Genomic DNA, 88,992 nt, shown 5'->3' with positions numbered 1-88,992 from the left:
ACCGGGAAAGCCGCTCTTCAACATCAAAAAAACCAGGCTGCTTCATATCGCCATTCCCTCAATCAACGCAGAAGAAATAGAATCATACAGAAGACCTCAAAACCAGGGGGTTTTTAGAACCCTCCAGCTGCTGGGGGTCGGGAATTTCGGCTGGGGGGGATCGCTCATGTATTACGGCATGGCGACGGGCGTGGGCGAAGGCTATGCCGTGGCCAGCACCGATACCGGGCATGACAGTTCCACGCCCGATGGGCAGGGCGGACGCTTCACCCTTGGCCATCCGGAAAAACTCATCGACTATGCCTATCGGGCCGATCACCTGATGACCGTCACCGCCAAGGCGCTGGTCAAGGCCTTCTATGGCCGCGCTGCCTCCCACGCCTACTGGATCGGATGTTCGCTCGGCGGGCTGGAAGGGCTGATCGAGGCCAGGCGCTACCCCGACGATTATGATGGGATCGTGGCGGGGGCGCCACCGAACCCGATCGTGGATTTCAATGCGGAACAGCTCTGGGCGGGCTGGATGAGTTCCCATGATCCTGCCCTTCGCGTCCCACGTGACAGGTTCCGGCTGCTGAATGCCGCGGTGATGGAGGCGTGCGCCTCCCCCGTCGGGAAAAAGCAGGGCTTTCTTGACGAACCGGACAGATGCACATTCACGCCGCAGCAGCTTCTGTGCAAAAAGGGACAGACGACGGGATGCCTGAACGCGAACGAGGTGCAGGCCGCGCAGAAGATCTATCAGGGGCCTGTTGACCCGCAGACGCACCAGGTCATCTTTCCCGGTCCCGCCAAGGGCAGCGAGGATGGCTTTTCTGCCGATGGCAGGCCCTTTCCCGTGGCGCTTGACCTGTTCAGGTACGCAGCCTTCCAGAACCCGGACTGGGACTGGACAACCCTGAAATGGGATACCGACGTGCAGGCGGCGACCCGCAGCCTTGGTCCGCTGCTGCATGTGGATGACAACCTGACGCCATTCTTCCGCCATGGTGGCAGGCTGCTGATGTATATCGGCTGGAATGACGGACATAACCCCGAACAGCTGGCTGGTTATTACCAGTCACTCCTGCACAATGCGGGACCTGTGGGCGCGGACGCCGTGCGGCTGATCACGATTCCGGGCATGGGGCACTGCCACGGGGGCGCGGGATGCGATACGTTCAGCAAGCTCGGGGCGATCGACAACTGGGTCAGCCACGGGCAGCCGCCAGAGCAGATCATCGCCGCGCGTGTTGAAAACGGGCAGGTCGTGCGCACCCGGCCCCTTTGCGCATGGCCAAAGGTTGCCCGCCATGACGGGCATGGGGACATGGACGCGGCCAGCAGCTTTGCCTGCGTTTCACCCGATACGCATTAACGGCGGCAGTACACAAAAAAGGCCCGGCACGAAGCCGGGCCTTTCGATCCCAGGGATGGAATCAGTTGGAACCGGAGTTACCGTTCTGGTTCCAGCCGCCACCCTGACGATCACCGCCGCGACCACCACCGTGTTCGCCCCAGCCACCGTTCTGGCCACCGCCGTTCTGGTTGTCGCCACCGCGACCGCCGCGGTTGCCCCAGCCACCGTTCTGGCCGCCGCCATTCTGGTTGTCGCCACCGCGACCGCCGCGATCGCCCCAGCCACCGTTCTGGCCGCCGCCATTCTGGTTGTCGCCGCCACGACCGCCATGTTCGCCCCAGCCACCGTTCTGGCCACCGCCGTTCTGGTTGTCACCGCCACGGCCGCCGCGGTCACCGCCGCCCTGCTCTTCACCGCCATGATGACCATGATGCCGGCCACCTTCGGCATGTGCAGCCATCGGCAGGGAAGCACCAAGAGCCAGTGCGAATAAAATTGCGCGCTTCATAATGTCTCCTAACAATCTGACCCTCAAGACATCGGTCCGCATGGTTCCAAATGTAAGCCCTCAAAGTGTTACAAATAGAATCAGGGAATTCAGACCGGTCAGTTCCACAGATCAACCTGCGAATGCATGAGATGACGCGCAACACATGCATTTCCCATGATTCTGCCATGCAGATATACTAATTCGTTTTTTGAATTACGATGATGTTTTAAACTGATATATCTTTCCGCTGTCCTGTATCTGCCGATATCCCGATATTGGATGGACCAGGCAGAAAGGAATGAAGCGATGCAAACATTACTGTCACATATATTTCAAATTCCTGTTCCAGACTGAATTTATACACAGTATTGAATCCATGCCCCGGACACCATTACGGGAATGAAAAGTCATCGCATTAAAAACCCCTTCCTGTTTCATCATAAATGCCGCTTATGATTGTGAACAACTTGTGATATTCCCATCCGCCCCATCGCATTCCCCATCTTGTCATCATCGGGCACCTGCCTATGCTGGGGTTCTGTTCATGGTTATGCGAACACGACCGGCATGGGAGTTTCAGACAGTTGGCGACACCTCAACCCATCGACACCAGACTGACACAGGCGGCTGTCTTCCTCGTTCTCGGCCTGAATGGCGACACATCTGCCAGCGCCCAGGTACGGGATCTGCTCGGTGATGTTTCCTCCCTCGTGCGCGGCGTAGGATTCAGGGTTCCCGATGGCAGGCTGAGTTGCATCACGGGCATCGGTTCAGACGCCTGGGACCGTCTCTTTGGCCACCCCCGCCCGAAGGAGTTGCACCCGTTCCAGGAAATCCACGGCGTGCATCACGCGCCTTCCACGACCGGGGACCTGCTGTTCCATATCCGCGCGACACGGATGGACCTGTGTTTTGAACTCGCCACCGCCATCGTCACGCGACTGGAGGGCGCAGCCAGCGTGGTGGACGAGGTACACGGGTTCAAGTATTTTGACGAACGCGACCTGCTCGGCTTTGTCGACGGGACGGAAAACCCCACGGGGCAGGCAGCCCTTGCCTCTACCCTCATCGGGGAGGAAGATCCCGAATTCGCCGGGGGCAGCTATGTCATCGTGCAGAAATACCTGCATGACCTGAAGAAATGGGACGCCATCCCCACCGAAGTCCAGGAACATATCATTGGCCGCAGGAAAGTCTCGGACATTGAACTGCCGGATGCCGCCAAGCCCAGCTATGCCCACAATGTCCTGACCAATATCGAGGAAAACGGACAGCAGCTTCAGATCGTGCGCGACAACATGCCTTTCGGTGAAGTGGGCAAAGGGGAATTTGGCACATATTTCATCGGGTATGCCTGCTCCCCCGCACGGACAGAGCAGATGCTGCGGAACATGTTCATCGGAAAACCACCGGGCAATTACGACCGCCTCCTTGACGTCAGCACGGCGGTGACCGGGACACTGTTCTTCATCCCGACGGCCGACTTCCTCGATAACGCGCCGGACATGCAGGCAGGCGGTCCTGCCGTCATATCGCCGGCCGATGCGCCGGCACCGGGCGGCGCACATTCCGGCTCCCTTGGTATCGGGTCACTGAAAAAGGAATCCTGACATGAATAATCTGCACAGACATCTTGCCCCCATTTCCAGCGCCGCATGGGCACAGATCGAGGAAGAGGCCGCCCGCACCATCCGGCGTCACCTGGCGGGGCGGCGCGTGGTCGACACGTCGGAACCGAAGGGTGAAGCCTTTGCCGGTGTCGGCACGGGACGCGCCCGGCAGATCACACCGGCCGGCGACGGCATCATCGCCACGCAGCGCGAGGTGCTGCCCCTGGTGGAACTGCGCGTTCCCTTTACCCTGTCGCGCGCAGAGATCGACGCGGTGGAGCGCGGTGCCCTCGATTCCGACTGGCAACCGGTCAAGGAGGCCGCGCGCAAGATCGCGTTTGCCGAAGACCGCGCCATCTTTGACGGCTATGCGGCGGCGGCGATGCAGGGCATGCGCAATGGCACGTCCAATGCCCGCCTGAAACTGCCTGCATCGGCCCGGGACTATCCCCGTGTGATTACAGAAGCCCTCGGCACGTTGCGCCTTGCCGGGGTCAATGGCCCCTATTCGATCGTGCTCGGGACGAAGGCCTATCAGGCCATCAGCAGCGGTGACGAAGACGGCTATCCCGTGCGCAAGCACATCGAAAGCCTGATTGACGGGGAACTGGTCTGGGCCCCCGCCATAGACGGCGCCTTTGTCGTCTCCACGCGCGGCGGTGACCTTGCGCTTGATATCGGGCAGGATTTTTCCATCGGTTATCTGGCGCATACGGCCCAGACGGTCGAACTCTACCTGCAGGAAAGCTTTGTGTTCCGCGTCCTTACCAGCGAGGCAACCGTTGCCCTTGATCCCGCTTCCAATGAAACAGGCATGGCAAAAGATCCTGCCTGATTTCCGGTCCGGCATGGTATCAAGCCGTTCAGGTATGGTTCTGTACAACTGGCAGGCATGCCGGAACCAAGGATAAGGACGTCAGACATGGACAATCCGCTTCAGGATACCCCGCAGAAGGAAGCACGCATCCTCGCCAAGGCGAAGGAACTGTGGACGGCGGACGGAAAACCCGGTTGTGGGCCGGAAGCCTACAAGGAGGCGGCATCGGAACTGATCGGGATGGAAAGCAATCCCGATGCGGGGCAGATCCCCGTGGACTCTCCCGTCCCGCTCGATGCCAACGGCCAGCCCATCGAGCAGGCATGGCTGGAGGAAAACCTCGGGAACCCGGGTGGCAGCATGAACGAGCTTGATGACAAGCAGGAAGTGCCTTTTGCCACGCGCAAGGAAGAGAAAGAAGCGCTGGACGACTGATGGCGCGCCGGGATGGAATTCCCGGCCTGTCCACGCCTTTCCCTGACATGGATGCCGCAATCCTGCAACGGCAGCGTGCGGCATCCATTTTCCAAAAAAACATCCGGGTATGTCGCCAGTAATTGGCGCCGTGATTTGTGGGCGCCATGCCCATGGGTCATGCCGGGCAGGCAGGGCGATGTTTCACGCCCCCCCAAGACCTGCTGCTGTTTCCAGCCCTTTTTTCAAAGGGCCGGTTTTTCGATGAAACCGTAGGGACAATGCACCGTTGATCTCCCCACAGCGCGCAGTCCTGAGATCGCTTCCTGCGGAAATTCCTTTATCCGGCAGGAAAAACAAGGATCTCCTGTAGCCGCTGCGATATGAAAAGGTGGAGATCATGAGATATCATATCTTCCAGCATGCCCCCGTCGACGAATGCCCCCCTGTCCCGGCAGGCCATCGCAGGCACAGGGGCGCCGGCATACTCCCGACAACTGTGTAAATCGCCGCAAGGTTCGGCCCACAACGGGTATGGAAACCACCAGCAGGCGGAATGGACAGGTGCCATGGCGCTGCCTGCGCCCATGCACGGCATCCTTCCCCTATGGGCCAGAATACGGCCATCAGCGACAGCCTGCCTGTCCGGCCGGGGCGGGTCTTTCACTTCGGCAATGGACAGGGACACAGTTGTCCATGGTGAAAACGAAACATCCATCATAATGATGAACAGGAGACGTTTCATGTCCACGACAATGACAAATGGCAACACCACCAGGCATGACCTTATCGCGTCCGACAAGGTTGAAGGGACAAATGTCTACTCCCCAACCGGGGAGAAGCTCGGTACTGTCAAGTATTTCATGGTGGACAAGGTCTCTGGCGACGTTGCCTACGTCGTCATGAGCTTTGGCGGGTTCCTTGGAATGGGGAACAGCTACCATCCCCTGCCGTGGAAATCCCTGAAATATGATACGGACCGTGGTGGCTATATCGTTTCCCTGACACGCGAACAGATGGAAGCGGCGCCGGCCTATGACGAGACAATGCCCCCGGACTGGAGCAACGACATGTATGGCACACAGGTCGATACCTATTACGGCGGGTTGCCGAACCGGTAATCGCTGAAAACGGGACCACAGGTGATGGACGGTTGGTCATCACCTGCGGTTTTCCTGAGACCGTGATTTCGTAAAACCTATTCCTGCGGCAGGGAAAATTCCCGTTTCAGTGCGGAAAAATACGACTCCCTGAAGATCCTGCTCAACGGAGCCTCGGGGATGAATACATCAAATACATGATAGGCCCCCGGGATAACGCAGACTTCCGTTGGAATCCCTGCGGCCATCAGGCGTTTTGCGTAATCAAGATCCTCGTCAAGGAACAGGTCGAGCGAGCCGACGCCAATATAGGCCGGTGGCAGGCCAGACAGGTCCGTTGCACGAAATGCCGCGGCATATTCCGATACGCCTTCACTCCCCGGCGCCTGCCCCAGATAGGCGTTCCAGGCATAATGGTTGGCAGAGCGCGTCCAGATATATTCCCCCAGTTCCGGCGACGGCATGACGGTGGTTCCCGTACGATCGTCAAGCATGGGATAGATCAGCAACTGGAAACAGACCGGCACCTCGGCCCGATCCCGCGCCATCAGGGCAAGGCATGCCGTCAGTCCCCCGCCCGCGCTATCCCCACCAATGGCGATGCGTGCCGGGTCAATCGAAAGTCCTGCGGCATTCGCATGCACCCATTTCAGGGCGGCATGGCAGTCCTCTATCGCGGCAGGATAAGGTGCTTCCGGCGCAAGGCGGTAATCGACGGAGACAATGACGATACCAAGTTCGTTGACAAGATCGCGGCATCGCGCATCGTCCACTTCGGGCGTACCACTGACAATGCCGCCACTGTGGATGTACACCAGTGCGGGCGCATTCCCGTGGCCCGTTCGCGGGGAATAGATCACCACAGGCACATCAGGGGCCCCGGATGGTCCGGGGACGGTCCGGTTCCTGACCTCCACATTCACATATGGCGCCACCTTCACCCCGCGGATCGCGGTAATGAATGCCTCGCGCGTCTGCGCAAGGGTCTGGTCGGACAATCCGTCAAAGGACGGCAGGACCTTCAGGGCGGCACGGAATTCGGGGGCGACAGTATTATGGGGCATCAGGATTTTCCTCCGTTATCTGCCACCACGATAGGACCCACCAGCCCCTGCCACCTCATCACAAGCCATGCATTAAACAAAAGTTGTTTGTCCATGCCTGGTTATTCCGAAAATGGAACAGAAAATCCGGACATGAAAAAAGCGGCTCCCGCACTCCGGAAGCCGCTGGAAAAATTACTGGGAAGTGCTGCCTTTTTTCGAAAAAGGCAGCAGATACCCGACCGGGTTCAGGACTTCTGCGTGGATGCCTTGTAGATCTGGTCAATGGCCGTGGCCAGCGCCGCATCAAACTGTTCATCCGTCATGGTGCAGCGCAACTCCTCCAGCAACGCGCGGGAGAAACTTGCGATCATGCCATGGTTCTGCGCAAGGCGTTCACACGCCTCATCACGCGAATACCCACCCGAAAGCGCCACCACACGCTGGACGCGGGGATGCTTGACCAGATCAAGGTACAGGTCCGGCTTTTCAGGAATGGAGACCTTGATCATGACCTGATAGTCACCGGGCAGGGCATCAAGACCACGATGCAGTTCATCATGCAGCAGCGTTTCCGCCCCAGCCTTGTCCGGGCTCTTGATCAGCACTTCAGGCTCAAGGATGGGCACAAGTCCGCGCTCCGCAATCTGTTGTGCCAGCGCGAACTGCTGCTTGACGATCGCCGCAACCCCGTTGCGTTCGGCCAGATGAATGACGGAGCGCGCTTTTGTCCCGTAGATCCCCTTCTTGATGGCCTGGTCAAGCAGCGCCTCAAGGTCGGGAATGGGCTTCATCAACTGCACGCCGCCCGCTTCGGCCTCCAGCCCCTTGTCCACCTTCAGGAACGGCACCACGCCGCGATCCTGCCACAGGAAGGTCGGGACGGGCGTGTCCTTGACCAGGCCGTTCATCGTCTGCTCGAACAGGATGGCGGCGAGGATCTTCTTCCCCGTAAAGGATGGTGCGGTGACGACCCTCACCCGCATTTCATGCATCAGCGCAAACATCTGCGCATCGGTGCTGTAGGCGCTGTCGGGGATGCCATAATGGCGCAGCGCGCCGGGCGTGGAGCCCCCACTCTGGTCCAGGGCCGCGATAAAACCCGCATTTTCAGACATGTTCTTACGCATCTGGGCGATCGACATAGCTATCTGTACCTCCTGTTCCCAATATTCTATATCATCAGGGCGATATTTTGAACGTCATATATAAGTGTCCGTGCCTGTGCGTATCCACTTTTCCCTGTGGCTGTACTGGTCACGGCCGCAAAAGAACCGGGCACATACGCCCGGCGGTAACCGGTTCGACCATCCGCCCTCAGATCAGTCCATAACGCTCCAGCAGGTCACCGATTTCCGTTCCCGTGGACAGGTGCCGCACCACGCCCGAAGCCGGGACCTTCCGGCCATCACGCAGTTCCGCCGCCGCCTGCAGCAGCATGCGGACGTCATAGACACTGCCAAAGACCTCGGGGACCGCACGGTCGATATCAAGCAGCGTATAGACTGCCTCCATCGCCGTGCGGACGGAATATTCCGTCGTGAACACGGTATCGCGTGGTGTTTCCGCGAACTGCCCCAAAAAGGCGAGGTTGACGCTGCCGTCCGGCACCACCTTCGGCCGGTCGCCCCCGGCGCGGGGCATGAACTGCGCCGTGATGAACGGCATCATGCAGGGATGCGTCACGGCCCCGGTCGCCGCCATGTCGTCGATCTGCTCCACGGGCACGCCCATGTGGAACAGCCATTCCCGCGTGATTTCCTCGCCCGTGCAGTCCTGCATCGGCTTTTTCACGTAATTCCCCGGCACATCGCTGAACAGGCCATACAGCCATGCCACCATCTGCCCCTTGGGCTGCCCCTTGAAATGCGGCTGGCGACTGACGACCCAACTCATCAGCCAGGCGGAATCCGCAATGGTGATCGGCCCACCCGTCACGGTGCGGCCCGAAAACGGGTCACGCCCCGTTACCTTATGCACAAGGTCGGGAATGCGCGCGTCCAGCGTCGTGACCGTCGCGGACTCCCACCGTGATTTCGTGGTATCGCCACAAAACACGTCCGGCCGTCCAAAGGCGGGGTCCTGGTCCGCGATGTTGCGCCACAACTGCCAGACGCTCCCCTCTGTAATGGTCGCATCCACGGGCGCAGGCGTATGGTGGTCCCCCCAGCGGGAATTTTCCACCATCGAGCCATTGGTGACAAAGACAAGGTCACCGCGACCGATATCGATCCCTCCCGCCCCAGCGCCCTCCAGCCAGTCGATGCGGGTCGCGACCTTCGTGCCGCCGGAGGTATCGACCCGCACGTTGGTCACACGCACGCCATGGCGGAACACCACCCCCTGCCCGGCAAGCCATGTCGCCAGTGGGCGACTGAGGGATTCCTGCTGGTTGAACCGGGTGAATTTCAGCGTATGCAGGTCCTTGAGGCCAAGGATCTGGTGGACAAACCGTGCAAGGTAGCGCTTCATCTCGATCGCGCTGTGCCATGTCTCGAACGCGAACATCGAACGCCAGAACAGCCAGAAATTCGACTGCATGAACTCTTCGGACAGGACGTCGCTGATGGTCCTGCCGCCGAGCTTTTCCTCATCCGTCAGGATCAGGGAAATGATTTCGCGCCGCGCCTTGCCCGTCAGCTTCAGGCTGTCGCGGTCCGGCAGGGGCTGCCCGCGCCCGCACATGGCCCGCACCGGGCTGCTGCTGGGATCGGCGCGGTTCAGCCGATAGAACTCATCCAGCACCGACGCATCAGGCACTTCGAGCGACGGGATGGAGCGATACAGGTCCCACAGGCACTGGAACTGCTCCTCCATTTCCCGCCCGCCCCGGATCAGCCAGCCCGTCCGGGCGTTGCCCGTGCCATCCAGCGCACCACCATCCGCATCCGATGCCTCCAGAATGGTGATGCGCGACGGCGGCATCCGCGCATCACGGATCAGGAAGGCCGCAGCCGCCATGCCCCCAAGGCCACCCCCCACGATCCATGCCGAACGGGTGTCGATCCCTGCCGGTTTTTCAGGCCGCGCGAAGGATTCAAAATTGCTGTGAGCGTATCTCATGGGACGTTATGCCTCTGTTGGGGCCAGCATGGACCCTGCTGTCTTTCCAGATGGAAAACCCTTCTGGTCATAGCGTGCCTTTTTGCCTTTGCTGTCGTTGATGTAAATCAACTTCGCGGGAGTCCAATGATCCTCAAACCACCCCGGCACCGGCGGAACATGCGATACGGACGGGTCAGGATATTACGCTTTGCATGAAAAGGAATTTCCAAAACCCGGCACAGGCGTCAAAGGATGCACATCATGCGCTTTCCCTGTCGCCCTGCGTCGGAACCGCGTCCAGGCAGGCCGGGCAGAGACATCCCTGCTGTCCCTGCGCGGGGACAGGCAGGACCGGCGGCCGTTGCATGCACCAGCACGCCCCGTCCGGCTGGCAGGGGAATTCGGCCCCACATTTTTCACACTTCGCCATTCGACCCCATTTCCGGATGAAATCCTTTCAGCAATGGCATCCCCCACGCCCTGAATCCGGTGCCTCCGGGGACATCCTGCACACCATTGCGTACAGATCCGGGGATGTCATTTCTTCGCGTCATCATGTCGCTGCCTGACCTCGAACCCGCCCCCGATGGCCCTGTACATGTCAACGGAGGCATCAAGGCGGGACAGCAATGCTGTCGTATGCGCCAGTTCCGCCTGCTGGGCGAGCACCTGTGCGGAGAGCACATCCAGTCGGCTGGAATAGCCATGCTCCAGCCGCAACTGCGTCAGTTCCACTGTTTTTTCAGCCGCCGTTTCCTTGCCCCCGTCACCCTGCTCCCGCTCATGGGCGTTGTTCTGTTCCAGCAGGGCGTCATGCACTTCCTTGAATGCCGTGCGGATGCTCTGCTTGTACAGGATGACCTGCTCGTTCTTCTCGGCCCGTGCCAGTTTGACGCCACTTGCCGTACGGCCGAAATCCAGCACGGGCGCCGCCATCGACGCCGCCAGCGTCCATGACCGCGTTGTGGCGCGATACAGGTTGTCGATGTCGATATTGTTCACCCCCGCAAGGCTGGCGAGCGAGATGGTGGGGAAATAGGCCGCACGCGCAAAGCCGATGTTGAAGTTGCTGGCGATCAGCGTCTGCTCACGCATGGCGATGTCCGGCCTGCGTTCGAGCAGGGTGGAGGGGATTTCCGGCGGCGTCGGGATGGGGACGGTCAATTCGTCAATGTTCTTGCCCCGCTCCATCGCCTGCCCGATGATCTGCCGGGGCGAGCGGCCAAGCATGACGGCCAGCGCGCTTTCCGCCTTGCCGCGCTGGTCCTCCACATCCGGCAGGGCCGCCTGTGCGGCATCACGCTGCTCGGTCACGTTCTGCACGACCAGCGCATCCACCGCGCCGACTTCATGCTGGCGCTGCACCAGGGCCAGAAGGGCCGTCTGCGTCTCGATCGTCTGCTGCAGGATCTCGCGTTCCCGGTCCAGCGCGCGCAGGCTGAAATACAGCTTCGCGGTGGCCGCGGCGATGGACAGTCGCGCGGCCTCGTGGCCATAACCCGCCGCCTTTACGCCCGCCTTTGCCGCCTTGCTCAGGCTGGCATTCTTGCCCCACAGGTCCACTTCGTAATTCAGCATGCCGCCAACGAAGCCAAGATTGCTCATCTTGTGCGTAACGGGCAGTTCATCCTTCAGGTGCAGGCGGCCCATGGCATCCGCCCCCGCCACGGAAATGGAGGGCAACTGGTTGGCAAAGGCATATTTATACTGCGCGCGCGCCTGCTGCAGCTTCGTACCTGCCAGCGCAAGGTCGTCATTGCCCTTCAGCGCCTCGGCCACCAGCGCGTCCAGCACCGGATCACCATAGCTGCGCCACCATTCGCCGCCATCGGGCACGGTGGCGGCCTGCTGCGTGCCCCATCTATCGGGCATGGGCATCTGTGGGCGGTGATAGGTGGGCGCGAGCCACGCACAGCCCGCCAGAAGCATGGGCAGCAGCAGGATCGGGGATCGTTTCATCGGGCGGTTCCCCCAGCCTGCGGCGATGGCGTTTCCTTCACCCTGAACCACAGCACATAAAGCGAAGGCAGGAAAATCAGCGTCAGCACCGTCGCCACGGCCAGCCCGCCCATGATGACATCGGCCATCGGCCCCCAGAAGACGCTCGACGCAATGGGCAGCATGCCAAGGATGGCGGCGACCGCAGTCAGCATGATGGGGCGGAAGCGGATTTTCGCGGCATTCATGACCGCATCCCATTCGGATTGGCCCAGATCCTTCTCGATCTGGATCTGATGAACAAGGATGACCGAGTTGCGGATGATCATGCCAATCAGCGCCACCAGCCCCAGCATGGCGATGAACCCCATCGGGTGCTGGGTCAGGAACAGCGCGCCGACCACGCCGATCAGGCCGAAGGGCGCCACGCTGATGACCAGCGCCAGCCGCTTGAAGTCCTGCAACTGGATCATCAGCACGCCCAGCATGACAAGGATCATGACCGGCACGACGGCGATGACGGATTTCTGGGATTTCGCGCTTTCCTCCACCGTGCCGCCCACCGCGACATGGTAGCCCGATGGCAGGCCCGCGTTGAACGCCGCGATTTTCCGGGCCAGCGTGGCAACTGCCGTATCCGCCTGCACCCCGTCACGCAACTGCGCCTGTATGGTCAGCGTCGGCAGGCGATCGCGCCGCCAGACCAGGGGATAATCCTCGACGTAGGAGACGCTGGCCACCGTGGACAGCGGCACTGTCTGGTCATTGGGCAGGCGGATGTCGAGGTTGCGCAGGTCCTCGATCGACAGGCGCTGGGCGTGGTTGGCGCGCAGCACCACGTCCACCAGATAGATGCTGTCACGCACCTGTGTTGCCGTAAGGCCCGTCACCGCCGAATTGATGGCCAGCGCAATCGCCCCCGACGACAGGCCCAGACGGTGCGCCTCGTCCTGCCGCACCTCGATCTTCAGCTTGCGCGCGGGATCGCCCCAGTCGAAATTGACCATGTGCAGCTGGTTGCTGTCGGCCATGATCTTCGCCACGTCATGCGCGTAATGCCAGACCCGGTCCGGGTCGCGGCCGGAAACGCGGTACTGCACCGGCCAGCCCACCGGCGGGCCAAGTTCCAGCGGGAACAGCCCATGCACCACATCGGGCATGTCGCGGCTGAGCGCCACATCCAGCCGCTTGCGCAGCCGTTCACGCGCCACGGCACTTTTTGCGACAATGACGGTCTGGGTAAAGAAATCGTTGGGCAACTGCTCATTGAGCGACAGGTAGAAGCGCACGGCCCCGCGCCCGACATAGGAACTCCAGTGGTCGATATCCGGATCATTGCGCAAGATGGCGTCCAGCCTGCGCGAGACATCCGCCGTCGCCTTGATCGACGCGCCCTGCCGCAGCGACAGGTCAACCAGCAGTTCCGGCCGGTCGGATGCCGGGAAGAACTGCCGCGGCACCAGTGGCGAGAGCGCAATGGCCACGACCAGAGCCGCAAGGCTGGCCAGCACGGTGGCACGCGGGCGGCGCATGGTGAACAGCAGTGCGCGGCTGAAGACACGCAGCAGCCGCCCTTCCGGCGGGGCATGGGGGGATGCCGCCGGGCGCTGCTTCAGGATGGTCACCCCCACCAGCGGGGCGACCAGCACGGCCACGAACCATGACGCGATCAGCGCCATGCCCACCACGGCGAACAGGGAGAACGTGTATTCCCCCGCCACACTTTTCGCGAACCCGACCGGGATGAACCCCGCCACGGTCACCAGCGTGCCGGTCAGCATCGGGAACGCGGTGGAGACATAGGCATAGGTCGCGGCCCGCGTCAGGGTCCAGCCCTCCTCCAGCTTGCTGACCATGCTTTCGACCGTAATCATCGCGTCATCGACCAGCAGGCCGAGAGCTATGATAAGTGCGCCGAGCGAGACGCGCTGCAGGTCGATGCCAAACATCTTCATGCACACGAACACCACCGCCAGCACGAAGGGAATGCAGAACGCAACCACCGTGCCCGCACGCGCGCCGAGGCTGAGGAAGCTGATGCCCAGCACGATGACGATGGCCTCGAACAGCGCCTCGGTAAAATCACCGACCGCGTCATGCACCACCTTGGGCTGGTTGGCGACAAGGTGCGCCTCGATCCCGATGGGCATGCGCGCATGCAGTTCGGCCATTTTCGCCGCGATGTTCTTTTCCAGTTCCAGCACATTGCCGCCGCTGCGCATGGACAGCGCCAGCCCGATCGCATCCTGCCCGCCCACGCGGAACATGGTCTGCGGCGGGTCGGAATAGGTGCGGGTGATGGTGGCGATATCCCCCAGCCGGACCTTGCGGCTGCCCGCATAGACCGTGACGTTGGCGATATCCTGCACCGACCCGAACTGTCCCGTGGGCTGGACCTGTATCTGCTCGCGCCCGGTATCGATCACGCCGGACGGCACCGTGGCGTTCTGCGCCAGCAGGGCGGCGGCGATCGTCGCCCCGTTTATGCCCAGTCGGGCAAGGTGATGGGTGGAGAAATCGACATAGATCTTCTCATCCTGCGCGCCCAGCGTGTCGATCTTCGCCACGTCGGGCACATGCAGCAGTTCGTCGCGCACCGTCTCGACATAGTCGCGCAGTTCGCGGTGGGAAAATCCGTCGGCGGTAAAGCCGTAGATGATCCCATAGGTATCACCGAACTCGTCATCAAAGAACGGGCCGACAGTGCCCTGCGGCAACTGTGCCTTGATGTCGCCCACCTTCTTGCGCACCTGGTACCAGATATCGGGCACTTCCGCCTTGGGCGCGCCGGACAGCAGGTTGACGAAAATCGTCGTCTTGCCCGCCAGCGTATAGCTCTTGACGTAATCGAGGTCGGGCGTTTCCTGCAGCTTCTTTTCAATGCGCTCGGTCAACTGGTGGGTGGTTTCCTCCACCGAGGCACCGGGCAGGAACGCCTGCACCACCATGGTCTTGACGGTAAAGGGCGGGTCCTCGTTCCGGCCCAGCCTGAAGTAGGACTGGATGCCCGCGACACCGATCAGGATCATGAAGAACAGGACCAGCGCACGATGGCGGATGGACCAGTCGGACAGGTTTATCCCCCCCGGCGGGCGCGGCTCAGGGACGGACATCGGCTTCATCCAGCAGGCTGACCTTTTCTTGCGGATACAGCGCCTGCACGCCCGCCGTCACCACCCGCTCCCCCGCCTTCAGGCCGGAGGCGATCACCACGTCATCGGTCGCATACCGCGCGATGGCAACGCGCTGCTGGGAGACGCGCATGGTATCCGGGGCGACAATCCAGACGGCGGGGCTGCCGTCCTGCGTGGTCAGGGCGGAAGGCGGCAGGTGGATGCCCGTGCCCGATGACAGGCCCAGATGCCCCGTCACCACGGCCCCCAGCGGCATCATGTCGCGGGAGGCATGCAGCAGCGCCTTCGTATGGTAGGTGCGGGTCTGCGGGTCGGTATCGGGCGCGATTTCATAGATCGCGGCGGGCGCGCAGACCGCGGGCGCCGCATCCAGACAGACCTTCAGCGTCGTGCCCGCGGCAATATGCGATTGCGCAAGGGCCTCGGGCATGTCGAACTGCGCGTCCAGCCCGTCATTGGCCGCCATGCGCAGCACAGGCTGGCCCGCAGCCACGACCTCCCCCGCCTCCACCAGCCTGTCGGTCACGATGCCGTCCTCGGGCGCCACAAGGCGGGTATAGCCAAGCTGCTCCTGCGCCACGCGCACCTGTGCCTGCGTGGCCTGCACCTGGTCCTGCGCGGTTTTGTACCGGCGCACCGCATCGTCATAATCATTGCGTGAAATGGCCTCCACCGGCAGCAGCGCCGTCGCGCGCTGCTTCAGGGGGGCAGCCTGTTCCAGCGCCGCTTTCGCCGTGGCGGCCTCCGCCTGTGCGGTGCGCAGGGTCTGCTGTGGCACCGTGTCATCCAGCCGCGCCAGCACATCGCCCGCATGCACGATGCTGCCGGCGGAAACGGCGCGCGCCACCACCTTGCCGGGCAGGCGGAAGGCAAGGTTGATGGAACGATGGGCCGCAACCTGTCCTGTCACGACCTCTGCATCCGTGTCGAACACGGTCGATACCACGACCGAACGCACGGGGCGCACTTCTTCCACCGGCGCCTTCTTGTGGCATGCGCACAGCATTACCGACAGGCACGACAGGGCCAGGATGGGCTGGAGCGGCCTGAAGGCCCTCCCCTTGCGTGCGGGTACGGTCCTGCCGGTGTCCGGTGGGGAGAACGGTTCGGTAGGCACGGATGCGCCTGTGCCAGCATGTCTGGAGTGCATGAATATGGACCGTCCTTACCCAATCTGCAGAACCCGGAGGGGCCAGCCATCATGGTTTACATATACGATGCCGTATCGTATCGCAATATAGCAAAGGACTACGGGCGCATCCGCGCTGCGTCACGGGCCGGGCGGCAGGATGCCGGCACCGGGGCATGCGGGGGAATCAGGCATCTTCCCTGCGGCATATGCCCGACAGGAAAATATCCCATGCCCGGTCAAAAAACCGTTTGCGCGCATCCATGTCCTGCATCCGGTTCTGGCCCAGCATGGTGTTCTGCAACGGCCAACCGATCACGAAGCTCATCAGGACACGTGTCGTTTCCTCGTGATCCCTGGATTCAATGCGCCCGGCATCCGCCGCCGCCTTGAGGAGGCGACTGAGGGTGGCGACGAAAGGCTCCACGATGGTTTCCATCATTTCATCGGCGATGAACGGGATGCGATGCCCGTCGCCAATGACAATACGGTAGGCTTCGCGCGTTTCCGGACGCAGCATGAAATCCAGGAAGAACAGGGCGATTTCCTTCGTCGCCACCAGCGGATCCTTCGAGGACGCCTCGACCGCGCCCGCTTCGTCCAGCAGCATCCGCCCGCGTTCCGCCACCACGGCCTTGAACAGGTCCTCCTTGGAGGAATAGCGGCGGTAGAGCGTGGCTTTGCTGCACCCGATGACGCGCGCTATCTTTTCAAGCGACGTGGCGGCATATCCCTGCTCGACGAAAAGTTCTGTCGCAACCTCAAGAACCTGCCGATCAAGCAGTGCCGACATTTCAGGTGTCGGGCGTCCGCCTGTATGCTGGGTCCGTGAAGATGTGTCGGGCATTTCATGTCCTTCGGTTGCGCCTGTCGATCATGACAATGGCGACCATCATAACATGAAATCATCGCGCGACGCCATGACGGCTACGGGTCATGGCCCTGCCCGCCTTGCGCAGACCGGCATTCCCGGCAACCGTGCGGCCCCGGGCGACAAAAGGCGGCAGGCGGAAAAAAGGACCGGATCTCTGGCCCTACGTCCGATCCTTTTTTCCTGCTCATCATTTTTCGCAAATGGGTACGATCATTCAGATCCGAACGTTCATCGGCACCTCCGCTGTTGTGGTGATGGTGCGGCCCTGCGCCAGCAGGCCGACCAGAAGGGGCGTCTGTCCCGCGTCCCACGCCATGTTGACGAGCGTCGGGGGAACATCGACATCGGTATAGGGATGCGCCATTTCCATGGCATGGGACACCATGTGCCTGTATTCCCCGACCGTATGTGTCACGCCATGGGCACCGCCACGCCGTGCGGGGGGATAGGACAGGAACTGCGGGTCATCCCCGTACATGGCCTCTGGCGGGTAATCGGGTTCATACCAGTCGACCACGGCATCATAATGATGGTCACGGCCCGGCTTCATCGCGACTTCCGCGCTGCTGAGCGTAACCAGCAGCACCAGTTTCACACGACTGCGGGTGCCTGCCATTTCCAGCGCCCTGTCGAGCATGGCCTTCAGCGGCCGTTGCCCCGCCCCGTCACAGGTCGCATCACCTGTCAGGACAGCCACCGCGCCACAATCGGCCAGTTGCCCGGCCATGCGCGGCGCATCGGCATGTATGCCCAGCAGCACGTGCACCGCACCGATGCGCGCGCAGGCAAGAACCGCGACGATACTTTCCACCATCAGCGGCAGGTGGATCGCGACCCGGTCGCCACGCTGCACGCCCTGGTCCGTGAGCGCATTCGCAAGACGGCAGACCCGTTCATGAAGTTCGCGAAAGCAGACCGCCTCCTCACCCGACACACCATGCGCCAGCACGGCCACATGGTCGGGACATTCGCCAAGGTGGCGGTCAACGCACAGGGCGGAAACATTCAGCGCCCGGCGGCCATGTTCCGGCGGCGGACGGAAACGGTGTTCGCGCATGCCATCCGCCCATCGCGGGACAGGCAGCCCCACCGGGGGGATCGGACGGGTGGAGACATTTTCATGGGTCGCACTGATCACGGTCCTGTTCCTTGTCATTGGGTAATATCTGTCCCCGCCATTTTGGAAATGACGCGAAGACGACCGGGGGAAAGGTTACGTATGCCTGGCGCCATAATGGATGGAATGAAGACCGTGATGCCTGGTGGCAGGGGACCTGCCGGACAGTGACCTTGCGATATGCCCGGCAGGCCGTGCCAGAAAGCACGATCCGCATTCCATGTGTTCCGGAACATGTTTATTTTATTGTTATTGATGTTCCGTCATGGCGTTTCATGTTTTCTGTTCTTGTTGTTTTTGTTGACCCGGACTTTGCCAAATCCTGATTGTGGACGGAAGATGGTTTGCCGTTTAAAGGGGCGAATGCCGCGCCGCAGATTGCAAAGATTGCGAAGATGAAAAAAGCAGCCACCAAGACCTTCACCGGATCGCGTATCCGCCACCAGCGCAACCGCGTCGGCATGACGCAGAGCGCACTGGCGCTGCAACTCGGCATTTCCGCGAGTTACCTGAACCAGATCGAACACGACACCCGGCCACTTCCGATCACGCTGCTTGGTGCGCTGTGCAACATTTTCTCCGTGGGGGCGGAATATTTCAGCGATACCGAAGAAACACGCGGCATTCAGGCCCTGCGCGAAATACTGGCCGATCCGGTTTTCGACATGGATGCCATCAGGCTGGACAGCATCCAGGCCGCGATGCGCGTGGCGCCCGACCTGTGCGCGCAGTTCGTGCGGCTGTATCGCGCCTACCTGCTGCGGCAGGAACATGCCGAGGCGGCGCTGACCGGCGGCACCCTGCCCGCCGTGCGCACGACACCACACGACGCCCCGGACCGGGTGGAGCCGTACGAGGCGGTCAATGACTGGGTGCAGGCGCAACGCAACTATTTCGATGAGGTGGACCGCGCCGCCGAACACCAGTTCGAAAAGATGCGGCTGGATGAAGGAAGTCCGGGCGAACAGCTGGCCCGCTACCTTCTGGACCATCATGGCATCCGCACCGAAATCGACCTTGGGCTGAGCCACAAAGGCCTGATGTGGCGGCTGGAGCGACGTCAGCGCATCCTGTTCCTCTCCCGCCTTGTCCCGTCGGAAAGCAGTACGTTCTGGATGGCGCAGGCGCTGGGGCAGATCGAACATCAGGGCCTGTTCACCCGCGTGATCCGCCGCTCCCGCCTGAAGGAAAGCGAGGCCCGCGGCCTTGCGCGCGTGTACCTGACCAATTATTTCGCCGGCGCGCTGCTCCTGCCCTACGGGCGGTTCCGCATGGCGGCACATGATGTCCGCCATGACCTCGAACTGCTGCAGCGTCAGTTCGGCGTCAGCTTCGAACAGGCCTGCCACCGGCTGAGCACCATGCAGCGACCCGGGCATGAGGGCATCCCGTTTTACTTTCTCAAAACGGATATTGCGGGGAATATCCTAAAAAGTTTCAGCGCAAACCGCTTTACCCAGTCCCGCTTTGGTGGCCCGTGCCCACTGTGGAACATTTTCCGCGCCTTCAGCACGCCGCAGCAGGTGCAGGTCCAGCTTTCACAGACAACGGACGGAGCGGTCTACCTCAATATCGCACGAACGGTCGGGCGCAACAGCATCTCCTACCTTGACCGGCCACGCCTGACGGCGGTCGTCCTTGGCTGTTCCATCACCGATGCACCGCATCTTGTCTATTCCGCAGGACTGGACCTGAAGGATCCGCGCATGATCATTCCCATCGGGCCGGGATGCCGTGCATGCACGCGCGAAAACTGCCATCACCGCGCCCTGCCGATGGTTGGCCACCGTGTCGATGTGGACAACGAAGGCCGTGGCATCGCCCCATACCGCACGGCACGATGACACCCATTACGAGCGGCCGCATTCATGCAGGGCATCCCAACCGGACGACCAGCACGGCGGCGGTGGTCAGGAAACACAGCGACAGCGTGACGACGGCCACGACCCTCGGTCCGGCCGCCATGACATTGCGCAGATCGACCCCCAACCCAAGGGCCGCCATTGCAACAAGCGTCAGCGCATTAGCCGCCCCCTGCGCCATGGTGACGGCAAGATGGGGGACCAGCCCCACGGATCGGGCAATCATCAGTCCCACGAACACGAGAATGAAAGGCGGCAGGAATTCGGTAACGCGAAAGCGGCGCGGCACACCGCGCTCCTGCTCCATCCGGCGCGCCCGCACGAACGCACAGCATGCGACAACCGGCCCCAGCATCAGGACCCGCAGCAGTTTCGCCAGCGTGCCCGCCGCGACCGCCACCGGCCCCAGCGGGGCTGCCGCCGCCATGACCTGCGGCACGGCATAGACGGTCAGGCCAGCCAATGTGCCCCCTGCCGTTTCCGTCAGGTGCAGGCCGTGCGCGAGACAGGGCAGCAGCATGACGACAGGTATTCCCAGAACTGCGGTAAACGCCACCGAAGTCGCGACATCATCGCTATCCGCATCAATGACGGGCGCAATGGCCGCGATGGCGGAATTGCCGCATATCGCATTCCCGCATGCGATCAGGACCGCCATGCGCACCGGAAGGCCGAAGGCCAGCCCGATCAGGATGCCCGCCAGCACCGTCACCCCGACCAGCATGATGATCGCCAGCACAAGGAAGGGATGCGCCCGCGACAGAAGGTCCATGCCGATTGTCACGCCCATCAGTGCAACGGCCATTTCCAGAAGGCGATGGGCGCAGAAATGGACGCCCGCACCAAAACGCGCCGCAAGGCCGCACGATGTCCGCAGAACCGTGCCGACAGCAATGGCAAGAACGAGGGATTCGATCCATACCCGGCCGGTTACGGCACGTTCGGCCTGCTGCAACAGTCCTGCGATGCCTGCCACCCCAAGGCTGAGCAGGAAACCCGGAAGATATCGGTAAACGCGTGAGGCATATGTCATGGCGCAAGGATCGTCGCTGCGCCGTGACAAATCCAATGGATTGAATTTCTTGTTTTGATAAGGAATATTTATTGGATGACCCTGGAACAGCTTCGCATCTTCGCAGTGGTTGCCCGGACGCTGAACATGCGTGTCGCGGCGCAGGCGCTCAACCTGACGCAACCCGCCATCAGTGCGGCAATCAGCGCGCTTGAACATCGCTACAGCACACGCCTGTTCCATCGTATCGGGCGACGCCTTGAACTGAACGAGGCAGGTCATGCCTTCCTGCCCGCCGCACAGGCCGTGCTGGCGGCGGCAGGCGATGCGGTGCGGACCCTTGACGACCTGTCCGGCCTGCTGCGCGGCAGGCTGCGCATCGCGGCCAGCCAGACGGTGGCGACATACTGGCTGCCGGCCTTCCTTGCGCGGTTTGCCCTGCGCCATCCGGCAATCGAACTCGACCTTCACGCCGGCAACACCGCGCAGGCCGCCGCCGCCGTTATCGCGGGCCATGCGGATATGGGATTTGTGGAAGGCAGGGCTGATGGTGACATCGTGCTGCACCAACCCGTCGGCGGCGACAGGCTGTGCCTGTACACCGCGCCGACGCATCCGCTGACGGCACGAAAAATCACGCGACAGGATATCCTTGGCGCGCAATGGGCCGTGCGGGAGGAAGGATCGGGCACCCGCGACCACCTTGCATCGTGCCTGCACTCCCTTTTCCGGGTGGAGTTGCGCGACCTCAATATCCGGCTGGTCCTGCCCTCCAATGACGCGGTGATGGAAAGCGTTCTGGAAGGCGAACTGGTCACGGCGGTTTCCAGCCTCGCGGCAGGCCCGAGGGTGCGGGCGGGCCTGCTTGTGGCGCTGGAATGCGATCTGGAAAAACGCAGCTTTCACATGCTGCGGCACCGTGAACGCCCGATGGGACGCGCCGCGGCGGCCTTCATGGAGATGATACAGGCCGCACCCCCATGAAGGCGCGCGGATGCGCCGTATCCTGCCACAGGTTCAGGTGGCGATCCCACCGAAACGCCCGTTCCTGAAATCCTCCATCGCCTGGTGGATTTCCTCGCGGGTGTTCATGACAAACGGGCCGTAACCGGCAATCGGCTCGTTCAGGGGCTGCCCGGTCAGGACAAGGAAACTGCTCTGCGCCGCCGCCTGCACCGTCACCTGCGTGCCTTCACGGCCCATAAGGGCGAACTGCGCGCCCGTCAGTTCCTCGGTCCCGTTGACAAGCAGCCGTCCCTCCAGCAGGACGATCGCCGTATTATGTCCCGCAGGCAGGTCCAGCGTGACCTGCGCCCCTTCATGCAGGGTGCCATCCCAGACATTGAGCGGCGAGAATATCCGCGCAGGCCCGCGCTGCCCCGCATATTCCCCGGCAATCACGCGCAGGCGGCCCGTGGCATCGGCAAACGGCACGACAGGAATGCTGGCCGACTGGATCGTCTGGTATCCCGCGGGCGCATTCTTGTCCTTGGCGGGCAGGTTGACCCACAACTGGACCATGCGGAACCGTCCCCCCGTCCTGGCATAGGCGGGGGAATGGAATTCCTCGTGCTGGATGCCATTGCCCGCTGTCATCCACTGCACGTCGCCCGGGCCGATGATGCCCCCGCCGCCCGAGGAGTCCCTGTGTTCGACCTCCCCGTCATACACGATGGTCACGGTCTCGAACCCCTTGTGCGGGTGTTCGCCCACGCCGCGACGGATTTCGGTAGGGTGGAATTCATGCGGCCCGGCATAGTCGAGCAGCAGGAAGGGGCTGAGATGCTCGCCAAAATCGGTGTAGGAAAACAGCGAACGCACCGGGAACCCGTTCCCGACCCAGTGACCGCGATCATTCCCGTAACGGCCAAGAATTTTCTTCAGCATGATGAGTATCCCATCTGCGGAAGGACGGCCCGATGCCCCTTCCGTTGCCCCTGAACATGCGCCTTTCCCATCGTATCATGAAGTTTGCCAGATCGAACAATGCGTCCTATGGAAAGGACGATGAGGGACCTCAACGACTTTGAATATTTCGTGCAGGTGGTGAAGCATGGTGGATTTTCCGCCGCCGCGCGGGCCACGGGACTGCAGAAATCTCTGCTCAGCCGCCGTATCCGCGCACTGGAGGACCGGCTGCATACCCGCCTGCTGCAACGTTCCTCACGGCATTTCAGCGTAACGGAAACCGGCCACAGGTTTTATGAACATTGCCTCGCCATGCTGGCCGAGGCCGAAAGCGCCGAGCGTTCCGTCGCCCGGCTTCAGGCCGAACCCTGCGGGCAGATCCGGCTGAGTTGCCCTGTCGCCCTGCTCAATTTCCAGTTCGGCGCCCTGCTGGCCCGGTTCATCCTGCGCTACCCCTCCGTGACGCTGCAACTCGACAGCACCAACAGGCGTGTCGATGTGCTCAAGGAAGGCTTCGACCTTGCCATCCGCGTCCGTTTCCCGCCGCTGGCGTCGTCGGACCTTGTCATGCGCACGCTCGACACCAGTACGCAGTGCCTGGTCGCGGCCCCGGCGCTGGTCCGCACGCCCCCTGCCTCCCCCGCCGACCTGAATGGCTTTCCCTCCCTCGATTTCCATACCGGTCCGGGCACACATTCATGGCTGCTGGAAAACAGGCAGGGACAGACGGCCACCATTTTCCACGAACCCCGACTGGCGACGGATGATATGGCCGTACTGCGCGAAGCCGCCTTGATCGGGGTCGGGATCGGGCAGTTTCCCACCATGATGGTCTGGCCGGATATCGAGGCGGGGCGACTGGTCCCCGTCCTGCCCCAATGGCGTCCTCAGGCGGGCATCGTCCATGCGGTCTTCCCCTCCAGGCGCGGCCTGGTACCTGCCGTGCGCGCCCTGCTGGACTTCCTGGCGCAGGAATGCGCGGCCCAGCGTCGCCTTGCGGCGGGGGCCTTACACACCCCGGACGCCTGAAAACGCTCCGGCCGTGACACGAGGCGGGCGGCATTCGCGGCAATTCCCGGAAACGCAGCATTTCCGATTTTGGCCTGTTCGCCATTTCCGACGGACATATGATCATGAGCATCCGGACGGGGCATTTCCCAACATCCCCATGATCCCCGTTCATATTTTACATTCAGGAGATTGCGGTCATGCCAAAGGTTCTCGTGCTTTATTACTCGTCCTATGGCCATATCGAGACGATGGCCCATGCGGTGGCGGATGGTGTGCGCTCCGCCGGGCTGGAGGCCGATGTGAAGCGGGTGCCCGAACTCGTCCCGCAGGACGTGGCCCGGTCACACCATTTCAAGCTGGAACAGGATGCCCCCATCGCAACCGTGGACGAACTGCCGGAATATGATGCGATCATCCTTGGCGCGCCCACACGCTTTGGCCGCCTGCCCGCGCAGATGGCCAATTTCTGGGACCAGACCGGCGGACTGTGGCTGCGTGGGGCACTGATTGGCAAGGTGGGCGCGGTATTCACCTCCACCGCGTCGCAGCATGGCGGGCAGGAAACCACGCTTTATTCGCTCATGTCGAACCTGATCCACCATGGCATGGTCGTCAGTGGCCTTCCCTACAGCTTTCAGGGGCAACTGAAACTTGACGAGGTGACGGGCGGGTCGCCTTACGGGGCCACGACGATCGCCGCAGGCGACGGTTCGCGCCAGCCCAGCGAAAACGAACGCGACGGGGCGAAATTCCTTGGCCAGCATGTCGCCAGCCTCGCCAGAAAGCTTGCATGAACCGCAGGGCGGCCACCGCATGAAACATGAGGGGGCCGCCCTTTCCCACGTCACCAGCTTCCGCTCCTGTCGGGATCAGGTGCCGCGTGCCGTTTTCCTTCCGGGAACGGATGCACCACCCGACCGCGCCCAGGGCGGGTCTTCAAATGCCGTGACAAGGTAGTCGAGGAATGCGCTCACCCTGACGGGACGCAGCGGGCTGGAAGGCGTCACCAGGTACAGCGCGACAGGCGGCACCGACCATCGGGGCAGCAGGCGTTCCAGCCTGCCGGAACACAGGCCGTCCCAGACCATGAATTCCGGGAAAAACCCATATCCCATCCCGGCCTCCAGCGCTGGCAGGAAGGCTTCCGCATTGTCCGCGCGCAGCCGCGCCGTCTGGCGCAGGACATATTCGCGGCCATTATGGTCGTGCCGCAGCCGGATCATCCCCGGTGCCGATGTATTGGTATAGACAAACCCCTTTTCCCCTTCCAGATTCCGCGGATGTTCGGGCCGCCCGACCCGGTCGATGTAGCCGGGCGCTGCGACGGGCAGGATCCTGACGGGGCACAGCTGCCGTGCGCGCAGGGAGGAATCCGCCAGCGCGGCAATACGCAGGGCGACATCATATCCTTCTGCGACGAGGTCAACGAGGACGTCGCTGAAATCAATGGTGACGTCGATTTCAGGATATTGCCGCAGGAAACCGGGCAACAGGGGGGAAAGGTGCCTGACCCCGAACGTCATGGGCGCCGCGACACGGATCAGGCCGGCAGGGCTGAGCATCCCTCCACGGGCCTCCGTTTCCGCGGCCTGCGCCTCGGCGAGAATCCTGTTCGCATGACCAAGCAGCAGGCGCCCGGTATCAGTCAGGGACAGGTTGCGTGAATTGCGATTGAACAGTGAAATTCCAAGGGTCTGTTCAAGCCTGCTGACGGCTTTCGAGACGGTCGGCTTGGAGCGCTGGATTTCTTCTGCCGCCCGCGCGAAGGAACCCTGCTCCGCCACCTTTGCAAAGATGGCCCATGCTTCAAGATCCGGCAATCGCATAGATAACGTCCGTGGGGATGATTTTCAGGAAACAGTTTCCGGCTGGTGTTTCCATACCTTACCTTCCGCCCCCTGTCGCCTGCAGTGGGAATCTTCCCCACGGGTCCCATACCCGGTCGCACCAGCGCCCGAAATAGACGGACAGGTCTACCATTCCCCGACATGCAGACCATTCGGTCTCTTTAATCGGCCCAAGGCACTGAAAAGAAAAGGTTCACACCCCTACCCGTTATGGATACGGAACAGTTCCTTTCATGAACAAAAAAAATAACGGCGTGTCGCACAGATTGCATCAATCGCAGGGCTGTCTATTGAAAATGGAATGACATGTGCGTTTTTTGGCAGAATACTGTTGGTTCCGTAACAATATTCATAAAGTCGTTACCGCTTTCACGACTTCGTTTTTTCACGTTCCACAAATGTAGGACTAGCCTTCGCTCCACAATACTTTGGAGGAAAATCCATTATGTCTGTTTTCACGGCGCCCCAAACCGCTGGTGGATGGGCGACACTGGTGCTTGCGGTTGTCATCATCGCGCTTGGCCTGCCACTGGTCTACATGGGGGCGGAACTCGCGTTCCTTGGCGGGTCCTGGTATTACGTCCTTGTTGGCCTTGCCGTTACCGTGGCGGGCATCCTTATGGCCATGGGCCGGGTCGCGGGGGGCATGCTCTACCTTGCGGCGGTGGCGTTCACGTGGCTGTGGGCCCTGTGGGAAGTCGGCTTTGACGGCTGGGGACTGCTGCCCCGCGTGTTCGGCCCCACCCTGCTTGCCATTGGCGTGGCACTTAGCCTGCCGGTCCTGCGTCGCGCACAGGCCGCACGCACCACTTCCGTGCGGGAGGTCGCATGATGTCCAGGAATTCCATGCTGCGCCCCATGCTGCTCGGCGCCACGATCATCGCCGGCCTGTCCTGTACGGCGGCCTTTGCGCAGGTGCCCCCCGCTGATCAGCCCCCCGGCAATGGCAACGCCACGGTCCCGCCTGCCGAACCTGCCCCGCCCGCGGATGCGTATGCACCGCCCTCCCCCAATGCCGCGCAGGCACCGGGCGTGAACGCGGCCAACATCCCCGACGGGCCGCCCGCCGAACCCAGCGAGGCCACGCCGATGGTCGAGCAGGTCACGGCCAACCCGGCGCATGACGACTGGCCCGGCTATGGCCGTGATGACAGGGCGACGCGTTTTTCACCGCTGGACCAGATCACGCCTTCCAACATCAGTCACCTGAAGCGTGCCTTCATCTACCACACCGGCAGCAAGCCGGGACCGGGACAGGTGAACAAGTGGGCGGCCGAAACCACGCCGATCAAGGTGGGTGACGGGCTGTACATGTGTTCGGCGCTGAACGACATGATGCGCATCGACCCTGCCACGGGCAAGGAAATCTGGCATTTCCATGCCAATGAGAAATATGAAAGCATCCCCTATACGGCAGCGTGCAAGGCGGTTGTGTACTACACCTCCTCCACCGTGCCGGAGGGCGAGCACTGCCATCACCGCATCCTTGAAGCCACGCTGGATGAACGCCTGATCGAGGTGGACAGCGAGGACGGTAAGGTGTGCGAGGGCTTTGGCTGGCACGGCATGGTCAACCTGATGAAGGGAATGGGTGAATCGGTGCCCGGCTTCGTGGCCGAGACCGCGCCGCCCCCCATCGTCAATGGCGCGATCATCACCAACCAGGAAATCCTCGACGGGCAGCGCCGCTGGGCGCCGTCGGGCGTGATCCGTGGCTATGACGCCGAAACCGGGCGTTTCCTGTGGGCATGGGACGTCAACCGCCCGCATGAGCATGGCGAACCGAAGGAAGGCGAGCATTACAGCCGTGGCACCCCCAATTCGTGGGCGGCCATGATTGGCGACAATGCGCTGGGCCTGGTTTACGTGCCGACCGGCAACTCCGCCGCCGATTATTACAGCGCCATGCGCAGCCCGGAAGAAAACAAGGTTTCCTCCGCCGTTGTCGCGATCGACGTGAAAACGGGCGAACCGCGCTGGGTGTTCCAGACCGTGCACAAGGATGTCTGGGATTACGACATCGGGTCGCAGCCGACACTGATGGACTTTACCAAGCCTGACGGCTCCACGGTGCCTGCGCTGATCATGCCGACCAAACGCGGCCAGACCTTCGTGCTGGACCGTCGTACGGGCGATCCCGTGCTGCCGGTGGAAGAACGGCCCGCCCCGTCGCCGGGCATGGTGCCGGGCGATACGCGTTCACCCACGCAGCCGTGGTCGGTTGGCATGCCGCGCCTGGGCTTCGCGCCGCTCAAGGAATCCGACATGTGGGGCATGTCCCCCATCGACCAGCTTTACTGCCGCCTGAAATACCGTCGCGCGCATTATGTGGGCGAGTTCACGCCGCCGAGCATCGACAAGCCCTGGCTGGAATATCCCGGCTATAACGGCGGTTCGGACTGGGGCAGCGTGGCCTATGATGAAAAGACGGGCATCCTGATCGCCAACTGGAACAATACGCCGATGTATGACCAGCTGGTCAGCCGCAAGAAGGCGGACAAGCTGGGCCTGATGCCGGTGGATGATCCCAACTACAAGCCCGGCGGTGGCGGGGCAGAGGGCGCTGGCGCCATGGCGGAAACGCCTTATGGCATCGTCGTGTCGCCCTTCTGGGACGAATATACGGGCATGATGTGCAACCGTCCGCCCTATGGCATGATCACCGCCATCGACATGCACACGCAAAAGGTGCTGTGGCAGCATCCGCTGGGCAGCGCACGCGCCAACGGCCCGTTCGGCCTGCCGACGCACCTGCCGCTGAACATCGGCACGCCCAACAATGGCGGCCCGGTCATTACGGCCGGTGGCCTGATCTTCGTTGCCGCGACGACCGACAACATGATCCATGCCTTCGACATCCATACCGGCAAGGAAGTGTGGAACGATGTCCTGCCCGGTGGCGGACAGGCCACGCCCATGACGTATGAATACAAGGGCAAGCAGTACGTCGCCATCATGGCTGGCGGGCACCACTTCATGATGACGCCGGTGACGGACGACCTCGTGGTCTACGCACTGGATAACGTCAACTGATCGCCTGCATCATTACGGGCAGACGGAAACGGGGTCGCACCATGCGGCCCCGTTTTCTGTTTGCCCGCTGATGGGGAAGACGAAGACCCCCTTACCTGCGTGCCATCATATTACAGGTCGAGGGTCAGCGATGGCGTGCGACTGCGTGAGCAGCACAGCGCGATATGACTGCCCTGCTCCTCCTCCGTCAGCACCACATCGCGGTGGTCCCCCTCCCCGGCCAGCAGGGGCACGATACATGCGCCGCACATGCCCTGCTCACACGACAGGTCCACATCCATGCCCGCCGCCAGCAGGGCGGAGGCGATGCTCTGCCCCGCCGGGACCGCGACCGTCCGGCCCGACCGCGCCAGCACGACCTCGAACGGACGGTCCGACAGCGCGTGGGAGGATTCGGTGGGACGGAAATATTCCGTATGGATCTGCTCCGCCTGCCACCCTGCCGCAACCGCATGGGAGAAAACGGCATCCATGAACCCGTCCGGCCCGCACAGCATGATGGCCGTATCGGGCGAAGGCGTCGCCAGAAAATCGGGATACCCGTCCTTCAGGCTCCTGCTGAAGCGGACATGATTCCGATAAGGCGGGGCGCACAGCATGTCGCGAAACGGGGCCTTATCAGGCTCACGCGCGTAGTAATACAGTCCCCAATCCGCGCCGTTGGCCTGCAGGTGCCGCATCATCGACAACAAAGGCGTAATGCCGATGCCGCCGCCCACCAGCATGTAACGTCGCGCATCAGGCAGTGAAAATGCGTTGCGGGGGGCGGAAATCTGCAACTCCATCCCCGGCGTGACCTGCGTGCACAGTGAATCCGATCCCCCACGCGACACGGCATCTCGCTTGACGCAAAGCACATAGGCGGACGGATCATCCGCATCACCGCACAGCGAATACTGCCGGATCAGGCCCGAAGGCGTCATGACATCGACATGCGCGCCCGGTTCAAAGGCCGGCAGGGCTTCCCCACCCGGCCGCGCGACCAGGCGCAGGCGCACGCAGTCCGCCCCTTCGGGGGCCACATCCTCGACACGGACTGCAAACAGTGCAGACATGCTCCCGCCTTTCCTTACGCCGTGAAAAACTGGCTCAGCCCCATCGTGCGCAGGGCGCGGCGATAGGCGATCGAACTGCGGTCCGCCATCACATGCGCCTCCAGCGTCACGTCAAGCGGCAGGTTCTCCGGCTTCTGCGCCTCGACCAGGGCGCGATCCTCCTCGAAAACCCGCAGGTTGAAATCGTACACATCCTGCAGGGGCAGGTCCTTGTCGAAATTGCGGCACATGGGCGCGAACATCCGCGTCTTACGCGCCGAGACGGGTGATGCCGCGTTCATGATCACCAGGCGGCCATTCTCGGGGAAATGGATTTCCAGTGTCGCGGTAAAGGGCACATGGACGCGGAAATGCCGCAGCCATTCAAACCCCGGACGCCCCCGGTCGCTTTTGCCAATGGGGTAATTACCCACGCTGCTGCGATATTCCGCCTCGAACCCGTCGGGTGTCACGCGGGTCCTGTACGGGGGCACGACGGGATTTTCCGGATCGGCGAACGTATCGGTATGGACGAAGGCGAAATGGGCGACGTCAATGAACCCTTCCACCTGCCGCCCGGCAAAACCGGCGATATCGATCCATGGGCAGTTGATCTGCTGGAATGCCGGGTCGTCCCAGTGCGGCATCGGCGGGATGGCGGGGGCCTCATCCCCCGGCCGCAGGCAGGTCCAGATCAGGCCATAGCGTTCGACCGCGGGATAGGTACGCAGGTTCAGCTTCGACGGGATGGCGCTGTCGGGATGGGCGGGCACCCTGACGCACTTCCCCTGCCCGCCAAAACGGAACCCGTGATACGCACAGGCAATCGTCGTGCCGTCCCCTTTCCCCATGCTGAGCGGGACGCCACGATGCGGGCACAGGTCATCAGCGATCACAATACTGTCACCGGCGCGATAGATCACCAGAGGCGCGTCGAGCAGCGTCACGCCCATCGGCCCGTCACCAAGGTCACGCACGAGGGCGACCGGATACCAGCACCGGGCAAGGATGTTCCAGTCATCGACATCGAACGTCATGTTGCGCGGCAGGACATGGGCGTTGGTCGGGCGCGGATGGGTAGTCGTGGTCACGGCGGGTTCTCCTGAACAGGGCCGGAATCCATCCGGCGGCGTCTGGGAAAGATCATTTCACACACCGTGCGATCTCGGATATATCATAATCGATCATTTCCCATTCTCAAAACAAGCACGCATGCAGCCGTTTTCCCGCTTCCTCCTCTATTTTCTGGCCGTTGCGCGCCATAAATCCATCCGCAAGGCGGCAGAGGACCTCCACATTGCGGGGTCCGCCATCAACCGGCATATCCTGCTGGGGGAAAACCAGCTCCAGACCCCGCTGTTCGAACGCCTGCCCAGCGGCATGCGCCTGACGGCGGCGGGCGAACTGCTGTATGGATGCGCGCGCCGCTGGGTCAAGGACCTTGATGACCTCAACCGCCAGATCGACGACCTGAAAGGGGTCCGTCGCGGACAGGTGGACCTGCTGGCGCCCGAAGCCCTGGCGCGCACCTTCCTGCCCGAACTTGTCGCGCGCATGAAACGCAGCCATCCCGGTGTGGTGCTGAACATCAACATCCGCGACAACAGGCGCATCTGCCCCACCCTGCTGTCTGGCGAAGGGGATCTTGCCCTTGTGCTGGATCCGGCGGAAATACGCGACCTTGTCGTGGTCCGGCGGCTGTCCTTCCCCCTCGGCTTCGCCTGCTGCCCCGGCCATCCGCTGGCGCGGCATGCGGCGGCGCGGCTGGCGCAATGCGCGGCCTATCCCATGATCGTGCCGGAACAGCCCCTCGCCCTGGCCACCACGTTCACAAGGCTGGTGGAAGCCGGGCGGATCGACCCCGTGGTGGCGGCGCGGGCGAACAACGTGCAGATGATCATCTCCCTTGTCACGGCGGGCGTGGGGGTCTGTTTCCTGAGCTACCTTGACGTGATGTCCGAGGTGATGCGCGGCGATGTGGCTTTCGTGCCGCTCCTTGGCACCGAAATGCCACACCTGACGCTGGCGCTGGTGCATGACCGCACCCGCCAGCTGTCGCGCGTTACCCATCTGGTCGGGACGATCATGGGCGACATCATGGCCCAGCCGGTGGCCTGAGCGGAACAGGTGGAAAAAGACGGTTGCCCGACCATGGAAGCACGGCAAAATACCCTATTGACCAAGCCCTTGCGCTGGCGATGGTATATCCCGGCCCAACGGAAGGTGCGCGCGGCGGAAAATCGTGTCAGACTGCCGCATATGCACGGCGTGCATGGAACCTGACCAATGGGACGGAAGATGAGCGGAACGATGTCGTTATCAACAGGACGGAGGCATTCCCTGAAAGAACTGGCGTGCCGACGCGCCTGTCCGTCCCCGATATCGGTGTGGATGACATCCACGGCCCGGTGCAACAGCCCAAAGATCGCGCGATGGCGCGGTCCGGGTGCGAACGGCGATATCACGCTTGACGTCAGGCGCCCGATACCCGAAGCAGCCGCCTGACCTGACGGCAGGAACCAGCGGGATGTGCGCCCCGGCATGACATGCCGGCGCAATGAACTGAAAAGATACAAGGATCAAAATGGCCTACGCAACCACCAATCCCTATACCGGCGAAGTCGTCGCCACCTTCCCCGACGCCACGGACGCAGACGTGCAGGCCGCGCTGTCGGAAGCCCATGCCGCATTTGAAAGCTGGCGCAACACGTCCTTTGCCGAACGCGCGAAGGTGATGAACGCCGCCGCCGCCATCCTGCGCCGCGACATCGACAAATATGCCCGCCTCGGCACGCTGGAAATGGGCAAGCTGTTTGAAGAGTCGAAGAAGGAAGTCATCCTTTCGGCCGAAATCCTCGAATATTATGCGAAATACGCCGAAGAGCTGCTGAAGCCGGAAGTCCTGCCCGTGGCCGACGCGGCCGAAGGCCGGCCCCTGCTGGTGCATGAGCCGCTGGGCATCGTGCTGGCGATCGAGCCGTGGAACTTCCCGTTCTACCAGGTGGTGCGCATCATCGCGCCGCAGCTTTCGGCCGGCAATGCCGTGCTGCTCAAGCATGCGTCCAACCTGCCGCAGTGCGCCGCCTCGTGCGAGGAACTGATGCTTGAGGCCGGGCTGCCGAAGGGGCTGTTCCGCAACCTGTACGCAGCGCGTCCCCACACCGCCATGATCCTGAACGACCCGCGCGTCTGCGGTGTCGCCCTGACGGGTTCGGAAGGCGCGGGCACCGTGATTGCCGGCATCGCGGGCAAGGCGCTGAAGAAGGCGACCATGGAACTGGGCGGCGCGGACGCGTTTGTCGTGCTGGACGACGCCGACGTGGAAAAGGCGGCCCGCTGGGCGGTGATCGGCCGTCACTGGAATGCCGGTCAGGTCTGTGTTTCGGCCAAGCGCCTGATCGTTGCCGACGCCATCTATGACCGCTTCCTCGCCATCTACAAGGAAGGTGTCGCGGCACTGAAGGCGGGGGACCCGATGGACCCGGCCACGACGCTGGCGCCGCTGTCCTCGCAGGGGGCGGCGGATGACCTGCGCGAACAGGTCAAGCGGGCGGTGGAACACGGCGCGAAGGTCGAGGTCATCGGCGCACCGGTCCCCGAAAAGGGCGCGTTCTTCCAGCCGCTGCTGATGTCGAACCTTGACGAAAAGAACGAGGCCCGCCACTGGGAGTTCTTCGGCCCGGTCACCCAGATCTATCGGGCGAAGGACGATGCCGATGCCATCCGCATCGCCAATGATTCCCCCTACGGGCTGGGCGGTTCGGTCTTCACGCGCGATGAGGCGCGTGGCATGCGGGTGGCGCAGGCCATCCACACCGGCATGGTGTTCATCAACCATCCCCTCGTGCCCAAGGCCGACCTGCCGTTTGGTGGCGTTGCACGCTCCGGCTACGGACGCGAACTCGTTGGCCTCGGCATCAAGGAATTCGTCAACCACAAGCTGATCAACATCGTCGATATCGACGCACCGTTCTGAGGACGTCATGCAGGCAGGTGGCATGACGCCACCGCCTGCCGCTTCTGGCGGAAACGAAAGAACCTCCCACGACATGCGTCGTGGGAGGTTTCTTTTTATCAGGACCGCCAGCGCAGCCCCGACCGGGACTGGTTACGCAGGGGTATGGACCAGCTTCTTGTTGATGAACTCCTCGATCCCCAGCGAGGACAGTTCACGGCCATAGCCGGAATTCTTGACGCCGCCAAAGGGCAGGCCCGGCGCCGTCCAGGTGGAGCGGTTGATGAAGACCATCCCCGTTTCGATCTGGCTGGCCACGCGCTTGCCGCGTTCGATGTCGGTCGTGATGACCGAACCGCCCAGCCCGTAGGGAGAATCATTGGCCAGGTCGATGGCGGCCTGTTCGTCCGGCACACGGAAAATCATGGCTACCGGCGCGAAGAATTCCTGATGGAACGCCGGATTGTCTTTGGTGATGTTCTCCAGGATGGTGGCCTGCAGGAAATAGCCGGGACGCGCGATACGCTTGCCGCCCGTGACAATCCGCGCGCCATGTTCGACCGCGCTTTCGATCTGCCCCAGCACAAGCTTCAGCGCGCTTTCGCTGCACAACGGCCCAAGCGTCGTCTTTTCATCCATCGGGTCGCCATCGACCAGTTTTTCAAGTTCCGCCTTGAAGCGGGCGGTAAAGGCATCGGCGATCTTTTCATGGACAATGAAGCGCTTGGCCGCGACACAGCACTGCCCCGTATTGTTCATGCGGCCCCACACGGCCCATTTGACCGCGACATCAAGGTCCGCATCATCCAGCACGATGAAGGCGTCACTGCCGCCAAGTTCCATCGTGTTCTTCTTGAGCGCACTTCCCGCCTCTGCCGCGACGGCCTTGCCCGCACGCTCGCTCCCGGTCAGGGCGACGCCACGCACGCGCGGGTCCGCCACGACCGTGGCCGACTGTTCATTGGTGATGAAGACGTTTGAATAGGTGCCTTCGGGGGCACCGGCATCGGCAAACAGTTCCTCGAACATGACAGCGCATTGCGGCACGCCGGGCGCGTGCTTCACGATCAGCACGTTCCCCGCCATCAGGTTCGGCCCGGCAACGCGTGCCAACTGGTAATAGGGGAAGTTCCACGGTTCGATGCAAAAGACGATGCCGATCGGCTGGCTGAGGATCGTGGCCTTGCCGTCATCGACCTTCAGGTCGACAGGTGCGAGGAATTTCTCGGCGTTGTCGGCATAGTAATCAAGGATATCGGCGCTGAGGTCCACTTCGGCCTGCGCCTCGCGGAACAGCTTGCCCATTTCAACGGTAATGGGCGTCGCGAAGGCATCGCGGTTATGCCGCATGATTTCCGCGGCCTTGTGCAGGATGGCGCTGCGCTGTGCGTAGGTCTTCTTGCGCCAGTTGTTCCTGTATGTGGTGTCGGCCGTGGTGATGATCTTCGCAAGCTGCGCATCCGAATGCAGGTCGAAGGTCTTCAGCGTTTCCTCGGTGTACGGATTTATTGTCTGGTACAGCATGGTTTTACGGTAGCCTCCCAATTTTTTTTGCCAGCAACACACCTGCCGGCCCCGACACGGGCCTGACCCCCGCACCATGTACAGGCATCGCGCATGGCGGATGACAGGGGGTTTGCTGTGAATCGTCTATATACGAACATATATAGTCGTCCTCGTATAACAAAGCTTTTCATGCTCAAGATCTCGTGAAACTTCCTTTTATGACAAGGTGTTATGCGTTTTACTCAGGTCTTGTCCAAACTCCTGCCCCGTGACCGGGCGGTTGATTCCACGCCATATGCCTATGGAACTGTCCTTTGGTGTCCTGTCATCGCCGGGATGACACGCCCCCCATGCCATGCGAAACTTGCCGGTCCGAAACATTCCATACCCAGACCGGGATTCCTTCATGAAGCGTCGCCCACTCCTGCATGGCCTTTCCATCATGCTGGCGGTTTCCACCATGTCCCCGCCCACAGGCGGACATGCTGGCACGAAAGCCACGACACAGCCTGCCGACATGGTTGACCCGCGTATCGGCACGGGCGGACCGGGACATACGTTTCCGGGGGCAAGTGTCCCGTTCGGCATGGTCCAGCCCTCCCCCGATACCGCAATGCCGGAATTCCACCATGCCTATGACTGGGCGGGTGGGTACCAGTATAATGACCCCACCATCATGGGCTTTTCGCAGACCCATTTCTCCGGCGCGGGACATTCCGACCTTGGCGACTGGCTGCTGATGCCGGTTTCGGGCGATGTCAGGATGGAACCGGGAGATCCCGCAAAGCCCGAAAGCGGCTACCGTTCACGCTTCAGCCACGCGGGCGAGGAGGAACATCCCGGCTATTACGCCGTGACGCTGGATGATTACGGCATACGCGCCGAACTGACGGCGGGACCGCGCGTGGCATGGCACCGCTATACTTTCCCGGCCGACCAACCCGCGCATGTACTGCTGGACCTGCGGCCAAGCATCTATGACTATCCCGGCAAGGTCCTGTGGACACGCCTGCGCGTGCGCGCGGATGGCACCATCACGGGGTGCCGCACGACGCGCGGCTGGGCGCCGGGCCGGACGACATGCTTTGCGATGCGCTTTTCGCGTCCGATGAGCGCGCACATGCTCTACAACCATGAAACCGGCCTGACCTATCACGGGTTTCGCGGGCCGGGGAACGCGCCGATGGACCCGAATGTCCAGACAGGCCGCGCGGTGGAGGCCGTATTCGATTTCGGCAGGCTGTCCGCGCCACTGGTGGTGAAGGTGGCGATGTCCCCCATCAGCGAGACGAACGCGATCGCCAACCTCGATTCCGGGGGACAGGGCTGGGATTTCGATGCCCGCCGCACAGACGCCACGAACGCGTGGAACCGTGCCCTGTCGGTGATTGATGTTTCCGGCACGGCGGAACAGCGCACGCAATTCTATACCGCGCTGTACCATGCGATGCTCGCCCCGACGCTGAGCATGGATGCAAACGGGGATTATCGCGGCCCGGATCAGGAAGTGCACAGGGCGCGGGGTTTCAGCTTCTATTCCACATGGTCCACATGGGACGTCTATCGCGCGCAGCAGCCACTCATGGCGTTGCTGCGCCCGGACATGAGCGCGCAATTCGTGCGCTCCCTCGTCGCGGCACAGCAGGCCAGTCCCGTGGGCGTGCTGCCGATCTGGTCATATCTGGGGCTGGAGACATGGTGCATGACCGGCTATCACGCGGTACCGATCATCGCGGATGCCTATCTGGCGGGAGTGCGTGGTTTTGACGCGAATGCCGCGCTTGATGCAATGGTGGCGTCCGCCACATCGCCCGTCTATGGCGACCTGACGGATTACATGAAACTCGGCTACGTCCCGATCGACCACGAGGCCGAGGCCGGGTCAAAGACGCTGGAATATGCCTATGACGACTGGTCCCTGGCACGCATGGCGCGTGCGATGGGCCGGACCGGCATTGCCGAGACCTTTGAAAAGCGCGCCCGCAACTGGCGCAACGAATGGGACCCGCAGACCGGGTTCATGCGCGCACGGCTGAGCACCGGGGAATTCCATACTCCCTTCGACCCCGGCGCTGCTGCCTATGGCAGTGATTATACCGAGGGCAATGCGTGGCAGTACCTGTGGTACGTGCCACAGGACGTGCCCGGCCTGATCGCAACGGTCGGGGGGGGCGCGAAATTCACGGCGAAGCTGGACGAACTGTTCGATACGAAGGTCGATCCGGCGCGGTTCAGGAATGTCGAGGATATCAGCGGACTTATCGGCTGGTATGCACATGGTAACGAACCCAGCCACCATATCGCCTACCTCTATGACTATGCCGGGGCGCCATGGAAGACACAGCAGCGGCTACAGCAGATCATGGACAGCCAGTACAGTGCCCGTCCCGATGGACTGGCCGGCAATGATGACCTGGGGCAGACATCGGCATGGTACCTGTTTACCGCGCTGGGCTTCTACCCTGTTGCGCCGGGCAGCAACGAATACACCATCGGCCGCCCCTTCGTGCCGAAGGCGGTGCTCCACCTGCCCAATGGACGGACCTTCACCATGGTGGCAAGCGGCCTGGATGCGGCGCACCCCTATGTCGCGTCCGTCACCCTCAATGGCAGGCCGCAGGACCTTGTGCACCTGCGGCATGAAGACATCCTCAAGGGTGGTGAACTGCGCTTTGTCATGCAGGCCGACCCGAAACACTGATCCCATGCGGGGTCACGCGGCAGGCCGGGTATCACTGCCCGCCTGCCGTTCTTCCCACAACCGCGCCAGACGGGCATGCAGATCGGGTTCACTGGCGTAGATATACAGTCCCCTCACCCCCCGGGTCATGAGGACATTGATCGAATTGAGGATGATCCGCGCCATGACTTCATGCGGGTCTGCCACGCCATCGCGACCGGTAAAGGCGGCGCGGTCCTCGTAACGTGACGGGTCGATCACGATCCGGTCGGCGGCGCGGTCATAGGTGACGGATGGCCCCAGGATCACGCCGGCGTAATTGAGGTCGAACCCCTGAATGGTATAGACCGACCCCACCTCATCAATCGTATCGGGACGTTCCGCCCATGGCAGCCGCGCCTGTGGCATGGCCCGGTCCCAGCGCAGGTGAAAACGTCCCTCGGTAATGAAGTGGTCCTGCCCGTTCAGGGTATAGGGATAATCATAGGTCGCCAGCATGCGACACAGGCCGTATTGCGCGTTACGCTGCCTGATGGCCTCATACATGTCCTGCGCATCATCGAATATACGGAAATCGAACGCCTGCGGCGCGGGCAGTGGACGCAGGACGCCATCCCGCAACGCGCGGATCCAGTCCATGACATCGGCATGGGCGTGCATGCGGAACTGATGGTCCAGCCTACGGGTCACGACGGGAAAGCCAGATACCAGTTGCGCAAGGGAGGCATCATCCCACAGGCTCTTGAACTTCAGGACCTGGCGGGCATCGAACACGATCACCACCACATGCGCATGGCGGATGATCTCCTCCAGCTGGTTGTCCTGATGGAACCGGTTATAGGGATCACGGCGGGTCAGCAGCAGATGCGCCTCGTCCACCAGCACGATGTCGGCACGCCTGCCACTGGCATTGGCCTGATTGATGAAGGTTGTCGGGCGTTCGAAATCCTTCTTGCGCAGGGCGGCCTGTGTTTCGGAAATATTGCGATACAGCTTTATCATTTCCGGATGGTTGACCAGCAGGAAATTACGGCTGCCATGCAGGGGGTCATGGATGTCACACCCGCGCGCCGCACCCTGGATGGCGGTGAACAGGGTATTGAGCAGCAGGCTCTTGCCGGTCCCCGCATCGCCTTCGATGATGAACAGCGCATGATCCTGCGCCCGGTGGGCACGGCAGAAAGACAGCACCTCGGCCTTCAGGGCTTCCTGCCCATCAGTCAGCGCCATCGTGGGCGCAAGCCGCGACACGGCACTGTCGGGACCGGGTTGGGGGGACTGTTTCATGCCGTTTTCACCTATGTTCTTCAGGGGAGCGCAGGGTTCGCGCGGGGATGCATTTCCAAACCATCATACGATATCATGCAAAAACCGTAATGGCGGCGAATGCCCCGGTTGCGGCACCCGCGCGCCCATACCGAAAATGGTTGGGCGCGCGGGCAGGCCCTCATGCCGCCTCAAGGCTGATGACGGCACCGGATGTCGCCATGACGATCAGTCCCTGCCGCGCACCCGTCATGTCCATGTAGGCCCGAACCTGTGCCTGATAATGGGCAAGCGTCGCCGCCGATGGATTGACATCGCTTTTCCAGTCGATGATGACCTCCGGCGTGCCATCGGCGGCCGGCACGACGGCATCGGCAATTCCGCAAATGACATCCGTTGCTTCTGCGTCGCCCTGCACCATGTAAAGTGGATATTCCGCGACCATCACGGTGCGCAACCGGGATATTTCGGGGGCATGGAGGGCGCGGAGCACGGATTGCGCCAGTTCGCCCGCTTCAGGCCCTGCGGCCGGATCCGACACCACGGGACAGCCTGCCTCGGCCAGCAGCGTGCCGGCACGGGCTTTCAGGGCATCTGGCGTGTCGGGGGTTTCATGGTTGAGCACTTCTTCCAGAAGCTTGTGCAATATGCTGCCACGTTCGCTACTGCCCCGCACGACAGGTGCGGACACGGGATGGTATGTCTCCCCCGCCCCATCATCCGCCGTTGGCAGGATGATCTGCGGGACAGGCGTCTCCATCGCGGGAGACGTCGCGCCCTCGTCCCTGCTGGGTGTTTTCCATATCAACCTTGTCGTGGCGCGTACAATGGTTTCTGCTTCCGCCACGAACCGTTCACGCGTCTGGAGGTTTTCCACGGTATCGGACTGAGGCACACAATGGCTGTTGCCTTCGGGCAGGGTGATGGAAGGCAGGTCCGTGATTTTCAGATCCAGCAGTGACGTCCATGCCCTGTCGGACAGGGGCAGGTCGAAACGCGGCAGGACCAGCATTTCACGCGCACGGGTCAGGGCGACATACCACAACCGGATCTGTTCGCGCCGTGCTTCGGCCGCTTCCTCCTCGCACACCGCGTCGTATCCTGTCGTGGGTATGCCCATCAGCGGGGCATGTATGTGCCCCACCCCACGCTCGATCACCATGCCTTTGACCGACCGCGTTCCCGACATGGTATTGAGCGGCATCACGATGGGCCATTCCAGCCCCTTGGCCGCATGCACGGTATACAGGGCAACGGTTTCCTCCTGCGCGTCGGGCCGTCCCTCCGCATCACGCGCGCCATCGGTCCAGGCCGTATTCATGGCATCGGCAAAGGCACGCAGGCCGCGTACGTCATAGGCCTGGGCGAAGGTCAGGAACAGGTCCACATTCGCCAGCGCGCGTTCGGCCTGCCGGCCCATGCGCTCGATTAGCACCGGGCGCACACGCAACATGTCTATGGCCTGCGCCAGCAGGTCATACGGCGTGGTGGCGTGCATGCGGCGTCGCAGAACCTGCAGCTTTTCGATGACCGTACGGGCCAGTTCATGCCCCACATGGGCGATATCCAGCGTCACCCGAAGGGCCGGCAGGCGGTCGGGCCTGTCCGTGCCGCGGGGTTGGGCGGCCACGATATCCAGCAACTCCCCGTCCGTCAGGCCGACCAGCGGCCCGCGCAGCAGTGCGCCGAAAGCAAGGGAATCGCCCGCATCGGCAAGGACACGGGTCAGTGCGATCAGGTCCTGTATTTCCTGGCGCTGGAACAGGCCCTTTCCCGCCTGCGTGGCAACGGGGATGCCAAGCTGTTCCAGTGCTTCCTCATAATAATGCAGCCCGGTTCCTGTCGGGGCCAGCAGGGCGATATCGCCGGGACGGCAGGGACGCGGCAGGCCGCTTTCACGATCGCGCACGGTTTCATGCCCGATCAGGCCCGCGCACATGCGGGCGACGGCACGCGCCTCTGCCTGGCGCATGGCATCCACGGAGCCCCTGTCACCGCCCCCTGCCACGGGAATATCGAGCGCGATGACACAGGCGCCGGCCGACCGCCCCGCGATGAAAGCATCCAGTGATGTAAAGCCCGGCTGTCCATTCCGTGCCGAAAGGGGATGTGCGAAGCAGTCGTTCACGTAATCAAGGATTGGCGCGCAGGAGCGGAAATTGGTCGTGATCGACAGCAGTCCCTGCGTCCCATGCTGGGTATGGAACAGGTCACGCGCCTGTACATATGCCCCGACATCCGCCCCCCGGAAACGGTAGATCGCCTGCTTCGGATCGCCCACGAGAAACAGCGCCCCGGGGCGGATATGCCATGCAGCCCATGGGGCATCCGGCGCATCGGACGGGGGATCACCGCACAACCGCCAGAATATCTCGGTCTGCGTGGGGTCGGTATCCTGGAATTCGTCAACCAAGACATGGGAAAAACGCTGTCCCAGTGCATGGCGCACCTGCGCATGGTCACGCAGCAGGTCACGGGCCGTCCGGATCAGGTCATCAAAATCCAGCAACCCGACCGCGCGCTTATGCTCACGGAACCGGTCGATGACCGGCCGCAGTTGCATGACAAGGTCATGGAACACATGGGACGCCACGGCGGACTGCACCGCCTGCCACGTTTCATGGCAGGCGTCATACAACATGGTGGCCCGGTCATTGAGTTGCTCGCCATAGGCCTGCGATTCCCCCGCCATGGCCGCAGCGGCCTTCCACTTTCCCTTCTTGCGATATGTTTTCCATCCCCCGTCGCCTTTACGTACGCCTTCGGGCGCAGGGGTGCGCAGCAGCCGGATGCGGCAGGCGGCCGTATCCGCGTCGCGCAACTGCCGGACACTCCGCGCAAGGTCCGCAAACCCCGCACCAAGGGCGAGCGTTTCCGCCTCGATCTGGCCTTCCCCGCGACAGAAGGCCATAAAGGCGTCCAGTGCGCCCATGCAGTCCGCCACGACGGCATGCAGGTCTGGCAGGGGCGGTGTTGCAAGGTCGGGCTGTGCGCGCAGGGTATGCAGGATTTCCCTGATTTCGCCAAGCGTGCCACCGGGGTCCTCGATCGCCATGGTGGCGATCAGGCTGTCCTCATGACCCGACAGCACATCACGCAGCCAGGTCTCGGTAATTTCGTCAAAGATCAGGCCACCCTGCCCCGGGTCCACCAGCACGGCGCCGGGGTCCATATCGGCCTCGACCGGATAGGGGCCGATCAGGCGCTGGCAGAAACCGTGGATGGTGCTGCATGTCATGTCATCAATGCTGGTGGCCGCTGCCGCAAGACTGGTGCGTTGCGCCGCGTCCAGTCCGTGCGGCAGGGCAACACGCAGTTCGGCAGGCACATCGCCCTGGCAGAGCCGCTCGACAAAGGCGCGGATGCGCATGACCAGTTCACTGGCCGCCAGTTCCGTAAAGGTGACGGCCGCGACGTGGCGTGGATGCACCCCGCCCGCCAGCAGCATGACGATCCGGCCCGCCAGCACGGCTGTCTTGCCCGACCCTGCCCCGGCCTCCACAAGGAAGGAGCGGGAAATATCCGCAATCGCCGCCCTGCGGGCGCCATCGTCCTTCAGTGGCACACGTATCTGTTCCATCAGGGGGCCTCCCACACTGCAATGGCGTCATCACCCAGAATCATGTTGGCCTGCGCCTCCTTGCGCTTGCGGTAGGCGTCCAGCCCGGCAGGCAGGCACAGGCGCATGTCGTCATAATCCCCCCCGCTATCGGGGCCGATCAGGGCATGGCCCGCAAGCATGGTCCGGCGCGCGGCCCGCAGGTAGGTGGTCAGGTCCGCCATGGCCTGGTGGGGATCATCCAGCCGCAGGACGGTTTCATCGCGCAGGTAAAGCAGGGTTGCATCCACCTGCACACGGGGACCAAGCAATGCCCGCACGGCAAAGGCATACAGGCACCGCTGCAGTTCGGCGCCGCCTTTCAGCACGGTCCCGCCCCCTGCCGCCCGGCCTGTCTTGTAATCGTACACCCAGGCCTGCCGCCCATCGGCGGAGATGTCCAGACGGTCGATATACCCGTTGATGAAGAACCCGGTATCGGCAACCGGGACCGGCTGTGCCGCATCCCACGCCGCCTGCCTGTCCCGGTCGGTGGCAATGCCGCCAAACGGCACTTCGGCGTAGGAGCAGCCACCCGTGGCGTTTTTGCATGTCACACGCAGGCCCCATCGTGCCATGGTACGCACGGTATCGAGCAGGTGGTGCCATAGCAGCCGGGGTGGCGTGGCATTTTCGCGCTGCCATTCCTCCGCCGCGGCGGCAAGGGCCTGCTCCACAACGGTGTCATGGTCTGGATTTGCCGCTGCCTCCCGCGTCGTGAGCCGAAGGGCATGTTCCATCGTGGCGTGGACAAGGTTGCCCACGGCCATGGCGTCGGGCATCAGGCTGTCCTGCCCTTCCTGCGCCGCATTCAGGCCCAGCCCGTAACGCCACATGAAACCCAGCGGGTTACGCAGCAGCAGGCGCAGCGAACTGGCGGACTGCGTGCGCTGCATGATGGCCTGCATGACCGGATGTTCCGCGCGGAGCAGTCCGTCATGCGGCGTGATATCGGCGCGCTGCCAGTCATGCCAGCAGGCCGTGGCGGAACGGGCCTGTGGCGTGCGGGCGAATTCCCCCCGACGTGCGGTCAGCCGGTCCGTCTCGCTATAGGCATGGGCGGGCACGCGGTTGCGCCGCAGGTAGGTCTCCGCCGGGTAGTCCCGCAACAGGGCGCTGCGGCCCAGCAGTCGCCCGTCATTGCCACGCCGCGCGCGCGAAAGGACCACATGCCCGGCGGTTGTCGCCATGATGGTGGCAAAGGCGCGCCGGTCCGCCATGCCGGTGGGCGTGGGGTTGAGTTCGGCGGAAGGAATGATGTGATCGGGCAACAGCCTGTCTTCGCCCGCATTGCGGGGCCAGCGGGCGGAATTGAGGCCCAGCAGCCTGACAAACCGGCGTGGCGATGCGGCCAGGGCCTCCGCCGGCATCCATGCGACCGATGCGCAGGGGTCCGTGCTGTCATCCAGCCGCATCCCTTCCACCGTCAGGTCCACCGACTGCGCCGGACCTGCCGCCAGCGCCGCCCGCCAGATCAACCGCGCACAGCCTGTCAGCACCTGTTCGCCCATTTCGCCCGCCGCCGTGGCGCCACGGTGCAGCAGGTCAACCAGTGCCTGCAGGGTGGCGCCATGGTCGGTACCATCGGGCCAGTCCCCCGCCGAAAGGCCGGACAGGTACCGTGCCCACGCATCGGGCGTTGCCAGCGGTGCCGTGCCCAGGATACGCATCCACCCTTCGGGCAGGGCCGCCAGCATCGGGGCGCTGGCCTGCGTCAGGCTGACAAGGCGGCGCAGTCGCTGGCGTGACAGGCCACGCACCACGATATCCGCCAGCGCGGCCGCCGCCTGCCCGTCCCGTGTCGCGGTAATGGGCTGGCCGTGGACAAAGTGCAGGGCGAAATTCGCATCGGCCCGCAGGCTCAGGAAGCTTGCGTCATAGGCGTTCACACCCGTGGTGGCGATGGCGATGTCCTCCGGCCGCGCCTGGCCGGACGCCATAAGCGCCCGCGCCCAGCGCATCGCCTCGATGGCTTCATGGTGGGGTGTCGCCGTGCTGCAGCACGTTACATCCGGCATGGAGGGCGCGGCGGTCACCACTGCCATGCCCGTCCCGGCCAGCCATGCGGGGGCCTGGCGCGGTCCGGCATGCCATTGCACGGGCACATGCGCCGCAAGCGCCTGCGCAACGGGCCGCCAGCATGGCGAAAGATCCGGCACGCCCATGATTTCAACCGGGCCAAGCAGCGCGGGGGCATGCACCATGCGGGCACAGGCCCGTCGCGCCATTTCAGCCCTGCTCAGGCAACCGGGGGGCAGGGCGTCAAGGATTGCGGCCTCGATCCGTGCCATTTCGGCAATGCGCGGATGGGTGTCCGCGCGTGCCGCAAGGTCGATGCCGGCATCCCACACCCGCCGCAGGGTCGCAGTTACCGCGCTGGCCATGCCGGGCAGGCTGCTGATGGGGGCCAGTTCCACAAGCCGCACATCGTGCAGGGTGTCCCGCACCGCCTGTTGCAATGTTTCTTCATCGACCTCATGCGCAAACCCACCGGCCAGCCTGGCAATGGCCTGCGCGAATGTCATGACCTGAAGGCCGTTCCACCGCGCACGGGCGGCCTTGAGGCGCCATTGCCGCATGGCATGGCGATCATGGACGATAACGGTCCGTCTTTGCGGCAGCCTGGCCGTCGCGTCGTGTTCCTGCACGACTGTGTCACCCCATCACGTTCTGTACCGATCCACGCCCTTTCTGGCATGGATACATACGCCCCAAAAAGATACATCCCGCATGGCAGCCCCGCCTGACGCCGCCATGCGGGCAGGCCGCGCCTAGCGTGCCGGGATGGTCGACACCTGGCGGCCCCGTTCGTCATGGACATGAATGAAGGCGCCACGCCGCACGCTGACGGTTGCGCCCGTATAGCCCTCTAACCCGTCCCCCGACTGGCTGCCTGCGGGGATGACAGTCATCTGCCGTCCCTTTTCGTCATAAACGTAAACAAAGTGTCCGCGCTGGACTGCGGTGCCGATGGTCATGTGCCGTGTCTCCCTTATCCTGACGACAGCACAAGCATGGGGCACCGTTACGACAGAAACGGTCATATCTGGGAATTACACGGAAATGCGTCATCGAATCGATGAAATGCGGCTGCCATGCCGACCATGGGCCGCCAATACCATCCAGTCTTTATATAAATTTTCCCTGCCGGTTATTAATGTAGAAAATGTACAGAAAACAGTTTGATTGACGGCAGAAATGAAAATGCACATGATGCCGGTATTATTTACCACCCAAAATGATTGATGCGCCTTTCCCATGAAATTTCTGAAGTTTTCTTCCCTGGCAATGAGTTTTCTCTTCTGCTGCGGGACCGCCATGGCGGATGACCTTCACCGGGCACAGACCCGCTTTGGCCTCGCAGATGGCTCGGAGAATGTTCTCAAGATCAATGGGCATCACACCACGCCTGAAGTTGATGGCGATGGCGGGATGTTCGTCGAAAAAATCAGCGAAACTGCCGATGCGGATTATCTGCTGCTGACGGATGTCGGGGGCTCGGTCTGTCCGGCGCTGTATTCCATTGTCAAGGTTGCCGAACACTCCGTGACACCGATGGCCTATTTCGGAAACTGTAACGTGGATCCGAAACGCACCATCGTTCCCGGCAAGAGCATAACCCTGGCATTTGAAGCCTACCACCCACTCCGCTACAAGGGAGCGCCAATGGCGACCTATGTCTATGACATCCCTACAGGCGTCCTGAAGAAAAACGGCAGGGTCGTTTCGACAGACTGCAAGGGAAAATGCTGGTAAGCTGGACGGTTATGGCACGGGCCCGTGTGATCCCATTTTACGGATCCGGTCATTGAAAGTCGCGTCGGTCATCAGGCGCGACATTCCATGAACCGGAGGAAAAAACGCCTCAATCCGTGGCACCCGGTTTCCAGACAGTAAAGACAGGCCATTCACAGGTTTGCCGCCATGCAAACCTGTGAATCATGCACCGTTACCCGGTTCAGTGCCCCGGCGCGTAATGCAGCATGAGCATGCCGTGGACTTCATCCCAGCTTCCCGAACGGGAATATCCCCCCTCCACGCCAAGGCGCAATGACGGGGTCATCTGGTAAATGGCGCGCGCCATGACATTGCCCGCAAGGCCACCGGTCGACTGCCCGGCATATTTCTGCCTTGCCGCGATCCCGCCCTCCCCCAGCGGGAACATCGCGGTCGCGTTTTCGGTATAATGCTGGTAGCCGCCTTCGCCCTTGAACAGCCATGTCCACCGCCCGGCATGCCCGTCATAGGTCAGCGGCATCAGCGCCGCCATGAACGCATGCGGGGAGAAGTAGCCCCCCTGCCCCCATGTAAAGAAGTAGGAATTGCGGCGATACCCGAAATAGACAAGGTCCAGCCCAAGGCGCAGATGCTGCGCATCATGGCGGTGCCACACCAGGGCGGAGCCACCTGCCCCGGCCTCGGCCTCGTGATTGGCCACCGTATTGGTGCCCTGCATCACCGCATAGCCACCACCGGCATACAGGTTGTATCCCGGCTGCGACCATTCCAGTTGCCCATGCCCGCGGTTGCGCGTCACCCCGCCCCAGATCCGTCCCGTGCCGGGATCCCGCGCCCCGGAATAGGCCAGAAGGCTGTCGGTCACCGCGCGGCGTTCCCCCGTCACGCGCAGGATCAGGTCATGGGTCAGGTGCGGCGTCAGTTCGATCCCGCCAAGGACATTGGACGTGGCAAACCCCAGCGGGGTTGACCCGACATCGGCCGCCACCCACCGCCACTGGTAATGCGCCGACAGCGCGACACCCGCGACGGCGGCAGGCACATGGAAACCGGAGCGCACGCCATTACCCGCGACACTGCCATATTGCAGCGCCGTGCCCGTGGACGCCAGCGGGTCCCCGGACATCAGCACACTGGGCATCACCGAAAAGGAAAACTGGTGCTGGGTGGAGGAAAACGGCAGCGTGGCGGTCATGGGGATATTGACCACTGTCATGTGGCCCAGCCCCGACTGCCCCGAACGGTCACGGATTTCCAGATTGCCGTCAGCCTGTGGCCCAAGCGCACGCGACAGGTAGTCCCCCTGCCGGTCCAGCGCCTGCACCGGGGTCAGGGACGGGTCGTAATGGTAAACCTCCGGCATGCCTGCCCCCATGCCGGGCACGAAACCGGTGCTGATGTCGGGCCATTCATCGGCGGCACGCACGCGATACGGGGCGCAGCCTGCATCGATACGCGTCCCGTGGCCGGTGGAATCATCCTCGTCCCGCGTGGGCGTGCAGTCCAGTGTGCGGGCACGTTGCACATCGCGCAGGCGGCGACGGTCGCGACCGTCCAGACCGTCGATCTCGGCCTGGATTTCCCATGTGTCGCCCCATTGCGGGTGGGCCTGCTGCAACGTGCGCGCCATCTCCCGCGCTGCCTGTTCATGGCCACCTGCAAGGCTGTCCCGGGCAAGGGCGGCCTCGCCCATCCTGTCATCGGGACGGATGGCAAGCGCCCGGCGGTCATAAACCAGCGCATCCACGGGCCTGCGCATCGCGGCCTCGACACGCCCGCGGGCCAGAAGCAGGTCGGCATCCTCCGGATTTTGCGCCAGCAGCGGGTCAAGCAGGCGTCGCGCCGCGTCGGGATGGCCATCAATGTCATCATGGTCGGCCTGCGCGATCGCAAGGCTCTTGCGCATGTCATGCAGGTCGCGCGCCTGCGTAGGCGTCAGCTGCCTGCCCTGCATGATGGAGGGCAGCGCATCAAGCACCCGCTGCGCCGCCATGGGGTCGCCAATCTGCATGAACATGCCGGCGTAGGACAGGCTCTGGTTCACCGTGACATGCCCCGCATCCTGTGCCAGGGCACGTTGCAGCACCCCGGCCGTGGCCTGGGCCGACGCATGCCGCCTGAGCATTGCATCCACCACCAGGCGCGCGTGCGTCCCTTCGGGGTCAGGCACCACGGACATGCTCTCCAGCATCGCAACCGCCTGCGCATCCTGCGGTGGCAGGGTGCTGATCCGGTGCCACAGCATCACCTGCGCCACGCCATCGGCCATCTGCGCGGTGATGTCCGCGCGCGGCAGGTGCGCCAGCAGCGCATCGGCACGGGGCATATCCTGATCCTGCAGGGCGAAGGCGAAACAGATGCGCATGTCCTCGTCCGTCTTCGGCAGGGAACCGCATAGCGGCGCCATCAGCGTGCGTGCACGCGTCGCCTGCCCCTGTGTCAGCAGGGCCTGCGCCAGATGCAGCCGCAGCCAGCCATTGCGCGGGGCATCACGCACCGCCTGTTCCAGCAGCAGGACACGTTTGCGCGGGTCCGTCTCGATCTCCGCCATGGCACCGAGCACACTGGCCTCCAGCCCCGTAACGCCGGGATAGCGCGCCGCCCTGAGCCGCGCGACCCATCCCTCGGCCTCACGGATCTTCCCCTCTTCGATCAGCACGTCGGACAGGGCCGCCGCAGCAGGCATGTCGCCGGGCACCATACGCAGCACCTCGCGCCATGCCGCCTCCGCGCTGCCCAACTGGTGACGTGACTGTTCGATGATGGCGCGCACCCGGACCGTGTCGACAATCCTGCCATGGTCCTTTTCCACGGCAGGCAGCATGGCCCATGCTTCCTCATACTGGTGATGCGCCACCAGCGCCCACATGCGCGCCAGTTGCGGGTCGCCGCCCGGCGCATCCAGCCCGGCAAGGGCCGCGCGGATGCCTTCGTTCCCCGGCGCAAGGCCCAGCGCCTGCGTCAGGAAGGTACGCGCGGCCTTTGTATCCCCACGGCGCTGCGCCACAAGGCCCAGCCCCTCCAGCGCTTCCGGCCGGGGGGTATCGGACTGCATGGAATTGTGGAAATCCGCCTCCGCCTGGTCCAGATCGCCATGCGACAGCGCATGATACCCCCGCCCCACCAGCGCCATGCGTTCAGCCTCTACCCGTGCGGCCTGCACCGTATCCAGACGGGCGCGCATTTCCGCATCGTCGGGATGCAGCGACAGCCATTCGCGGTAATACGGCTCCGCCTGCGGGTCCGTTCCCATCCATTCCAGCGTCTTGCGCCATGACTGCATCACCTCGTCACGGATAAAGTCCGGCGTCGCGGATGACGTGGCCAGTGTGCGCATGTCCTCGATGGCGGCGGGGCGGGAGGCCGGGCGATAGCTCAGCGCCTGCGCAAGGGCCATGCGCACCTCAAGGTCGTGCGGCAGCAGCGCGCCAAGCGCACGCAGTCGCTGCGTGGCCTCGGCATATCCCAGAAGCGACCCCGACAGGACCCGGTCATATTCCAGTTCCTGTTCCGGCAGCGGGTGCGCGTCGCGGAAAACGGCGCGATAGGCCAGCGTCGCCTGCAGTGGCTTGCCATGGTCGGCCACGGCACGGGCATTCGCAAGCGCGGCAGGGTCGATGGGGGGCTGCCCGATCCAGCCACGCAGCATCGCGGCCTGCGCCGTCGCCCCCTGCGCCTGCAATGCCTGCAATGTGGCACGGGCCGCGGGAAGGTCGTTCTGGTGCACCTGAACCGCGCCCAGCATGAGGCGCGCCTCCAGATTGTCCGGCTCGATCCGCAACGCGCGCTCAAGCGCATGCAGGGCGTGCGTATCGTTCCCATGGTGGATCCAGAAGGCCCCTTCCTCTATCTGCTGGTCGAGGATGCCTTCGGCATAGCGCACCGGCGTCTGCGCGGATGCGGGTGGCGTGCACAGGCACACGGCCCCGGCAAGCGCAATGCCCCCCCACATCCATGCCACGGGGCGGCGGGCGGACGGTACGGAAACGCGACACGGGACAAAAGGCCCATCAAGCATGGTCAGACTCATTGTATTACAGGTCGCCCGTCAGGTCATCGTTCAGGATGCGCCGCCTGCTGCGTGCGCCCAGCAGTTTCATGGCGCATGACGTTCCGCACAGTGCGGCCATGACCCCAAGCACGCACAGCAGCAGCGGATGGCCGCCAAGGTACCAGTCCGGCAGCATCCATGCCGGCATGTTCCCCACGGTATAGACCCCCCCGGTGCGGTAATCATCCAGGCGGTCCCCGTGGCGGATCACCATATCCCCCTGGAAACGCGCCATGTGCGCCGGGTCACGCAGGTCATGGACCATGGCCGACAGCGCGGCGGGTGTCGCCCCCAGCACCGCAACCACGGAACGGTGCGCAACGAACGGCGACTGCGCGGCCACCACCGCCCCTTCCGCCAGGTCATAGGACGGCGGGGCAGCGCCCCGGTCCGGGTGCATCACCCGCGCCCCGACACGCTCGAGGAGGGAGCGGTGACGCACATACCCCGCATTGGCAAGGGCCGCCCGCGCGTTGCCCAGTCCGTCCAGCGTGGAGACCACCAGCACATCGCCCGTGATCGACCCGTCAACCGGCATATCGGTGGTGCGGACATCCACGCCCGTCACGGGATAGCTGCTGATGGCCCCGGCAAAGCCCATCAGGTCAAGGAATGTCGCAACGGTCTCCGCCGCCGGGTGCGGCGGCAGCAGCACGGTCGTTTCCGACAGGTCCGCCATGCGGGAGAAGGGAAAGGCCGCGGTCGCGAACATCGTGATATCCGGCAGCACCGCGAAATGGCGCGACTTCGAAAAATCCATCGTCGAGGACGGGTCGAGTTCGACCACATCGGGCGAGGCGATGGCCGCCTGTTCCGTCATGTGCCGGGGCTGGACATCGAAATACAGGCGCAGTTCGTTATGCTGCGACATCTTCCAGACCGGCAGTTCCAGGTCATGTTCCACCGGCGCGCCACGTGCGCGGAACGGGTTGAGCGACCACGGCACCAGCGGGTAGGAATGCAGGTATGTCCCGTTGAGCGTCACGCTGACATGCGATTTCGCACGGTCCAGCACCCCGTCTTCGGGCGCGCGGAGTTGCAGGCGCGCCATGAACGGCCTTGAACGCCATGACCGCAGGTCCGGCGGCAGGGAGATCGGCACCTGGAGCGTCCCGGACATCAGGCCGTGGGTGCGCAGGGATGCGGTCGAGACCAGTTCGCCAAAGGTGACGGGCCGGTCGGTGCGCACCAGTCCGGGGGCATCATAGGGCTGCCGGGCGGGGGGATTGAGGACCGGGGCTAGCGCGTGCGCGCCCACCGCGTCATGTTCGGCCCCAAGGGCAAGCGCCCGGGCCGCGATCCTGACCTCCGCCATGCTGCGCCCGGTCACCACCAGTGTCGTGCCGAACCTGTCATGCGGGTTTGGCACGGCCGCCAGTTCCGGCCCCGCCGGCACGGCCCCCCACGGTCCCGGCAGACCCGGTCCGATGGCCACCGCGTTGCCTTGCGATGGAAGGGTATCCGTCACGTTGAAATGGATGCGGCGGTCACGCGCCTGCAACCCGAACCATGACGCCAGCATCCCCGCGGATGCCAGCATGTCCGGATCGGACAGGCCGGGCATGACGAAGGTCACCACCGGCGCCTGCGCCGCATCAGGGTCGAGCACCGGATAAGGCAGGGCCGACAGCAGGCGGTGCGGCACAAGGCTGACGGTTGTCAGCGTCAGGGTGGATTGTGGTGAAATCGTAATCCGGGTGGCGGGATCCGTGACCTGCGCCACAGTGCCGGTCGGCCCGCGCGCATCCGGCCCGCAGGCCGGTGCGGGATACCCGGACGGCTGGGGGCCACGCATGAACAGGCGGAAATTGATCCTGTTGCGCGTATCAAGGAACATGGTGCTGACCGGCAGGTCCACCGGGCCGAAGCTTCCATCGGCCGCAGGACAGATCACGCCCACATCCTGATTGTTGATGCTGACCGCGACTGCCGCGTGACCTGCCGCGCTTCCCATGCGCGCGGTCCCTGAAACGTCAAGGTGCGCGGCCGTGATGATGACGTCGCGCCCCACCTTCGCGATCAGGCCCTGCAACGGTGCGCCTGCCCGCAGGACCATCTCCTCCCCCGGCCGTATTTCCGCCAGGGTGCGCGTACGTGTGACGGGCTGGCGCGAGACCTCGTCCACATCCGCGACGGTCATGTGCGCATCGTCGATGGCGACGACCGGATTGTCGCGACCCGCCGCGATGTCCGCGCCCTGCGTGGCCTGTGCCGCGCACGCACCCCACGCCCCGCCAGAAAGGACGAACAGCACCGCCAGCATGACCATCGTGCCGACATTGCGCATCGTCACCTTCTGGTCCGGCGGGATGACAAGCTGCCGGGCGGGCAGCTTCTCTTCGGGCGGTGCCTTCTTTTCCGCGGCCTGCGGGACGGGCGTCGCCGCCTCCGCGCGGGGATAGGGGCGGAACAGCGCACAGATGCTGACCACAAGCAGGTAGAGGCTGCGCAGGGGACGGTCCGGCGGGAAATCGGACCACTGCGCCCAGGCATCATCACGGCCGAACACCAGTCCCACGACCTGCCTTTCCGCCGCAATCCCGGGGATGATCCACTGCAGGTGCAACCGCCCCTCGCGCCGGGCGATGACAGTTGCGCGCATCGTGACCGGACCGGTTACAAGCGACCAGCCCAGCGACACCACCTGCCCCACCTCAACCGGCAGTCCGGCGGGCACGTCAAGCTGGCAGCCCCCCATCGAGACATCGACGCTGCGGCATGCGAACACCCCTCCCGCCCCGTCCGCAAGACTGAACGGGAGTGTGGCGGCAACGCGGTGGTTGCGGCGGCGCTGGCGCGTCTCACGTGCGGCGGCCACACCGCCAAGGACGATGATCAGGCTGAACAGCACCCAGATCGAATTGACCGCCATCGCCCGGAAAACCAGCGTTTCATGGTAATGGGCGATCGCCGCCCAGATACCGCTGAACAGGCCGACCACCAGTATGACGGCCATGATCACGCCGGGATAGGAGGCGCGCCAGTCGAAACGCTCCCGGTCCAGCAGGCCGCCCTTGTCCGTGACGTTGAAACTGCCCTTGTGCGGCGCGATCATGGTGACGAACGTCATGCGCACCAGAAATGGCGCAAGCATGGATTCGTAAATTTCGCTCCAGAAGGAGTAACGCCACCGCCCCTGCAGGCGCGACATGGTCATGGTCGTATGGAACAGGTGCGGCAGCGCATAGACCGCAAGTTCGTACGGCGATGCCGCGATCATGGTGACGCCCAGGAACAGGTAGGCCAGCGGGGCCATCAGGAACATGATCCTTGGCATGGCGAAAAAGTAGTTCGTCGCCGCCGCCATGTAACAGATCCGCTGCGTCAGGCGCAGGCCACGCCCAAACAGCGGGTTGTCGAGGCGCAGCATCTGGAACATCCCGCGCGCCCAGCGCACGCGCTGCCCGACCTGCAGGAGAAGGGTTTCCGTCTCCAGCCCGGCGGCAAGCGGTTCACGCAGGTATCCCGTCCCCCACCCCTTGCGCTGCATGCGCAGGGCCGTATGGGCGTCCTCCGTCACGGTTTCGGTGGCGAACCCGTTGATCGAGGTGATGGCCTTGCGCCGCAGCAGGGCGCACGAACCGCAGAAGAACGTCGCATTCCAGAAGTCGTTGCCGTCCTGCAGCAGCCCGTAGAACAGGTTGCTTTCGGGCGGGACCTCCATCCCCCTGCTCATGTTGCGCCGGAAGGGATCGGGGGAATAGAAATGATGCGGCGTCTGCAGCAGTGCCAGGTTGGGGTCCGCGATCATCCACCCGACGGTCTTCTTCAGGAACCCGCGCACGGGCACATGGTCGCAGTCAAAAATGGCGATGATGTCGCCTGTCGTCACGCTGATGGCGTGATTGAGGTTGCCTGCCTTCGCATGCATGTTCTGCGCGCGGTTGATATAGCCCGCCCCCACCTGCATGGCAAAGTCGCGGAATGCAGGCCGCCGCCCGTCATCTAGGATATAGACGTTGAGCTTGTCCGCGGGCCAGTCCAGGGACAGGCAGCCCAGCACCGTGGTGCGGACAATGGAAATATCCTCGTTATAGGTCGGGACGTACACGTCGATGACCGGCCAGGTTGCGGGATCGTCCGGCAGGGGATGGATCTGCCGCCGCAGGGGCCACGCAAGCTGGAAATACGTGAACCCGACACGAATGGTGGTGTAAATTTCGCCAATGGCCAGCGCCAGCACCAGAATGGTCTGCAAGGCACCATCAAGGTCGAGGGTCGAGGTGAACCGCCACACCAGGTAGCGCCCCGACACAACGAGGGAAAGCACCATCAGGAAGCAGCGCGACCAGCGTTCATTATGCCGGCGGACAAGGAAAAACAGGACAGCACCGCCGATCGCCACGAACGCCTGGCGATCAGGGGGCAGGTACGTCAGGCACACCACCGCCATCAGCAGCGCAAACAGCACCCCGGAAACAAAAGGAGACTTCAAGAGACGCCAGATCATGGAATTGGGACTATATCCTGTATTCAATATGCTGTTTCAGGAACAAACCAGAGGTATTCCGGAGGAAAATTCTTACAGGTTTACATTCACGCGGGAACGCATTACCAAATAACAATCAATCATCTCATAATGATTATTCACCAAGAAAGCCTGATATTCATTCAGAACCCTAGAACAGAATATAAATTTTTCAGTAGTATACCACCTTATTTTTCCCATTAGATTGAAAATATATTTCTGTCAATGCTTGCTTTACGGAAACAAGATTGGATTTTCTGTTTGATTTTTTTGCTCATGTGGGACTGCCACCGCATGAAGACTTCATATCCAGCAAGACCGGCCATCCGCCAGCCATGAAAAAAGACTCCCGGGTCGAGATCGAACGCTCGTGACCTCCTGCCGGGACATATATGCCGCGTGCCGATTGAGGCTGAAGCCACAGGCGATGTATGATGACCGCCAACCCCAAAGATCAGGTGGACCTGCACACCCTCCCCTCACCACAAAGGAAAGAACATTCCGATGACTTCGTTTCAAGGTGACACGACAGGCCTGATACGCTTTCCCAGGAAGGCCATTCTTTCCCCTGTGGAGGCTTCGCAATATCTTGGGATAAATAAATATCTTTTATTCGTCATGCGTATATTACGATGTGGTCCGAAGACAATCTCCATCAACAGGGAAACCTTGTACAAGGAGGACGAGCTTGGCGCGTTCCGCCTTTTCCTGATGGAATCCGTGGGGATCTGCGAAAATAACGGACTGTACCGGGAAAAGGATAAAAGAGCGTTCAGGGAGTTTCATGACCCCCTCATTTCCCTGCTGTCCAGAAATGTCATAAAGAGAAAGATGGTCCTGGTCACCCTGTGGAGCATGGTTTTATTTGGGCTGTCGATCAACCTGATCCTGTTTTAAGAAATTACAGCACACGCCAGATTAGATTGGATGGAAATTCATGACGGAACAGACCGTATATAAAATCCTGACGGCACCTGAATATGAATCCCTGATGCGGGAAAACGTGTTCGCCGGCTCCGCGCTCGATCTCGCCGATGGTTTCATACATATGTCCACCGCCGCCCAGGTGACCACCACGGTCGACCTGTATTTCAAGGGACAATCCGGCCTGATGCTTGCCGCAATCGACCGGAAGAGCCTTGGGGATGCCCTGCGGTGGGAGCCTTCGCGCGCGGGTCAGTTGTTTCCGCATCTTTATGGAAGCCTGTCCCCCAAAGCCATCATGAGGATTGACCCCGTGACGCGGAACCCGGACGGGACCGTCAGGATCATGGGTGACTGAACAGTCCGATGCTTTCCTGCGCATAATATTCAGGAAAACAAAACCATTTTCCATGTATATCAATACATTCAACCATGCTAAAATCTGAGGAACAATAGATAACACGCAGGGCACGTTATGTTAAAGACAGCACTCAGATTTACATCAAATATTTTATTTTTCGCGATATTATTTTCTGTTTTTGGTATTTTTATTTACAAATATGCCAGCACATACAGTGCATCTGAAATCGGGACAGGGAAAATACATTGCGACCTGAATGAAAGCCTACGGACATGCTATTTTAACCCGATAGACATGTCCCGATCATCGGAAGGTATGAGAACCAGCATTTCCTATAAGATAAATTACAATGACATAGACGATGACAGCAAGAAATACATAGGAAGCAACTGCTCCAATGCAAACCGCGCTTCTGACGGGCTCTGCACGTTTACCGTATTCGGCAATCTGGATGCGCAAAAACACGAAATAAAGTCAGCAAAAATCAAAATGCCTGACTGACCGCCTCCCCCATTATCGCTGAATGATTTTCCATCCCGGCCTCCAATATGTCAGGATGGAAAAAACGCCTGCAATTCCGGGATCAGGACATGCCCCATGGTCCATTAGGCTCAGGACTCATAGCCAGAAGATGACGGTTGCGGCGAGGCAGATGGCGGAGAAGAAGACGGTGGGGCATCTGTCATAGCGGGTTGCGACCCGCCGCCAGTCCTTGAGCCTTCCGAACATAATCTCGATGCGGTTGCGTCTTTTGTATTTTCGCTTGTCGTATTTGACTGGCTTTCCGCGGGATCTCCGTCCCGGAATGCAGGGCCTGATCCCTTTTTCCTCCAAGGCATCCCGGAACCAGTCAGCATCATAACCCCGGTCCGCCAGCATCCACTGTGCCATAGGAAGGCTGTCCAGCAGAGCAGCGGCACCGGTGTAATCACTGACCTGTTCCGCCGTCATGAAGAAGCTCAGCGGTCGTCCGTTCTGATCCGTGACCGCATGCAGCTTCGTATTCATGCCACCTTTTGTCCGTCCGATCAGACGCCCTGGATCCCCTTTTTTAGCCGCAGGCTTGAAGCCGTGCGATGTGCTTTGAGATAGGTCGCATCAATCATAATGGTCTGAGGCTCTGCTTTTTCGGCAGACAGGCCATCCATCATCCGCATGAAAATGCCCATGTCGCCCCAACGTTTCCAACGGTTGTAGAGCATCTTGTGTGGGCCGTATTCCCGGGGCGCATCCCGCCAGCGCAGACCATTGCGGTTCACGAAAATGATGCCACTCAGCACGCGGCGGTCATCAACACGAGGTTTGCCGTGGCTCTTGGGAAAAAACGGTCGCAGGCGCTCCATCTGATCGTCCGTCAGCCAAAACAGGTCGCTCATCTTCAGTCTCCTTGCAGAGCCTGAATCAAAATTCCCTACAAAAATCAATGGGTCCTGAGCCTAGGGGCCATGTCCAACCTGTTGCCATTCGTTACACAATGTTATCTTTTTTTCTTCATAATTGCCCGGCATCCTCCGGATCCAGTTTGATGGGAATAGAGATTGCATGCAAACCCTTCTGCAGCCTGTCGTTGGTGTCAAAATGTCCAGTGACCTGCATGAACGTCTTGCGGAACTGCATATCCCTTATCCCCCCGGTCCCAAGCGCAGGAAACGTCTGAAAAGGATCCGCCAATGCGGGTTGCTGTTCATCCATATCCCCAAGAATGCAGGAACATCCATTTCCCGTATGCTTTACGATATGGAAATCGGGCATGAAACCATTCGTTACTTTCACAATCGCATGTCGAATGTCCATAAATACCCGTCCTTTGCCATCCTGCGTGATCCGTTACAGCGTTTCCTGTCTGCTTATCGATATGCACGGATGGGCGGAAGCAGCGACAGGCGCGTGACTGCGGGCTTCCGGCGGCAATACATGAATTTCCGCTGCATTGACGATGCCCTTGACCATATTGATGCGGCGCGCCGTCCCTATGACATCGACCATATTTTCCGGCAACAGAAATGGTATCTTACCGACAGGAACGGCAGGATCGCGGTCGATCACCTATTCATGATGGAAGACATGGACAGCATAAGGAGATTCATGAAGGCATATACCCCGAACCGCATCCCCCACGCCAACAGGACACAAGACGACCTGCCGCCCCTGAATGCAGACCAGCTCTATCGTATCCGTAAGATTTACGAGGAGGATTACAGGCTGATATCCCAGATCAGAACCCTTCAGGGCAAATGACCTTTTCAGGCTGTCTCCTCAGGTCGGGCATTTGCCGTCCTCATCACATGCGAATACGTCCTCGATATCTTCTGGACATATCACGCCTGCTCATCCAGTCTGACCCGGAAGGCATGTGCTTCCCTTATGGGTTCAGAAAAATTACGAACTATTCTTGAATTTCCAAAACTGTGGTCCCTGCCGTCATGAAGGCCGGCCACGCACGAACGGAATTTTTCCAACGCACCCCGTTCCGGGAGTATTGCTCCTTTTTAAACAGCTTCCGGAAAATAGAGCACATTTTATCAAACGTCATAATCTTCAAATGTGGCATATCTTGTAAATCTTGACCTCAGTCCGGGGTTTGACCGAAGGAAACTGCCCATCGGCGCGGCATGACAGGCACAGCCGTGCAGGTGCGCACCGTGTGGAACTTTTCATCTCAGGATGAAATTCGTTATGAGATCAGTAATCTTTCCAAATGGTGGCCGAAGGATATCCGCCGCATTGAAGCGTCCCTGCCGGTAAACGCCACGCGCATGGGTCAGTTGAATGAAGCCTTCTTTCCCGTGGTATGCCCCAATCCCGCTCTCCCCCACGCCGCCGAATGGCAGGTCGTCCTGCGCGTAATGCAGCAATGTCCCGTTGAGCATGACATTCCCCGAAAGCGTACGCTGCAGCAGCCTGTCCCGCCCGGCGCGCCTGTCCCCGAAGTAATACAGAGCCAGCGGGCGGGGACGCGCGTTGATGAAGGCGATGGCATCATCAAGCGTCCGGTATCGCAGCACCGGCAGGACAGGACCGAAGATTTCCTCCTGCATGACGGCCATCGCAGGCGTAACGTCCAGGATAAGGACAGGCGCAAGGACATGGCTGTCTGCGGAATCACGTCCCAGATGCACGACATGCGCGCCCTGTGCCCCGGCATCGCAGATCAGGTGGTCCAGTCGCGCGTAGTGATGCGCGTTGAGGATGGCCGTATAATCGGGGGAGCCCACATATTCACCCGGATGCTGCTTCCTGACGGCCTCCTGATACGCCGTGACAAAAGCCTGCTGGTCCGCCTCGTGAACCAGCACGTAGTCGGGCGCGATACAGGTCTGTCCCGCATTGGTCAGCTTGCCGAACGCCACACGCTGCGCCACCCGGTCCATGGGAAAACCGGGTTCGATGACCACGGGGGATTTGCCACCGAGTTCGAGTGTCACCGGGGTCAGGTTGGCGGCAGCAGCGGCCGCCACCTTCTTTCCGACCGCCGTACTGCCGGTAAACAGGATATGGTCAAATGGCAGGGCTGAAAACGCCGCCCCCATTTCCGCATCACCCGTAACCACACAGACCTGCTCTGGCGGGAAGGCCGCCTGTATGATCTGCCCGATCACCACCGATGTCGCCGGTGTCAGTTCCGACGGCTTGATCATGGCGCGATTGCCTGCGGCGATGGCCGTGGCCAGGGGCACCAGCGCGAGGGAGAGCGGGTAATTCCAGGGCGCGATAATCCCCACCACACCAACCGGCTGACGGATCACCCATGCGCCACCACTCTGGAAATAGGCCGAAACGTGGCGACGTTCCGGTTTCATCCAGCCCCCCAGATGCCGAATGAGGTAATTGATCGACTGCACCAGCGGGATCAGTTCCACAATGGCGCTTTCACGTTCCGACCGCTGGCCGAAATCCGCCTTCAGGGCCGCCATGATTCCAGCGCGCCGCTTCAGGACTTCTGCCTTCAGGCGGCGCAGGTCGGCCCGGCGCCGCCCCGCGCCGGGTGGTCCGGCATGCACGAACGCGGCACGCTGGCGCTCAAGGATACGCGACAGGTCGACTGGCGTGACAGGCGCATGAACCGTGTCTGACATTGCCCCCTCCATGTTTACAGGAGAAACTTGTGCAGGCAGGATATGGAGGATGAAGATCCCGTGTCAACGAAAGTTTCTTCTGTAAACATAGGCATCACGAATGAGTGAAACAAAGGACCGCCCCTATCATCATGGTGACCTGCGCCGCGCCCTGATCGACACGGCCCTTGCCATGCTCGCCACGGACCAGAACTGGGCCTTTACGCTGCGTGAAGTCGCACGGCGCACCGGGGTCAGCCATGCCGCCCCTTACAAGCATTTCCATGACCGTGAGGCATTGCTGCGGGAACTGGCCCGGATCGGCTATGTCCGGCTTGGGCAGGCCATGACGGCGGCGATGTCATCCGATGATCTGTGCATGCGCGCGAAATTCGTGGCCGGGGCCAATGCCTGCATTGCGTTTGCGTGCGACCATTCCGGCCTTTATCGCCTGATGTTCAGTGGCGATGCCGACAAGACGGCAGACCCGGCCCTGCATGACGCGGCGATGGAGACGTTCGGGATCCTCCTGCGCTTTCTGGAAGAAGGCCGGCGCGATGGCAGTTTCCGGCCGGTTGCCGTAAACGCACTGGCGGCGGCATGCTGGGCGCAGGTGCACGGCCTCGCCATGCTGGCCATCAATGGCCAGCTCCTTGAAGAAAAAGTCGGCGCCGAACCGGTGCGCGCGGCGCTCGACGTGCTGCTCGACGGAATGTGCCGCAAGGCATGAGCGGAAAGGGCCGTGCGGCTTCAGCGGATGGTCCTGTAAAAATTCCCGCGCTTCAATGCGGTTTCAATTTCTTCAAGGGTGGTGCCGGCAGTTTCGGGCACGTATTTCCATACGAATGCAAACGCCGCAAGATTGATGACACCGAACAGCCAGAACGTCCCCGTCGTGCCAAGCGCCTCAACAAGGGAGAGCGTGACGAGCGAGACAAGCGTATCGGACACCCAGACCGTGGCACTTGCCAGTCCCATCGCCTTGCTACGGATGAAAAGGGGAAAGACCTCGGCGGCGATCAACCAGACCGCCACCGACAGCGATCCGAAATTGAAGAAGATGTAGCCCAGCAGCGACAGGACCATAAGATACAGGCGCACGCCCACCAATGGCGCGGAACTGAGGAAGACCGCCCCCAGCACGAACAGCGACAGGGCCGCGACCGGCAGCATCCATAACATCATGCGCCGGCGCCCGACCCGGTCGATCAGGGCAATGCCCATCGCGGTTGTAATCGTGGAGGTCACGCCAACCGACACGGATGTCAGCAACGCCGCCGAATGGCCAAGCCCGGCCTGCGACAGGATGATGGGCGCGTAATAGACAATGACATTGGGGCCGGACAGTTGCGAAAACGCAGCAACCCCCAGCGCTGCGATCAGGGCGGGACGGACCCAGCGTGTGCGAAGACCCGCACCCCCTGCCCCTGCGGCTTCGCCCGCGTCAGCCTGCAGCACGTCATCCAGTTCCTGACGGACGATGTCCCTGTGTCCGCGCAGTTTATACAGGATCGAGACGGCACGCTGTTCATGATCATGATGCAGCAGCCAACGCGGGCTTTCAGGCAGGAAAATCATGCCAAGGCCGAGCAGGATGGCCGGGACGGCACCCAGCATGAACATCGCCCGCCATGACTCCGCGCTGCCGGACAGTTCGTACCCCACGAAGAAAGCCAGCAGCAGTCCCAGTGAAAAGACAAGCTGGAACAGCGAAACCAGCCCCCCGCGTCGGGATGCCGGGGCCAGTTCGGCCACATAGACCGGGACGATCTGCGTGGTCGCACCGATTGCCGCCCCCAGCCACAACCGCGCGACAATCAGGGTCCCGACATCTGGCGCCAGCCCGCACCCCAGCGAGGCGATGATGAAAATGCCCGCAGCCACCATGATGGCGGGCCGTCGCCCCCACCGGTCCGACACTGGGCCACTCAGCAGGGCACCAAAAATCGCCCCGATATTCAGGGCCGCCGCCACCCATTCCTGCCCGGCGGTTGACAGCGAGAATGTCTGCGTCACGAAAATCAGGGCGGATGCGATGATGCCGGTGTCATATCCAAACAGCAGTCCGCCCACTGCGGCAACCGTGGCGGCAATCGACACGTAGCGGCGCGCGGACACGGTCTGGTCACCACGATGCACCATGCCCGCCAGGGCTGCCAGCGCGTGTTGATGCACCTGGTTGCAGGATATGTCCTGAATGTCCGGGATGGAGGTCATGCCGGCGGGCTCCTTTTCCCTGTGGCGGGGGCGCGGGTCAACCCGCGTCGGACGCGCCGAAAATATCGCGCAGGGCCTGCTTCATCACACCGGCATCAAGTGTCTTGCCAAGCCACAACTCCACACCGATCACGCCCTGGTTGACCAGCATGCCCAGACCATCAAGCGGCGTGCAGCCACGCGCATGCGCTTCGCGCAGGAAGCGGGTCATCGGGGGATTGGGAATGACATCCGCGACAACCTGTCCACTTGCCAGCGTGTCCAGATCGACATCCGGCATGGCCTGTGCATCGCCCAGGCCAACCGATGTGGCATTGATGACGATATCGGTCCCCGCGGGAATGCGGGCCTTCCCCGCCCATGCCCCGGCGGTGGCGTCACAACCGGTATTGTCGCGCACCAGCGCCGCGATGGTCGCGGCCTTTTCAGGATCGCGGTTGACCACGGTGATGTGGCCAGCCCCCGCCAGCCCGAGCTCAACGGCAATGGCTCGCGCCGCGCCACCGGCCCCCAGCAGGAAAACATGTCTACCCGCAGGATCGCTTACGTCACGCAACGAGGCCAGAAAGCCCTTGCCGTCGGTATTATCCCCCACCAGCCTGCCATCGCGAATGGAAACACAGTTCACGGCGCCAATGATCCGCGCGGCCTGCGCCAGTTCATCAAGATGCGCGATCACGGCCACCTTGTGCGGGAGCGAGCAGTTGAACCCCACCCACTCCATCGCCACGGCACCTTTCACGGCATCCGCCAGATGGGCGGCCGTGACATCGCAGTTGATGTAGCGCGCATCGATCCCGGCATGCCGGTAGGCTGCCTCGATCATCACGACGGTCGGGTTGTCGGCACAGGGGGTGGAAAAGGATCCGGTGAGAATACTACGGAAATTCTGTGTGCTCATGAGGCGATCCTGACGGGCGGAAAATTGCATAGCTATGCAAAACAACACGCTTTGCCCGCCCGAAGGCAAGCCCTAATCTCCTATCGGGCGGCGCGCGTGCTGCCGCGTTCGATCAACTGCGCGTCAACAATACATGTCCGTGACACGGGGCCGTCCTGTGTCCCAAGGGCCTCGTCCAGCAACTGCATGGCGCGGGCTACCATCTGGTCGGTCTGCTGGTCAAAGGATGTCAGGTCGTAACTGCGCCATGCCGCCTGCGGAATGTTGTCATATCCCATGATGGCCACGTCATGCGGACAGTGCAGGCCCATGCACTCACGCAGCGCATCGATCGCACCACAGGCCATCATGTCATTGCTGGAAAAAATGGCGTCGGGCCGGATGCCCTGCTTTTGCAGGCGGGCAATCGCGTCATATCCGCTGTCATAGGTATCATTCCCCTGCACCCGGACCAGTCGGGCGGAAGGGATGCCGGTATCGCGCACCCCCTGGCAAAATCCCCTTCCCCGTGCGCGCGACGCCGAATTCCGGGAAGGACCGGCCAGCCAGAGCGGCCGCTGCATCCCATGCCGTCCCAGAAGACGCGCCGCGACAAGGCCCGCCCCGTGATTGTTCGAATTCACGGTCGAGATCCATGGCCCCACATGTGAGGAATTGAAGCAGACAACCGGGAGGCGAAGCTGGGAAAGCGCCTGCACTACGGCTTTCGACCCGATGGCCAGCGACGTGACGATGGCATCGATCCGGTAACTGACCAACCGGTCGAGCGCACTGTCAAGGGTCAGAGCATCATCGACATGCATGAGCAGCACCTGCAGGCCACTTTCCCGCAGGGCGGTCGCCAGGCGTTCCAGCGCCGTGGCATAGAACGGGTTTTCCAGCCCACCGATCACCACCCCCACCATGAAGGAGCGTCCCGACAGCATGATGGCCGGGATACGGTTGGGCCGGTAGCCAAGGCTGGCCGCCGCAGCCAGGACCTTCTGCTTTGTCCGTGCAGAGATGCTCGACCCCGGCGAAAATGCCCGCGACACCGCCGACTGGGACACTCCCGCCGCCCGGGCGACATCAATGGATGTAACGGCACGAATGATTGCGTTCTCCCACGTGGCATGCTTCGCACGAAGTCTAACCGCTACAGTGCAATCATGCCATGCGGCAATATCGCACATTCATGAAGGATGTCGCTTTTGCGGTGAGGAGCAGATATCAATACTTACTGTATGACATTAATATATCCCGTAACATGGCCTTTTGATTCCTCGCAATCTTCCTGATGCTTCATGTCAGTGGGAAAAGACTTCCACTCCACTTCCGCCATGGAAGGGAAGCCCGCTGCATCCATAGGGACAAAAAACATTTCCATATGCCCCGTGGAATTAAACGATTTCAGGAATGCGAGGGCCGCATCGGCGGGAAGGCTGAACCTGAAAATATTCCGCCTGCTCTCCGACCTTGTCATGGAGCCTTTGTAGTATTTCCCATCGTACATGAACTTCACTTCAAAATTACGATTCCTGTCCGCGCCTGTGACATCTGACGATGTCAGGACAAACTCCGCGTTCTTCCCATCTGTTGCGATGCTGACGGTATTGTTTGCCCCCTCCTTCATGCTGCTGCGGGTGATGCAGAGAAAATTCTCCCCATCGCTACCAGCGATCTCCGTAGAACCATCAGCAAACTGATAAGCCTTCATCACCGGATCGGCATAGGTTTTCTGTATGGGCAGCGCCATGCCGACACACATGCAGATTCCGGCGATATGAACATGTCTGGGGAAATACCTGAAAATCCGTGCGCCATCCATATTGCCAAACCCTTGAGTCATTTAAATACGCCCATCCTTTACTATGGATATATTGAGCAGGCAGCACATCACCATAATCCGCACGATCTGCCAGAAACGGCATTGGCAGCTCCCCATTCATATCCATGCGTTCGCATGGGGGCATGAGACCCTTTCTCCTGCAACACAGGATGGAAAAAAGCCTTGAACGCGCCCCTGCCCGTCCACCGGTTTACCAATCACAACAAAATACGACATGACCTGTCCAGTTACGACCGTTCCTGACGTAGCCGGTATCCATAACCTTCATGCACATACCGGACACCCATGATTTCGCAAAAGGCATCCTTTCCCATGCATGATCTTGCAGCACATCTCGAAAAAAGAGTCGCGTTCAGGTCCATGAGCCACAATTACGCTCCTTCCACGCTGCGGAACCTTTACGGGCTTATCGAATATTACCGCAACCTGTCGCTGGACTGGTGGTTCATCAACCTTGAACAGGGCCTGCAACTGCGCTGCGGCCGCCGGGAGCTTGACGAAGAAAAGGGCCATCCGTTCCTGTTCGCCACGTTCCTCAAGCGCGACATCGTGCTCAGGCGCACGATCTGCAACGACTATCTTGGCGCGCCCTTCTGCCCGGATGACCAGCTGCTCGGGCCAGATACCCTTGATGGCATCCGCAGGCGCAACCAGTCCCATACGGGCCTGCCCGATATCCTGCTGCCGCGCACGTCGCGTCCCGGCTACCTGCCTGACGCCTACCGGAAATAAGCCGCGCGGCACGCCATCATGAAAAATGGCGATGGGGCATTATACGCCGTGACGGGTTGGCGTGCCGCAGGCTTCTGTTATGACAGAATTGGTCATAACAGGAGCGAAGCGACCGGCGATGCGCTATGGGAAATTTGATGACCTTCTGAAGCTGGCCCGCAAACTCGCGGGCAGCGCCGAAGGCATGACCCTGGATGAAATGGCGGCCGAAATGGGGACGACGCGCCGCACGGTGGATCGCATGCGCGCCGTGCTCGAGCAGATGTTCCCCCAGTGGGAGACGGTCTCGGACGGCCACAGGAAACGCTTCCGCATTCCCGGCGGGCTTGACGGTTTTCTCCAGATGCCAAGTGTCGACGAACTGGCGGAACTGCGTGTCGCCATCGCCACGCTGAAGACAAAGGGGGATACCACGCGCGCGGGCCTTCTCGGCACGCTGTATGACAAGGTCCATGCGGCACTGCGCCCTGCCGCGCGGCTGCGCATGGCGCCTGACCTAGACGCGCTGCTGACAAGCGAAAGCCAGGCCATGCAGGCTGGCCTGCGCCCGCTGGACGATCCGACGATCCTTGAAACCATCCGCACGGCGCTCAAGGCGGGATGCGCGGTGACGTTCCTGTACAAGACCGGGTCGAACCGCCTGCGTCAGGTCACCCCGTGGGGGCTGCTCTATGGGCCGGCGGCCTATTATCTTGTCGCCCCCGGGGAGGGCAAGACGGAACCCGCGTTATGGCGGCTGGACCGCATGCATGACATAAAGCTGTCGGATGCCCCCGCCACGCCGCCGCCTGCCCAGTGGGACCTCGAGGCCTTCGCCGCGCGGTCATTCGGGATCTACCAGGACACGCCACATGATGTGATCCTGCGCTTCACGCCCGAGGCGGCGGAGGACGCAGCACTGCGCCATTTCCACCCGACGCAGGAACTCGAACGCCTGCCCGACGGCTCGCTGATCGTGCGCTACCATGCCGGGGGCCTGCAGGAACAGGCCTTCTACCTGTTCACCTGGGGCACGGCGGTGGAAATCCTCGCCCCCGTCGAACTGCGTACGGAATTATGCAGGCTGCTGCGCAAGGCGCTGGAGCATCATGAACATACCCCCGGACCCTGAGAAAGTTTTTTGCCCGCCCTGTCCCACCAACGACCATTTCTGACATAGCGCGCGGTTATCCCTGCTGCAGATGCACAGAGGAGACCGCAATGGCCTGTACCGTCAGCAAGAAGCATAGCCGCGATACTCTGAAGACCTACGCCTACGCCATGGGGGCAATGACGAAACATGCCACCAGGCGCAGCCAGCAGCGCGCCATCCGGCCCGTGGTCCTCGCCCTGCTTCTGGAGCATGGGGTGCGCAAGCCTGCCGGCGGCGGGAGCGAGATGATCTATCTTCCGCGCCGCCGCCATGCGGAACTGCTGGCGGAAGGCATATGCACCGACGATGACCGGTTGAAGGGCATCTATGCCATCATCAGCGCCGATGACCAGATCGTCACGGTCGGCCACCGCACCCGCCGCCTGTGGCGCTAGTGCGGGCATCGCGCATATTTCCAGATATTCATTCTTCCGGGGCCTTACATCATGGCAAATTACATCAAGAACGCCCGCACGCGCAGGAAGCTTTTGAGAATGTCTCCCAATGAAGCGTCAAATACCATTGCAGGCAACAATGCGGGTTTCCTGCTGAGCATACTGGTCCACCTTCATTCCGGCCTTGAGCGCCATGAACATGATGCCGCAATCATGGTTGAATATGTGGTCCAGAACCGCAGGCCGCTTGGCCTGCCCGAACAGGTCCTGCCCGCCCCCAGCCGCCAGGATGGCGAAAAGCCCCTGACGGCGCATGAATGGAAACGGATGGGCGCGGAACTCGACAGGCGCCGGGCGCAGACGGCCACCGACACCTGCCACATCCGGGGATGGCTTGCGCCCCTGCAGGAAATCCTGGGACTGAACGATACGGAAACCTTCATCCTGGGCATCATCTTCCTGTACATGACGAACCCTGTGTTCGAACAGTTCTGGGATGCCCTGACACGCAATCACGGGCGCAACATGGCGCTGTGCGATGACATACCGCTGTTCCAGTTGCTCAGCGGCGCCCCTGAATCCGCCATTGCCCAGGCGCTCGGCCCGGAGGGGCGACTGCGTACGTCAGGGATCATCGCCCTGGATGACGACGGCGATATCAGTCTCCTCCCCCGGCTTGCCAGCCTGATCGCACGCCGCACATCACCGACACATGATGTCCGCAGCCTGCTGGTCGCCTCCCCGCGCGAAGCCACGCTGCAATGGGACGCGTTCACGCATATCGGCGAACTGGGCGACATCGCGCGCCAGATCCTGCGCGCCGCCGTGGCGGAACGTGAAAAGGGCGTGCATATCCTGCTGTACGGGCCGCCGGGCACGGGCAAGACCGAATTCGCGGCAACCCTTGCCGCCACGATCGGCGCAAAGCTCTACCCGGTGGGCGAAGTCAACGCCAGCGGCGATGAGCCGTCGCGCATGGAACGCCTGGCGGACCTGCGCTGCAACCTGCGCCTGCTTGAGGACACCACGTCCGTCCTGATGTTCGACGAGGCGGAGGACCTGTTCACCTCCCCCCTCTCGATGGAGCGCAAGAGCCGCAGCCGGGTCTATTTCCATCGCCTGCTGGAACATGCCGAAACGCCGGTCATCTGGATCGCCAATGACCTACCCACGCTTGGCCCCGCCGTCGCGCGGCGCATGGCGCTGTGCATAGAGATGCGTGCCCCCGACATAACGGCCCGCACCCGGCTGTGGCAGGAAATGGCCGAGGCGGAACATGTAACCCTGAGCGGGGAAGACGCAGTCACCCTGGCGCACGCCATTCCCGCCGCGCCCGGTATTTTTCGCAATGCCCTGCGGTCCACCCGCCTTGCGCGCGGCAATTCGGATACAGCCAGCACGATCGCCATGAGCATCGCGCGCGCAACAAATGGTGGTCTGATGCCGCAGGCAAGCCAGCCCCTGCCTGCGGATTACGACCCGGCACTGGTCAATGCCGACTGCGACCTGGTCCAGCTTGCGCGGCAGTTCGCGGCACCTGACTGCCCGCGTGCCATTTCACTGCTGCTGTCCGGGCCGCCGGGATCGGGCAAGAGCGCGTGGGCGCGCCATGTGGCCGACCTCATGAACCTGCCCGTGCTGCAGAAACGAGCCTCCGACCTGCTGGGGCAGTATGTGGGGCAGACCGAACGCCAGATCGCCGCCGCCTTTGCCGAGGCGCGCGATACCGGGGCCTTCCTGATTTTCGACGAGGTCGACAGCCTGCTGGGCAATCGCGGCAACGCCGAACGCGCATGGGAGGTCAGCCAGGTCAACGAGATGCTGACATGGATGGAACAGCATCCCCTGCCCTTTGCCTGCACCACGAACCTTGCCACCCGGCTTGACCCCGCAAGCATGCGCCGTTTCCTGTTCAAGGCCCGTTTCGATTACCTGACGCCCCGGCAGAGGGAGGCGGCTTTCACGCGCTTTTTCCGCCACGCCGCCCCGACCGGGCTGCGCCATGTCGGGCCATTGACCCCATCGGATTTCGCCCTTGTGCGCCGGCGCGCGCGTTTCATGCCGCAACCCGTCTCCCACCACCGCCTGCTGGCCCTGCTGGACGAAGAGACCCGTGGCCGTGAAAAAGGCCGGGTGATCGGGTTCTGTGCATGAACGCCGGCTGAACACCGCACGATGTCCCATCCGGCCTGCACGGCCGGGTGGGCGCGACAGGCCCGGCACGATCCGTATCCATGCCGGGCCTGCCGTGCCTCATGCAATCATATTCAGGGTTTCGCGGCCCCCGACGCCGCCGCCTGATGCCCGTCGAGCAGTTCATGCACCAGTGTCGGTTCGTCATACACGTCGCGCAATGCCGCGATGATGGCGCTGGTATCCGTGGAAACCGCCCGGTTGCTGGAAATGTCATAATAAAGGTCGCCCGCCAGACTGGGCAGGTTGCCATCAAAAATCAGCCCGACCACATGGCCGTTACGGTCGATGACCGGCGATCCCGAATTGCCGCCGACAATGTCGTTCGTGGAAACGAAATCAAGATGGGTCGCCGGGTCCACCTTCGATTTAGCCCCCAGCCAGCGTTTCGGCAGTGCGAACGGATCGCTGCCGGTGGCGTGGCGATACATGCCCGCGAAATCGGTAAAGGCCGGGATGTCCGTGCCATTTTCCGTCCATCCCTTTACCGTCCCCCATGACAGGCGCGGCGAAAAGGTTGCATCGGGATAGATATCGTCCGCATGCCCTTCGGCTTTGGCCCGTGCGAAGATGGCGCGCGCGATGTCCCCTTCGGCCTTGTGCAGCGGCGATGTCACTTCGTTGAGCATCCGCTCACGCAACCGGGCATAGGCCGGGTAGAGCCTGCGGGCAAAAACGATCATCGGGTCGGATGACGCATCCACCGCCGTGCGTCCCCTTTTCCACAGCGCGACACGCACGCCGGGGTCAGCCAGTTTCGTCCCTTTCACCAGGCGCTCGGCCAGCGCCTCCGGGCTTTCGGTGCCCAGCACGCCCGTCACCAGCGGGTCATCCGCCCCCAGCGTCTGGCGCATCAGGCTCAGCCCGAGGGCAAGGGTATCCGTCTCCAGCCGGGGATAGACGGGTGTCTTCGCACCAAGGGACGTCTCGATTTCGCCAAGCTGCGCTTCGTGGAAGCCCGCATGCCGCTTTGCATCCGGTTTTTCGCGCTCCGCCGCGCCATCCACCAGCGTCACGGCATCTTCCGCCAGTCCCGGCATGGCCATGCGCAGCGCCAGGTACGTGGGAAAGAGGGTCTTCTGGACTGCCACGGCCTGCTCGATATCATGGAAAGGGTCGCCATACTCCTTGCGACGGCTGGCGTCCGCCTCGATCCATGACCGCAGCGCGGCATCCTCCCTGCCACGCCGCGCGACAATGTCCCCGGTACGCAGCGCGGCCTGCGTCCCGGAATAGGATTTCAGGGCATTCTGGACACCGAACAGTGCGTCCTGCGCCTCCTTGGCGGGGGTGGTGCCCTGACGGGAATATTCCCACAGCATCCCTTCGCGGGTCGAAAGGTAGCCGATGATCGCGGGATTGGCGACATCGCGCTGGAACGCAAGGGCCGATGCCGGGAGGCTGCGCTGGGTCCGGCCGGGATTGCCGGATGTAAACACCAGATCCCCCGCCTTCGGCCCCATGGGATCGAATTTCAGGAACGGGGTATGGACGGGCCTGCCCCCGTCATAGACCCGCAGCATCGAAAAATCGATGTCATAGCGCGGGTAGCTGAAATTATCCGGATCCCCGCCGAAAAAGGCGATCCCCTGTTCCGGCGCCATGACGACACGCACATCCTGGTAACGGCGATAGCGATAAAGCGCGCTCTGGCCACCGTGAAAGAGTGATACCATGTCACAGCGCCAGTGCGTCGGATCGCCCTTGACACAGTCCCTGGTCAGTTCACTTTCGACCTTCTGCATGGCAGCGGTATAGGCGGCCCCACTCGTGCCCCGTGTCGCGTCGGCCACCTGCCCGGATACGTCGCTGATGGTATCAAGGCGGTCCAGCTCCATGCCCGGACACTGGCGCTCCTCGGCCGGGGTGTGGGAATAAAAGCCGTCGCGGAAATAGTCGTGCGTCCTGTCAGACAGTGCGGCAAGGCACGAATTGGCGCAATGATGGTTGGTCATGACAAGCCCGCCCCCCGACACGAAGGAGGCGGAGCACCCTTCGGCAAGCCGTGCGGAAGACTGCACGACATGCTCGATCCATGCGCTGTCGGGCGTAAAGCCGTAGGTTTTCTGCAGGGTCGCAACGGGAAGGTGGTTGAACGTCCACATGCCTTCTTCCGCGCGGGCAGGACCTGTTGCCGCGAACGCCACGAAAACGGCTGCGGAACCAAGGAGAAATGATTTTGACAGCATAAGGCACCCGATGAAATATAATATTATAACATAGCAGATCATGCCATGGCGTCATTGGCAATCCCTGCGACTGCCCGCGGAAGGTGGAACGGGACTCCTGCCTGTCACCATGCGATCCCATGATGTGGCCACAGGCAGGCAACCTGCCAGGGGAATTATCTGTTAAGCATGACAGAACGTCGCGGACGCGACACAAAACGCGGCAATATCGACCACGACAGTCCCGGATGGCCGCCAGGCCAGCAACGCCAGAAAATGAGGAACACGGAATGAAGGCAGGATACAGGGTTTACCTGGCTGGCGCGGTGGCAGGCATCGTGGTGGTCGGGCTGGTGGGGTGGAAGGTCATGCTTCATCCCGAACAGGCCACGCTGCCGGTGGCGGCCGGCATCGGCCCGCATCCCCTTTTGCCTGCGCCCAACCCGACGATGATGCCCACCGTCAATATCGCGACACCCGTGGGATGGCATGACGGGGCGCATCCCATCGCGGCGCCGGGCCTGAACGTTACGCCCTACGCCACTGGCCTGGACCATCCGCGCTGGCTCTACAGGCTGCCGAACGGCGATATCCTCGTGGCCGAGAGCAATTCACCGGGAACGGACATCAGGACATTCAAAAACCGCGTTGCCCGGTTCATTCAGGGACAGGTCGGCGCGGGAGAGAAAAGCCCCGACCGCATCATCCTCCTGCGCGATACGAAGGGAGACGGCCACGCCGACATCCGCACGGTCTTCCTTGATAGCCTGTATTCCCCCTTTGGCATGACGCTGGTGGGAAATGACCTGTATGTCGCCAATGCCAACGCCCTGATGCGGTTTCCCTATCATGGGGACGAGACACATATTGCCGGACCGGGGGTAAAGGTGCTTGACCTGCCGGCCGGGTACAATCACCACTGGACCAAGAATGTCGTCGCCAGCCCTGATGGAAAGCAGCTTTACATAACCGTCGGTTCAAACAGCAATGTTGCCGATAACGGCATGGATGCGGAAAAGGGGCGCGCGGCCATTTACCAGTATGACCTGGCCTCCGGCACGCTGCGTGAATATGCAACCGGCCTGCGCAACCCCAACGGACTGGACTTTGAACCCACCACGGGCGCGCTGTGGGCGGTCGTCAACGAACGTGACGAAATCGGCAGTGACATCGTACCGGATTACATCACGGCCGTGAAGGAAGGCGCGTTTTACGGCTGGCCCTACAGCTATTACGGGCAGCATGTCGATCTGCGCGCACAGCCCCAGCGGCCCGACCTTGTGGCGCACGCAGTCGTGCCCGATTATGCGCTGGGGCCGCATACGGCCTCGCTGGGCATTGCATTTTCGGCGCGCAGCCAGTTGCCGCAGGACTGGCGGCAGGGACTGTTTGTCGCGCAGCACGGTTCATGGAACCGCCAGCCCAAGAGCGGCTATCGCGTCATCTATGTCCCGTTTGCCGATGCTCACCCCGCAGGGATGCCCAAGGACGTCCTGACAGGGTTCCTGACCACGGATGAAAACCATGTCCACGGCCGCCCGGTGGGCCTTGCGCTGGATCGCGACGGCGCCCTGCTTGTGGCCGACGACGTGGGCAACACCATCTGGCGTGTGACCGGCGCACAGACCCCGCCCCCTGCCCCCGCAAACGAGTGACAGGGAAACATGGCCTGTCCCGGCCGGGGGTTACAGTTTCATCCCCAACTGGTCGAACAGGAATGCCACGTAATCGGCCGTCTGCCCCAGGCGCACGTTGACCGCGCTGCCCATCCCGTGCCCTGCCTTGTCACTGATGGAAAGGTAGATCGGATATCCCGAGGCCGTATCCGCCTGGAGTTTCGCGATCATCTTGCGCGACTGCGCGGGATTGACGCGCCCGTCATGCGTTCCCGTCGCCATGAAGACGGCCGGGTATTTCACGCCCGGCCTGACCGCCTGGTACGGGGAATAGGCGATCATGGCGCGGAACTGCGCCGGATCACGGACCGTTCCGAACTCCGTCACATTGAAGGCCCCATTGGGGTCCAGTTCGATCCGCGTCATGTCATAGATCCCCACCAGCGACACGATCGCACGGTAAAGTTCCGGCGTCTGGGTCATCGCCGTGCCCATCAGCAGGCCGCCATTGCTGCCGCCCAGGGCTGCAAGCCTGCTGGAACTGGTATAACCCTGCGCGATCACCTGCCTGCTGACGGCGGCGAAATCGTCAAAGACGTTCTGCTTGTGCGTCAGGGCGCCATCTTCATGCCATGTCGCCCCGAATTCCCCGCCGCCACGCAGGTTGGTATCGACATATACACCCCCGGCATCCAGCCACGCCCGCAGCCATGCCCCCATGAAGCGCGGGGTTTCCGAAATGCCGTATCCCCCATAACCGTATACCAGCGTCGGGTTCTGGCCATCCAGGCGGGTTCCCCGGCGGCGGATGACCGTCATCGGCACACGGGTTCCATCGCGTGATGTCGCCGTGGTCCGCACGGTTTCGCAGTCGGCAAAGGAAACCGGGCTTGTGCTCGACAGCGGGGTCGGCTTCAGCTTCCCTGTCGCGGGGCGGTAACGCATCACCTGATGGGGGGTGAGGTAGCTGTTGAAGGAAACCAGCATCTCCCCATGGGAAATGGGGGTCACATCCGATACCGAAACCACCGGCGGAAGGGGAATGTCACCCGCTGGCTTCCCATCGGGGGAAAAGACCGCCACATGGCTCGGCCCGCCGACCATTTCACGCACATACAGTGCCTTGCGGGTCGCGATAACCGGCGCGCCACCGAATTCCGCACCGCCCATGATGACGCCCTCGCCCTGCGCGACCAGGCGTTTTGCATCCGCCACCGCCGGGTGGTCGAGGCTCGTCTCCAGGATTTCGCCACGCGGCGCGTTCCTGCGCGATATGAGGTAGATATGATCGTCCGGGCCAATCGCGGCCGCCACGACACGATCGTCAAAATCGCTGATGCGTGTCACCTGTCCGGTTTTCTGGTCGATGACATACTGCTGGAACCGGCCGCCATCACCGTCCTGCACCGACATCAGCACGGCATGCCCGTTCTGGCTGACGCCATAATTGTCCAGCGCGATTTCGGCGATACGGGGGAAATCCCGTCCCGCCACGTAAACATCCTGCGACACTGGCGTGCCAAGCCGGTGGTACCAGACCTGCTGGTAGAAATGGCGGTCCGCCTCGGGGCGTTCCTCACCGGGATAGCGAGTGTACCAGAACCCGCTACTGTCAGATTTCCACGCCAGGCTGCCCCCTGCGGTCGGAAACTGCGCACGGGGCACGACATTTGTGGTTTCCTTACCGGTCTTCGTATCGAAGACGTGTACGGTCCCGTCCTCCGTCCCGTTACGTGACAGGGACACGGCCAGCAGCCTGCCATCGGGTGACGGGACGCTCCAGTCGATCGTGGTCTGCCCTGACGGGTCGATCCGGTCGGGATCAATGATCGTGCGGAAGGTTTTCGGATCCGCGCCGCCATCCATGACGCCCACAACCGGCTGCTGGTGCGGCGGCAGCACGGCCTGCGCGAACACATGCCCCCCGGCAGGGTGGAAATCCGTATAGGAAGGGGACTGTGCACGATAGGCCGCCATCAGGCGGTCAAACACCACCTGACGCTGCCCGAGATGATCGAGATAGGCACGCGTACGCGTGTTCTGCGCATCCGACCATGCGATGACCTTCGGATCGTCACTATTTTCCAGCCAGCGGTACGGGTCGGTCACGCGCACGCCATGATAGGTCTGCGACACGGGATGCGTCTGGGTCACGGGCGCGCCCCGGTCTGCCGCCCAGGCCGTTGACCCCATGGACATGACAAGCAGTGAGAGCAGCAGGCGCTTCGGACGCGGCATCGGATCAAACCTTCTGTCATCGAAATGAAATTGAGCGGTAGATACTTCCGCCGCCCCCGTCAACCGACCCTCCCGACATGGGCGGATGTCCCCCGTGAATGGCGCAATGCCCCGGCCCGGTCCTGCCCGGCATCTGGATTGCGCCCGGCACCGGTCCCATATCTGCCCTGCGAAAGGACGGCGTGATGTGCAATCTCTATGCGATGACAGGTAGCCAGCAGGCGATCCGCAAGGCGGCCGGGGTCGTGACGGACCGGACCGGCAACCTTGCCCCCCTGCCCGATATCTGGCCCAACACCATGGCGCCCATCGTGCGGAATGCGCCGGATGGGCGCGAACTGGTCATGGCACGCTGGGGCATGCCCACGCCGCCGGGCTACCTGCAGGGCCGCAGGGTCGATCGGGGTGTCACCAATATCCGCAATCCGGCCTCGACATGGTGGAAACGCTGGGAGGGCGCGGACCATCGCTGCCTGGTGCCACTCACGGCCTTTTCCGAGCCGGAGCGGCTGCCGGATGGGAAATCACGCGCCGTCTGGTTCACCCGTGGCGATGACGAAAGGCTCGCTTTCTTTGCGGGGATCTGGTGCCGGTGGACATCGGTGCGCAAAATGGCGGATGGCGAGACGACGGATGACCTGTTCGGCTTCCTGACCACCACGGCCAATCGCGAGGTCGGGGCCATCCACCCGAAGGCCATGCCGGTCATCCTGACCCGGCCGGAAGAACTTGACCTGTGGATGACGGCGCCGCTGGGCGAGGCGCTGCGGCTGCAACGCCCGCTGCCCGATGGCAGCCTGCGGGTCGTGGATGCCCGTCACGGGGTTGGAGGCACCTGACCCGCTTTTACGTAATGCCCGGGGTGCAGGGGCGCGGTGCCCCGGACCCCGCGCCGGTCATGCGGCGCTGCGCGCCGTGACCCCAAGGCGATATCCTTCCTTCTGGAGCACCTTGATCGAGGATTCGGAATATTTCGCGACCAGTCCGGACACAGCGCCGGGCGCACACCAGAACCCCAGCGTGACCTGGATGTTCGCAGGCTTTGGCAGGAAGGACACGGACGGCCCAGGATCCTTGAGCACCTGCGCGTCATTCTCCGTCAGGCCAAGCAGCAGCGCCCGCGCCTTGTCGATATCGTCGTTGTAATCCATCAGCAGGCTGACCGAGGCAAGGAGCCGCTCCGATTCCGAACTGTTGATCACAATGTTGTTTGACAATGTGCCGTTGGGGACGAAAATAATCTCGTTATTGGCATCGAGCAGCACCGTGCGGAACATCTCGATGGATGTCACCGTGCCCGAACTGCCGCCTGCGGTAATGGAATCCCCGACCTTGAAGGGACGGAACAGCAGGATCAGCACGCCGCCGGCAAAGTTGGCAAGGCTGCCCTGCAATGCCATGCCCACCGCAAGGCCCGCAGCACCCAGAACCGCCACGAACGATGTCGTCGCAATCCCGACCATCGACGCCACGCTGATCAGCAGCAGCGCCTTGAGGAACAGCCCGATCACGCTCAGCAGGAACCCGCGCAGTGTCGGCTCTATGTGGCTGGCCTCCATCATCCGGCCCGTCGCGCTCGTGACCGCGTTGACAAGTTTCCAGCCCACGAAAAGAACGACCAGCGCCAGACAGAACTGACCCGCATACCCCAGCGCAAGGGGAAGTAATCCGTCCACCTGCTCCAGTATTGAATGAACCTGCTTTTCCATTGGCTATCCTTGACCTGATCTTGTGCCTGCGCCACGTGACGGCACAGGCCGCCCATTTCCGGTCATAGGGTAAGGGGTTTGGGCACGGCCGTCACCACCATGCCCTTACAAGATAATTTCAGGACGCCCCTGCCCTTCTTGGCGCAATGTCTGGCAGGCGCCGGATCAGGGAATGTAACGCTCCGCACGCAGGCGTTCGAACAGGTCGAAGAACGAGTCCGGCGTGTATCGATAGCCGGTAAAGCCGAGCCTGCGGCTCAGGCTCATGTCGGTCACGCATTCGACCGGCCGGCCGAGATCGGCATCCGTATGCCATGGCGAGGCCAGGCGGGCGAGTGCCGTCTCGCGCAGGCCATGCCGCCCTGCGATGGCCGCCCATTGCGCCTCCCTGCCCGCCAGCACCCGTTCAAGCGATGTGGCATGGCCGGGATAGGCCGCAGCCGTGATGCCGAACCATTCCGCCAGCACCGGCCACAGCCAGTTCCAGCGGAACACGTCGCCATTGACCACGTTGAACGCCCTGTTGCGCCCGGCAGGACTGGTGGCGGCCCACAGGATCTGGCTGGCAAGCTGGCGGGCGTCCGTGACATCGGTCAGGCCGTTCCATTGCATGGGGGAGCCGGGAAAGACGAAAGGCAGCCCCTCCTCCCGGCACAGCGTGGCATAGACCGCAAGCGTGGTACCCATGTTCATCAGGTTGCCGATGGCATATCCGATTACCGTATGCGGGCGGTGGACCGTCCATGCAAAGCCATGCCTGCCGGCGGCCTCGAACAGCACGTCTTCCTGCGCATAGTAGAAGTTTTCGACATCCAGACGGGGCATGCATTCACGAAAGGGCGTCTGCGGCGGGGTGCCCTGCGCATAGGCCTCGAACGGCCCCAGATAATGCTTCAGTCCCGTGACAAGGCTGCAATGGACCAGCGCCTGCGGTTCCGGCAGGGCGTCGAACACATTACGCAGCATCGCGCTGTTGGCGGCACAGTTTTCCTTTTCGGTTGCGCGGCGGGTCCATGTGGTGAAAAACACATGCGTGGGCACGACATCCGCCAGTGCCGCGCGCAGCGAGGCCGGGTCCAGCGCATCAGCGGCAACCGGGATGACGGTACCCAGCATGTGCCCGACCTGCCGTGCAAGGCCATGGACGGTCCATCCCTCCGCCACGAGACGGTTGGCAAGGTTCTGGCCGACAATTCCCGTCGCCCCGATGACAAGCGCCCTGTGAGACATCTTCTGTTCCTCCGTAAATGAGCATGGGTTCCACACGCTGTTGGCAAACGCGGCAAAAGGCAATCCGGCATCTTTTCGTGCCCTGTTCACCAAAAGGTTCCCCGGGATGCGCGGGGCCTTCAGGTTCCTTTTGCCCCATCATGGGCGCCCCAGCCGCCGCCCATGGCCCGCACAAGGTCGATGCCACTCATCAGCCGGCGCGTATTGACCGTAATCAGGTCTTCGCGCGCCTGTAATTCCGCCGTCTGGGCAATGACGACCTGAAGGTAGTCAACGGCCCCCTCGCGGTACCGGATCGCGGCCAGCTGATCGGTGCGCGTGGCCGCCACCACGCCTTCTTCCTGCCGGGCGGCGGCATCGGCCAGATGGTTGAGCAGCGCAAGCTGGTCTTCCACCTCCCGGAAGGCCGTCAGTGCCGTCTGCCGGTAACCGGCTGCGGCCTGTGCATATTCCGCATGGGTCAGGGAAAGGTTGGCGAACCGCCGCCCGCCGTCGAATATCGCCAGCGTCGCCAGCGCCGGGCCAAGCGCCCATACGCCACTCCCGGCGGAGGCCAGCATGCCGGCCGTGGTTTCCGATCCCCCCGTCGCCCCAAGCGTGATGTTGGGAAAGAACGCCGCCCGCGCCACGCCGATCCGGGCGTTTGCCGCGGCCATGTGCCGTTCCGCCGATGCGACATCGGGCCTGCGTTGCAGCAGGCGGGCGGGGGCGATGACGGGAATGACCGGCACGGGCGGCAGGTCATCCACCGGTGGGATTGAAAATGTGGAAGGCTGCGCGCCCACCAGCACGGCAATGGCATGTTCCACCAGCGCGCGATCCGCCACCTGCTGTTCCAGTCGGGACTGTGTCGTGGCCAACTGCGTGCGGGCGCGGCCTACGTCCATTTCGTTCGCGGCCCCGCCGGCAAAACGCGCTGTCGTCAGGTCCAGCGCGGCCGAATAGGCGCCTGTGGTCTTTTGCAGCAGGCTGATGCGGGCATCCAGACCACGAAGCTGGAAATAATCATCGCCCAGTTCGCCCTGCAGGCTGAGGCGGATCGCGGCGAGGTCGGCGGCACTGGCCTGTGCATTGGCCCGCGCCGCCCTGACCAGATTGCGGATGCGCCCCCAGATGTCCGGCTCCCACGAGACGGTGCCGCCGGTTTCGAAATCATGATATTCGTAATAACTGCCCGTGGCGGGAAAGAGGGTCCGTTCACGCCGGGCGCTGGCGGTTGCATCGATCTGGGGAAAGAACTCGGCCCGTGCCCGCCGGACCAGTGCGCGCGCCTCGTCATATCGCGCCGTGGCGGCGGCCAGTTGCGGACTGTCATGTTCGATCCGCTCCTCCAGCACGTTCAAGGCCCCGTCTCCCATGACCGACCACCATGCGCCGCGCGGCAGCGCATCGGCGGGTTGTGCCGGGGTCCAGATGCCGGTTTCCCTGAACGTGGCGGGAACGCCGGACAATGCGGGCCTGTGGTAACGGGGGCTGAGGTCGCAGCCACACAGCAGCCCGAGGCAGAGCAGGACCACCCGGCCGCGTTCAGGCACCATGCCCGCCCTCACGCGGCCGGACGGGGTCCCCGTCCCCGATGTCATCGGGCGGGTTGGTGATGATCCTGTCGCGTGGCGTAAGCCCCGTGACCTCCAGTTCGGTTCCGAAGTCGATCAGGATCGAGACGGGCCTTATCCTGACATGGTCCTGCGCATCGACGACCGCCACGGTTGTCCCGTCGCGGCGGAAAAGCAGGCTGCTGGCAGGAATGCGCACAGTGGGGGGCGCCTGTGGTCCGGGGCCATGGAATGTAAAGGCGATCTGGGCATAAGCCCCCGGCTTGAGAAGGTTTTCGCCGTTGTCATAGACAAGCTGCACCAGCATCGTGCCCGACTGGGGATCAACCGCGTCCGAAGAATGAAGCAGCCGCGCCCCGAACTGCCGGTTACGGTAATCCGGCACCGTGAAGTGCGCGACGAATCCCTCGTGCATCCGCGCGGCATAGGCCTGCGGCACACGTACATAAAGCCGCAGGCGGGTGACGTCCGATACGGTAAAAAGCGGCTGGCTGGCCGCCGTTCCCGCCACGATCAGGGCGCCGATGTCGGTCGCGCGACTGCTCACCACCCCGGCGAAGGGGGCAATGATGCGCTTGAAGGCCGAAAGCGTTTCAAGCCGCTCGACCTCGGCGGCGGCCTCGTGGCGTGTGGCCTCGCTGGCGGCAAGGTTGCCACGGCGTTCGTCCGTTTCCTGTTGTGATACGGCATTCTGGGCATTCAGCCGGTCCCACCGGCGCGACGTAATCCGCGCAAGGTCGCGCTGCGCGGTGCGGGTGCCCAGCGCGGCCTTTGCACCGGCCAGCTGGAGGTCGACTTCGGGCGTATCGATTTCCGCCAGAACCTGTCCCGCCGCCACTTTCTGCCCGATATCGACATACCATTGCCGCAGGTAGCCACTGGTCCGTGCATAGACGGGTGCGCTGTACCATGCCTGCAGGATGCCGGGCAGGACCAGCGTGTCCACGGCCTGCCCGCCCGGATGCACGACATTCACGCTGGGCACCAGCGCCGCGACATTGCTGGCATGGAGGCTGCGGCATTCATGCAGCCGCGTGAGCGTTCCCGTCACCACGATGATGCCGAAAACGCATGCCCCGCCAAGGACGATCCGGCGCAGGCGGGGCCGGGGCCCGGCATGGACGGCAACATGGGTGTCAGCCATGGGCGCGCGCCCCGCCATGACCGTGGCGTGCGCGCCGGTCATATATGACGGCAAACAGCGTCGGCACGAAAAACAGGGAGGCGCAGGTAGCGAATATCAGGCCGCCGATCACGGCCCGCCCCAGCGGTGCATTCTGCTCCCCCCCTTCACCCAGCCCCAGCGCCATGGGCAGCATGCCGATGACCATGGCAAGCGCCGTCATGATGACGGGCCGCAGGCGGGTGCGCCCCGCGTTCAGGGCCGCCTGGAGCGCATCGCCATGTTCCGCCAGCTGTTCGCGGCAGAAGGTGATGACAAGGATGGAATTGGCCGTCCCCACCCCCATGCACATGATCGCCCCCGTCAGCGCGGGAACGGAGAGCGGGGTATGCGTTGCGAACAGCATCCAGCATATCCCCGCAAGCGCCCCCGGCAGCGCGAGGACGACGATGCACGGGTCGGTCCAGCTCTGGAAATTGATGACGATGAGCAGGTAGATCAGCACGATTGCGCCCAGCAGCCCGAACCCCATGCCCGAAAATGCGGTGGTCATGGCCTGGTACTGCCCGCGCAGCGTGACCGTGACGGTCCCGGGCCGGTCATGTTCAAGCCGATGCAGGGCCGCCAGCACGTCCGATGCGATGCCCCCCAGGTCGCGCCCGTCCCCACCGGCGAAAACATCGATGAGCGGGCGGATGTTGTACTGCGCCTCCACCGGTGACGTCGTGCCGCGTGTAATCGTGCCAAGCGCGCCAAGCACCTGCAACTGTGTGGTTGACGCCCCGGTTACGGGCAGGCCGATGATATCCGCCAGCGAACCGATGCGGTATTCGGGCATCTGCACCGCGATGGGATAGGTCACCATGCTGTGCGGATCCAGCCAGTAAAGCGGGGCGGTCTGCACGGTCCCGGCAATGGAGGTCGCGATGGAGGTGGTGACGTCGCCTTCCGTCAGGCCAAGCTGGCTGATGCGGGTGCGGTCCGCCTCGAAACGCAGTTCGGGATAATGGCCGGGCTGCTGGATGCGGGCATCGACCACGCCATCAATGCGGCGGATGGCGCGCAGGATGCGGCCTGCGAACTGCCGTGTCTCGTCCGGGTCCGGGCCGGAAACCTGGATGTCGATCGGGGCCGGGGCGCCGAAATTGAGGATCTGCGTCGTGATGTCCGATGGCAGGAAGGCAAAACTGGCCTCCGGGAAGGCACGGGGCAGTTCGCGGCGCAGGATATGGATGTACCGCGCGGTCGGGCGGTGGTTTTCCTTCAGTGCGACAAGGATGTCGCCATCCTGCGGCCCGATCGTGCCTGACGCGTTATAGGCAGTGTTGATGGCGCTGGTGGGCAGGCCGATATTGTCGGCGATGGAATCAAGTTCGGCCGCCGGGACCCGCTGGCGTATCTGCTTTTCGATGCGCTGGAACAGGGCCGATGTCTCCTCCATGCGCATGCCAACGGGGCCCCGCACATGCAGCGTCATCGAACCCGCGTCGACCTGCGGGAAGAAGTTGCGGCCAAGGAACGGAAGCAGACCCATGCTCAGCGCGGCAAAGCACAGGAACCCGGCCACGAAGCGGCCGCGATACTCCAGAATGCCCTGCAGCAGCGCACCGTAGCGCCCGCGCAGCGCCTCGAAACGCCGTTCGAAACCGTGCTGGAAGCGGACGAGGATGTTTTCCTGATGCCGCGCTGCTGCCCCCCCATGCGGGCGCAGCAGGAACATGGCCATGGTCGGCACCAGCGTGCGTGACAGGATGAAGGACATGACCATGGCGAACATGACCGACAGCGCCATCGGCACGAACAGGAACCCCGCAACCCCCGGCAGGTAGAACATCGGCACGAACACGATGCAGATGCACAGGAGCGAGAGAAAGGCCGGGACAATGATCTCCTGCGACCCGTCAATGATGGCGGCATGGACATCCTTGCCCATTTCCAGATGACGCTCGATATTCTCGATCGTGACCGTCGCCTCGTCGACCAGGATCCCCACGGCCAGCGCAAGGCCGCCCAGCGTCATGACATTCAGCGTCTCGCCCAGTGCCGACAGGGCCGCGATCGCCCCCATGACCGACAGCGGGATGGAGGTCGCGACAATCAGCGTGGAGCGCCACGAGCCAAGGAACAGCAGGATCATCAGGCTGGTCAGTCCCGCCGCGATCGCCCCCTCGCGCATGACCCCGTCCACGGCGGCGCGGACGAACAGCGACTGGTCATTGACGGGCCTGAGCCTGAGCTGTTTCGGCAGGCCACGCGTCGCATCGGGGATCATCGCCCTGATCCCGGCCACGATGGCGATGGTGGAGGTCGCGCCCGATTTCAGCACGGTCATCAGCGCCGAACGCTGTCCATCGACATGCACCACGTTCTGCTGGGGCATGGACCCGTCACGCACATGGGCGACATCGCGCACCCGCACCACCGCCACGTTGATTGTGCGCACGGGCAGCATGTTGAGCAGTTCGACGGAAAGCGGCGCGTTGTTCAGCCGGAAATTATACTGGTATTCACCGATTTTCACAAAACCTGCGGGGGTGATCTGTGTCTGGCTGCCCAGGGCATTGCCGACATCCTGCGCCGATACGCCGCGCGACTGCAGCCTTGCGGGGTCAAGGTCCATCTGGATCTGGCGCACGCGGCCACCATAGGGATAGGGCAGGGCCGCGCCCGGAACCGTGACCAGGCGGTTGCGGATGAAGTTGAAGCCATAATCATAAAGCTGCTGTTCGGTCATGCCTTCCCCCGACAGGGCAAGCTGCACGATCGGCACGGTGGAGGCATTGTAATTGAGGATCAGCGGCGGGGTGGTGCCGGTGGGCAACTGGCGCAGGATGGTCTGGGCAATGGCGGTGACCTGCGCATTGGCGACGCGCACGTCGATCCCCGGCTGGAAGAAGATCTTTGTCACCCCGATCCCGGTCAGCGACTGCCCCTCGATATGTTCGATATTGTTCACCGTGGTGGTCAGTACGCGCTGGAACGGCAGTTCGATACGCCCCGACATGTCCTGTGGCGAAAGGTTGCTGTAGGTCCACGCCACCGCGATGACGGGAATGCCGATCTCGGGAAAGATGTCTTCGGGCGTGCGGATGGCGCAAAGCACACCGGCCATGGCGATCAGGATGGCCATCACGACAAATGTATAGGGACGGGCAAGCGCCAGTTGGACGATTGCATTCATGCCACCTGCCTGTTTCCTGTCGGCCATGACACCGCATGCCGCATATGCGCTCCGACGTCAGACAACGCCCGTCATGCGGGCCGGTTTATGGCGCGGGACACGTAATTTCACATCAGGGCGCGATGTCGGGCACGATACGCGGGTCATGCGCGGCGGAAGATAACGTATCGCCCACGGGGAAATTGGTGCGCGTAAAACTGTCCAGGCTGCCCAGCGCCAGCAGGATCGACAGCCAGAACAGGCCACCGATGGCAAAGATCGCGGCCAGCGCCGGGGCGCGGGCAATCCGCATGAAGCCACACGCAACCAGCAGCGCCATCAGCCCGGCGCACCCGCCCACACCCCATCCGGACCCTGCCGCCGCCAGCAGCAGTTCCACCCCCAGCAGTACCAGCAGCACCGCCCAGCATGACAAGATGGCGGCCATCACACCCGTCCGATCAGGTACAGGACCGGGAAAAGCAGGACCCAGACCAGATCGACAAAGCTCCAGTAAAGGCCGACGACCTCCACCGGCATGACCTGCAGCGATGCCCCCCGCCCCCGGTAAACCCGCACGCAGACCCAGGCAATCAGCCCGATCCCCACCAGCATGTGCAGCCCATGCAGCGCGGTGGACAGGAAATAGAAACTGTAGAAAAGCTGCGCCCCGCCTGCATCTGGACCCGCAAGGGAAAATCCCGGACCGGGGAACAGGTGTCCGTCCAGTTCGCTACGCCATTCCCACCCCTTGAGGCACAGGAAGGCCACGCCCAGCGCCGCGGCCCCCATCCCGGCACGGATGGTCGCGCGCGCATTGCCGTTGCGCGCGGCCTCGACCCCAAGGGTATAGACCATGCTGCTGCCCAGCAGGAGCACGGTATTGATGCTGCCAGTCACAAGGTCTGTATGGCGCACACCCAGCGCCCAGCCTGCGGCACGGGTGTGGGAATAGACCACGAAGACCAGGAACAGCCCCCCGAACAGCAGGATTTCACTGGCAAGGAACAGCCACATGCCCGCTATTGCCGTCCCGTCACGATGCTGCGGGCTGTCATAGGGCGCGAGGTGCTCAGACATGCGGGGCCTCCGCAGGCGGGACGGTCTGCGGGTGGTCCAGTGCCGCGTAATCATACGCCTCATGCGTCACCACCGGCGGGGTAAGGAAGTTTTCCGTCGGCGGCGGGGAGGATGTCCGCCATTCCAGCCCGGTCGCCTGCCATGGGTTGGCTGTGGCCCGCGCGCCACGAAACAGCGACCATGCGAAGTAGGCCAGCGGCAGGATATAGGCGAGCGCAAGGATGCTGGCACCGGCGGAGGACAGGACATTGAGCACCTGAAACTGCGCGGGATAGGTCGCATACCGGCGTGGCATGCCCTCATACCCCAGGATGAACTGGGGAAAGAATGTCAGGTTGAAACCGAAGAACAGCAGCGCCGCCGCCGTGCGCGCCCACATTTCGGGATACATGCGCCCCGTCATCTTGGGCCACCAGTAATGCAGCCCGGCGAAATAGGCCGACACCATGCCGCCGACCATGATGTAATGGAAATGCGCCACCACGAAATATGTCTGCGTCAGGTGCAGGTCGCTCGCCAGCGAGGCGAGGAACAGCCCCGTAAGGCCGCCAACCGTAAACAGCCCGATGAACCCCATGGCATACAGCATCGGCGCATCGAGCCTGATGGCCCCGCCATGCATGGTGCCCAGCCAGTTGAAGACCTTGATGGCCGACGGTACCGAGACAAGGAAGCTCAGCATGGAAAACACCACCGCCGCATACAGCGAGGTTCCGGCCACGAACATGTGGTGCCCCCAGACCAGAAAGCCGATGGCGGCGATGGAAATGGAAGACCACGCCACGAAACGGTAGCCAAAGACAGGCTTGTGGCAGAACGTGCTCACGACCTCGCTGATTACGCCCATGCCCGGCAGGATCATGATGTAGACCGCCGGGTGGGAGTAGAACCAGAACAGGTGCTGGAACAGGAGCGGATCGCCCCCCAGCGCGGGATCGAAGACACCGACATGGAAGAAATGCTCGAACGCCAGCAAAAGCAGCGTGATGCTGAGCACCGGCGTCGCCAGCACGAAAATGACGCTGGTGGCATACAGCGCCCACAGCATGAGGGGCAGCCGGTACCATGTCAGCCCCGGCGCGCGGAGTTGGTGGATGCTGATGATGAAGTTCACCCCCGTGGCGATGGAGGAAAACCCGCTCAGGAACACCCCGGCCACGACCGGCAGCACGCGCCCTTGCGTATAATCGGCGGAAAGCGGGGTATAGAAGGTCCATCCCGTTTCCAGACCGCCACGGAACAGCCCGTAAACCACCAGCGCGCCCGCCATGATGAACAGGTACCAGCTGAGCAGGTTCAGGCGCGGAAAGGCCAGGTCCTTTGCGCCGAGCATGAGCGGCACGAGGAAATTGCCCAGCGTGACCGGGATGGACGGCACGAGGAACAGCCAGACCATGACAATGCCGTGCATGGTGAACATGCGGCTGTAGGTCCCGTCGGACAGGACGGCGCCGGTGGGGGAAACTAGGTGCAGCCGGATCAGGGCGGCGCCAAGGCTGCCAAGGATGAAAAACGCGGTAATCGTCGCCATGTAGAGCAGCGCGATCCGTTTATGGTCGGTCGTCAGCAGCCACGCGCGTACCGTGCCGTCCTGCCACAGGTAGCTGCGCTGCATGGGGTCCGGGCCGGGTACGCAGGTCATGGTGTCAGTCCCCCTCACGCATGCTGGCGGCCGATCCCCCCATGCCCGGCGGGCGCGATGGCGACAGGATACGGATATAGGCAATCAGGGCGGCCAGTTCCTCCTCCCCCAGCACGCCATGATAAGACGGCATGCGGGTGGTGTAAGTTTCCGCCAGCCCGCGCACAGGCCCGGCATGCACGATGGCGTCATGCAGGAATGCGTCGTCCACCCGCAGGCGCCGGCCATCCATCCCGGTGACCTCGCTGCCATACAGCCCCACCATGGAGGGCGCGCGGACGGTATCATCTGCGCCGGGGGCATAAAGCTGCGACACATGGCAGCCGCTGCATCCGTTGCTGATGAACAGGGCCTCCCCACGGGTCGCAAGACTGCCGCTTGCCGGGGTCTGGCCCAGCCATCGTGCATATCCGCCCGGGGTCAGGACAATCAGGGTGCCGGTCATGCGCGAATGCCCGATGCCGCAGAACTGCGTGCAGTAGAAACGGAATGCCCCCTCCTTCGTCGCGGTGAACCACAGGCTCTGGTACCGTCCGGGCAGGACGTCATGCTTGATCCGCAGCACGGGGATCGAGAAATCATGGATGACATCTTCCGACGTGAGCAGGAGTTGCACCGGCCGGCCCAGTGGCACGTGCAGCGCATTGATCTCGCGCTGGCCGCCGGGATACTGGACCTTCCACATCCACTGCTTGCCCGTCACATAAATCTGGATCGCACCGGAAGGGGGCTGGAACCCCACCACGTAAAGCCGCGCCGCCCACACAAAAAGCGCGAAGAAGACAACCAGCGTGGCCGTTGTCCAGCCGATCTCGAAACGCCAGCTTTTATGGGCCACCGTTTCCTGCGATACGGGCACCCGGCTTCCCACGCGAAAACGGATGATGTTGAGCATCATCAGCCCGAACACCAGCCCGAGCACCGCCAGGCTGATGAGCAGCAGCCCCGCCAGCAGGATATCCACCTTCGCGGCGTGGGCCGAGGCTTCGGGCAGCCAGGTCATCGCTGCCCCCGCCAGTGGGCCATGCCCACCACGCCCCCCAGCATCAGCACCGTCAGCACGCCGCCAAGTTTCAGCAGCTTTTCGACCGCCAGCGTATAGCGCCCCGTCGTCTCGTCATAATGGAAGCACAGGAGCAGGATGGGCACGGCACGGGCCTGCCCGCCACGCGCGGCATGGGACAGGGCCTGGCGTATGTCGTCCGGGCGGTAGCCAATCCCCAGCACATAGCCCGACACCACGCCCGCCGGTGTTATGAACACCAGCCCCATGGGGTGGAGATACTGGCGCAGCCTTGCGTCATAGCGCGCATGAAACCCCACTGCACGCGACAGGCGCGCTATGCTGGTGGCCGGGCCGGTAACGAAATGCCATCCCCGCCCTGCACCGGGATCGGGAAAGCGGGCCATGTCCTCCCGCAGGGCCTGCCGCGCCATGGCCCCCGTTTCCGCCGGGTCGATGCTGACAGCCAGCAGCGTATAGTCGGCCGGCGTCTTCAGCCCCCCACGCGCCAGCGCATCGAGCAGGTCCCGGCGCTCAAGCTCACACATGTTGGGGCAGGCGTAATATCCCATCGCCACGATGGTGGCCCCATGACCCAGAAAGGCGCCAAGCGGCCGGATCTGCCCCGATGTATCGGCAAAGGGGGCATCAAGCGGCAGCATGGCGCCCTGGCGTGGGGTAAAGGCCAGCGCCTGCATGTCCCCCTGCCC

67 protein-coding genes and 1 pseudogene are annotated in these 88,992 nt (G+C 62.6%); 27 read left to right on the top strand and 41 right to left on the bottom strand.

What is annotated here, in order from left to right; translation table 11 throughout:
• Window positions 1-124: 124 nt before the first annotated feature.
• The 5 genes and pseudogenes from KMAL_RS06655 to KMAL_RS06635 form a co-directional block, all read left to right on the top strand.
• Window positions 125-1,357, top strand: a pseudogene (locus KMAL_RS06655) (tannase/feruloyl esterase family alpha/beta hydrolase); the annotation flags it as partial.
• A gap of 55 nt (window positions 1,358-1,412) precedes the next feature.
• The gene (locus KMAL_RS16895; RefSeq protein WP_180999756.1) at window positions 1,413-1,832 is read left to right on the top strand and encodes a hypothetical protein; all 420 of its coding nucleotides are present in this window, start codon (window positions 1,413-1,415) and stop codon (window positions 1,830-1,832) included.
• A gap of 581 nt (window positions 1,833-2,413) precedes the next feature.
• Complete coding sequence (locus KMAL_RS06645; RefSeq protein ID WP_110094954.1) at window positions 2,414-3,439, top strand: Dyp-type peroxidase; 1,026 nt, start codon at window positions 2,414-2,416, stop codon at window positions 3,437-3,439.
• Between the two features lies 1 nt (window position 3,440).
• The gene (locus KMAL_RS06640) at window positions 3,441-4,274 is read left to right on the top strand and encodes a family 1 encapsulin nanocompartment shell protein (RefSeq protein WP_110094953.1); all 834 of its coding nucleotides are present in this window, start codon (window positions 3,441-3,443) and stop codon (window positions 4,272-4,274) included.
• A gap of 87 nt (window positions 4,275-4,361) precedes the next feature.
• Window positions 4,362-4,691, top strand: coding sequence for a hypothetical protein (locus tag KMAL_RS06635; RefSeq protein ID WP_110094952.1), 330 nt, complete (start codon window positions 4,362-4,364; stop codon window positions 4,689-4,691).
• Between the two features lie 183 nt (window positions 4,692-4,874).
• Here KMAL_RS06635 and KMAL_RS16890 read toward each other — a convergent pair whose 3' ends face one another.
• A complete protein-coding gene (locus KMAL_RS16890; protein ID WP_146044168.1) occupies window positions 4,875-5,072 on the bottom strand; it encodes a hypothetical protein in 198 nt (65 codons plus the stop codon).
• Window positions 5,073-5,413: 341 nt separating this feature from the next.
• Between KMAL_RS16890 and KMAL_RS06625 the strand changes: the two genes are divergently transcribed.
• Window positions 5,414-5,791: a PRC-barrel domain-containing protein gene (locus tag KMAL_RS06625; RefSeq protein ID WP_110094950.1), complete on the top strand. Its 378-nt coding sequence runs from the start codon at window positions 5,414-5,416 to the stop codon at window positions 5,789-5,791.
• 77 nt (window positions 5,792-5,868) lie between these two features.
• Here the strand turns inward: KMAL_RS06625 and KMAL_RS06620 are convergent, their stop codons facing one another.
• The 8 genes from KMAL_RS06620 to KMAL_RS06585 form a co-directional block, all read right to left on the bottom strand.
• Window positions 5,869-6,834 carry an alpha/beta hydrolase gene (locus KMAL_RS06620; protein WP_110094949.1) on the bottom strand — a complete coding sequence of 322 codons (966 nt, stop codon included), beginning with the start codon at window positions 6,832-6,834 and terminating at the stop codon, window positions 5,869-5,871.
• Between the two features lie 227 nt (window positions 6,835-7,061).
• Window positions 7,062-7,958: a fructose bisphosphate aldolase gene (locus tag KMAL_RS06615; RefSeq protein WP_110094948.1), complete on the bottom strand. Its 897-nt coding sequence runs from the start codon at window positions 7,956-7,958 to the stop codon at window positions 7,062-7,064.
• A gap of 172 nt (window positions 7,959-8,130) precedes the next feature.
• The gene (locus tag KMAL_RS06610) at window positions 8,131-9,876 is read right to left on the bottom strand and encodes an oleate hydratase (RefSeq protein WP_110094947.1); all 1,746 of its coding nucleotides are present in this window, start codon (window positions 9,874-9,876) and stop codon (window positions 8,131-8,133) included.
• A 519-nt stretch (window positions 9,877-10,395) separates the two neighbouring features.
• Window positions 10,396-11,817 carry an efflux transporter outer membrane subunit gene (locus KMAL_RS06605; RefSeq protein WP_110094946.1) on the bottom strand — a complete coding sequence of 474 codons (1,422 nt, stop codon included), beginning with the start codon at window positions 11,815-11,817 and terminating at the stop codon, window positions 10,396-10,398.
• On the bottom strand, window positions 11,814-14,918 hold the full coding sequence (locus KMAL_RS06600; protein ID WP_110094945.1) for an efflux RND transporter permease subunit: 3,105 nt from the start codon (window positions 14,916-14,918) through the stop codon (window positions 11,814-11,816). The genes KMAL_RS06605 and KMAL_RS06600 overlap by 4 nt, the downstream gene beginning before the upstream one ends.
• On the bottom strand, window positions 14,896-16,080 hold the full coding sequence (locus KMAL_RS06595; protein ID WP_239019989.1) for an efflux RND transporter periplasmic adaptor subunit: 1,185 nt from the start codon (window positions 16,078-16,080) through the stop codon (window positions 14,896-14,898). Before KMAL_RS06595 ends, KMAL_RS06600 begins: the two co-directional genes overlap by 23 nt.
• Before the next feature lie 166 nt (window positions 16,081-16,246).
• On the bottom strand, window positions 16,247-16,906 hold the full coding sequence (locus KMAL_RS06590; protein ID WP_239019988.1) for a TetR/AcrR family transcriptional regulator: 660 nt from the start codon (window positions 16,904-16,906) through the stop codon (window positions 16,247-16,249).
• A 241-nt stretch (window positions 16,907-17,147) separates the two neighbouring features.
• A complete protein-coding gene (locus KMAL_RS06585) occupies window positions 17,148-18,071 on the bottom strand; it encodes an AMP-binding protein (protein ID WP_239019987.1) in 924 nt (307 codons plus the stop codon).
• A 374-nt stretch (window positions 18,072-18,445) separates the two neighbouring features.
• On the opposite strand from KMAL_RS06585, the gene KMAL_RS06580 reads away from it, so the two are divergent.
• Window positions 18,446-19,894, top strand: a complete 1,449-nt coding sequence (locus KMAL_RS06580) for a helix-turn-helix domain-containing protein (protein WP_110094968.1) — start codon at window positions 18,446-18,448, stop codon at window positions 19,892-19,894.
• Window positions 19,895-19,916: 22 nt separating this feature from the next.
• Here the strand turns inward: KMAL_RS06580 and KMAL_RS06575 are convergent, their stop codons facing one another.
• Entirely contained in the window at window positions 19,917-20,945 is a 1,029-nt protein-coding gene (locus tag KMAL_RS06575) for a YeiH family protein (protein ID WP_110094967.1), read from the bottom strand.
• Window positions 20,946-21,020: 75 nt separating this feature from the next.
• On the opposite strand from KMAL_RS06575, the gene KMAL_RS06570 reads away from it, so the two are divergent.
• Window positions 21,021-21,908: a LysR family transcriptional regulator gene (locus KMAL_RS06570; RefSeq protein WP_110094941.1), complete on the top strand. Its 888-nt coding sequence runs from the start codon at window positions 21,021-21,023 to the stop codon at window positions 21,906-21,908.
• 33 nt (window positions 21,909-21,941) lie between these two features.
• Here the strand turns inward: KMAL_RS06570 and KMAL_RS06565 are convergent, their stop codons facing one another.
• Window positions 21,942-22,811 (bottom strand): pirin family protein, encoded by an 870-nt coding sequence (locus tag KMAL_RS06565; protein ID WP_110094940.1) that lies wholly within the window; start codon window positions 22,809-22,811, stop codon window positions 21,942-21,944.
• A 120-nt stretch (window positions 22,812-22,931) separates the two neighbouring features.
• On the opposite strand from KMAL_RS06565, the gene KMAL_RS06560 reads away from it, so the two are divergent.
• Window positions 22,932-23,861, top strand: a complete 930-nt coding sequence (locus KMAL_RS06560; RefSeq protein WP_110094966.1) for a LysR substrate-binding domain-containing protein — start codon at window positions 22,932-22,934, stop codon at window positions 23,859-23,861.
• A gap of 179 nt (window positions 23,862-24,040) precedes the next feature.
• A complete protein-coding gene (wrbA, locus tag KMAL_RS06555) occupies window positions 24,041-24,637 on the top strand; it encodes an NAD(P)H:quinone oxidoreductase (RefSeq protein WP_110094939.1) in 597 nt (198 codons plus the stop codon).
• Between the two features lie 75 nt (window positions 24,638-24,712).
• Here wrbA and KMAL_RS06550 read toward each other — a convergent pair whose 3' ends face one another.
• Window positions 24,713-25,669, bottom strand: a complete 957-nt coding sequence (locus tag KMAL_RS06550; RefSeq protein ID WP_110094938.1) for a LysR family transcriptional regulator — start codon at window positions 25,667-25,669, stop codon at window positions 24,713-24,715.
• Window positions 25,670-26,135: 466 nt separating this feature from the next.
• Here KMAL_RS06550 and KMAL_RS06545 point away from each other — a divergent pair, with 466 nt between their 5' ends.
• The gene (locus KMAL_RS06545; RefSeq protein ID WP_110094937.1) at window positions 26,136-26,522 is read left to right on the top strand and encodes a glycerol dehydrogenase; all 387 of its coding nucleotides are present in this window, start codon (window positions 26,136-26,138) and stop codon (window positions 26,520-26,522) included.
• Between the two features lie 14 nt (window positions 26,523-26,536).
• A complete protein-coding gene (locus KMAL_RS06540; RefSeq protein ID WP_110094965.1) occupies window positions 26,537-28,723 on the top strand; it encodes a pyrroloquinoline quinone-dependent dehydrogenase in 2,187 nt (728 codons plus the stop codon).
• 110 nt (window positions 28,724-28,833) lie between these two features.
• On the opposite strand, the gene KMAL_RS06535 is transcribed toward KMAL_RS06540, so the two are convergent.
• Together KMAL_RS06535 and KMAL_RS06530 are read right to left on the bottom strand one after the other, a co-directional pair.
• Complete coding sequence (locus KMAL_RS06535) at window positions 28,834-29,778, bottom strand: PDR/VanB family oxidoreductase (protein ID WP_110094936.1); 945 nt, start codon at window positions 29,776-29,778, stop codon at window positions 28,834-28,836.
• A 14-nt stretch (window positions 29,779-29,792) separates the two neighbouring features.
• Window positions 29,793-30,794 carry an aromatic ring-hydroxylating dioxygenase subunit alpha gene (locus KMAL_RS06530; protein ID WP_110094964.1) on the bottom strand — a complete coding sequence of 334 codons (1,002 nt, stop codon included), beginning with the start codon at window positions 30,792-30,794 and terminating at the stop codon, window positions 29,793-29,795.
• Window positions 30,795-30,969: 175 nt separating this feature from the next.
• On the opposite strand from KMAL_RS06530, the gene KMAL_RS06525 reads away from it, so the two are divergent.
• Together KMAL_RS06525 and KMAL_RS06520 are read left to right on the top strand one after the other, a co-directional pair.
• Window positions 30,970-31,875 carry a LysR family transcriptional regulator gene (locus KMAL_RS06525; protein ID WP_110094935.1) on the top strand — a complete coding sequence of 302 codons (906 nt, stop codon included), beginning with the start codon at window positions 30,970-30,972 and terminating at the stop codon, window positions 31,873-31,875.
• Window positions 31,876-32,341: 466 nt separating this feature from the next.
• Window positions 32,342-33,733 (top strand): NAD-dependent succinate-semialdehyde dehydrogenase, encoded by a 1,392-nt coding sequence (locus KMAL_RS06520; protein ID WP_110094934.1) that lies wholly within the window; start codon window positions 32,342-32,344, stop codon window positions 33,731-33,733.
• Window positions 33,734-33,865: 132 nt separating this feature from the next.
• Here the strand turns inward: KMAL_RS06520 and KMAL_RS06515 are convergent, their stop codons facing one another.
• The gene (locus KMAL_RS06515; protein WP_110094933.1) at window positions 33,866-35,236 is read right to left on the bottom strand and encodes an NAD-dependent succinate-semialdehyde dehydrogenase; all 1,371 of its coding nucleotides are present in this window, start codon (window positions 35,234-35,236) and stop codon (window positions 33,866-33,868) included.
• 388 nt (window positions 35,237-35,624) lie between these two features.
• Between KMAL_RS06515 and KMAL_RS06510 the strand changes: the two genes are divergently transcribed.
• Complete coding sequence (locus tag KMAL_RS06510; protein ID WP_110094932.1) at window positions 35,625-37,919, top strand: GH92 family glycosyl hydrolase; 2,295 nt, start codon at window positions 35,625-35,627, stop codon at window positions 37,917-37,919.
• 12 nt (window positions 37,920-37,931) lie between these two features.
• Here KMAL_RS06510 and KMAL_RS06505 read toward each other — a convergent pair whose 3' ends face one another.
• The 5 genes from KMAL_RS06505 to KMAL_RS16885 all read right to left on the bottom strand — a co-directional run bounded on the left by KMAL_RS06505 (window position 37,932) and on the right by KMAL_RS16885 (window position 46,082).
• Window positions 37,932-39,185, bottom strand: coding sequence for a DUF2075 domain-containing protein (locus KMAL_RS06505; protein WP_110094931.1), 1,254 nt, complete (start codon window positions 39,183-39,185; stop codon window positions 37,932-37,934).
• A gap of 160 nt (window positions 39,186-39,345) precedes the next feature.
• The gene (locus KMAL_RS06500) at window positions 39,346-42,744 is read right to left on the bottom strand and encodes a UvrD-helicase domain-containing protein (RefSeq protein ID WP_110094963.1); all 3,399 of its coding nucleotides are present in this window, start codon (window positions 42,742-42,744) and stop codon (window positions 39,346-39,348) included.
• A complete protein-coding gene (locus KMAL_RS06495) occupies window positions 42,744-45,341 on the bottom strand; it encodes a PD-(D/E)XK nuclease family protein (RefSeq protein ID WP_110094930.1) in 2,598 nt (865 codons plus the stop codon). Before KMAL_RS06495 ends, KMAL_RS06500 begins: the two co-directional genes overlap by 1 nt.
• Before the next feature lie 192 nt (window positions 45,342-45,533).
• Window positions 45,534-45,674, bottom strand: a complete 141-nt coding sequence (locus KMAL_RS06490; RefSeq protein WP_239019986.1) for a hypothetical protein — start codon at window positions 45,672-45,674, stop codon at window positions 45,534-45,536.
• 156 nt (window positions 45,675-45,830) lie between these two features.
• On the bottom strand, window positions 45,831-46,082 hold the full coding sequence (locus tag KMAL_RS16885) for a hypothetical protein (RefSeq protein WP_146044167.1): 252 nt from the start codon (window positions 46,080-46,082) through the stop codon (window positions 45,831-45,833).
• Here KMAL_RS16885 and KMAL_RS06485 point away from each other — a divergent pair.
• On the top strand, window positions 46,081-46,518 hold the full coding sequence (locus tag KMAL_RS06485) for a hypothetical protein (protein WP_146044166.1): 438 nt from the start codon (window positions 46,081-46,083) through the stop codon (window positions 46,516-46,518). The two genes, KMAL_RS16885 and KMAL_RS06485, sit on opposite strands and share 2 nt — an antisense overlap.
• 202 nt (window positions 46,519-46,720) lie before the next feature.
• Here KMAL_RS06485 and KMAL_RS06480 read toward each other — a convergent pair whose 3' ends face one another.
• Entirely contained in the window at window positions 46,721-50,530 is a 3,810-nt protein-coding gene (locus KMAL_RS06480; RefSeq protein WP_239019985.1) for a cellulose synthase subunit BcsC-related outer membrane protein, read from the bottom strand.
• A 4-nt stretch (window positions 50,531-50,534) separates the two neighbouring features.
• Window positions 50,535-55,001 (bottom strand): UDP-forming cellulose synthase catalytic subunit, encoded by a 4,467-nt coding sequence (bcsA, locus tag KMAL_RS06475; protein WP_110094927.1) that lies wholly within the window; start codon window positions 54,999-55,001, stop codon window positions 50,535-50,537.
• 266 nt (window positions 55,002-55,267) lie between these two features.
• On the opposite strand from bcsA, the gene KMAL_RS17780 reads away from it, so the two are divergent.
• The 3 genes from KMAL_RS17780 to KMAL_RS06465 all read left to right on the top strand — a co-directional run bounded on the left by KMAL_RS17780 (window position 55,268) and on the right by KMAL_RS06465 (window position 56,301).
• Window positions 55,268-55,393 carry a hypothetical protein gene (locus KMAL_RS17780; RefSeq protein ID WP_275399312.1) on the top strand — a complete coding sequence of 42 codons (126 nt, stop codon included), beginning with the start codon at window positions 55,268-55,270 and terminating at the stop codon, window positions 55,391-55,393.
• 130 nt (window positions 55,394-55,523) lie between these two features.
• Window positions 55,524-55,916, top strand: coding sequence for a hypothetical protein (locus KMAL_RS06470; protein ID WP_110094926.1), 393 nt, complete (start codon window positions 55,524-55,526; stop codon window positions 55,914-55,916).
• Window positions 55,917-55,956: 40 nt separating this feature from the next.
• Complete coding sequence (locus tag KMAL_RS06465; RefSeq protein ID WP_110094925.1) at window positions 55,957-56,301, top strand: DUF952 domain-containing protein; 345 nt, start codon at window positions 55,957-55,959, stop codon at window positions 56,299-56,301.
• 621 nt (window positions 56,302-56,922) lie between these two features.
• On the opposite strand, the gene KMAL_RS06460 is transcribed toward KMAL_RS06465, so the two are convergent.
• Window positions 56,923-57,680, bottom strand: a protein-coding gene (locus tag KMAL_RS06460) for an IS5 family transposase (RefSeq protein ID WP_110094924.1) whose coding sequence is annotated in 2 segments (ribosomal slippage) — window positions 56,923-57,359 and window positions 57,359-57,680 — 759 coding nt in all. Because the reading frame shifts where the segments join, the coding sequence is not laid out codon by codon here.
• Between the two features lie 166 nt (window positions 57,681-57,846).
• Here KMAL_RS06460 and KMAL_RS06455 point away from each other — a divergent pair.
• Window positions 57,847-58,542, top strand: a complete 696-nt coding sequence (locus tag KMAL_RS06455; RefSeq protein ID WP_110094923.1) for a sulfotransferase family 2 domain-containing protein — start codon at window positions 57,847-57,849, stop codon at window positions 58,540-58,542.
• 80 nt (window positions 58,543-58,622) lie between these two features.
• Here the strand turns inward: KMAL_RS06455 and KMAL_RS17900 are convergent, their stop codons facing one another.
• Window positions 58,623-58,763, bottom strand: coding sequence for a hypothetical protein (locus KMAL_RS17900; protein WP_408887900.1), 141 nt, complete (start codon window positions 58,761-58,763; stop codon window positions 58,623-58,625).
• Window positions 58,764-58,958: 195 nt separating this feature from the next.
• The gene (locus KMAL_RS06450; RefSeq protein WP_408887899.1) at window positions 58,959-60,392 is read right to left on the bottom strand and encodes a coniferyl aldehyde dehydrogenase; all 1,434 of its coding nucleotides are present in this window, start codon (window positions 60,390-60,392) and stop codon (window positions 58,959-58,961) included.
• An 88-nt stretch (window positions 60,393-60,480) separates the two neighbouring features.
• Here KMAL_RS06450 and KMAL_RS06445 point away from each other — a divergent pair, with 88 nt between their 5' ends.
• Window positions 60,481-61,089, top strand: coding sequence for a TetR/AcrR family transcriptional regulator (locus tag KMAL_RS06445; protein ID WP_110094921.1), 609 nt, complete (start codon window positions 60,481-60,483; stop codon window positions 61,087-61,089).
• A 20-nt stretch (window positions 61,090-61,109) separates the two neighbouring features.
• Here KMAL_RS06445 and KMAL_RS06440 read toward each other — a convergent pair whose 3' ends face one another.
• From KMAL_RS06440 to KMAL_RS06425, 4 genes are all read right to left on the bottom strand, one after another.
• A complete protein-coding gene (locus KMAL_RS06440) occupies window positions 61,110-62,576 on the bottom strand; it encodes a sugar porter family MFS transporter (protein ID WP_110094920.1) in 1,467 nt (488 codons plus the stop codon).
• A 37-nt stretch (window positions 62,577-62,613) separates the two neighbouring features.
• The gene (locus KMAL_RS06435; RefSeq protein ID WP_110094919.1) at window positions 62,614-63,477 is read right to left on the bottom strand and encodes a shikimate dehydrogenase family protein; all 864 of its coding nucleotides are present in this window, start codon (window positions 63,475-63,477) and stop codon (window positions 62,614-62,616) included.
• An 80-nt stretch (window positions 63,478-63,557) separates the two neighbouring features.
• The gene (locus KMAL_RS06430; RefSeq protein WP_239019983.1) at window positions 63,558-64,526 is read right to left on the bottom strand and encodes a LacI family DNA-binding transcriptional regulator; all 969 of its coding nucleotides are present in this window, start codon (window positions 64,524-64,526) and stop codon (window positions 63,558-63,560) included.
• A 167-nt stretch (window positions 64,527-64,693) separates the two neighbouring features.
• A complete protein-coding gene (locus KMAL_RS06425) occupies window positions 64,694-65,305 on the bottom strand; it encodes a hypothetical protein (RefSeq protein ID WP_110094917.1) in 612 nt (203 codons plus the stop codon).
• A 360-nt stretch (window positions 65,306-65,665) separates the two neighbouring features.
• On the opposite strand from KMAL_RS06425, the gene KMAL_RS06420 reads away from it, so the two are divergent.
• The 4 genes from KMAL_RS06420 to KMAL_RS06405 all read left to right on the top strand — a co-directional run bounded on the left by KMAL_RS06420 (window position 65,666) and on the right by KMAL_RS06405 (window position 69,718).
• The gene (locus KMAL_RS06420) at window positions 65,666-66,037 is read left to right on the top strand and encodes a hypothetical protein (RefSeq protein ID WP_110094916.1); all 372 of its coding nucleotides are present in this window, start codon (window positions 65,666-65,668) and stop codon (window positions 66,035-66,037) included.
• A gap of 118 nt (window positions 66,038-66,155) precedes the next feature.
• Complete coding sequence (locus tag KMAL_RS06415; RefSeq protein WP_110094915.1) at window positions 66,156-67,148, top strand: helix-turn-helix transcriptional regulator; 993 nt, start codon at window positions 66,156-66,158, stop codon at window positions 67,146-67,148.
• An 89-nt stretch (window positions 67,149-67,237) separates the two neighbouring features.
• Window positions 67,238-67,564 carry a hypothetical protein gene (locus KMAL_RS06410; RefSeq protein ID WP_110094914.1) on the top strand — a complete coding sequence of 109 codons (327 nt, stop codon included), beginning with the start codon at window positions 67,238-67,240 and terminating at the stop codon, window positions 67,562-67,564.
• A 99-nt stretch (window positions 67,565-67,663) separates the two neighbouring features.
• The gene (locus tag KMAL_RS06405; RefSeq protein WP_110094913.1) at window positions 67,664-69,718 is read left to right on the top strand and encodes an AAA family ATPase; all 2,055 of its coding nucleotides are present in this window, start codon (window positions 67,664-67,666) and stop codon (window positions 69,716-69,718) included.
• A 113-nt stretch (window positions 69,719-69,831) separates the two neighbouring features.
• On the opposite strand, the gene KMAL_RS06400 is transcribed toward KMAL_RS06405, so the two are convergent.
• Window positions 69,832-71,946 carry a S46 family peptidase gene (locus KMAL_RS06400; RefSeq protein ID WP_110094961.1) on the bottom strand — a complete coding sequence of 705 codons (2,115 nt, stop codon included), beginning with the start codon at window positions 71,944-71,946 and terminating at the stop codon, window positions 69,832-69,834.
• A gap of 269 nt (window positions 71,947-72,215) precedes the next feature.
• Here KMAL_RS06400 and KMAL_RS06395 point away from each other — a divergent pair, with 269 nt between their 5' ends.
• Window positions 72,216-73,580, top strand: a complete 1,365-nt coding sequence (locus KMAL_RS06395; protein ID WP_110094912.1) for a PQQ-dependent sugar dehydrogenase — start codon at window positions 72,216-72,218, stop codon at window positions 73,578-73,580.
• Between the two features lie 30 nt (window positions 73,581-73,610).
• Here KMAL_RS06395 and KMAL_RS06390 read toward each other — a convergent pair whose 3' ends face one another.
• Entirely contained in the window at window positions 73,611-75,779 is a 2,169-nt protein-coding gene (locus KMAL_RS06390) for a prolyl oligopeptidase family serine peptidase (RefSeq protein WP_239019982.1), read from the bottom strand.
• Between the two features lie 185 nt (window positions 75,780-75,964).
• Here KMAL_RS06390 and KMAL_RS06385 point away from each other — a divergent pair, with 185 nt between their 5' ends.
• Window positions 75,965-76,618 carry an SOS response-associated peptidase gene (locus KMAL_RS06385; protein ID WP_110094959.1) on the top strand — a complete coding sequence of 218 codons (654 nt, stop codon included), beginning with the start codon at window positions 75,965-75,967 and terminating at the stop codon, window positions 76,616-76,618.
• 57 nt (window positions 76,619-76,675) lie between these two features.
• On the opposite strand, the gene KMAL_RS06380 is transcribed toward KMAL_RS06385, so the two are convergent.
• The 10 genes from KMAL_RS06380 to KMAL_RS06335 all read right to left on the bottom strand — a co-directional run.
• The gene (locus KMAL_RS06380) at window positions 76,676-77,488 is read right to left on the bottom strand and encodes a mechanosensitive ion channel family protein (RefSeq protein WP_110094911.1); all 813 of its coding nucleotides are present in this window, start codon (window positions 77,486-77,488) and stop codon (window positions 76,676-76,678) included.
• Window positions 77,489-77,653: 165 nt separating this feature from the next.
• The gene (locus tag KMAL_RS06375; RefSeq protein WP_110094958.1) at window positions 77,654-78,718 is read right to left on the bottom strand and encodes an SDR family oxidoreductase; all 1,065 of its coding nucleotides are present in this window, start codon (window positions 78,716-78,718) and stop codon (window positions 77,654-77,656) included.
• 119 nt (window positions 78,719-78,837) lie between these two features.
• Window positions 78,838-80,256, bottom strand: coding sequence for an efflux transporter outer membrane subunit (locus tag KMAL_RS06370; protein WP_110094957.1), 1,419 nt, complete (start codon window positions 80,254-80,256; stop codon window positions 78,838-78,840).
• Complete coding sequence (locus KMAL_RS06365; RefSeq protein WP_110094956.1) at window positions 80,246-81,418, bottom strand: efflux RND transporter periplasmic adaptor subunit; 1,173 nt, start codon at window positions 81,416-81,418, stop codon at window positions 80,246-80,248. The genes KMAL_RS06370 and KMAL_RS06365 overlap by 11 nt, the downstream gene beginning before the upstream one ends.
• On the bottom strand, window positions 81,411-84,578 hold the full coding sequence (locus KMAL_RS06360; RefSeq protein WP_110094910.1) for an efflux RND transporter permease subunit: 3,168 nt from the start codon (window positions 84,576-84,578) through the stop codon (window positions 81,411-81,413). The genes KMAL_RS06365 and KMAL_RS06360 overlap by 8 nt, the downstream gene beginning before the upstream one ends.
• 112 nt (window positions 84,579-84,690) lie before the next feature.
• Entirely contained in the window at window positions 84,691-85,005 is a 315-nt protein-coding gene (locus KMAL_RS06355) for a hypothetical protein (RefSeq protein WP_239019981.1), read from the bottom strand.
• Window positions 85,005-85,637, bottom strand: a complete 633-nt coding sequence (locus KMAL_RS06350; RefSeq protein WP_110094908.1) for a cytochrome c oxidase subunit 3 — start codon at window positions 85,635-85,637, stop codon at window positions 85,005-85,007. The genes KMAL_RS06355 and KMAL_RS06350 overlap by 1 nt, the downstream gene beginning before the upstream one ends.
• Window positions 85,630-87,279, bottom strand: a complete 1,650-nt coding sequence (locus KMAL_RS06345; RefSeq protein WP_110094907.1) for a cytochrome c oxidase subunit I — start codon at window positions 87,277-87,279, stop codon at window positions 85,630-85,632. Before KMAL_RS06345 ends, KMAL_RS06350 begins: the two co-directional genes overlap by 8 nt.
• 4 nt (window positions 87,280-87,283) lie before the next feature.
• A complete protein-coding gene (gene coxB / locus KMAL_RS06340) occupies window positions 87,284-88,282 on the bottom strand; it encodes a cytochrome c oxidase subunit II (protein WP_110094906.1) in 999 nt (332 codons plus the stop codon).
• The coding region (locus tag KMAL_RS06335; RefSeq protein WP_110094905.1) for an SCO family protein at window positions 88,279-88,992 on the bottom strand (714 nt) is incomplete at its 5' end. The genes KMAL_RS06335 and coxB, both read right to left, overlap by 4 nt.

The organism is Novacetimonas maltaceti, assembly GCF_002906255.1.
GTDB lineage: Bacteria > Pseudomonadota > Alphaproteobacteria > Acetobacterales > Acetobacteraceae > Novacetimonas > Novacetimonas maltaceti.
The sequence above is the reverse complement of the archived record's forward strand: the minus strand, read 5'-3'. Positions and strand labels throughout refer to the sequence as shown.

Bases quoted from the DNA above. Each gene is read 5' to 3' on its own strand.
- KMAL_RS16895 (WP_180999756.1), top strand. From the start codon at position 1,413: ATGGAATCAGTTGGAACCGGAGTTACCGTTCTGGTTCCAGCCGCCACC.
- KMAL_RS06640 (WP_110094953.1), top strand. From the start codon at position 3,441: ATGAATAATCTGCACAGACATCTTGCCCCCATTTCCAGCGCCGCATGG.
- KMAL_RS06635 (WP_110094952.1), top strand. From the start codon at position 4,362: ATGGACAATCCGCTTCAGGATACCCCGCAGAAGGAAGCACGCATCCTC.
- KMAL_RS16890 (WP_146044168.1), bottom strand. From the start codon at position 5,072: ATGATCTCCACCTTTTCATATCGCAGCGGCTACAGGAGATCCTTGTTT.
- KMAL_RS06625 (WP_110094950.1), top strand. From the start codon at position 5,414: ATGTCCACGACAATGACAAATGGCAACACCACCAGGCATGACCTTATC.
- KMAL_RS06620 (WP_110094949.1), bottom strand. From the start codon at position 6,834: ATGCCCCATAATACTGTCGCCCCCGAATTCCGTGCCGCCCTGAAGGTC.
- KMAL_RS06615 (WP_110094948.1), bottom strand. From the start codon at position 7,958: ATGTCGATCGCCCAGATGCGTAAGAACATGTCTGAAAATGCGGGTTTT.
- KMAL_RS06610 (WP_110094947.1), bottom strand. From the start codon at position 9,876: ATGAGATACGCTCACAGCAATTTTGAATCCTTCGCGCGGCCTGAAAAA.
- KMAL_RS06605 (WP_110094946.1), bottom strand. From the start codon at position 11,817: ATGAAACGATCCCCGATCCTGCTGCTGCCCATGCTTCTGGCGGGCTGT.
- KMAL_RS06600 (WP_110094945.1), bottom strand. From the start codon at position 14,918: ATGAAGCCGATGTCCGTCCCTGAGCCGCGCCCGCCGGGGGGGATAAAC.
- KMAL_RS06595 (WP_239019989.1), bottom strand. From the start codon at position 16,080: ATGCACTCCAGACATGCTGGCACAGGCGCATCCGTGCCTACCGAACCG.
- KMAL_RS06590 (WP_239019988.1), bottom strand. From the start codon at position 16,906: ATGCCCGACACATCTTCACGGACCCAGCATACAGGCGGACGCCCGACA.
- KMAL_RS06580 (WP_110094968.1), top strand. From the start codon at position 18,446: ATGAAAAAAGCAGCCACCAAGACCTTCACCGGATCGCGTATCCGCCAC.
- KMAL_RS06575 (WP_110094967.1), bottom strand. From the start codon at position 20,945: ATGACATATGCCTCACGCGTTTACCGATATCTTCCGGGTTTCCTGCTC.
- KMAL_RS06570 (WP_110094941.1), top strand. From the start codon at position 21,021: ATGACCCTGGAACAGCTTCGCATCTTCGCAGTGGTTGCCCGGACGCTG.
- KMAL_RS06565 (WP_110094940.1), bottom strand. From the start codon at position 22,811: ATGCTGAAGAAAATTCTTGGCCGTTACGGGAATGATCGCGGTCACTGG.
- KMAL_RS06560 (WP_110094966.1), top strand. From the start codon at position 22,932: ATGAGGGACCTCAACGACTTTGAATATTTCGTGCAGGTGGTGAAGCAT.
- wrbA (WP_110094939.1), top strand. From the start codon at position 24,041: ATGCCAAAGGTTCTCGTGCTTTATTACTCGTCCTATGGCCATATCGAG.
- KMAL_RS06550 (WP_110094938.1), bottom strand. From the start codon at position 25,669: ATGCGATTGCCGGATCTTGAAGCATGGGCCATCTTTGCAAAGGTGGCG.
- KMAL_RS06545 (WP_110094937.1), top strand. From the start codon at position 26,136: ATGTCTGTTTTCACGGCGCCCCAAACCGCTGGTGGATGGGCGACACTG.
- KMAL_RS06540 (WP_110094965.1), top strand. From the start codon at position 26,537: ATGCTGCGCCCCATGCTGCTCGGCGCCACGATCATCGCCGGCCTGTCC.
- KMAL_RS06535 (WP_110094936.1), bottom strand. From the start codon at position 29,778: ATGTCTGCACTGTTTGCAGTCCGTGTCGAGGATGTGGCCCCCGAAGGG.
- KMAL_RS06530 (WP_110094964.1), bottom strand. From the start codon at position 30,794: ATGACGTTCGATGTCGATGACTGGAACATCCTTGCCCGGTGCTGGTAT.
- KMAL_RS06525 (WP_110094935.1), top strand. From the start codon at position 30,970: ATGCAGCCGTTTTCCCGCTTCCTCCTCTATTTTCTGGCCGTTGCGCGC.
- KMAL_RS06520 (WP_110094934.1), top strand. From the start codon at position 32,342: ATGGCCTACGCAACCACCAATCCCTATACCGGCGAAGTCGTCGCCACC.
- KMAL_RS06515 (WP_110094933.1), bottom strand. From the start codon at position 35,236: ATGCTGTACCAGACAATAAATCCGTACACCGAGGAAACGCTGAAGACC.
- KMAL_RS06510 (WP_110094932.1), top strand. From the start codon at position 35,625: ATGAAGCGTCGCCCACTCCTGCATGGCCTTTCCATCATGCTGGCGGTT.
- KMAL_RS06505 (WP_110094931.1), bottom strand. From the start codon at position 39,185: ATGAAACAGTCCCCCCAACCCGGTCCCGACAGTGCCGTGTCGCGGCTT.
- KMAL_RS06500 (WP_110094963.1), bottom strand. From the start codon at position 42,744: ATGGAACAGATACGTGTGCCACTGAAGGACGATGGCGCCCGCAGGGCG.
- KMAL_RS06495 (WP_110094930.1), bottom strand. From the start codon at position 45,341: ATGCGGCAATGGCGCCTCAAGGCCGCCCGTGCGCGGTGGAACGGCCTT.
- KMAL_RS06490 (WP_239019986.1), bottom strand. From the start codon at position 45,674: ATGACTGTCATCCCCGCAGGCAGCCAGTCGGGGGACGGGTTAGAGGGC.
- KMAL_RS06485 (WP_146044166.1), top strand. From the start codon at position 46,081: ATGGCGGATGACCTTCACCGGGCACAGACCCGCTTTGGCCTCGCAGAT.
- KMAL_RS16885 (WP_146044167.1), bottom strand. From the start codon at position 46,082: ATGGCGGTCCCGCAGCAGAAGAGAAAACTCATTGCCAGGGAAGAAAAC.
- KMAL_RS06480 (WP_239019985.1), bottom strand. From the start codon at position 50,530: ATGAGTCTGACCATGCTTGATGGGCCTTTTGTCCCGTGTCGCGTTTCC.
- bcsA (WP_110094927.1), bottom strand. From the start codon at position 55,001: ATGATCTGGCGTCTCTTGAAGTCTCCTTTTGTTTCCGGGGTGCTGTTT.
- KMAL_RS06470 (WP_110094926.1), top strand. From the start codon at position 55,524: ATGACTTCGTTTCAAGGTGACACGACAGGCCTGATACGCTTTCCCAGG.
- KMAL_RS06465 (WP_110094925.1), top strand. From the start codon at position 55,957: ATGACGGAACAGACCGTATATAAAATCCTGACGGCACCTGAATATGAA.
- KMAL_RS06455 (WP_110094923.1), top strand. From the start codon at position 57,847: ATGCAAACCCTTCTGCAGCCTGTCGTTGGTGTCAAAATGTCCAGTGAC.
- KMAL_RS06450 (WP_408887899.1), bottom strand. From the start codon at position 60,392: ATGGAGGGGGCAATGTCAGACACGGTTCATGCGCCTGTCACGCCAGTC.
- KMAL_RS06445 (WP_110094921.1), top strand. From the start codon at position 60,481: ATGAGTGAAACAAAGGACCGCCCCTATCATCATGGTGACCTGCGCCGC.
- KMAL_RS06440 (WP_110094920.1), bottom strand. From the start codon at position 62,576: ATGACCTCCATCCCGGACATTCAGGACATATCCTGCAACCAGGTGCAT.
- KMAL_RS06435 (WP_110094919.1), bottom strand. From the start codon at position 63,477: ATGAGCACACAGAATTTCCGTAGTATTCTCACCGGATCCTTTTCCACC.
- KMAL_RS06425 (WP_110094917.1), bottom strand. From the start codon at position 65,305: ATGACTCAAGGGTTTGGCAATATGGATGGCGCACGGATTTTCAGGTAT.
- KMAL_RS06420 (WP_110094916.1), top strand. From the start codon at position 65,666: ATGAGCCACAATTACGCTCCTTCCACGCTGCGGAACCTTTACGGGCTT.
- KMAL_RS06415 (WP_110094915.1), top strand. From the start codon at position 66,156: ATGCGCTATGGGAAATTTGATGACCTTCTGAAGCTGGCCCGCAAACTC.
- KMAL_RS06410 (WP_110094914.1), top strand. From the start codon at position 67,238: ATGGCCTGTACCGTCAGCAAGAAGCATAGCCGCGATACTCTGAAGACC.
- KMAL_RS06405 (WP_110094913.1), top strand. From the start codon at position 67,664: ATGTCTCCCAATGAAGCGTCAAATACCATTGCAGGCAACAATGCGGGT.
- KMAL_RS06400 (WP_110094961.1), bottom strand. From the start codon at position 71,946: ATGCTGTCAAAATCATTTCTCCTTGGTTCCGCAGCCGTTTTCGTGGCG.
- KMAL_RS06395 (WP_110094912.1), top strand. From the start codon at position 72,216: ATGAAGGCAGGATACAGGGTTTACCTGGCTGGCGCGGTGGCAGGCATC.
- KMAL_RS06390 (WP_239019982.1), bottom strand. From the start codon at position 75,779: ATGCCGCGTCCGAAGCGCCTGCTGCTCTCACTGCTTGTCATGTCCATG.
- KMAL_RS06385 (WP_110094959.1), top strand. From the start codon at position 75,965: ATGTGCAATCTCTATGCGATGACAGGTAGCCAGCAGGCGATCCGCAAG.
- KMAL_RS06380 (WP_110094911.1), bottom strand. From the start codon at position 77,488: ATGGAAAAGCAGGTTCATTCAATACTGGAGCAGGTGGACGGATTACTT.
- KMAL_RS06375 (WP_110094958.1), bottom strand. From the start codon at position 78,718: ATGTCTCACAGGGCGCTTGTCATCGGGGCGACGGGAATTGTCGGCCAG.
- KMAL_RS06370 (WP_110094957.1), bottom strand. From the start codon at position 80,256: ATGGTGCCTGAACGCGGCCGGGTGGTCCTGCTCTGCCTCGGGCTGCTG.
- KMAL_RS06365 (WP_110094956.1), bottom strand. From the start codon at position 81,418: ATGGCTGACACCCATGTTGCCGTCCATGCCGGGCCCCGGCCCCGCCTG.
- KMAL_RS06360 (WP_110094910.1), bottom strand. From the start codon at position 84,578: ATGAATGCAATCGTCCAACTGGCGCTTGCCCGTCCCTATACATTTGTC.
- KMAL_RS06355 (WP_239019981.1), bottom strand. From the start codon at position 85,005: ATGGCCGCCATCTTGTCATGCTGGGCGGTGCTGCTGGTACTGCTGGGG.
- KMAL_RS06350 (WP_110094908.1), bottom strand. From the start codon at position 85,637: ATGTCTGAGCACCTCGCGCCCTATGACAGCCCGCAGCATCGTGACGGG.
- KMAL_RS06345 (WP_110094907.1), bottom strand. From the start codon at position 87,279: ATGACCTGCGTACCCGGCCCGGACCCCATGCAGCGCAGCTACCTGTGG.
- coxB (WP_110094906.1), bottom strand. From the start codon at position 88,282: ATGACCTGGCTGCCCGAAGCCTCGGCCCACGCCGCGAAGGTGGATATC.